The 115343-nt window shown below is 62.8% G+C and carries 96 protein-coding genes, 2 tRNA genes and 1 pseudogene (2 of these 99 cut by a window edge); 69 read left to right on the forward strand and 30 right to left on the reverse strand.

Features of this window, described 5'->3' with window-relative positions:
- The 5 genes from CLU91_RS25215 to CLU91_RS25235 all read left to right on the forward strand — a co-directional run.
- A protein-coding gene (locus CLU91_RS25215) for an aminotransferase-like domain-containing protein (protein WP_100876920.1) crosses the window boundary here: on the forward strand, positions 1-146 show its 3' end. 1276 nt of this gene lie to the left of the window's left edge; only the last 146 of its 1422 coding nucleotides appear in the window; the start codon falls outside the window, past its left edge; its stop codon occupies positions 144-146.
- 149 nt (positions 147-295) lie between these two features.
- Positions 296-499 (forward strand): hypothetical protein, encoded by a 204-nt coding sequence (locus CLU91_RS25220; protein ID WP_100876305.1) that lies wholly within the window; start codon positions 296-298, stop codon positions 497-499.
- A 145-nt stretch (positions 500-644) separates the two neighbouring features.
- On the forward strand, positions 645-1934 hold the full coding sequence (gene serS / locus CLU91_RS25225; RefSeq protein ID WP_100876306.1) for a serine--tRNA ligase: 1290 nt from the start codon (positions 645-647) through the stop codon (positions 1932-1934).
- Between the two features lie 78 nt (positions 1935-2012).
- Positions 2013-2102 (forward strand) — tRNA-Ser (locus tag CLU91_RS25230).
- A 334-nt stretch (positions 2103-2436) separates the two neighbouring features.
- Positions 2437-2526, forward strand: a tRNA-Ser gene (locus CLU91_RS25235).
- A 164-nt stretch (positions 2527-2690) separates the two neighbouring features.
- On the opposite strand, the gene CLU91_RS28030 is transcribed toward CLU91_RS25235, so the two are convergent.
- Positions 2691-2867 carry a hypothetical protein gene (locus tag CLU91_RS28030; protein ID WP_157814808.1) on the reverse strand — a complete coding sequence of 59 codons (177 nt, stop codon included), beginning with the start codon at positions 2865-2867 and terminating at the stop codon, positions 2691-2693.
- A gap of 191 nt (positions 2868-3058) precedes the next feature.
- Between CLU91_RS28030 and hisC the strand changes: the two genes are divergently transcribed.
- The 12 genes from hisC (at position 3059) to CLU91_RS25295 (ending at position 16362) form a co-directional block, all read left to right on the forward strand.
- Positions 3059-4114, forward strand: a complete 1056-nt coding sequence (gene hisC / locus CLU91_RS25240) for a histidinol-phosphate transaminase (RefSeq protein WP_100876307.1) — start codon at positions 3059-3061, stop codon at positions 4112-4114.
- A gap of 4 nt (positions 4115-4118) precedes the next feature.
- On the forward strand, positions 4119-4556 hold the full coding sequence (locus tag CLU91_RS25245) for a GNAT family N-acetyltransferase (protein ID WP_232730879.1): 438 nt from the start codon (positions 4119-4121) through the stop codon (positions 4554-4556).
- A 63-nt stretch (positions 4557-4619) separates the two neighbouring features.
- Entirely contained in the window at positions 4620-5489 is an 870-nt protein-coding gene (locus CLU91_RS25250; protein ID WP_100876308.1) for an NAD(P)-dependent oxidoreductase, read from the forward strand.
- Positions 5490-5695: 206 nt separating this feature from the next.
- Positions 5696-6760 (forward strand): YeiH family protein, encoded by a 1065-nt coding sequence (locus CLU91_RS25255; RefSeq protein WP_077401830.1) that lies wholly within the window; start codon positions 5696-5698, stop codon positions 6758-6760.
- A gap of 16 nt (positions 6761-6776) precedes the next feature.
- The gene (locus tag CLU91_RS25260; protein ID WP_100876309.1) at positions 6777-8081 is read left to right on the forward strand and encodes a D-amino acid dehydrogenase; all 1305 of its coding nucleotides are present in this window, start codon (positions 6777-6779) and stop codon (positions 8079-8081) included.
- Positions 8078-8893, forward strand: coding sequence for a thiazole synthase (locus tag CLU91_RS25265; protein ID WP_100876310.1), 816 nt, complete (start codon positions 8078-8080; stop codon positions 8891-8893). The genes CLU91_RS25260 and CLU91_RS25265 overlap by 4 nt, the downstream gene beginning before the upstream one ends.
- A gap of 70 nt (positions 8894-8963) precedes the next feature.
- Complete coding sequence (locus CLU91_RS25270; protein ID WP_100876311.1) at positions 8964-9974, forward strand: porin; 1011 nt, start codon at positions 8964-8966, stop codon at positions 9972-9974.
- 301 nt (positions 9975-10275) lie between these two features.
- A complete protein-coding gene (gene xsc, locus CLU91_RS25275; RefSeq protein WP_198521513.1) occupies positions 10276-12030 on the forward strand; it encodes a sulfoacetaldehyde acetyltransferase in 1755 nt (584 codons plus the stop codon).
- Positions 12031-12275: 245 nt separating this feature from the next.
- Complete coding sequence (gene pta / locus CLU91_RS25280) at positions 12276-13277, forward strand: phosphate acetyltransferase (protein WP_100876313.1); 1002 nt, start codon at positions 12276-12278, stop codon at positions 13275-13277.
- 1 nt (position 13278) lies between these two features.
- Positions 13279-14040 (forward strand): sulfite exporter TauE/SafE family protein, encoded by a 762-nt coding sequence (locus CLU91_RS25285; RefSeq protein WP_232730880.1) that lies wholly within the window; start codon positions 13279-13281, stop codon positions 14038-14040.
- Between the two features lie 298 nt (positions 14041-14338).
- Positions 14339-15226, forward strand: coding sequence for an RNA ligase family protein (locus CLU91_RS25290; RefSeq protein WP_100876315.1), 888 nt, complete (start codon positions 14339-14341; stop codon positions 15224-15226).
- Positions 15223-16362 (forward strand): AAA family ATPase, encoded by a 1140-nt coding sequence (locus CLU91_RS25295; RefSeq protein ID WP_100876316.1) that lies wholly within the window; start codon positions 15223-15225, stop codon positions 16360-16362. Before CLU91_RS25290 ends, CLU91_RS25295 begins: the two co-directional genes overlap by 4 nt.
- Positions 16363-16366: 4 nt before the next feature.
- Here the strand turns inward: CLU91_RS25295 and CLU91_RS25300 are convergent, their stop codons facing one another.
- The 3 genes from CLU91_RS25300 to CLU91_RS25310 all read right to left on the reverse strand — a co-directional run bounded on the left by CLU91_RS25300 (position 16367) and on the right by CLU91_RS25310 (position 19960).
- Positions 16367-18097 carry a cobaltochelatase CobT-related protein gene (locus CLU91_RS25300; protein ID WP_100876317.1) on the reverse strand — a complete coding sequence of 577 codons (1731 nt, stop codon included), beginning with the start codon at positions 18095-18097 and terminating at the stop codon, positions 16367-16369.
- Positions 18094-19023, reverse strand: coding sequence for an AAA family ATPase (locus CLU91_RS25305; RefSeq protein WP_100876318.1), 930 nt, complete (start codon positions 19021-19023; stop codon positions 18094-18096). Before CLU91_RS25305 ends, CLU91_RS25300 begins: the two co-directional genes overlap by 4 nt.
- A gap of 85 nt (positions 19024-19108) precedes the next feature.
- Positions 19109-19960 carry an IclR family transcriptional regulator gene (locus tag CLU91_RS25310; RefSeq protein WP_442906585.1) on the reverse strand — a complete coding sequence of 284 codons (852 nt, stop codon included), beginning with the start codon at positions 19958-19960 and terminating at the stop codon, positions 19109-19111.
- 201 nt (positions 19961-20161) lie between these two features.
- On the opposite strand from CLU91_RS25310, the gene xsc (CLU91_RS25315) reads away from it, so the two are divergent.
- From xsc (CLU91_RS25315) to CLU91_RS25380, 14 genes are all read left to right on the forward strand, one after another.
- Complete coding sequence (xsc, locus tag CLU91_RS25315; protein WP_100876922.1) at positions 20162-21979, forward strand: sulfoacetaldehyde acetyltransferase; 1818 nt, start codon at positions 20162-20164, stop codon at positions 21977-21979.
- 242 nt (positions 21980-22221) lie between these two features.
- Positions 22222-22641, forward strand: a complete 420-nt coding sequence (locus tag CLU91_RS25320) for a nuclear transport factor 2 family protein (RefSeq protein WP_100876320.1) — start codon at positions 22222-22224, stop codon at positions 22639-22641.
- Between the two features lie 25 nt (positions 22642-22666).
- Positions 22667-24109: an NAD(P)/FAD-dependent oxidoreductase gene (locus CLU91_RS25325; RefSeq protein WP_100876321.1), complete on the forward strand. Its 1443-nt coding sequence runs from the start codon at positions 22667-22669 to the stop codon at positions 24107-24109.
- 96 nt (positions 24110-24205) lie between these two features.
- Positions 24206-25267, forward strand: coding sequence for a taurine ABC transporter substrate-binding protein (tauA, locus tag CLU91_RS25330; RefSeq protein ID WP_198521405.1), 1062 nt, complete (start codon positions 24206-24208; stop codon positions 25265-25267).
- A gap of 84 nt (positions 25268-25351) precedes the next feature.
- A complete protein-coding gene (locus CLU91_RS25335; protein WP_100876923.1) occupies positions 25352-26167 on the forward strand; it encodes a taurine ABC transporter ATP-binding protein in 816 nt (271 codons plus the stop codon).
- Positions 26168-26246: 79 nt separating this feature from the next.
- Positions 26247-27041, forward strand: a complete 795-nt coding sequence (locus CLU91_RS25340; RefSeq protein WP_232730956.1) for an ABC transporter permease subunit — start codon at positions 26247-26249, stop codon at positions 27039-27041.
- Between the two features lie 279 nt (positions 27042-27320).
- On the forward strand, positions 27321-28754 hold the full coding sequence (locus CLU91_RS25345) for an amino acid permease (protein ID WP_100876324.1): 1434 nt from the start codon (positions 27321-27323) through the stop codon (positions 28752-28754).
- Positions 28747-29973 (forward strand): SorA family sulfite dehydrogenase catalytic subunit, encoded by a 1227-nt coding sequence (gene sorA / locus CLU91_RS25350; protein WP_100876325.1) that lies wholly within the window; start codon positions 28747-28749, stop codon positions 29971-29973. The genes CLU91_RS25345 and sorA overlap by 8 nt, the downstream gene beginning before the upstream one ends.
- Before the next feature lie 10 nt (positions 29974-29983).
- Positions 29984-30604, forward strand: a complete 621-nt coding sequence (gene sorB, locus CLU91_RS25355) for a SorB family sulfite dehydrogenase c-type cytochrome subunit (RefSeq protein WP_100876326.1) — start codon at positions 29984-29986, stop codon at positions 30602-30604.
- Positions 30605-31229: 625 nt separating this feature from the next.
- A complete protein-coding gene (locus tag CLU91_RS25360) occupies positions 31230-32888 on the forward strand; it encodes a ShlB/FhaC/HecB family hemolysin secretion/activation protein (protein WP_232730881.1) in 1659 nt (552 codons plus the stop codon).
- 31 nt (positions 32889-32919) lie between these two features.
- A complete protein-coding gene (locus tag CLU91_RS25365; protein WP_100876328.1) occupies positions 32920-41739 on the forward strand; it encodes a YDG domain-containing protein in 8820 nt (2939 codons plus the stop codon).
- Between the two features lie 155 nt (positions 41740-41894).
- Positions 41895-42737, forward strand: a complete 843-nt coding sequence (locus CLU91_RS25370) for a sulfotransferase family protein (RefSeq protein WP_100876329.1) — start codon at positions 41895-41897, stop codon at positions 42735-42737.
- A 290-nt stretch (positions 42738-43027) separates the two neighbouring features.
- Positions 43028-44491, forward strand: a complete 1464-nt coding sequence (locus CLU91_RS25375; protein WP_232730882.1) for a glycoside hydrolase family 19 protein — start codon at positions 43028-43030, stop codon at positions 44489-44491.
- Between the two features lie 102 nt (positions 44492-44593).
- Positions 44594-46945 carry a chitinase C-terminal domain-containing protein gene (locus tag CLU91_RS25380; RefSeq protein ID WP_100876331.1) on the forward strand — a complete coding sequence of 784 codons (2352 nt, stop codon included), beginning with the start codon at positions 44594-44596 and terminating at the stop codon, positions 46943-46945.
- A 116-nt stretch (positions 46946-47061) separates the two neighbouring features.
- Here CLU91_RS25380 and CLU91_RS25385 read toward each other — a convergent pair whose 3' ends face one another.
- Positions 47062-48330: a maltoporin gene (locus tag CLU91_RS25385; protein ID WP_100876332.1), complete on the reverse strand. Its 1269-nt coding sequence runs from the start codon at positions 48328-48330 to the stop codon at positions 47062-47064.
- 311 nt (positions 48331-48641) lie between these two features.
- On the opposite strand from CLU91_RS25385, the gene CLU91_RS25390 reads away from it, so the two are divergent.
- The 8 genes from CLU91_RS25390 (at position 48642) to CLU91_RS25425 (ending at position 58515) form a co-directional block, all read left to right on the forward strand.
- Positions 48642-49952: an ABC transporter substrate-binding protein gene (locus CLU91_RS25390; protein WP_100876333.1), complete on the forward strand. Its 1311-nt coding sequence runs from the start codon at positions 48642-48644 to the stop codon at positions 49950-49952.
- Between the two features lie 159 nt (positions 49953-50111).
- Positions 50112-50972: a carbohydrate ABC transporter permease gene (locus CLU91_RS25395; protein ID WP_099410663.1), complete on the forward strand. Its 861-nt coding sequence runs from the start codon at positions 50112-50114 to the stop codon at positions 50970-50972.
- Positions 50973-50982: 10 nt separating this feature from the next.
- Positions 50983-51801, forward strand: a complete 819-nt coding sequence (locus CLU91_RS25400; protein WP_100876334.1) for a carbohydrate ABC transporter permease — start codon at positions 50983-50985, stop codon at positions 51799-51801.
- 149 nt (positions 51802-51950) lie between these two features.
- On the forward strand, positions 51951-52997 hold the full coding sequence (locus CLU91_RS25405) for an ABC transporter ATP-binding protein (protein WP_100876335.1): 1047 nt from the start codon (positions 51951-51953) through the stop codon (positions 52995-52997).
- A 1-nt stretch (position 52998) separates the two neighbouring features.
- Positions 52999-54474, forward strand: coding sequence for a mannitol dehydrogenase family protein (locus CLU91_RS25410; RefSeq protein ID WP_100876336.1), 1476 nt, complete (start codon positions 52999-53001; stop codon positions 54472-54474).
- Positions 54475-54489: 15 nt separating this feature from the next.
- The gene (locus CLU91_RS25415; protein ID WP_100876337.1) at positions 54490-55407 is read left to right on the forward strand and encodes a helix-turn-helix domain-containing protein; all 918 of its coding nucleotides are present in this window, start codon (positions 54490-54492) and stop codon (positions 55405-55407) included.
- 55 nt (positions 55408-55462) lie between these two features.
- Positions 55463-56389: a helix-turn-helix domain-containing protein gene (locus CLU91_RS25420; RefSeq protein WP_100876338.1), complete on the forward strand. Its 927-nt coding sequence runs from the start codon at positions 55463-55465 to the stop codon at positions 56387-56389.
- A 71-nt stretch (positions 56390-56460) separates the two neighbouring features.
- Entirely contained in the window at positions 56461-58515 is a 2055-nt protein-coding gene (locus CLU91_RS25425) for an esterase-like activity of phytase family protein (RefSeq protein ID WP_100876339.1), read from the forward strand.
- Between the two features lie 153 nt (positions 58516-58668).
- On the opposite strand, the gene CLU91_RS25430 is transcribed toward CLU91_RS25425, so the two are convergent.
- A complete protein-coding gene (locus CLU91_RS25430) occupies positions 58669-60753 on the reverse strand; it encodes a S9 family peptidase (protein ID WP_100876340.1) in 2085 nt (694 codons plus the stop codon).
- Between the two features lie 117 nt (positions 60754-60870).
- On the reverse strand, positions 60871-61578 hold the full coding sequence (locus tag CLU91_RS25435; RefSeq protein ID WP_100876341.1) for a glutathione S-transferase family protein: 708 nt from the start codon (positions 61576-61578) through the stop codon (positions 60871-60873).
- A gap of 115 nt (positions 61579-61693) precedes the next feature.
- On the opposite strand from CLU91_RS25435, the gene CLU91_RS25440 reads away from it, so the two are divergent.
- From CLU91_RS25440 to CLU91_RS25455, 4 genes are all read left to right on the forward strand, one after another.
- A complete protein-coding gene (locus CLU91_RS25440; protein ID WP_051959517.1) occupies positions 61694-62059 on the forward strand; it encodes a winged helix-turn-helix transcriptional regulator in 366 nt (121 codons plus the stop codon).
- A 61-nt stretch (positions 62060-62120) separates the two neighbouring features.
- On the forward strand, positions 62121-62711 hold the full coding sequence (locus CLU91_RS25445) for a hypothetical protein (RefSeq protein WP_100876342.1): 591 nt from the start codon (positions 62121-62123) through the stop codon (positions 62709-62711).
- A gap of 336 nt (positions 62712-63047) precedes the next feature.
- Entirely contained in the window at positions 63048-64283 is a 1236-nt protein-coding gene (locus CLU91_RS25450; protein ID WP_100876343.1) for an HD-GYP domain-containing protein, read from the forward strand.
- 145 nt (positions 64284-64428) lie between these two features.
- Positions 64429-66069 (forward strand): methyl-accepting chemotaxis protein, encoded by a 1641-nt coding sequence (locus CLU91_RS25455; protein ID WP_100876344.1) that lies wholly within the window; start codon positions 64429-64431, stop codon positions 66067-66069.
- On the opposite strand, the gene CLU91_RS25460 is transcribed toward CLU91_RS25455, so the two are convergent.
- From CLU91_RS25460 to CLU91_RS25470, 3 genes are all read right to left on the reverse strand, one after another.
- Positions 66041-66889 (reverse strand): DUF2071 domain-containing protein, encoded by an 849-nt coding sequence (locus CLU91_RS25460; RefSeq protein ID WP_100876345.1) that lies wholly within the window; start codon positions 66887-66889, stop codon positions 66041-66043. The genes CLU91_RS25455 and CLU91_RS25460 overlap by 29 nt on opposite strands.
- Positions 66890-66951: 62 nt before the next feature.
- Complete coding sequence (locus CLU91_RS25465; RefSeq protein ID WP_100876346.1) at positions 66952-67734, reverse strand: 3-hydroxybutyrate dehydrogenase; 783 nt, start codon at positions 67732-67734, stop codon at positions 66952-66954.
- A gap of 116 nt (positions 67735-67850) precedes the next feature.
- Positions 67851-68888 carry an AraC family transcriptional regulator gene (locus tag CLU91_RS25470; RefSeq protein WP_100876347.1) on the reverse strand — a complete coding sequence of 346 codons (1038 nt, stop codon included), beginning with the start codon at positions 68886-68888 and terminating at the stop codon, positions 67851-67853.
- Positions 68889-69014: 126 nt separating this feature from the next.
- Here CLU91_RS25470 and CLU91_RS25475 point away from each other — a divergent pair, with 126 nt between their 5' ends.
- The 5 genes from CLU91_RS25475 to CLU91_RS25495 all read left to right on the forward strand — a co-directional run bounded on the left by CLU91_RS25475 (position 69015) and on the right by CLU91_RS25495 (position 76639).
- Positions 69015-70625, forward strand: a complete 1611-nt coding sequence (locus tag CLU91_RS25475; protein WP_100876348.1) for an FAD-binding oxidoreductase — start codon at positions 69015-69017, stop codon at positions 70623-70625.
- Positions 70622-72190 carry a glycerol-3-phosphate dehydrogenase/oxidase gene (locus CLU91_RS25480; RefSeq protein WP_100876349.1) on the forward strand — a complete coding sequence of 523 codons (1569 nt, stop codon included), beginning with the start codon at positions 70622-70624 and terminating at the stop codon, positions 72188-72190. The genes CLU91_RS25475 and CLU91_RS25480 overlap by 4 nt, the downstream gene beginning before the upstream one ends.
- Entirely contained in the window at positions 72187-72537 is a 351-nt protein-coding gene (locus tag CLU91_RS25485; RefSeq protein WP_100876350.1) for a hypothetical protein, read from the forward strand. Before CLU91_RS25480 ends, CLU91_RS25485 begins: the two co-directional genes overlap by 4 nt.
- Positions 72538-72540: 3 nt before the next feature.
- Entirely contained in the window at positions 72541-74118 is a 1578-nt protein-coding gene (locus CLU91_RS25490) for an FGGY-family carbohydrate kinase (protein WP_100876351.1), read from the forward strand.
- Positions 74119-74365: 247 nt separating this feature from the next.
- Positions 74366-76639, forward strand: a complete 2274-nt coding sequence (locus tag CLU91_RS25495) for a TonB-dependent hemoglobin/transferrin/lactoferrin family receptor (RefSeq protein WP_100876352.1) — start codon at positions 74366-74368, stop codon at positions 76637-76639.
- 223 nt (positions 76640-76862) lie between these two features.
- Here CLU91_RS25495 and CLU91_RS25500 read toward each other — a convergent pair whose 3' ends face one another.
- The 3 genes from CLU91_RS25500 to CLU91_RS25515 form a co-directional block, all read right to left on the reverse strand.
- On the reverse strand, positions 76863-78221 hold the full coding sequence (locus CLU91_RS25500; protein WP_100876353.1) for a diguanylate cyclase domain-containing protein: 1359 nt from the start codon (positions 78219-78221) through the stop codon (positions 76863-76865).
- A 288-nt stretch (positions 78222-78509) separates the two neighbouring features.
- Positions 78510-79703: an aminotransferase-like domain-containing protein gene (locus tag CLU91_RS25510; RefSeq protein WP_100876355.1), complete on the reverse strand. Its 1194-nt coding sequence runs from the start codon at positions 79701-79703 to the stop codon at positions 78510-78512.
- A gap of 177 nt (positions 79704-79880) precedes the next feature.
- Entirely contained in the window at positions 79881-80798 is a 918-nt protein-coding gene (locus CLU91_RS25515) for a DMT family transporter (protein WP_100876356.1), read from the reverse strand.
- A gap of 127 nt (positions 80799-80925) precedes the next feature.
- Here CLU91_RS25515 and CLU91_RS25520 point away from each other — a divergent pair, with 127 nt between their 5' ends.
- The 3 genes from CLU91_RS25520 (at position 80926) to CLU91_RS25530 (ending at position 85161) form a co-directional block, all read left to right on the forward strand.
- Positions 80926-82359: an aminotransferase-like domain-containing protein gene (locus CLU91_RS25520; protein ID WP_232730883.1), complete on the forward strand. Its 1434-nt coding sequence runs from the start codon at positions 80926-80928 to the stop codon at positions 82357-82359.
- A gap of 89 nt (positions 82360-82448) precedes the next feature.
- A complete protein-coding gene (gene htpG / locus CLU91_RS25525) occupies positions 82449-84368 on the forward strand; it encodes a molecular chaperone HtpG (RefSeq protein WP_100876358.1) in 1920 nt (639 codons plus the stop codon).
- A gap of 229 nt (positions 84369-84597) precedes the next feature.
- Positions 84598-85161, forward strand: coding sequence for a TetR/AcrR family transcriptional regulator (locus CLU91_RS25530; protein WP_100876359.1), 564 nt, complete (start codon positions 84598-84600; stop codon positions 85159-85161).
- Positions 85162-85176: 15 nt separating this feature from the next.
- On the opposite strand, the gene CLU91_RS25535 is transcribed toward CLU91_RS25530, so the two are convergent.
- Positions 85177-85605 (reverse strand): hypothetical protein, encoded by a 429-nt coding sequence (locus CLU91_RS25535; RefSeq protein WP_100876360.1) that lies wholly within the window; start codon positions 85603-85605, stop codon positions 85177-85179.
- A gap of 80 nt (positions 85606-85685) precedes the next feature.
- Between CLU91_RS25535 and CLU91_RS25540 the strand changes: the two genes are divergently transcribed.
- Entirely contained in the window at positions 85686-86315 is a 630-nt protein-coding gene (locus CLU91_RS25540) for a TetR/AcrR family transcriptional regulator (protein WP_100876361.1), read from the forward strand.
- On the opposite strand, the gene CLU91_RS25545 is transcribed toward CLU91_RS25540, so the two are convergent.
- The 4 genes and pseudogenes from CLU91_RS25545 to CLU91_RS25555 all read right to left on the reverse strand — a co-directional run.
- Entirely contained in the window at positions 86312-87013 is a 702-nt protein-coding gene (locus CLU91_RS25545; protein WP_100876362.1) for a DsbA family oxidoreductase, read from the reverse strand. The two genes, CLU91_RS25540 and CLU91_RS25545, sit on opposite strands and share 4 nt — an antisense overlap.
- Positions 87014-87069: 56 nt before the next feature.
- Positions 87070-87402, reverse strand: coding sequence for a carboxymuconolactone decarboxylase family protein (locus CLU91_RS25550; RefSeq protein ID WP_035826564.1), 333 nt, complete (start codon positions 87400-87402; stop codon positions 87070-87072).
- 57 nt (positions 87403-87459) lie between these two features.
- On the reverse strand, positions 87460-88005 hold the full coding sequence (locus CLU91_RS28730) for an OsmC family protein (RefSeq protein ID WP_269800656.1): 546 nt from the start codon (positions 88003-88005) through the stop codon (positions 87460-87462).
- 21 nt (positions 88006-88026) lie between these two features.
- Positions 88027-89121, reverse strand: a pseudogene (locus tag CLU91_RS25555) (alkene reductase); the annotation flags it as partial.
- A 166-nt stretch (positions 89122-89287) separates the two neighbouring features.
- Here CLU91_RS25555 and CLU91_RS25560 point away from each other — a divergent pair.
- Positions 89288-89653: a hypothetical protein gene (locus CLU91_RS25560; protein WP_100876364.1), complete on the forward strand. Its 366-nt coding sequence runs from the start codon at positions 89288-89290 to the stop codon at positions 89651-89653.
- On the opposite strand, the gene CLU91_RS25565 is transcribed toward CLU91_RS25560, so the two are convergent.
- The gene (locus CLU91_RS25565; RefSeq protein ID WP_100876924.1) at positions 89630-90370 is read right to left on the reverse strand and encodes a serine aminopeptidase domain-containing protein; all 741 of its coding nucleotides are present in this window, start codon (positions 90368-90370) and stop codon (positions 89630-89632) included. The two genes, CLU91_RS25560 and CLU91_RS25565, sit on opposite strands and share 24 nt — an antisense overlap.
- Positions 90371-90519: 149 nt before the next feature.
- Between CLU91_RS25565 and CLU91_RS25570 the strand changes: the two genes are divergently transcribed.
- On the forward strand, positions 90520-91557 hold the full coding sequence (locus CLU91_RS25570; RefSeq protein ID WP_100876365.1) for a hypothetical protein: 1038 nt from the start codon (positions 90520-90522) through the stop codon (positions 91555-91557).
- A 2-nt stretch (positions 91558-91559) separates the two neighbouring features.
- On the opposite strand, the gene CLU91_RS25575 is transcribed toward CLU91_RS25570, so the two are convergent.
- The 5 genes from CLU91_RS25575 to kynU all read right to left on the reverse strand — a co-directional run bounded on the left by CLU91_RS25575 (position 91560) and on the right by kynU (position 97458).
- Positions 91560-92585: a hypothetical protein gene (locus CLU91_RS25575; RefSeq protein ID WP_100876366.1), complete on the reverse strand. Its 1026-nt coding sequence runs from the start codon at positions 92583-92585 to the stop codon at positions 91560-91562.
- 2 nt (positions 92586-92587) lie between these two features.
- Entirely contained in the window at positions 92588-94654 is a 2067-nt protein-coding gene (locus tag CLU91_RS25580; protein ID WP_157814809.1) for a hypothetical protein, read from the reverse strand.
- A gap of 102 nt (positions 94655-94756) precedes the next feature.
- Complete coding sequence (locus tag CLU91_RS25585; protein ID WP_100876368.1) at positions 94757-95302, reverse strand: RBBP9/YdeN family alpha/beta hydrolase; 546 nt, start codon at positions 95300-95302, stop codon at positions 94757-94759.
- A 9-nt stretch (positions 95303-95311) separates the two neighbouring features.
- A complete protein-coding gene (gene kynA, locus CLU91_RS25590; protein ID WP_100876369.1) occupies positions 95312-96199 on the reverse strand; it encodes a tryptophan 2,3-dioxygenase in 888 nt (295 codons plus the stop codon).
- Between the two features lie 8 nt (positions 96200-96207).
- Positions 96208-97458, reverse strand: a complete 1251-nt coding sequence (gene kynU / locus CLU91_RS25595) for a kynureninase (RefSeq protein WP_100876925.1) — start codon at positions 97456-97458, stop codon at positions 96208-96210.
- Between the two features lie 605 nt (positions 97459-98063).
- On the opposite strand from kynU, the gene flhD reads away from it, so the two are divergent.
- The 14 genes from flhD (at position 98064) to cheY (ending at position 111064) form a co-directional block, all read left to right on the forward strand.
- On the forward strand, positions 98064-98381 hold the full coding sequence (gene flhD / locus CLU91_RS25600) for a flagellar transcriptional regulator FlhD (protein ID WP_034758381.1): 318 nt from the start codon (positions 98064-98066) through the stop codon (positions 98379-98381).
- A gap of 64 nt (positions 98382-98445) precedes the next feature.
- Complete coding sequence (gene flhC / locus CLU91_RS25605; protein ID WP_100876370.1) at positions 98446-99009, forward strand: flagellar transcriptional regulator FlhC; 564 nt, start codon at positions 98446-98448, stop codon at positions 99007-99009.
- A 114-nt stretch (positions 99010-99123) separates the two neighbouring features.
- Positions 99124-99885, forward strand: coding sequence for a class I SAM-dependent methyltransferase (locus CLU91_RS25610; protein ID WP_100876371.1), 762 nt, complete (start codon positions 99124-99126; stop codon positions 99883-99885).
- A gap of 219 nt (positions 99886-100104) precedes the next feature.
- A complete protein-coding gene (gene motA / locus CLU91_RS25615) occupies positions 100105-100965 on the forward strand; it encodes a flagellar motor stator protein MotA (protein WP_034758373.1) in 861 nt (286 codons plus the stop codon).
- A 58-nt stretch (positions 100966-101023) separates the two neighbouring features.
- The gene (gene motB / locus CLU91_RS25620) at positions 101024-102001 is read left to right on the forward strand and encodes a flagellar motor protein MotB (RefSeq protein WP_100876372.1); all 978 of its coding nucleotides are present in this window, start codon (positions 101024-101026) and stop codon (positions 101999-102001) included.
- Between the two features lie 46 nt (positions 102002-102047).
- Positions 102048-102596: a chemotaxis protein gene (locus CLU91_RS25625; RefSeq protein ID WP_071078262.1), complete on the forward strand. Its 549-nt coding sequence runs from the start codon at positions 102048-102050 to the stop codon at positions 102594-102596.
- A gap of 83 nt (positions 102597-102679) precedes the next feature.
- Positions 102680-103045, forward strand: a complete 366-nt coding sequence (locus CLU91_RS25630; protein WP_034758362.1) for a response regulator — start codon at positions 102680-102682, stop codon at positions 103043-103045.
- 43 nt (positions 103046-103088) lie between these two features.
- Positions 103089-105281 carry a chemotaxis protein CheA gene (cheA, locus tag CLU91_RS25635; RefSeq protein ID WP_100876373.1) on the forward strand — a complete coding sequence of 731 codons (2193 nt, stop codon included), beginning with the start codon at positions 103089-103091 and terminating at the stop codon, positions 105279-105281.
- Positions 105282-105312: 31 nt separating this feature from the next.
- Positions 105313-105819: a chemotaxis protein CheW gene (locus CLU91_RS25640; RefSeq protein WP_071078260.1), complete on the forward strand. Its 507-nt coding sequence runs from the start codon at positions 105313-105315 to the stop codon at positions 105817-105819.
- Between the two features lie 187 nt (positions 105820-106006).
- Entirely contained in the window at positions 106007-107719 is a 1713-nt protein-coding gene (locus tag CLU91_RS25645) for a methyl-accepting chemotaxis protein (protein WP_100876374.1), read from the forward strand.
- Positions 107720-107790: 71 nt separating this feature from the next.
- A complete protein-coding gene (locus CLU91_RS25650; protein ID WP_035826600.1) occupies positions 107791-108663 on the forward strand; it encodes a CheR family methyltransferase in 873 nt (290 codons plus the stop codon).
- Positions 108664-108672: 9 nt separating this feature from the next.
- Complete coding sequence (cheD, locus tag CLU91_RS25655; RefSeq protein ID WP_034758343.1) at positions 108673-109281, forward strand: chemoreceptor glutamine deamidase CheD; 609 nt, start codon at positions 108673-108675, stop codon at positions 109279-109281.
- 166 nt (positions 109282-109447) lie between these two features.
- Positions 109448-110518: a protein-glutamate methylesterase/protein-glutamine glutaminase gene (locus CLU91_RS25660; protein WP_100876375.1), complete on the forward strand. Its 1071-nt coding sequence runs from the start codon at positions 109448-109450 to the stop codon at positions 110516-110518.
- A 147-nt stretch (positions 110519-110665) separates the two neighbouring features.
- Positions 110666-111064 (forward strand): chemotaxis response regulator CheY, encoded by a 399-nt coding sequence (gene cheY, locus CLU91_RS25665; RefSeq protein WP_010396677.1) that lies wholly within the window; start codon positions 110666-110668, stop codon positions 111062-111064.
- A 77-nt stretch (positions 111065-111141) separates the two neighbouring features.
- Here cheY and CLU91_RS25670 read toward each other — a convergent pair whose 3' ends face one another.
- Positions 111142-111894 carry an SDR family oxidoreductase gene (locus tag CLU91_RS25670; protein WP_100876376.1) on the reverse strand — a complete coding sequence of 251 codons (753 nt, stop codon included), beginning with the start codon at positions 111892-111894 and terminating at the stop codon, positions 111142-111144.
- A 295-nt stretch (positions 111895-112189) separates the two neighbouring features.
- Between CLU91_RS25670 and CLU91_RS25675 the strand changes: the two genes are divergently transcribed.
- A complete protein-coding gene (locus CLU91_RS25675) occupies positions 112190-112627 on the forward strand; it encodes a hypothetical protein (protein WP_157814810.1) in 438 nt (145 codons plus the stop codon).
- 39 nt (positions 112628-112666) lie between these two features.
- Here the strand turns inward: CLU91_RS25675 and panC are convergent, their stop codons facing one another.
- The 5 genes from panC to metG all read right to left on the reverse strand — a co-directional run.
- The gene (gene panC / locus CLU91_RS25680) at positions 112667-113506 is read right to left on the reverse strand and encodes a pantoate--beta-alanine ligase (RefSeq protein WP_100876378.1); all 840 of its coding nucleotides are present in this window, start codon (positions 113504-113506) and stop codon (positions 112667-112669) included.
- 54 nt (positions 113507-113560) lie between these two features.
- Positions 113561-114487 (reverse strand): segregation and condensation protein A, encoded by a 927-nt coding sequence (locus CLU91_RS25685; RefSeq protein WP_100876379.1) that lies wholly within the window; start codon positions 114485-114487, stop codon positions 113561-113563.
- Between the two features lie 17 nt (positions 114488-114504).
- A complete protein-coding gene (locus CLU91_RS25690; RefSeq protein ID WP_034778041.1) occupies positions 114505-114714 on the reverse strand; it encodes a DUF3460 family protein in 210 nt (69 codons plus the stop codon).
- Between the two features lie 107 nt (positions 114715-114821).
- Positions 114822-115301: a GNAT family N-acetyltransferase gene (locus CLU91_RS25695; RefSeq protein ID WP_096238395.1), complete on the reverse strand. Its 480-nt coding sequence runs from the start codon at positions 115299-115301 to the stop codon at positions 114822-114824.
- 19 nt (positions 115302-115320) lie between these two features.
- Positions 115321-115343: the 3' end of a methionine--tRNA ligase gene (gene metG, locus CLU91_RS25700; protein ID WP_100876380.1), read on the reverse strand. The gene runs 2131 nt beyond the window's last position; 23 of the gene's 2154 nt are visible here — the last part of the coding sequence; its start codon lies beyond the right edge, outside the window; its stop codon occupies positions 115321-115323.

Raw genomic sequence — 115343 nt, forward strand, 5'->3', positions numbered from 1 at the left:
ACGGCGTGGCGTACATGCCGGGCCAGCTGTTCTCGGCCTCGGGCAAGTTCAGCAATTATCTGCGCCTCAATTGCGGCAATGCGTGGACGCCGCGCATCGAGCAGGCGATTGGCCGCCTGGGCCGCCTGGTGCATGAGGCTTTGTAACTATTCTTTGCGTTTCAGTCCCTGTTTTTCACCGTTCGCTCCCTGTTTTTCGCCGCTGGTCGCAAGCCTGTGGCGTTGTTTGTGGCCGTTGGCTAAAGTAGCACCATACCAGCAGCAGTCAACGAAACAAACCAACCAGGAGTTACATCATGCACGCACTGAAAAACATGGAAATCACCTTTGTCGCCGCCGCCATCATCGCCATCGGCGCCAGCTTCGCCACTGCCGGCGCGAATACCGTGGAAGTGAGCGCCAGCAGCACCGTGATCGCCCAGGCTGCCGACAGCGCGATGCCAGTCGTCACCGTCAGTGCGCGCCGCCTGACCGCTGCCGAAAAAGCCGCGTTCATTTAAGCAATAAGCTGAGCGAAAAATGTAAAGCGGGCGCGAGTGCCCAGCCACACTGCCATGACGATGGTGGACGTGCGCAAAACTCATCGAAGTGAACAGGGTCTTGGTACAATGAGTGCTTTCGATACATCGGCACCGCCATCCACCCATGATAGATATCCAACTTCTCCGTAAAGACATCGCCACCGTCGCAGAACGCCTGGCGACGCGCAACTTCCCGCTCGACGTGGCCGGTTTTACCGCCCTCGAAGCCGAACGCAAGGCGATCCAGACGCGCACCGAAGAGCTGCAGGGCAAGCGCAATGCGCTGTCCAAGCAAATCGGCATGTTGAAAGGCAAGGGGGAAGACACCTCGGCCGTGATGGCGCAAGTGGCCGGTCTGGGTGATGAGCTGAAAGCCGATGAAGCAGCGCTGACCCTGGTGCAAGCCAAGCTGAGCGACTTCATCATGGCCGTGCCGAATTTGCCGCACGAATCGACGCCAGCGGGCGAAAACGAAGCGGGCAACGTGGAAGTGCGCAAGGTCGGCACGCCACGCAGCTTCGACTTCGAAGTCAAGGATCACGTCGACGTGGGCGCCCCGCTGGGCCTCGATTTCGAAGTGGCGACCAAGCTGACCGGTTCGCGCTTCTCCGTCATGAAGGGCGGCATCGCCCGTCTGCACCGCGCGCTGGCGCAGTTCATGCTCAACACGCACGTGGACGAGCATGGCTACACGGAATGCTATACGCCGTACATGGTCAACGCCGACTCGCTGCGCGGCACGGGCCAGTTGCCGAAATTCGAAGCCGATCTGTTCTCGGTGAAAAAAGGCGGCGCGGAAGGCGAGGGCGAGACCTTCTACCTGATCCCGACGTCGGAAGTGACGCTGACCAATATCGCGCGCGATGAAATCCTGGCGCTCGATCAATTGCCCCTGAAAATGACGGCCCACACGCCATGCTTCCGCTCGGAAGCGGGCAGCTACGGCCGCGACACGCGCGGCATGATCCGCCAGCACCAGTTCGATAAAGTCGAGATGGTGCAGGTGGTGCATCCTGACACCTCGTACCAGGTGCTCGATGACATGGTCGGCCATGCGGAAGCGATCTTGCAACGCCTGGGCCTGCCATACCGCGTGATGTCGCTGTGCACGGGCGACATGGGTTTTGGCGCCACCAAGACCTTCGACCTGGAAGTGTGGCTGCCAGCGCAAAACACCTACCGCGAAATCTCGTCCCTGTCGAACTGCGAAGCCTTCCAGGCCCGCCGCATGCAGGCGCGTTTCCGCAACGCCGCCGGCAAGCCGGAACTGGTGCACACCCTGAACGGCTCCGGCCTGGCAGTGGGCCGCACCCTGGTCGCCGTGCTGGAAAACTACCAGCAAGCAGACGGCAGCGTCGAGATCCCGGCCGTGCTGCGCCCTTACATGGGTGGCCTGACGCATTTGAAGGCTTAAAAATAGTCCTTTTCTTTTTGTCGCGGGCTGCTATAATCTTGCCTTCCCGCAGCAATGCAGGAAAAGACCGCAGCAAATGGAGAGGTGGCAGAGTGGTCGAATGTACTTGACTCGAAATCAAGCGTACGTTAAATCGTACCGTGGGTTCGAATCCCACCCTCTCCGCCAGAACAAATAGAGAAAGCTCCCGCAAGGGAGCTTTTTTTATTTGTGGCGGCGGAAAGGAGTACGCCCCCTGCGGGGCGTACGCGTGGGATTCGAAGACGAGCGCGTATTCGCGCGAGGCTCCCCGAATCGTCCAATGGGTTTTCACGCGTGCGCCAAGGCGGCGTCTACAAAGACGAGCCGCGTCTCGCGCGAGCCTCCCCGAATCGTCAAATTGGATATTGCTTTTCCAAAGCAATATCAGCAACAAACCCCTACCCAACCCAACAACACCCATGCTAAAATAGCGCCTCGTTCAAACCGGCACGCCAGTTTGAATGAATAGACCGCAGTAAACGGAGAGGTGGCAGAGTGGTCGAATGTACTTGACTCGAAATCAAGCGTACGTTAAATCGTACCGTGGGTTCGAATCCCACCCTCTCCGCCAGAATACATAAGAGAAGCTCCCGCAAGGGAGCTTTTTTTATACCCATCACATATGCAAGCCACCAGCTCAAAGTCCAGGTAGAAAAACCGCCCAAAGCGCGCAGCGCAAGGCGTTTTTTCCTCCATTCAGGCATTGAACGTCAGCGCCGCCACTAACGAAACAAGCTAGTGCGCCAGCCTCGCCACCGCAAATGCCACGACCGACATGGCAATCATCGTCCCCACGCACCATAAAATCATGGCTGATCTGGCCGCAGCCAGATCGCTTTTTGTCGCGTAATCGGCATGCTCCATTTTCATATCCGCCGTATCCCGCTCCTGTGTATCACCCCGTCCGCTCATGACCGCATCTCCTCGTTGCCCACTCCATGCTCCGCGCTTTTTTCAGCGCTGTCAAACCGTGTCCCGAGGGTATCGTGCACGGTCCGGCTATTGCGTTGTTGCATATCTGCCTTCGACACCTCCGCCCACCTTGACCCCGCTCAGCCTATGGTAATCTACCCCCTCCCATCCCGACCCCACCCATAAAAGCAATGAGCCGATTCTGGAGCAACATCGTCAGCGAGCTGACCCCCTACGTCCCTGGCGAGCAGCCGAAACTGCCCGACCTGGTGAAACTCAACACCAACGAAAACCCCTACGGCCCGTCGCCGCAGGTGCTGGCCGCGTTGCGCGACGCCAGCAACGACAGCCTGCGCCTCTACCCCGATCCCACGGCGAGCGAACTGAAGCAAACCCTGGCCGACTACCACGGGCTGAGCAGCGCGCAAGTGTTCGTCGGCAATGGTTCCGACGAGGTGCTGGCGCTGGCCTTCATGGCCTTGCTCAAGCACGATGCGCCGCTGTTGTTCCCGGACATCAGCTACAGCTTCTATCCCGTGTATTGCAAACTGTATGGCATCGATTACCGTACGGTAGCGCTCGACGAGGCCATGCGCATCCGTCCGCAAGACTACCAGGGCCCGTGCGGCGCCATCATCTTCCCGAATCCCAACGCGCCCACGGGCGTGGACTTGCCGCTGGCCGGCGTGGAAGCGATGTTGCGCGCCCATCCCGACGCGGTGGTGGTGGTCGATGAAGCGTATGTGGATTTTGGCGGCGAGAGCGCCGTGGCGCTGGTCGAGCGGTATCCGAACTTGCTGGTGGTGCAGACGTTCTCGAAATCGCGCTCCTTGGCCGGCTTGCGCGTGGGTTGCGCCTTCGGTCATGCGGACCTGATCGAGGCGCTGGAAAGAGTCAAGAACAGTTTCAACTCGTATCCGCTGGACCGGTTGGCGCTGGCCGGCGCCGTCGCTTCGCTGCACGACGAAGCGTATTTCCAGCAGACGTGCCAGGCCGTCATCGCCAGCCGCGAACAGCTGGCGGCGGACTTGACTGAGTTGGGCTTCCAGGTGCTGCCGTCGGTGGCCAACTTCGTCTTTGCCCGCCACCCGCAGCATGACGCGGCGCAACTGGCAGCCGGCTTGCGCGCCCGCTGCGTGATCGTGCGCCATTTCAATGCCCCGCGCATCAGCCAGTATTTGCGCATCAGCATCGGCAACCCGGCCGAGTGTGCAGCCTTGATGGCGGCCTTGCGCGCAATACTGTGACGCCGTGCTGACCTTCGTTCCTGCCAGCCTGGCCGATGGCGAGGCACTGGCCAGCCTGCGCGTGGCCGCCATGCGCGAAAGCCTCGAGCGCATCGGCCGCTATGATCCGCAGCGGGCGCGCCAGCGCTTCCTGGCCACGTTCGACCCCGACTGCACCTGGCAGTTGCGCCACGGCAGCGCGCTGGCAGGCTTTTATGTGTTGCGCCCGCAAGCGGAGTATTTGCTGCTCGACCACCTCTACCTGGATCCAGAATACCAGCGGCAAGGCATGGGTGCGGCCGTGCTGGCGCGCGTGTTTGCCGAGGCCGATGCGGGCCGCAAGAGCGTGCGCGTGGGCGCCTTGCGCGGCAGCGAGGCGAACCGCTTCTATGTGTGGCACGGCTTCGTGCCCGATGGCGAGGAAGCGTTCGACCTGTATTATCGGCGCGCACCCAAACCTTGATGCTGCCGACGGCGACTGTTTGTGCAACAATAATCGGATTCATACCTCGACAGGACGGACAATATGGCAAAAGTGGCATTCATCGGTTTGGGCGTCATGGGTTTCCCCATGGCAGGCCATCTGGCGGCGGGCGGGCACGACGTCACCGTGTACAACCGCAACCCGGCCCGCGCGGCGGCCTGGCTGGAGCAGCACAAGGGCAACAGCGCCGCCACGCCGGCCGCCGCCGCTGCGGGCGCCGAGTTCGTCTTCACCTGCATCGGCAACGATAACGACCTGTACCAGGTGATCCTGGAAGAGGGCGGCTTGCTGTCCGCTATGGCGCCGGGCAGCATCCTGATCGACCATACGACGGCGTCGGCCGAAGCGGCGCGCACCATCCATGCGGCGGCTAAAGAGCAGGGCGTGTTCTTCCTCGACGCGCCCGTGTCCGGCGGCCAGGCGGGCGCGGAAAACGGCAAGCTGACGGTGATGGTGGGCGGTGATGCGCAAGCGTATGCGCGCGCCGAGCCCGTCATCGCGCTGTTCTCGCGCGCCGTCACCTACATGGGCGCTTCCGGTTCCGGCCAGCTGACGAAAATGGTCAACCAGATCTGCATCGCGGGCCTGGTGCAAGCCTTGAGCGAAGGCATCGCCTTTGCGGAAAACGCGGGCCTCGATGCGGCCCTGGTGGTCGACGTGATTTCGAAGGGTGCGGCGCAGTCGTGGCAGCTGGAAAACCGGGGCAAGACCATGATCGAGCGCAAGTTCGACTTCGGTTTCGCCGTCGACCTGATGCGCAAGGATCTGGGCATCTGCCTGGCCGAAGCCCAGCGCAACGGCAGCGACTTGCCCGTGACGACCTTGACGGACCAGTTCTATGGCGAAGTGCAGCAGGCGGGCGGCAACCGTTTTGATACGTCCAGCCTGATCACCCGCTTGAACAAAAAGTAACTCTTTAACGCATCAGCAAACGGCGGCGCGTCCCTGCAAAGGGCCGCGCCGCTCGTCGTTTACGTCAGCATCAACCTTAAAACGTCAGTTTCCGGAACATCCGGTTTCGATTTTCATGGAAAAGCATGGACTTCGCTAGCTCATCGTGTATTATTAAAAAACGAGATGAAATGTCCCAATTTTTAAAACATTATGAGCGGACCCGCATGAAAACCAACTCCTCAGCGATAACACGCGTTGTCGACAAGAACATTCCCTACCTGTCTTCCGCCGTTGCCATCTGGCGCCCCCGCGCCGTGCTGCGCAGCTGGCCCGGCGTGGCCATCGCGCTGGTGATCGCCCTGTCGGCCACCTTTATTTCCAGTAATTACGGCGGCCCGCAACTGCTGTACGCGCTGTTCTTCGGCCTGGCCTTCCACTTCCTCGCGTCGGACCCCACCTGCAAGCCCGGCATCGAATTTTGCAGCAAGATTCTGCTGCGCACGGGCGTGGCCCTGCTGGGCGCGCGCATCACCTTCAATCAGATCGCCTCGGTGGGTGTGACGCCCTTGCTGATCGTCGTCGGCGGCCTGGTGGCGACCTTGGGCTTTGGCTACCTGCTGGCCAAGTGGCTGAAACGGCCCATCACGGAAGGCATTTTGTCGGGCGGCTCGGTGGCCATCTGCGGCGCCTCGGCCGCGCTGGCCATCTCGGCCGTGCTGCCGCAAACCAAGGAAAACGAAAAATTCACGCTGCTGACGGTGGTGGGCGTGACGTCGCTGTCGACCCTGGCCATGATCGTCTATCCGCTGCTGGTCAAGCTGCTGGGCTTTGACCCGACGGAAGCGGGCGTGTTCATCGGCGGCACGATTCATGATGTGGCGCAAGTGGTGGGTGCCGGCTACCTGGTCAGCAACCACACGGGCGACGTGGCTACCTTCGTCAAGCTGACGCGCGTCGCCTGCCTCGTGCCCGTCGTGCTGGGCCTGTCGATCATGTTCAAGCGCAAGGATGGCAAGAGTGAAGTCGACGCGCCGCCGCTGGTGCCGTTTTTCCTGATCGGCTTTGTCTGGCTCGTCATCACGAACAGCCTGGGCCTGATCCCGCAGGAAGTCAATGGCTGGATCAACAATGCCTCGCGCGCCTGTCTCGTCATCGCCATTGCCGCGCTGGGCGTGAAAACCTCGTTCCAGTCGCTGGCCTCGCTGGGCTGGCGTCCCGTCATCATGCTGGTGATGGAAACGGTGTGGATCGCCGCCTTCGTCGCCATCGCCGTCCTGCTGACGCGCTAAGCGAGCCGGGCCAGCCATGAAGATCCTTGTCCTCGGCGCCGGCGTGGTCGGCACGGCATCGGCCTGGTACTTGCGCCAGGCGGGCCACGACGTGCGCGTGCTCGAGCGCCAGGCGGGCGCGGCGCAGGAAACCAGTTTTGCCAACGGCGGGCAGATTTCCGTTTCGCATGCGGAGCCGTGGGCCAATCCCGCCACCCTGCGCAAAGTCCTGACCTGGCTGGGCAAGGACGACGCGCCGCTGCTGTTCCGTCCCCGCCTCGATACGCTGCAATGGCAGTGGGCCCTGCATTACCTGCGTGAATGTTTGCCATCGAGGGTGTCGCGCAATATGCGCCAGATCGTCGCCCTGGCCGAATACAGCCGCCAGAGTTTGCAGGCGCTGCGGCGCGAGACGTGCATCGCCTACGACCACCTGGAACGGGGCATCCTGCATTTCTATACGGACCAGCAGGAGTTCGACAAATCGCAGTCGGGCGCCGCGCTGCTGCGCGAGCTGGGTTGCCCGCGCAACACCGTCAGCGCCGATGAAGTGATCCGCATCGAGCCAGCTCTGGCCCATGCGCGCCAGCACATCGTCGGCGGCGACTTTACGGCCAGCGACGAGTCGGGCGACGTGCATCTGTTTACCACGGCGCTGGCGGCCCGCGCGGTGGCGGCCGGCGTGGATTTCTGCTTTGGCACGACAGTGACCCGCTTGCTGCTGGACGGCGAAAGAGTGACTGGCGTGGAATGCATCGATGCGCAGGGCCGCCACCGCAGCGAGCGGGCGGACGCCGTCGTGGTGGCCATGGGCAGCTTTTCCGCGCCATTGCTGCAGCCGCTGGGCATCCGGTTGATGCTGTATCCGGGCAAGGGTTATTCGGCCACGTATCCGATCATCGACCCCGTCAGCGCGCCGTCTGTGTCGCTGACGGACGACGGCCACAAACTGGTGTTTTCACGCCTGGGCGAGCGCCTGCGCGTGGCGGGTACGTGCGAGCTGAACGGCTACACGCGCGAATTGAACCCCGTGCGCTGCGCCGCCATCACGCGCAGAGTGCAAGCGCTGTTCCCTGATGCCTGTGATTACAGCGACCCCGTCTACTGGGCCGGCTTGCGCCCGCTCACGCCATCGAACGTGCCCTACATCGGCGCCACGCGCTACCGCCAGCTTTACCTCAACACGGGCCACGGCACCCTGGGCTGGACCATGGGCTGCGGCGCGGGCAAGGCTATCGCCGAGCTCGTATCCAGGCGGCGGCCTGAAGTCGATTTTGCGTTTTGCGGCGAAGCCCCCCGGCATGAGGCCGCTTTGGTTCACCTTAGGAGAGTACCACGATGAGAGACGCCACCACCCCCAGCCAGCCACCGACCGGCCTGACCCTGGCCGGCACCACTTACCAGTCGCGCCTGCTGGTGGGCACCGGCAAGTACAAGGATTTCGAGGAAACGCGCCTGGCCATCGAAGAGAGCGGTGCCGAGATCGTCACCGTCACGATCCGCAGGGTCAACATTGGCCAGGAAAAGGGCGAGCCGAACCTGCTCGACTTCATCCCGCCGTCGAAATACACGATTTTGCCCAACACGGGCGGCTGCTACAACGCGCGCGACGCCGTCTACACCTTGCAGCTGGCGCGCGAGCTGCTGGGCGGGCACCCGCTGTGCAAGCTGGAAGTATTGGGCGACGAAAAGACCCTGTTCCCGAACATGCCGGAAACGTTAAAGGCGGCCGGGGAGCTGGTACGCGACGGCTTCCAGGTGATGGTGTATTGCAGCGACGACCCCATCCAGGCGCGCATGCTGGAAGACCTCGGCTGCATCGCCGTCATGCCGCTGGCGTCATTGATCGGCTCGGGCATGGGCATTCTGAATCCGTGGAATCTGTCGCTGATCATCGAGCAAGCCAGGGTCCCCGTGCTGGTCGATGCCGGTGTCGGCACGGCGTCGGACGCGGCCATCGCCATGGAACTCGGTTGCGACGGCATCCTGATGAATACCGCCATCGCGGCGGCGCGCGAACCGATCCGCATGGCGCGCGCCATGAAACTGGCAGTGCAGGGCGGACGCGAGGCCTATCTGGCCGGACGCATGCCCCGGAGAGCAGGCGCCATGAGCGCATCGCCCTCGTCGCCGATGGCCGGGCTGATCGCCTGAGCCAGATTTGTAGCAAGGCAGTTGATTATCGTTTCAAGCGTTTATAAAAACCACAATACCTGGAGATGACATGAAACACACACTCGTAGCGGCAGCCGTCCTGGCCACCTTCTTCGCCGGCAACGCCAGCGCCCAATCGTCCGTCACCGTGTACGGTTTGCTCGACGCGGGCCTGACGTCCGAACACGGCGGCGCGGACGGTTCCGTCACCAAGCTGGCCACCGGCGTGCAGTCGGGCAGCCGCATCGGCTTCAAGGGCACGGAAGACCTGGGCAACAATCTGAAGGTCAACTTCTTGCTGGAAAATGGACTGGATCTTGACACGGGCGCCAACCGCCAGGGCGCGCTGTTTGGCCGCAAGGCCTATGTGGGCCTGTCCGGCGGCTTCGGTGCCGTCAACCTGGGCTTGCAACACAACCCGCTGTTTACCGCGCTGGACAATATCGACCCGTTCGAGACGGGCCTGACGGGCGCCTCGCTTAACCTGATGAGCGTGGCCAGCCTGCGCACGAAAAACGCCATTATGTACGAGACGCCGAAGGTGAAGGGCTTGTCGGCCGCCATCATGGTTGGCCTCGGTGAAAAACCGGAAAGCGCCAGCCTGGGCCGCACCATCGACTTTTCCATCGATTACGCCAACGGCCCGCTGGTGCTGACCCTGGCGCACGATAATCGCAAGGACACGCCGCTGAACACGGCCAAGGTCACCTTGCTGGGCGGCACCTACGACTTCGGCCCCGCCAAGCTGCACGCCGCGTATGAAACGGACAAGGACGATGCGGGCACGGATTTCCGCAGCTACATGCTGGGCGTGTCGGCGCCGGTCAGCGCGGCGGGCAGCGTGATGGCGTCGTACATCAAGAAGGATGACCGCACGAATGCGCGCCGCGGCGGGCGCCAGCTGGCCATCGGCTACACCTATGCCTTGTCCAAGCGCACCAATCTGTACACCTCGTACGGGCGCATCAACAACGATGGCGCGGGCACCAACTTCGTTGGCGATGCATCGAGCGGCGGCAGCGTGCCCTTGCCTGGGCATAACTCAAGCGCCTTCACGGCTGGCATGCGCCTGAAGTTCTAAGACGCGGCGCAGGAGGAACCGATGGCGGGCTGTCTGTTGCGGATAGCCCGCCATTGTTGTTTCAGCAGTGGGGCAAAGTCACGGATTCCGGATTCAGGAATGAAACAGTCCGATTTTTCATGAATTTTCATTGACAGCGCATTTCGCAACCGTTAAATTGAATACGTATTTCAAATATCGGAACAAAATATACCGATTTTTTATAAAACTGTAAGGAGACTGAGCCATGACCGATTTGTCCGACCAAAAAGCCGCCGCCGCTGCCGCAGTGAATCCACCCGCTTCAGTGGGCCCGCAAAAGATGACGCCGTCCGAAGCGTTCGTGGAAACCCTGGCCGCCAATGGCGTGACCGACATGTTCGGCATCATGGGCTCGGCCTTCATGGACCCGATGGACATTTTCGCGCCCGCCGGCATCCGGCTGATCCCCGTCGTGCACGAGCAGGGCGCCGGCCACATGGCCGACGGCTATGCCCGCGTTTCGGGCCGCCATGGCGTCGTCATCGGCCAGAACGGCCCCGGCATCAGCAATTGCGTGACCGCCATCGCCGCCGCCTACTGGGCGCATACGCCCGTCGTCATCATCACGCCGGAAACGGGCACGATGAGCATGGGCCTGGGCGGCTTCCAGGAAGCGAACCAGTTGCCGATGTTCGAGGAATTCACGAAATACCAGGGCCACGTGACCCATCCCGCCCGCATGGCGGAATTTACGGGCCGCTGCTTCGACCGCGCCATGTCGGAAATGGGCCCGACGCAACTGAACATCCCGCGCGATTATTTCTATGGTGAAATCAAGGCGGAAATCCCCAAGCCGAACCGCCTGGACCGTGGCGCCGGCGGCGAACACAGCCTCAATGAGGCGGCCGAACTGCTGGCGAAAGCCAAGTTCCCCGTGATCATTTCGGGCGGCGGCGTCGTCATGGGCGAAGCCATCGAGGAATGCAAGGCGCTGGCCGAGCGCCTCGGCGCACCCGTCGTCAACAGCTACCTGCACAACGACTCGTTTCCTGCCAGCCATCCGCTGTGGTGCGGCCCGCTCGGCTACCAGGGTTCCAAGGCGGCCATGAAACTGATCGCCCAGGCCGACGTCGTCGTCGCTCTCGGTTCGCGCCTGGGCCCGTTCGGCACCTTGCCGCAGCACGGCATGGATTACTGGCCGAAGAATGCCAAGATCATCCAGATCGATGCGGATAACAAGATGCTGGGCCTGGTGAAAAAGATTTCGGTGGGCATCTGCGGCGACGCCAAGGCGGCCGCCAAAGCGATTCTTTCCCGCCTGGATGGCAAGAGCCTCGATTGCGACGCGACGCGCGAGGAGCGCTTTGCCACCGTGCAAGCCGAGAAGGCCGCGTGGGAAGACGAACTGGACAACTGGACGCACGAAAAAGATGCGTACAGCCTGGACATGATCGAAGAGCAAAAGAAAGAGCCGGGCAATTACTTGCACCCGCGCCAGGTCTTGCGCGAGCTGGAAAAAGCCATGCCGGAAGACGTGATGGTGTCGACCGACATCGGCAACATCAACTCGGTGGCCAATAGCTATCTGCGCTTCGAAAAGCCGCGCAGCTTCTTTGCGGCGATGAGCTTTGGTAACTGCGGCTATGCGTTCCCGACCATCATCGGCGCCAAGGTGGCCGCACCGCACCGTCCAGCCGTGTCGTATGCGGGCGACGGCGCCTGGGGCATGAGCTTGATGGAAACGATGACCTGCGTGCGCCACAACATCCCGGTGACGGCCGTGGTCTTCCACAACCGCCAGTGGGGCGCGGAAAAGAAAAACCAGGTCGATTTCTACAACCGCCGCTTTGTCGCCGGTGAGCTCGACAACCAGAGCTTTGCCGAGATTGCGCGGGCCATGGGCGCCGAAGGCATCACGGTCGACAAGCTGGAAGACGTGGGTCCAGCCTTGAAGAAAGCGATCGACATGCAAATGAATGAAGGCAAGACCACCATCATCGAAATCATGTGCACGCGCGAACTGGGCGACCCGTTCCGCCGCGATGCGCTGAGTAAACCTGTGCGGCATTTGGACAAGTATAAAGACTACGTTTGATGTGCTGGTGTTGTTGGATTACGCCCTGGCGGGCTAATCCAACCTACGTGTAGCACGTATCGAATGTGTAGGTCGGATTAGCCGGGCGCAAGCCCGGCGTAATCCGACACCACCCGAACAAACGCTTGCGAGTAAAGCAACAAGCCCGATCCTTGTATGACCCCGGCAATCGCCGGGTTTTATGTGCCGGAGCCATCTTTGTGCTTCCATGGTTCCGGCACTTTTTTTACCGAATTGGAGTCGCCATGAAAGCCCTGCACCGCATCATCGCGCAAGCCCGCGCCGTGCCGAAAAACATCGTCTTGTGCGAGGGCGACGATGCGCGCGTATTGCAGGCGGCCGCGCGGGCGGCAAGCGAAGGCCTGGCGCACATCACCATCGTCGGCAAGCCGGCCGCCATCCTGGCCCTGGCGCGGGAACACGCGCTGGACCTGGACGCCGTGCGCCTGGTCGATCCGGCAACGTCCGACGAGTCGGAACATTACGCCCAGCAATTGTTCGTGCTGCGCCAGGCCAAGGGCATGACGGTGGAGCAGGCGAGGATCGCCGTGCAGGAACCCTTGTGCTATGCCAACCTGATGGTGCGCCTGGGCGACGCGGACGGCTGCGTGGCGGGGGCCGTGCACACGACGGCCGACGTGGTGCGCAGCGCCATCCAGATCATCGGCGTCGATCCGGCCTTCAAGCTCGTGTCCAGCTTTTTCCTGATGATGCTGTGCGAACCATTCCACAGCCTCAAGGGCGGCTTCATCTTTTCCGACTGCGCCCTCGTGGTCGACCCGAAAGCCGAGGAACTGGCTGACATCGCCATGGCCGCCGCCGACAGCGCGCAAGCCTTGCTGATGGAAGAACCGCGCGTGGCCATGCTGTCGTTTTCCACCAGCGGCAGCGCCCACCACGCGGCCGTCGACAAGGTGCATGCGGCAACAGACCGGGTCAAGGCCCAGCGTCCGCTGCTGGCCATCGATGGCGACGTGCAGCTCGACGCGGCCATTGTGGCCGAAATTTCGCAGAGAAAAGTCAAGGATTCCGTCGTGAATGGACGCGCGAATGTGCTGGTGTTCCCGAACCTGGACGCGGGCAATATCGGCTACAAATTGGCCGAACGCATGGGCGGCGCCGTCGCCATCGGCCCCTTGCTGCAAGGCTTGAAGAAACCGGCCAACGATCTGTCGCGCGGTTGCAGCGCCGATGACGTGTACAACGTGATCGCGGTCACGTCCGTGCAGGCCCAGGGTGGCCGCTGAATTGTTCAGCCTTCCCGTACTGGCGCTGCTGGGCGTGGTGGCGGCGGGCACGTATTTCCAGACCGTCACGGGTTTTGGCCTGGGCATGATCGTCATGGGCGTGGCCAGCGGGTTGGGCCTGGCGCCCGTGCCAGCGCTGGCGGCCCTCGTCAGTTTGCTGTCGCTGGCCAATTGCCTCGTGGCCTTGCCGGGCGCCTTGCACCACCTGGACTGGCGCGCCATCCGCGCCGCCAGCATCGGTTTGCTGCCAGCCATGGCGGCCGGCGTGTTGCTGTTGGGATACCTGGACCAGGCGTATGCGTCCCTGCTGCATCTCTTGCTGGGCGCGGCCATCGTGTATGGCGGTGTCAGCATCCTGCTGCAAGCGCCGCCGGGACCGGGCGCGGCGGATAAACGCAGCTTTTTCATCAGCGGCGTGTGCGGCGGCCTGTTCTCGGGCCTGTTTTCGCTGGCCGGGCCACCGCTCGTGTACCAGTTTTATCGCCAGGAAATGAGTTTAAAGACCATCCGCTACAGCCTGATCTTCCTGTTCGCCATCAGCGCGGGCGGGCGCTCGCTGATGGCGGGTAGCCAGGGCCAGCTGGACGCAAAAGTGCTGTTGCTGTGCTCGCTGGCCTTGCCCGTGGGCGTGCTGGCCACGATGGCTGGCAAGCGCTATCCGCCGCCCATCGCCCAGCGCGGCATGCGCCGCATCGCGTTTGCCGTGCTGACCTTGATCGGCATTTCGCTGATGGCGGCGGCCGTGCCGCAACTGCTCGGCTAGTCTCCAAGCGTGCGGCGCTTGCAAAATAAATAAACTGCCGTTATATTCCCGGTTCTTTCTAGAACCTCTTCCTTATTGGAGCCAAAAGTGCCTCGCTACTTCGCCATCACCTGCTAACGCTGACGAAATGCTCTTGCAGCATCGTTCGGCGCGTTGACGCCCCCGATTGCTGCGGCACTGTTTTTGTTCCATCCGCACACGTCTCCAAGACTCTGCTCTTGATCGTCCACGCCCGAACACGTCGTCAGCACCCCTGACCCTGTATGGACACGCCCCGGTGAACGCGGCGTGGGACGCTATGTTTTTACAATCTTTGCCCTTATTCAAATACCCGCGCACGCCGCATCTGGAAGGCTCGCGCCTGCAGGACGGCGACGACGGCTCGGACCAGATGCCCCTGAAAAAGCTGGCCGGCCAGTACGTCGTCATCGAGGAAAAAATCGATGGCGCCAACTCCGCCGTGTCGTTCAGCGATGCGGGCGAAGTGCTGCTGCAGTCGCGCGGCCACTATCTGGCGGGCGGCGGCAGCGAACGCCAGTTCAACCTGTTGAAACCGTGGGCGCATGCGCACGAACCCGCCTTGCTGGGCTTGCTGGAAGACCAGTATGTGCTGTTTGGCGAATGGTCGTACAGCAAGCATTCCGTGTTTTACGACCGGCTGCCCCATTACTTCAACGAGTTCGACGTGTATTGCCGCCGCCGCCAGATGTTCTTGTCGACGGCGCGCCGCCACGCCATGCTGGCCGGTTCGCCCGTGTTATCGGTTCCCGTGCTGTACGCGGGATTGATGCCCACGTCTCCCAAGCAGTTGTGGCAGCTGCTGCGCCATTCGCTGGCCAAGTCCCGCTTGTGGCGCGACGCTTTTGAAACCGCGGTGGCGCGCGAACGCTTGCCGCTGGACCTGTGCTGGAAGCAGACGGACAAGTCCGACCACGCGGAAGGCCTGTATCTGAAAGTGGAAGACGACGAGCAAGTGCTGGCCCGCTACAAGCTGGTGCGCCATGACTTTACGCAAACCATCCTCGACAGCGGCTCGCACCACAGCACGCGGCCCCTGATCCCGAACCAGCTGGCCGAGGGCGTCGACCTGTACGCGCCGCAGCCGCTGGTCACGTGGGAAAGCCTGGGTTTGCACACCTGCCGCTCGCTCGACGAACTGGCAGTATTTTCAAGGAGTACAAGATGAACTGGAAAACCCTGCAGCAACTGGTGCCGCAAGCGGGCCAGTCGCCCGATTTCAGCGCCTGCCTGGCCGCTTTCCCGCAGCTGGAACTGGCCAAGACGACGCCGCAAAACCCTGTGTATCACGCGGAAGGCGATGTGTGGACGCATACGATGATGGTGGTCGAATCCCTGCTGGCCATGCCCGACTATCAGCAAGCCACGCGCGCGGAACAGGAAATCGTGTTTCTCGCCGCCTTGCTGCACGACGTGGCCAAGTGCAGCACCACGGTGATCGACCCCATCACGGGCGCCATCGGCCAGCCCGGCCACTCGCGCAAGGGCGCCCTCGATGCGCGCATCGCCCTGTGGGATTGCGACGTGCCGTTTGCCGCGCGCGAGGAAATCTGTCGCCTGATCAATGTGCACCAGGTGCCGTTCTTTGCGCTGGAAACGTCGCGGCGCGGCGTCACGCCCGAGTTCACCGTGCGCGAGTTGTCGTGGCAGGTGGATATCCGCCTGCTGGCCATGCTGGCCGAAGCCGATATTCGCGGGCGCATCTGCCCCGATCCGCAGCGCATTCTGGATGCCATCGAGCTGTTCCGCGAACTGGCGCGCGAGGAAGGCTGTTATGGCCAGCGCAGGGTCTTTGTCGACGATCACACGCGCGTCAAATATTTTCGCGGTGCCGAGGCGCATCCCGATTACTCGCTGTTCCAGGAGCCGGGTTCGCGCGTGATCGTCATGTCGGGCTTGCCCGCGTCGGGCAAGAACACGTGGGTGGACAAGCACCATCCGCGCCTGCCCGTCGTGTCGTTTGACGATGCGCGGACGGCCTTGGGCTTGAAGCACGGCAAGAACGAGGGGCAGGTGGGCGACTATGCGGAAGAGCGGGCGCGCGAACTGTTGCGCCGTGGCGAGCCGTTCGTGTGGAACGCCACGCATCTGTCCAAGCTGATGCGCGAAAAGACGCTCAACCTGCTTTACAAGTACAACGCGCAGGTGGAGCTTGTGTACCTGGAACAGCCGCGCAAGGAGTTACTGCGGCGCAACGGCCAGCGCGACACGTCGCTCAGCAACAAAAAGCTGCAGGGCATGCTGTGGAACTGGGAAATTCCGCTGCCGATGGAAGCGCACGCCGTGCGCTACGAGGTGAGTTGAACCGCTAGCGTTTGCGTCCACCCAGCAACTGCGCGATCTCGCTGAACAGCTCATTGTTCAGCGAGGCGGGCAGGGTGGTGGCCAGGCTGCGGCTGTAGTAGGCGCCCAGGTCCAGGCCCAGTCCCAGTCCGCAGATTTCCACGGCACCCTGCGCTTCGCGGCGCGCCACCACTTGTTTCAGATGCTGGGCCAGGTAAAACTCGTCGTTGGCCAGATTCGTGGCCGTATCCATCGGGCAACCGTCGGAGACGACGAGCAGGATGCGCCGCCGTTCCGGGCGCGCCAGCATACGGCTGCACGCCCAGTCCACGGCTTCGCCATCGACGCCTTCGCGGTACAAATCCGCCTTCAGCAGGGCCGCGATGTCTGGCCGCGCGCGGCGCCAGCTCGTGTCGCCATCCTTGAAGACCATGTGCACGAGTTCGTTCAAGCGGCCCGGATTGGCGGGAGAACGGGCGCGCATCCAGTCACGTTTGACTCTGCCCCCATTCCACGCGCCCGTCGTAAAGCCCAGCAACTCGGTGGCAACGCCGGCCTGGTCCAGCGCGCGCAGCAAAATGTCGAGCAGCACGGCCACGGATTGCGCGTGCGTCTTCATGGAACCGGAGCAATCGACGAGAAAGGACACCAGGCAATCGGATTGCGGCAGGAATTGTTCCTTGCGAAACAGCCTGCGCTCGGACGGCGAACTGATCAGCTGCGCCAGCCGCCGGCCATCGATATACCCCTCTTCTTCGCCAAACGACCAGCCGTCGCGCTGGGGCACGGCCAGCAATTGCGTGAACCGCCGCGCCAGGCGGGCCGTGTTGATGCCCAGGCTGGCGATGCGGGCATCCATGCGTTCGCGGTAGTCGAGCAGCAGGGCGCGGCGCACGAGATCGCCCGCTTTTTCCTCGCGGTCATATGCCGTGGAGTAAGCCTTGTAGCCGCCATCGCCATCGCTGAAGGCGCGGCTCTCGCCCAGCGGGGCGGCGTCTGGAATATTGTCGTTATCGCTGTCGAAATCGAGCAGCAGCTTGAAGGCCGCCTGCGCCTTGGCGTCGCCCCCATCGTCCTGGCTACCGTCGCGTGCCGTTTGCGCGTCTTTCAGCATGGCATCGACTGCGTGGGCGATGGCCAGAGAGTGGCGCGCAAAGGCCGCCTGGTCGGCACGGTGGCGGCGCAATCCGGCCAGGTCGCCGCTCAGTGTTGAGGACACCGACCAGCGCGTGGCTTCAATAAAATCTTCCGTTTTTTCCAGCACGGGCCTGGCCGTCAGGCGCGACCAGCACATCTGGAACACTGTATACAAGAGCAAGCCCGATGCGCCTTCCGCCAGGCCGGAATCGTAGAACGCGTGCGACCAGGCCGTGAAACGGTGGCGCAGGTTGGCGATCACGCCGGCATGTTGATCGGGCGCAAGCGTTTCCACCCTGAACTGCTCCAGCAGCTCGAAGACCAGGCGCGCCACGGGGTCAAGCGGACACAGGGACTTGTGCAGGGCGGCATCCGTATGCAGCAGGCGCAGGGCCACGCTGTCGGCCGCGCCGCGCAAGGATGGCAAATCCTGCAGCGCCGCATCGGGCTGCAGATGGGCCGCGTGGATGGGTAGCGGGCGGTGGCCGTCGTGCAAACGCCGGCCACGGTAGCGTATCGAGGGAGAGGCGCTGAGTGCGCGGATGGCGCCCGCGCACAGCTCATCCGTTTCCTGCTGCTCGCGCGTGTAGGCGGCAGGAACGATGGCTTCGGCGCTCATGCCTGGCTCGCCAGCAATTCCTCATTGAAACAGCGCTGGTAATACTCGGCCACCATGGGCCGCTCGGCCTCGTCGCATTTGTTGAGGAAGGACAGGCGGAAGGCCAGGGCCGGGTCGCGGAAGATCTGGCAGTTTTCCGCCCACGTGATCACCGTGCGCGGCGACATCAGGCAGGCCAGGTCGCCCGCCGCATAGCCGTGGCGCGTGAGGCTGGCCACGGCCACCATGCTGGCGGCCAGCTGGCGGCCCGCCGCGTCGTTCAGGGCGGGAACACGCGCCAGGACGATTTCCGTTTCCTCGTCCTGCGGCAAATAGTTCAGGGTGGCAACGATGTTCCAGCGGTCGATCTGTGCGTGATTGAGCACTTGGGTGCCATGGTACATGCCGTTCAGGTTGCCCAGGCCCACCGTATTCGAGGTGGCGAACAAACGGAAGTGGGGATGCGGCGTGATGACGCGGTTCTGGTCGAGCAAAGTAAATTTGCCGTCGCGTTCGAGGATGCGCTGGATGACGAACATCACGTCGGGGCGGCCCGCATCGTATTCGTCGAAGATCAGGGCCACGGGGCGCTGCAAGGACCAGGGCACGATGCCTTCCTGGAATTCGGTGACTTGCTGCTGCTCGCGCAGCACGATGGCGTCCTTGCCGACCAGATCCAGGCGGCTGATGTGGCCGTCCAGATTGACCCGCACGCAAGGCCAGTTCAGGCGCGCCGCCACTTGCTCGATGTGCGTGGACTTGCCCGTGCCGTGCAAGCCCTGCACCATCACCCTGCGGTTGTGGGTGAAACCGGCCAGTATCGCCAGGGTCACATCCTTGTTGAAGCGGTAGGCGGGATCGATGTCGGGCACGTGCGGGTCGCGCTCCGTGAAGACGGGCACGAGCAGGTCGCTGTCGATAGCGAACAGGCCGCGCACGGACTGCATGGTTTGCGCCGCTGCGGCGGGGGGATGTTGGCGTGAATCTGGCACCTTGTTCTCCTGTGAAGCCGCAGCGGGGACGCTACGGCGGTTATGTGTGAGCTGTGGAATGACCGGTTTGTGATGCGTCGTCGTCGTCCCCGCCCGTCGTCGGCATGGTTTCCGATTCGATGGCGGCCAGGGCTTGCGCGGCGCGTTGCAATGCAGGCAAGAAATGTAAAGCCTTGTCGTGCGTCAAACGGATGATGGGCGCCTGGATGGCCACGGCCAGGTTCGAGCGTCCGTTCGGGTTCGGCACCAGCACGGCCACGCACAGCAGGCCGGGCAGGAATTCCTCGTCGTCCAGCGCATAGCCGTTACGGCGCACCAGTTCCAGTTCGCGCTCGAGCTTGACGGGGTCCGTTTCCGTCTTGTCCGTAAAGCGCGTCAATTCCATGTGGCCCAGCAGGCGGCGCCGTTGCACGGGCGTCATTTGCGCCAGGAACAGCTTGCCGCTCGACGAACAGTGGGCCGGCACGCGCGAACCGGGATGCAGGTAGAAGCGCAGCGGCGCCGCCGTTTCCACGCGGTCCAGGTACACCACTTCGCTGCCGCTGAAGGCCGTCAGGTTGCAGCTTTCGCCCACTTCCTCGACCAGCTGGCGCAAGACCATGCGGCGGGCGCCATGGAAGGTATTGTTAATCAAGAGGTTCGACGCCAGGCGGCGCAGGCGCACGCCCGTGCTGTAGTGGCGGCCATCGCTTTCGCGCTGCAGCACGCCCACGCTTTCCAGCTGTTGCAGCATGCGGTGCAAGGTGGGCTTTGGTAGTCCCGTTTCTTCCACCAGCGCCTGCAGCGACAGCAACTGGTCTTTTTCGGCAATCACTTCCAGCAAAGCAAACAAACGCATCGTGGGCGTGTCGCCTTCCAGTTTTTCCGGCTCAAGTTTTGGGGATGAAATCATGTCCATGGTGGCCTCGGTTGTCTGTCTGAGTGTTATTTCATTTTCGAACTCAAATTGTACCGTTTCCTCGAAATTCTGTTTGACTTTTGATTGCTGAACGCTTAAATTGAATTGTATATCAAATTTCGGAACAAAATATACCGTTTTTTGATAATTCGAACGAAGCTTATCACCACAGACCAGGAGACACCCATGAATGACATGACCGAGCAAAAAGCCGCCGCCGCAGTGGCCACCGCAGCCGCCCCTAGCGGCCCGCAAAAGATGACGCCTTCCGAAGCGTTCGTGGAAACCCTGGCCGCCAATGGCGTGACCGACATGTTCGGCATTATGGGCTCGGCCTTCATGGACCCGATGGATATCTTCGCCCCCGCCGGCATCCGGCTGATCCCCGTCGTGCACGAGCAGGGCGCCGGCCACATGGCTGACGGCTATGCCCGCGTTTCGGGCCGCCATGGCGTCGTCATCGGCCAGAATGGCCCCGGCATCAGCAATTGCGTCACGGCCATTGCCGCCGCCTACTGGGCGCACACGCCCGTCGTGATCATCACGCCGGAGACGGGCACGATGAGCATGGGCCTGGGCGGCTTCCAGGAAGCGAACCAGTTGCCGATGTTCGAGGAATTTACGAAATATCAAGGTCACGTCACCAATCCCGCCCGCATGGCGGAATTCACGGGCCGCTGCTTTGACCGCGCCATGTCGGAAATGGGTCCGACGCAATTGAACATCCCGCGCGACTATTTTTATGGCGAAATCAAGGCGGAAATCCCCAAGCCGAACCGCCTGGACCGTGGCGCCGGCGGCGAGCAAAGCCTCAATGACGCGGCCGAACTGCTGGCGAAAGCCAAGTTCCCCGTCATCATCTCGGGCGGCGGCGTCGTCATGGGCGAAGCGATCGAGGAATGCAAGGCCCTGGCCGAGCGCCTCGGTGCGCCCGTGGTGAACAGCTATCTGCACAACGACTCGTTTCCCGCCAGCCACCCGCTGTGGTGCGGCCCGCTCGGCTACCAGGGTTCGAAAGCTGCCATGAAACTGATCGCCCAGGCCGACGTCGTCGTCGCGCTCGGCTCGCGTCTGGGACCGTTCGGCACCTTGCCGCAGCACGGCATGGATTACTGGCCGAAGAATGCGAAGATCATCCAGATCGACGCGGACAACAAGATGCTGGGCCTGGTGAAAAAGATTTCGGTGGGCATCTGCGGCGACGCCAAGGCGGCCGCCAAAGCCATCCTGGCACGCCTGGACGGCAAGACGCTCGATTGCGACGCGACGCGCGACGAGCGCTTTGCCACCGTGCAAGCAGAAAAAGCCGCGTGGGAAAACGAACTGGACAACTGGACGCACGAAAAAGATGCGTACAGCCTGGACATGATCGAAGAGCAAAAGAAAGAGCCGGGCAATTATCTGCACCCGCGCCAGGTCTTGCGCGAGCTGGAAAAAGCCATGCCGGAAGATGTGATGGTGTCGACCGACATCGGCAACATCAACTCGGTGGCCAATAGCTATCTGCGCTTCGACAAGCCGCGCAGCTTCTTTGCGGCGATGAGCTTTGGTAACTGCGGCTATGCGTTCCCGACCATCATCGGCGCCAAGGTGGCCGCACCGCACCGTCCAGCCGTGTCGTATGCGGGCGACGGCGCCTGGGGCATGAGCCTGATGGAAACGATGACCTGCGTGCGCCACAACATTCCCGTCACGGCCGTGGTGTTCCACAACCGCCAGTGGGGCGCGGAAAAGAAAAACCAGGTCGATTTCTACAACCGCCGCTTCGTGGCCGGTGAGCTCGACAACCAGAGCTTTGCCGAGATTGCGCGGGCCATGGGCGCCGAAGGCATCACGGTCGACAAGCTGGAAGATGTGGGTCCGGCCTTGAAGAAAGCGATCGACATGCAAATGAATGAAGGCAAGACGACCATCATTGAAATCATGTGCACACGCGAATTGGGCGACCCGTTCCGCCGCGATGCGTTGAGCAAGCCTGTGCGGCATCTGGACAAATATAAAGATTACGTTTGATTGCTTGAGCCAGCGGCCAAAAGCTGGGGTCAGACCCGGCGGGTCTGACCCCGGAATTTGCGACTGTGGTGTTGTGACCAAATTCTCACAGATTGTCACGAAAACATCATGATTTCATTAAAGAATACAAGGCGTCCCGTTTTTTGGATTATTTGATTTGACAAGGCCATGCTTAAGGCTTAAATTCAATAAAAGACAAAAAACGGAACGTAGCGTATCAAAAACGATTTACGGAGACCACCATGAACCACCCTGTACCGCACACCGACGCCGTCACCACCGCTGTCACTACTGATTTCCTGCAAGCGTTCGGCGATGCCTGGAACCGCCACGATATCGATGCCCTGATGGCGGCCATGGCCGATGACTGCGAATTCCACGCCGTGGCCGGCCCTGACTTGCTGGGCAAGAGTTTTATTGGCCGCGACGCCGTGCGCGCCGGCTTTGAGCTGGCCTGGCAAACCTTTCCCGACGCCGCCTGGCTCAATCCCGAACACTTCGTCAGCGGCGAGCGCGGCGTGACGGAGTCGACCTTTGCCGGCACCAAGGCGGACGGCACGCGCATCGAGGCGCGCATGGTCGACATCTTCACTTTCCGCGACGGCAAGATCGCCGTGAAGAACGCCTTCCGCAAGGATCGCCCACCGGTCGTCAAAGCTTAAGCCAGCACGTTCACCAGGAATGATCATGAACAAACCTGTCGACACCCCATCTGACGTACTGGGCAGCAACAGCACCGCCGCCCGCACGCCCTACGATCCCGCCTTCGATCCGCTGGTGGCCCAGCGCCCCGGCCACGGCAACGCCTACGCGCCCACCTACTGGATCGGCACGGCCGGCGAGCCGCCCGCCGACGACGGCCCCATCACGCATGACATCGACGTTGACGTGGCCATCATCGGCTCGGGTTTTACCGGTCTCTCCTGCGCCATCTTCCTGGCCCAGAAACACGGCATCAAGGCCACCGTGCTGGAAGCGAACCGTGTCAGCTGGGGCTGCAGCACGCGCAACGGCGGCCAGGCGCAATGCACGACGGGCCGCCTGAAGCGCTCGCAGTGGATAGACCGCTATGGGCTGGACACGGCCCTGAAACTGCACACGGAAGTGTGCGACGCGATGGAAACGTTCAAGAAGATCACGGCTGACATCGATTGCGACCCGCAGCCGGGCGGCCACCTGTACATCGCCCACAAGGCGAAAGCCATGCCCGCGCTGGAAAAAGAAGCCAAGATCATGCGCGAGATATTCAAGTACGACGCGCGCATCCTCGACGCCGATACCGTCAAGCGCGAGTATGTGGACGACAAGGAAGCGGCCGGCGCGCTGCACGAGCCTGAAGGCATCGGCATCCACGCGGGCAAGCTGGCCTTCGGCTACCTGCGCAAGGCGCGCGCGCTGGGCGCCAAGGTGCACCCGTCGAGCCCCGTGATGGGCTGGGAAACGCGCAATGGCGTGCATTATCTGCAAACACCAGGCGGCGTGGTGCGCGCCCGCTCCGTGGCCGTGGCCACGGGCGGCTACACCTCGCCCCATTTGCATCCGCAAGTCAAAAACCGCTTGCTGCCGATTTTGTCGAACTCGCTCGTCACGCGCCCGCTGACCCCGGCGGAAATCGCGGCGTGCAATTTCCGCACCCACCAGGTGATCACCGATACGCGCATCCTGCGCCACTACTACCGCTTGATGCCGGACAACCGCGTGCAGATCGGCAGCCGCAGCGCCATCACGGGCGCCGACGCGCCGGACGAGAAATACAAACAGTTTTTGATCAACGATCTGCACCGCAAGTTCCCCGCGCTGACCGGTATCGCCATCGATTATTCGTGGTGGGGCTGGGTCGACGTCAGCCACGACATGATGCCGCGCATCGTGCAACCGGACCCGAAGCAATCGATCTTCTATTCGCTCGGTTACGGCGGCAACGGCGTCATGTATTCGGCGCAGGCGGGCCGGCGCATGGCCGAGCGCATCGCGGGCAAGGCCAGCGACACGGGCTTGCCGATCTTCAATTCGAAACTGCCGTATCCCAACATGATGGAACTGGTCGAGTCGCAAGCGTTCGCCCCGTTCCGCCGCCTGGGCCAGCGCTTCCTGTACCGCTGGTATCACTTGAAGGATGAAGTTTTCTAAAAGCAGCACTGCAGTTCAAGTCGTCGCATGAGCTGGCATAGACCGGCCAGCGGCGCTGCCCGCACGTTCACACATAACAATAACTTGGAGTGAGACATGAACACATACACGAGCAAAACCCCGAGCAAAACGGTTTTTTCAACGATGCGCCGCGCCGTCCTCGGCACCCTGGCGCTGGGCGTCGCCCTGGCTTCCAGCGGTACCGCCTTTGCGCAAAGCAAGGAAGTGACGATTGCCTACCAGGAAATCAACGGTCCCTTCCTCGTGGCGATTGCCAGCGGCGAAGTGGAAAAAACCACGGGCTATAAAATCAACTGGCGCAAGTTCGATTCGGGCGCCAAGGTAGCCACCGGCATGGCGTCCGGCGACGTGCAGATCGGCGTCATCGGTTCGAGTCCCCTGACGGCGGCCGTCAGCCGCGGTGTCGATCTGCAGCTGTTCTGGATTATCGACGACATCAACGAAGCCGAAGCGATGGTGGCCCGCAATGGCGCCGGCATCAGCAAGCCGACCGACTTGCGCGGCAAGAAGATCGCCGTGCCTTTCGTTTCCACCACACACTTTCACACCATGTTCGCGCTGGAAACGTGGGGCATCAAGCCCACGGAAGTGAAATTGCTCAACATGCAGCCGAACCAGATCGCCGCCGCCTGGGAACGCGGCGACATCGATGCCGCCTTCGTGTGGGATCCGGCCTTGAGCAAACTCAAGCAAAACGGCAAGGTGCTCGTCACGTCCGGCGAGCTGAGCAAGAAGGGCAAGGCCACGTTTGACGGCATGGCCGTCGAGCGCGCCTGGGGCGAAGCGAACGCGGACTTCATGGCCAAGTTCGTCAAGGTGATGGCCGCCGCCGATGCCGACTACCGCGCCAATCCGAAGGCGTGGACCATCGATTCCCCGCAAGTCAAAGCCAACGTCAAGCATTCGGGCGCGGCCGCCAAGGACGTGGCCGCCTCCGTGGCCCTGTACGCCTATCCATCGCTGCAGGAGCAGGCGTCGCCGGCCTGGCTCGGCGGTGGCGCGAAGGGCGGCGTGGCGCAAGCCTTGCTGGCTACGGCGCAATTTTTGAAGGGCGAAGGCAAGATCGACACCCTGGCAACAGATTACGCCAAGTATGTGACACCCAGGTATGCACAGGCCGCCGGCCTGCTGAAGTAAACGTTGTGCGATGGCGCGCCTGCGGGCGCGCTGACTGAACAGAATGCGTTGAACTGAAGTGACTACACCTATGCGGGGCACATGATGGAAAATCTCTACGTCAAGGATGTCAGCGTGATTTATCCGGGCAAGACGGCCGGTGAACGCGTACATGCCTTAAATAATATCAATCTCACCATCAATAGCGGCGACTTCGTCGTCGCGCTCGGTGCCTCGGGTTGCGGCAAGACAACCTTGCTGAGCCTGATGGCGGGCTTTATCGCCCCCTCCAAGGGCGAAATCATGCTCGGGGACAATAAAGTCGAAGGGCCGGGCGCCGACCGTGGCGTCGTGTTCCAGAAACATGCCTTGCTGCCATGGCTGAACGTGATGGAAAACGTGGAATTCGGCCTCAAGCTGCAAGGCGTGGCGAAAGCCGTGCGGCGCGAACAGGCGGCGAAAAACCTGGCGCTGGTCGGTTTGAAGGACTTTCACGACAATATGATTTATCAGTTGTCGGGCGGCATGCAACAGCGCGTGGGCATCGCCCGCGCCCTGACCAGCAATCCCGCCATGCTGCTGATGGATGAACCGATGGCGGCGCTCGACGCGCTGACGCGCGAAACCATCCAGGAATTGCTGCTCGATATCTGGGCCAAGTCCAGTACCATGTTTTTCTTCATTACCCACAGCGTCGACGAGGCGCTGTTCCTGGCGAACCGGCTGATCGTCATGTCGCCCCGTCCGGGCCGCATCACGCATACCTATGAACTCGATTTCAACAAGCGCTTTCTCGAATGCCGCGATGCGCGCGCCGTGAAATCGAGCCCGGACTTCATCGCCATGCGCGAAACAGTGCTCAACATCATTTATGGCGACGAGCGCGCAGTCAACAAAGAGCTGGAGGTGTCCCATGCATAGCCCATCCGTCGTGGGATTTCCTCCCACCACCGCCAAGCGCGCCGGCTTTTTTGGCCGCCTGTTCGCTCCCCGCTGCGCCATGCCCGGCGAAGCGTTCGGCGCGCCGGGGCAGGGCAATTCCAGCCGCATCGCCAGCGTCACCGTCATCGCCGTGCTGTTGCTGTGGTTTGGCGTGACGGCCAGCGGCATGGTGAAACCCTTGTTTTTACCTTCGCCGCAAGCCGTGTACGAGAAATTCATCATGGCGGCCACCACCGGCTTCGGCGGCGCCACTTTGTGGGAACACACAGTCGCCAGTCTGGTGCGTGTGTTCGGCGCCTTCGGCCTGGCTTGCCTGTTCGCCATTCCCATCGGCGTGATGATGGGCGTCAACCGCGTGGCACGCGGCATCTTCGATCCCTTGATCGAGTTCTACCGCCCGCTGCCGCCGCTCGCTTACTTGCCACTGGTTATCATCTGGTTCGGCATCGGCGAGTTTTCGAAGGTCTACCTGATCTTCCTGGCCATCTTCGCGCCGATGGCGATCGCCGCCCGCGCCGGCGTCAGCTCCGTGTCGCTGGAGCAAATCCACGCGGCGTACTCGATGGGCGCCACGCGTTTCCAGGTCATCGTGCACGTGATTTTGCGCGCCGCGATACCGGAAATTCTCACCGGCATGCGCATCGGCATCGGCGTGGGCTGGACCACCCTGGTGGCGGGCGAGATGGTGGCAGCCACGCGCGGCCTCGGCTATATGGTGCTGAGCGCCTCCGAGTTCCTGGCCAGCGATGTGGTGATCATGGGCATTATCGTGATCGGTTTCTTTGCTTTCCTGTTTGATTTGATGATGCGCTACCTCGAACGTACCCTCGTGCCATGGAAGGGCAAGGTGTAAGACGTTCCCGGGAGTGGCGCGCACGCCACAAGTGTTGCCGCCGCTCCCTTTTTTTTAGCAACCCTCACCGTACGTAACCTCCAGCGCGCTTGCCCCTTGGCTGCCGCGCCGGGCCGCTGCATTTCCAGATTGACTTATGGAATGCGGCCAACCAGACTGATTCACACGATGTATCGATGCTGCTTGACGGTGTTGCCCAAATAAAACAAAGCCGCGCGGCAAGAACAAGCCGCAGCAGGCCAGGGCGCACCGAGCTTCAGATATTACTAGGAGACAAAAATGATTAGCGACAACCACAACACCACGGGCTTGCAGCATTCGCTCAAGCAACGCCACATGAGCATGATCGCCATCGGCGGCGTGATCGGCGCCGGCCTCTTTGTCGGCAGCGGCGTGATCGCCAAGGCCGCCGGCCCGGCCGCCATCCTTTCCTTCCTGCTCACGGGCGGCCTGGTCGTCCTGATCATGCGCATGCTGGGCGAGCTGGCTTCGTCCCTGCCCGTGGTCGGCTCCTTTTACGAATATGCGCGCCTGGCCTTCGACGACAAGCCGAAGGTCTCGAAATTCCTCGGCTTCATGAGCGGCTGGATGTACTGGTATTTCTGGGTCGTCGTCGTGGCGCTGGAAGCCATCGCCGGCGCCAAGCTCGTCAACTTCTGGCTGCCCGACGTGCCATCGTGGGCTATCAGCCTGGTGCTGCTTGTCTCGATGACGGTGCTCAATCTGTTCTCCGTGAAAGCGTTTGGCGAATTCGAATTCTGGTTCGCCTCGATCAAGGTCGTTGCCATCATCGTCTTCCTGTTCGTCGGCGCCCTGTTCATCACGGGCAGCTTGCCCAACAGCATCCCAAGCCTGGGCTTTTTGACCAGCAACGGCGGCTTCATGCCCCATGGCTGGGGACCGGTGCTCAGTGGCGCCGTCGCCGCCACCGCCTTTTATTCGGGCGCCGAAATCGTCACCATCGCCGCCGCCGAAACGTCGGACCCGGCCAAGGCCATCGCCCGCGCCACCAATTCCGTCATCACGCGCGTGCTGATGTTCTATGTGGGGTCCATGTTCGTCGTCGTCTGCATCGTGCCCTGGGATTCGCCGGCCATCGCCACGCCCTTCGTCAGCGCCCTGAAAGTCATGAATATCCCGTACGCGGCCCACATCATGAACGCCATCATTCTGACGGCCGTGCTGTCGGCCCTGAATTCGAGCTTGTACGCCTCCTCGCGCATGATCTTTGCGCTGACGCGCCGCGGCGATGCGCCGACCGGCCTGGTGAAATTGAGCAAGAACGGCGTGCCGATCCGCGCCATCCTGTTCAGCACCTTGTTCGCCTACTTTGCCATTGCCGTGTCGTATGTGTCGGCCGACCTCGTGTTCCCCTTCATCGTCAATTCCTACGGCATCCTGATCCTGTTCGTCTACCTGCTCATTGCGATATCTCAATTGCGTTTGCGCCGCCGCCTGGAACGCGAATGCCCCGAACGCATCAAGGTGCGCATGTGGCTGTTCCCCTACCTGACGTATTTCACCATCATCGCCATGCTGGTGATCCTCGGCGCCATGAGCGTGTCGTCCGATACGGAACAGCGCGTGTCGTTCTGGTTCGGCCTGCTGAGCGTGGTCATCATGAGCGTCATGTACTACATCAAGAAACTCGTCAATGACGACCGCAACGGCGGTGAAGCGGCCGACACCAAAGTGGAGCTCAAGCATGTCTGACACGACCTTCTTGCCTGCAAGCCGGCGCCGTTTCCTGTGCAATACGGCGGCCCTGGGCGCCGCCGTCGTGGCGGGGCCTGGGTCAGCCTTGGCCGCTGCCGTCACTTTGCCGTTTGAAAACGGCGAGCGCGAACTGGTGGCGTTTCCGCAAAAGCGCCCGTTGATCCTGCTGACCAGCCGACCACCCCAGCTGGAAACGCCGTTCAGCGTGTTCAGCGAGGGCGCGATCACGCCCAATGACGCGTTTTTCGTGCGCTACCACTGGAGCGGCTTGCCTGCCAGCATAGATGGCGGCAGCTACCGGCTGCGCATAGCCGGCCTCGTCAAAACGCCTTTGGAACTGTCGATGGCCGAGCTGAAACAGCTGGCCGAGCCCGTCGAGGTGGTGGCCGTGACGCAATGCTCGGGCAATAGCCGGGGCTTTTTCGCCCCACGCGCGAATGGCGGGCAGCTGGGTAACGGCGCCATGGGCAATGCCCGCTGGACCGGCATCCCCCTGAAAACCGTGCTGGAAAAGGCCGGTATCGCCGCTGGCGCCGTGCAAGTGGCTTTCAATGGGCTGGAAACGCCGCCCGTGGGCAACGGCCCGGACTTCCAGAAGGCCTTGTCCGTCGAGCACATCATGGCCGGCGACGTGCTGCTGGCCTGGGCCATGAATGGCGAAGACATTCCTTTCCTCAACGGCTACCCGCTGCGCCTGATCGTGCCCGGCTATTACGGCACATACTGGGTCAAGCACCTGAGCGACATCACCGTGCTCGACAAGCCCTTCGACGGCTTCTGGATGAGCACGGGCTATCGCATCCCCGACAACGGTTCCGGCTTTATCGAACCGGGTACACCGGTGGGCAAGACGACGCCCATCAGCCGCCTCAACGTGCGCTCCTTCATCACCAGCGTGCACGATGGCGCGCAGGTGAAGGCCGGGCGCGACCTGGCCTTGCGCGGCATCGCCTTCGACGGGGGCCAGGGCATCAGCGAAGTGACCGTGTCGGTGGACGGCGGGCAGACGTGGCAGGAAGCGAAGCTGGGCCAGGACCTGGGGCGCTTTTCGTTCCGCGAGTGGACGATGGTCATGAAGGCGCCACGCAAGGGCAAGCACGTGCTGATGGTGCGCGCCGTCAACCGCATCGGCCAGAGCCAACCGATGAAAGCCCTGTGGAATCCCATGGGTTATATGCGCAACGTGGTGGAAACCACGCGCATCCAGGCAGTGTAAGGAGAACCATATGAAGCTCTTGTTTGCCGCGCTGGCACTGTCGGCGGCGGGCAGCGCCTGCGCGCTGGAAATCCATTTACCGCCGGAAACGGCGACTTACAAAGCCAGCGAATTGCCCGGCTACCAGCTGGTGCAGCGCAACTGTATGACCTGCCACGCGGCCCAGTATGCATCGAGCCAGCCGCCCGCTTCGCCGCGCGCCTACTGGGAAGCGACCGTCAAGAAGATGAAGAAGCCGTTCGGCGCCCAGTTTGACGATGCGGACATGCCGGCCATGGTCGACTACCTGGTGAAAACCTATGGCGCGGAGCGGGGCGCCGCCGCACCTGCTGCGGCCGTGGCCAGGCCAGCCGCAGCCGCAGCCGCAGTCCCGGCCGCCAGCGGCAAGGATGCCAAAACCTTGCTGGCGGCGAATGGCTGCATGGCGTGCCACGCCCTCGACCAGAAGGTGGTCGGCCCCGGTTTTGCCGAGGTGGCAGCCAGGTACAAGGGCAAGGACGGTGTCGCGGCCGTGGCGGCGAACATCCGCAGCGGCGGCGCCGGAAAATGGGGCCCCGTGCCCATGCCGCCATTCAGCCAGCTCAGTGTCGCCGATGCGGCGGCCCTGGCGAAATACGTGCTGTCCAGGTAGCGCCTGGGCAGCACGGTACGCTAGCGCACGTCAACCTCCCTTCCTCCGCGCAGCGAGCCGGTACGTCAGCCTTGTGCCCGACATGCCGGCTCGCTGTCACGCCAGTATCTCTCAGCATTCCATGACGGGCATTAATTCATTGGTAATTCATTTTTGCAAGAGTGTTACATGCTCTTATAGCGCAGGAAATTGTGTCACAGAAAGAGAATCACTGTATGTAAAATAATAACATTGTTTTATCTTGCAACAATATCAATCAGTCGCCATTGGAGCAACTATTTGCGTTGCGTAAAATTGCATGTCGATAGTCATGTTGCGGGAATTTTGTTGCATCAGGACAACGAATTTCTCGGCGGAAAGGTGCATTTTCAGGCGACTTTGGCGATTTTCCCGATGCTCGTGTTTGGCCTGCACCAATGTAGTGAATCAGTCCCTCAGGTAAGTATTTTCTGGTCTCCTGACGCGCTAAAATAGATCAATGTTGCTGTTGAGAATTTTATTCTCCCGTTGCTATTCTATTTAACATTGGTGGCAAAAGAATATCTCTCTTAGCGCTCTTGTATTCCCCGCCATTGCAGCCGGAAACGGCGTGCCTGGCGCGGGCGCGCCGCCTGAAAGGATGACCTTGAATACTAAATTACTGCCCCTGACCCTGCTGCTGTTGATCCAGAACGCGTACGCTGTCGATCCCCCCAGCGCTGGCAGCCAGCTGCAGCAGATTCCCGTCGCGCCCCAGTTGCCGAAGGCGCCGCCGGCCATCCGCGTGCAGCAGGGCAATGTACCGGCCACCGCGGTGGGCGATACCACGCGCATCACGGTGCAGCGCCTGCAGGTGACGGCGCCGCCCGTCTTTACCGAGAGCGAACTGATCGCCAGCACGGGTTTCGTGCCGGGCAGCGAGCTGACCCTGGGCGAGCTGCGCGCCATGGCGTCAAAAATTGCCAGCTATTACCAGCAGCGTGGCTATTTCCTGGCGCAGGCGTATCTGCCCGCGCAGGATATCGAGGATGGCGTGGTGCACATCAGCGTGCTGCCAGGCCAGTATGGGCAAGTGCAGCTGCGCAACCAGAGCAAGCTGTCCGACGGCCTGGCCGGCACGATATTGGCCGGTCTCGACGGGCAAGTGATTTCCACGCCGCCACTGGAGCGGCGCTTGCTGCTGCTGTCGGACTTGCCGGGCGTGCAGGTCAGCTCGACCCTGGCGCCGGGGGCTTCCCTGGGCGCGTCCGACCTGATCGTCGAGGTGCAGCCGGGATCGCGTTTCAACGGCAGCGTCGACGTCGATAACCAGGGCAACCGCTACACGGGCCGCAACCGCATCGGCGCCACCCTGAACATCAATGAACTGGCCGGCATCGGCGACGTGGCCACGCTACGCGCCTTCACCTCGGCCGACGGACTCAATTACGTGCGTGGCGCGTACCAGGGGCAGGCCGGTTTGCTGCGCCTGGGCGGCGCCTACACGTATATGGATTACAAGCTGGGCAAGGAATTTGCCGTGCTTGACGCCAAGGGCACGGCGAAGATCGCCAGCGCGTATGGCAGTTATCCGCTGATCCGCTCGCGCAGCAGCAACCTGTATGCGCAGCTCAGCTACGACGACAAGACCTTCCAGGACCGCACGGAATCGACGGGCACGGTCAACGACAAGACGGCCGGGGTGTGGATGCTGAACCTGAACGGCGACGCCAAGGATGGCTGGGGCGGCGGTGGCGCGAGCACGTATTCGCTGACCTACACCACCGGCAAGATCGATATCGCAACGCCGGTGGCGCGCCTGATCGATCAGCTGACGGTGAAGAGCAACGGCCACTTCAACAAGCTCGCGTTCAATGCGGCGCGCGTGCAAAGCCTGGGTAGCGAGACGAGCCTGTTCGGCACCGTCAGCGGCCAGGCGGCGTCGAAAAATCTCGACGTCTCGGAAAAGATGGGTATCGGCGGCGTGGGCGGCGTGCGCGCCTATCCGGGCGGCGAGGCGTATGGCGACCAGGGCTACGTGCTGAATCTGGAACTGCGCCAGAACCTTACGGCGTTTACTGCGTTTCCCGGCCAGCTGCAGGTGCTGGCCTTTGCCGACACGGGCAGCGTCAAGCTGAACCGCGACGCCTGGAGCGCCGGCGAAAACCGCCGCACCCTGAGCGGCGCCGGCGTGGGCGTGACGTGGACGGGCGCCAATGCGCTCGTGCTGAAGGCGTATTACGCACACAAGCTGGGCAATGCCAAGGCGACCTCGGCACCGGATGCGGCAGGCCGCTTCTGGCTGCAAGCAGTCAAGTACTTCTAATTAATACAAGCTAAAAAATCAGGACACCGCCATGAACCGCATCTACCGCTCCATCTGGAACCAGGCCACGGGCGCTTACGCCGCCGTTTCCGAAAACGTCAAATCCGCCGGCAAGCGCTCGATGCCAGGATGCAGCGGGGGCGGGGCGCATTTCGCCTTGACCAGCATGGCGGCGGCGCTGATGCTCGGCTATGGCTCACTGGCGCTGGCCGGGCCGGCGGGCGGCACGGTGGTGGCAGGCCAGGCCAGCATCACCGGCGCACCGGGCGCCACGGTGATCCGGCAGGGCAGCCAGAATGCCGTCATCAACTGGGCCAATTTCAATATCAACAAGTGCGAGTCGGTGCAATTCGTGCAGCCGAACAGCAATGCGGTAGCCCTGAACCGCGTGCTGGGCAGCGATGGCACGACCATCCTGGGCAACTTGTCGGCCAACGGCAAGGTGTTTATCGTCAACCCGAATGGTGTGCTGTTCGGCCAGGGAGCCTCGGTCAACACGGCCGGCCTGGTGGCCTCCACCCTGGATATTTCCAACGCCGACTTCATGGCCGGCAAGTACCAGTTTGCCGGCAATGGCACGGGTAAAGTCCTGAACCAGGGCTCGATCAGCGCGCCAGGCGGCTATGTGGCCTTGCTGGGCGCCAACGTGTCGAACGAGGGCACGATCCAGGCACGCCTGGGCTCGGTTGCCCTGGCGGCGGGCAGGGCCATCACGCTGGACGTGGCCGGCGACGGCTTGCTCAATGTCGCCGTCAACGCGGGCGCCGTGGGCGCTTTGGTCAGCAATGGCGGCATGATCAAGGCTGACGGCGGCAGCGTCGTATTGACGGCGCAGGCGGCCGGCGACTTGCTGAAAACAGTGGTCAACAACACGGGCGTGATCGAGGCGCAGACGATAGACACGCGCAGCGGCACGATCAAGTTGCTGGGCGACATGCAGACCGGTACTGTCAACGCGGGCGGCACGCTGGACGCCAGCGCGCCTGGCGGTGGTAACGGCGGTTTTATTGACACCTCGGCTGCGCATGTAAAAATCGATGATGCGCTGAAAGTGACGACGGCCGCGCCGAAGGGCTTGGCCGGCACCTGGCTGATCGACCCAAGCGACTTCAATATCGCCGTTTCGGGCGGCGACATGACGGGCGCCTTCCTCAGCAATTCCTTGAAATCGGGCAATGTGCGGATCCAGAGCGTGTCCGGCGGCAGCGGTACGCAAGGCAACATCAACGTCAACGACAACATCAACTGGATCGCCAACAAGCTGACCCTGACGGCGCAGAACAATATCAACATCAACAAGGCCATGCGTGGCGCGGGCACGGCCAGCCTGGCGCTCGAATATGGCCAGAGTGGGGTCGCCGCCGGCAATCTGGCCACGTACAACGTCAAGGCGGAAGTGGATCTGCCATCGGGTAATAACTTCAGCACCAAACTGGGCAGCGATGGCGGCGTGACCGTGTATCAGGTCATTAACAGTTTGGGCGCCTTCAACAGCAGCAGCGGCAGCGATGTGCAGGGCATGCAGGGCAATTTGTCCGGTAATTATGTGCTGGGCAGTAATATCGATGCCAGCGTCACGGGCAGCTGGGACAGCGGCCAGGGATTTGTGCCGATCGGTAACGCAGGTACGCCATTCACGGGCAAGTTTGACGGCCTGGGCCATGAGCTGTATGGCTTGACCATCAACCGCGCCGAGACGCCGGCTGCGATGTTCGGCAATATTGGCCTGGCCGGCAGCGTGCACAACTTGAGCTTGAGAAATGTCAACATCACGGGTTCGCAAGCGATGTATGGCGCCGCTTATACCGACATCGGCGCGCTGGCTGGCTACAATGCGGGCACGATCAACAATGTGAGCAGCAGCGGCGCCGTGCATGGTTCTGGCTATATCAACATGGGCGCGCTGGTGGGCACCAATGCGGGCACGATCAGCAACAGCCGCGCGGCAGGCACGGTCGTTGCCGGTGGTTTTGGCGCGGCAGGCGGCCTGGTGGGCGTGAATGCGGCCGGCGGCTTGATCAAGAACAGTTCCAGCGCCGTGGCTGCCACATCCACCAATTATTTCGCTGGCGGCCTTGCCGTCTACAACAGAGGCACGATCAGCGACAGCTATGCCACGGGCGCCGTCAGCGTTGGCAGCACGGGCGGCAGCTATGGCGGCGGCCTGGCGGCCATTAACACGGGCGAAGGCACGGTCACGAACAGCTATGCGACGGGCAATGTCACGGGAACTTCCGGCCTGGGCGGCTTGCTGGGCCGGATAGAAAGCGGCGCGGTCACGAACAGCTATGCCACCGGCAATGTGACTGGTAGCGGCAATGGTATCGGCGGCCTGGTCGGGGTGTCCGCCGGTCCGATAAGCAACAGCTATGCCACCGGCAATGTGACGGGCAACTCCACCGTGGGCGGCGTGGTGGGCTACAACATTGGTGTTGCCCTCACCAATGTATATTATTCGGGCAAGCTCACGACGACAGGCATTAATAACGGTGCTATTGTTGGCGATCACAATGGTGGTTCCATCGTTAATGCTTACTTCGACAGTTCCCTGAATCCGGGGCTAACCGCCGTTGGCGTGGCAAGCATTGACGCCAGCACCATTGCCCAGGGCTTGAGCGCGGCGCAGATGTTGGTACGGAGCAACTATGCGGGATTCAATTTCACCGGCACGGCCGGCGCGGCAGGCAACAACTGGGTGATCGTCAGCGGCGACGGTTCCATCAATGGCGCCAGCGCCGGCACGCGCCCCATGCTGGCGTCGGAATGGTCGAATACCATCAATTCCACGCACCAGTTGCAATTGATGGCGATGAGCAAGGCCGCCAGCTATACGCTGGGCAGCAGCTTCAGCGCAGCCAGCACGGCCGCGAACGGTAACGATGTGTGGGGCAGTACGGGCTTCATCCCGGTCGGCACGGCAGGGTCGGCCTTCACGGGTAGCCTCGACGGCAGCGGGCATATTGTTTCCAACCTCAATATTATCAAGTCGGGCGTGGCGGGCGTGGGCTTGTTTGGCGTCGTCGGCAGCGGCGGCGTGATCGCCAATGTGGGCTTGTCTGGCGGCACGATCAGCGGCGGCGACAACACGGGCGCCCTGGTCGGCACGAATGGCGGCAGCGTCAGCGGCAGCTTTGCCACCAGTGCCGTCACGGGCGCCAACAATGTCGGCGGCCTGGTGGGCACGAGTACGGGCACGCTCAAGGATAGCTATGCCAGCGGCGCGGTGACTGGCAGCAGCGGCACAGGCGGCTTGCTGGGCAGCAACAGCGGCACCGTCACCACCAGCTATGCGAATGGCAGCGTGAGCGGCGCCGGCGGCGGCCTGGTTGGCACGGGCGCAGGCAGCGTCACGGGCAGTTACTGGGATAGCACGGCCAGCGGCAAGGCAACGAGCGCCGGCGGCACGAGCGTGACCACGAGCGGACTCAATACGCTGACGAACTACACGGGCGCAGGCTGGGATCTGGACCAGATGTGGGTCGCCTACGATGGCCAGAGTGCGCCTTTCCTGCGTTCGTTCATGCAGCAGATCGCCGTGCGCGTTTCTTACGACAGCAAGGTGTATGACGGCGTCGCCTATGCTGGCGGCAGCAATAGCGTCACGTATTCGAACACGGTGGCAGGCGCCAGCTTGCTCGGTACGGTCGCTTATGCGGGCAATGCCGCTGGCGCCGTGAATGCGGGTACGTATGGGGTGATGGCCAGCGGCTTGTACTCTTCGGGCGGGCAGTCCGGCTATGCGCTCAGCTATATCGATGGCGGACTGGTGATCACGCAGCGCCAGCTCAGCCTGAACGGCGCCGGCGCCGGCAACAAGGTCTATGACGGCAACACCACCGCCATCATCAGTGGCGGCACGTTGGCGGGCCTGTTGGCTGGGGATCTTGGCAATGTCAACCTGCTCTCCTTGCTGGGGACCTATGCCAGCAAGAATGTCGGCAATGGCATCGCCGTGAATGCGACTGCCACCCTCGGCGGCAGCGCAGCCGGCAACTATATCTTGGCGCCGCTGACTGGCGTGAGTGGCAACATCACGCCGGCGACGATTAGCAGCATCAGCGGCATCCTGGCCGGCAGCAAGGTCTACGACGGCTTGACTGGCGCTGCGCTCGACACCAGCGCGGCTGTATTAGCCGGCAAGATCGGCAGTGACGCGCTGACGTTGAGCGGCACGGGCACTTTCGACAACAAGAATGCCGGCACCGGAAAAACAGTCAGCATCAGCGGTTTGTTCCTGGGCGGCGCCGATGCAGGCAACTATATCCTTGCTGGCACGACGGGTAGCGCGCTGGCCGATATCACGGCCAAGGCCCTGACCATCACGGGTGTCACCACCAGCAACCGCGTGTATGACGGCACGCGCAATGCGGCCTTGTCGGGCGGAACATTGAGTGGCCTGGTAGGTGGAGAAACCCTGGGCCTGTCCGGCTTGTCGGGGGTGTTTGACGACAAGAACGTGGGCACGGGCAAGAGCGTGACCGTGAGCGGCGCCACGCTGGCCGATGGCACTGGGCTGGCCAGCAACTATACGGTCAGCAATCCGGGCGCCCTGACGGCCGATATCAGCAAGGCAACCATCAGCAGCGTGACGAACATCACGGCAAACAGCAAGGTGTATGACGCGAACACCAAGGCCACCATCAATGCGGGCGGCGCCACGTTCAACGGCATGTTCAGCGGCGACAGCCTGTCGTTCAGCGCGACGACGGCCACGTTTGCCGACAAGAACGTCGGCAACGGCAAGACGGTGGCTGTGAGCGGCATCGCCCTGGCCGGCACGGATGCGGGCAATTACAATCTGACGCTCAGCACCGGCAGCGGCAGCGGCGATATCACGCCGAAGGCGCTGACGATCACCGGCATGTCGGCGGTCAATAAAGTCTACGACGGCAACACCAAGGCGACCTTGTCGGGCGGTTCGATCAGCGGCCTGGTCGGTTCGGAAACGCTGGGCGTGACGGGACTTTCAGCAAGTTTTTCCGACAAGAATGCCGGCGCCGGCAAAACCGTCATCGCCAGCGGCTCGACCCTGGTCAATGGCGGCAATGGTGGCCTCGCCAGCAACTATACGATCAGCAACCCAAGCGGACTGAGCGCAAACATCACGCCCAAGGCGCTGACGGTGACGGGTATGACGGCTGGCAACAAAGTCTATGACGGCCTGCTCGACGCGACCTTGTCCGGTGGAAGCCTGTCGGGTCTGGTCAGCGGTGAAACGCTGCTGCTGTCCGGTGCAACGGGCGTGTTCAGCGACAAGAACGCAGGCAGCAACAAAACCATCGTCGTCAGCGGCAGCAGCCTGGCCGACGGCACGGGGCTGGCCAGCAATTACACGGTCAGCAACCCGACCACCGTGAAGGCCGGCATCACGCAAAAAGCCTTGACGGTAAGCGGCGTGCTGGCCAGCGACAAGACCTACGACGGCAATACCAAAGCCAGCCTGTCGGGCGGCACTCTGGATGGCCTGGTGGGCGGTGAAACACTGGGATTGACAGGGCAGGTGGGCAGTTTCAGTGACCAGAACGCGGGCACGGGCAAGGCCGTCGCGGTGACGGGCGCGACCCTGGTCGATGGCACTGGGCTGGCCAGCAATTATTCGGTCAGCAACGCCACCGGCGTGACGGCCACTATTGCGCAAAAGGCGTTGACCGTCAGCGGCGTGAGCGCGAGCAACCGCATGTATGACGGCACGCTCGATGCAACCCTGTCGGGCGGTACCTTGAGCGGCTTGGTGGGCGCGGAAACCCTGGGCCTGTCCGGTTTGAGCGGCGTGTTCGCCGACAAGAACGTGGGCACGGGCAAGAGCGTGACGGTGAGCGGCGCCACGCTGACCGATGGCACTGGGCTGGCCAGCAACTATACGGTCAGCAATCCGGGCGCCCTGACGGCCGATATCAGCAAGGCAACCATCAGCAGCGTGACGAACATCACGGCAAACAGCAAGGTGTATGACGCGAACACCAAGGCCACCATCAATGCAGGCGGCGCCACGTTCAATGGCATGTTCAGCGGCGACAGCCTGTCGTTCAGCGCGACGACGGCCACGTTTTCCGACAAGAACGTCGGCAACGGCAAGACGGTGGCTGTGAGCGGCATCGCCCTGGCCGGCACGGATGCGGGCAATTACAATCTGACGCTCAGCACCGGCAGCGGCAGCGGCGATATCACGCCGAAGGCGCTGACGATCGTCGGCATGTCGGCGGTCAATAAAGTCTACGACGGCAACACCAAGGCGACCTTGTCGGGCGGTTCGATCAGCGGCCTGGTCGGTTCGGAAACGCTGGGCGTGACGGGACTGGTGGCCACTTTCGACGACAAGAACGCCGGCACCGGCAAAACCGTCATCGCCAGCGGTTCGACCCTGGTCAATGGCGGCAATGGTGGCCTCGCCAGCAACTATACGATCAGCAACCCAAGCGGACTGAGCGCAAACATCACGCCCAAGGCGCTGACGGTGACGGGTATGACGGCCAGCAACAAAGTCTATGACGGCCTGCTCGACGCGACCTTGTCCGGTGGAAGCCTGTCGGGTCTGGTCAGCGGTGAAACGCTGCTGCTGTCCGGTGCAACGGGCGTGTTCAGCGACAAAAACGTGGGCAGCAACATAACCATCGTCGTCAGCGGCAGCAGCCTGGCCGACGGCACGGGACTGGCCAGCAATTACACGGTCAGCAACCCGACCACCGTGAAGGCCGGCATCACGCAAAAAGCCTTGACGGTAAGCGGCGTGCTGGCCAGCGACAAGACCTACGACGGCAATACCAAGGCCAGCCTGTCGGGCGGCACTCTGGATGGCCTGGTGGGCGGTGAAACACTGGGATTGACAGGGCAGGTGGGCAGTTTCAGTGACCAGAACGCGGGCACGGGCAAGGCCGTCGCGGTGACGGGCGCGACCCTGGTCGATGGCACTGGGCTGGCCAGCAATTATTCGGTCAGCAACGCCACCGGCGTGACGGCCACTATTGCGCAAAAGGCGTTGACCGTCAGCGGCGTGAGCGCGAGCAACCGCGTGTATGACGGCACGCTCGATGCGGTCTTGTCGGGCGGCGTCTTGAGCGGTTTGGTCGGCATGGAAACGCTGAGCTTGAATCTGGCGAACCAGGCAGGCGCTTTCAGTGACAAGAACGCGGGCAGCAACAAGGTGGTCAATGTCACGGGCGCGACGGTCACGGACGGCACTGGCCTGGCCAGCAACTATGCCTTCAGCAATGCCAGCGGAGTGACGGCCACTATCACGCCGAAAGCGTTGACGGTGACGGGCGTGACGGCGGCGAGCCGGGACTATGACGGCACGCAGCAGGCTGCACTGTCGGGCGGCGTCTTGAGCGGCTTGGTCGGCATGGAAACGCTGAGCTTGAATCTGGCGAACCAGACAGGCGCCTTCAGCGACAAGAACGCGGGCAGCAACAAAGTGGTCAATGTCACGGGCGCGACGGTCACGGACGGCACTGGCCTGGCCAGCAACTATGCCTTCAGCAATGCCAGCGGCGTGACGGCCACTATCACGCCGAAAGCGTTGACGGTGACGGGCGTGACGGCGGCGAGCCGGGACTATGACGGCACGCAGCAGGCTGCGCTGTCGGGCGGCGTCCTGAGCGGCTTGGTCGGTATGGAAACGCTGAACTTGAATCTGGCGAACCAGACAGGCGTCTTCAGCGACAAGAACGCGGGCAGCAACAAGGTGGTCAATGTCACGGGTGCGACGGTCACGGACGGCACTGGCCTGGTCAGCAACTATGCCTTCAGCAATGCCAGCGGGGTGCGGGCCGATATCGGCAAGGCGTCCATCAGCGCCATTGCCGGTATCGTGGCGGCGAACAAGGTGTATGACGGTGGCACGGCGGCCAGCCTGAACCTGGCGGGCGCCACTTTCAATGGTTTGGTGGCCGGCGACGTCCTGAGCCTGGGCAGCGGCCCCGTTCTTGGCGCCTTCAGCGACAAGAATGCGGCGCTGGGCAAGACCGTGGCCATCAGCGGTTTGGGCCTGGCCGGTGCCGATGCGGGCAACTATGTACTGGCCAGCAGCCAGGCCAGCACTACGGCCGATATCACGCCAGCCGCCCTGACGGTCAGCACCAGCGGCATCAACAAGGTGTACGACGCCACCACGACTGCCACCGTCTCCTTGCGCGACAACCGCATCGGCAATGACCAGCTGAGTATTGCCAGCAATGGCGCCAGTTTCAGCGACAAGAATGCGGGCGTGGGCAAGACGGTGACGGTGGCAGGCATACGCCTGAGCGGCACGGATGCGGGCAATTACGTGGTCAACACCAGCGCCAGCACCACGGCCACGATCTCGCAGGCAGCGCTGACGGTCAAAGTCGATAACGCTGAAAAAGACCAGGGACGCGCCAACCCCGACTTCAGCGCCGGCTACAGCGGCCTGCTCGGTGGCGACACGGTGGCCGCCGAAGTGAGCGGCAACCTGGCGTTCAGCACGCCGGCTACGACGGCATCCGCGGCCGGCAATTATCTGGTCTCGGCATCGGGCCAGGCGTCGAACAACTACGCCTTGAACTATGTGGAAGGCGTGCTGAAGGTCAAGCCGACGGAAGCGCTGCAAAGTGCGGTCGCCAGCGTGATCGCGGCCGTTGCCGTGGCGCCATCGCAGGGCAATATGGTGCAGGCCGACATGATCGTCAGTGGCGAGACGGCACCAGGCAAGCCCGCCACCACGCAGGAAGCGCCGCGTGAGGGAGAGAAGGGTAACGCAGGCAGCGCGCCAGTGGTGCAACTGGCCAGCAACGTCGTCAGCAATGTCCTGCCAGGCCTGCGCTTGAACGTGATCGATAGCGGCCTGCGCCTGCCGACCGAAGCTGGCGGCAACACGCGCCAGGACAGCCAGTAAAGCCCGCTACTTCACCATAGGGTGGCGTCGGAGTGCCGCTTCGTGTTTCGAAGCGGCATTTTTTTATGCCGTCGCATCGTCGCAACACTCTTATAATGGCTGCACTATCCTTGTTTTCCGTCAGAAGAGCAGCGCTGAACAGAAAGTACCATCGCATGACATCCCATTTCATCGGCGTGGCTGGCTTGCCACGCGCTGGCTCCACCTTGCTGTGCCAGTTGCTGGCGCAGCATCCCGACCTGCATTGCGAAGGCAATAGCTCCCCCCTGTGCAACACCTTGCTGGGCATGCGGCGCATGATCAGCGACGATACTTTTTTCCTGTCGCAGCTCGACAGCACCTTCGACGCCAGTTACGGCCACCTGAAGACGGCCATGCAGGGCTTCCTGCGCGGCTGGTATCAGGATTGCGGCAAGCAGGGCGTGGTGGACAAGAACCGCGCCTGGCTGCATTGCGTGGAGATGCTGCTGCAGCTGGCGCCGGAAGCGAAAGTCATCGTTTGCGTGCGCGAACTGGGCCAGGTCTACGGCTCCATCGAAGCGCAGCACCAGCGCACCATTCTTGTCGATTTTATCGACCACCTGGCCGATTTCGACCGCATGGGCCGTGCCGACATGCTGTTTGCCAAGGATCGCACCATAGGTGCCCCCTTGAGTTCCCTGCACGCCGTGCTGGACCTGCCGCTCGAAGTGCAGCACAAGCTGTATTTCGTGCGCTTTGAAGACTTGATGGCGCGGCCGGTGGAATGCATGTCGCACCTGTATGCGTGGCTGGGCCTGGCGCCGTTCCAGATCGACCCGCACGATCTTGCCGTGGGTATCCAGGAAAGCGACAGCCATTACCGCATGAAGTATACGCACCGCCAGCAGGCGACGATCAGCGCGCCCAGGCCGCATGCGATACCACCGCGCATCCAGGCGCAGATCGAAAGCGCGTATGACTGGTTTTATGACCTGTACTATCCGCAACACCAACGCGCGGCAACGCCCTCGGCCTGACAATACCTGCGGCAGTGCTAATACCACTTGCCGCGGCGCTGCCGGCGCGGTATTGCCGGAAGTTGCTGCAAATTGGGCTTTTTTTCTTCCCCTCACTCTTCGCCTGCTGCACCGTGGCCGTACCGCCTGATGGAACTGGTATTGTAAAAACCCCCGTTGTATAAAACCACTTGACTACCAATTTTCGGCGTCGCATTCTCTGTGCAGAAAGCCGATGCTTCGCTGTGCTTTCTTTACGTACAACATAAAAAGCTACTTCGATAGTTTTCGTATAACGTTCAGGAGACAATGTGAAGACACGGCAATCAAGCCGGCTGGCTACGCCATTCATGGCTGGCCTGCTGGGCAGCGCGCTGCTCGCTTGCGGCGGCAATTCCACCACCGAACCCCCATCGACCCTGCTGGCCGCGACCATCGCCAGCGACAGTTGCGCCGCCTGGAGCGCCGCTGCCGTCTACACGGCAGGCCAGTGCGCCGTCTACGACGGCAAGGTCTACCGCGCCAAATGGTGGGTGCAGGGCACGGCGCCGGGCAACGACCAGTGGGGACCTTGGAGCCTCGATAGCAGCACTCCAACCCCGACTCCAACCCCGACTCCAACCCCGACTCCAACCCCGACACCGACACCGACACCGACACCGACACCGACTCCCACGCCAGGCGTGCCCACCAAGGCCCAGGCCGAGGCCAACGAGGCGGCGCTGACGAACAACGATTTCTTCCGCAAGGTCAAGGCATCGATCCGCACCCTGGGCAATGCGGCCGTCGAAGCCGTGCAGCCTGGCCTGGCCAGCAATCCGCTCAACGTCAAGAGGGTCGAGCGCCTGCTGCCGGCGGCGAAGTGGGATTACTATTTTGCCGCACGCGACGCCAGTTATACCTACCAGCGCTTCCTGCAAGCCGTGGCCAAGTTCCCCGCCGTGTGCGACGACTACGGCGACGGGCGCAATGCGGATGCCATCTGCCGCCACAGCCTGGCCACCATGTTTGCCCACTTCGGGCAGGAAACGGGCGACCATAACGCCAGCAGCCCCTTGCCGCAATGGCGCCAGGGCTTGAAGTATCTGCGCGAGCTGGGCTGCGACGAGACGGGCGCTGGTTGCGGCTACAACATCGAGTGCGCCGACCCCGTCTTCAACAAGGTGTGGACCTGCGGCACCAATGCCGACGGCAGCTTCAAGAAATACTTTGGCCGCGGCGCCAAGCAGCTGTCGTACAACTACAACTACGGTCCGTTTTCGCAAGCGATGCATGACGGCGATCAAACGGTACTGCTGAAAAATCCGGATCTGGTGGCGTCGACCTGGCTGAACCTGGCCTCGGCCACGTTCTTCTTTGTCTATCCGCAACCGCCGAAGCCGTCGATGCTGCATGTGCTTGACGGCACCTGGGTGCCGAACGCGGCAGATACGGCGGCTGGCGCGGGCAATAACTTTGCCACCACCATCATGATCATCAACGCCGAATGCGGGCAGGGCACGGAAAAGCAGGCCGCGCAAAACCGCATCGACTACTACAAGCAATTTGCCGCCGACATGGGCTGGGATTATTCCGGCGAACAATTGTCTTGCGCCAACATGCAACGCTTCACCCCGGCCAGTTCCGCTTCCTACAACATCTATTGGGAAAAGAACTGGAGCGCCGGTGGCGAAAATCAATGCCAGCTGGTCAGCTATCAAACCCCGTACAGCGCCTTGCTGGCCGGGAACTACGTGAAATGCGTGGAAGCCAACTGGAATGTGAAGTTGCAGTAGCAGCAAGCGCAGGAAAGCCGGCCAGGGATCACAGTTGACAAGAGCCCCACAAGGGGCCTGCAACAGCTTTCGATGTAAAACCATAACGGAGACCAATACAACATGAAATCGAATGCATTATTGATGGCCCTGCTCAGCGGTGTGCTCGTCGCTTGCGGCGGCGGTGGCCAGGATGGCACGACCGCCACCCCGAACACCCTATTGGCCGCCGTGGAAACGTGCGCCATCTGGGACGCCGCCACCGTCTACACGGGCGGCCAGTGCGTGCTTTACCAGGGCGTCAGCTACAAGGCTAAGTGGTGGACGCAGGGCAATGTCCCCAGCGCCACTGACCAGTGGGGCCCATGGGCCGTGACGGATACGCCGACTCCAACTCCGACGCCGACGCCAACGCCAACGCCAACGCCGACCCCGACCCCGACCCCGACGCCGACGCCGACGCCGACGCCGACGCCGACCCCAACGCCAACCCCAACCCCCACGGCTTGCCGCCCGGACGGCTTGATCTCGGCCGTGCCGAATGTGCCGTACTGCAAGGTGTACGATACGAATGGCCGCGAAGTGCTGAGCAATGGCTTGAACCGGCGCATCGTCGGCTATTTCGCCAGCTGGCGCACGGGCGCCGATGGCAGCCCGACTTACCTGGTGAATAACCTGCCGTGGGACAAGATCACCCACCTGAACTATGCGTTCGCCTCCGTCGACCCGGCCACATCGAAAATCGCCATCGGCAGCGGCGCGGCCAATCCCGATACGGGCCTCACGTGGCCCAATGTGCCGGCCGCGGCCATGGACCCATCCTTGCCGTACCAGGGCCACTTCAACTTGCTGGCGCAATACAAGAAGAAGTATCCGGGCGTGAAACTGATGATTTCCGTGGGCGGCTGGGCCGGCAGCGGCGGCTTTTACACGGCCACGACGAACGCGGATGGCAGCATCAACACGGCCGGCATCAACACCTTGGCCGATTCCATGGTGGCCTTCGTGCGCCAGTACAATTTCTTCGATGGCGTCGATGTTGATTACGAACACCCGACCACCAACAATGAAGCGGGTAATCCGAACGACTTCGCCGCCTCGAAGCCGCGCCTGGCCGGCCTGATGACGAGCTATAACGTGCTGTTGAAAGTGCTGCGCCAGAAGCTCGACGAAGCGGCCGTGCAGGACAATAAATACTATCTGCTCACCATCGCCGGCTCCGCCTCGGGCTGGGTCTTGCGCGGCGAAGAAAACATGTCGGGATTGAAATATCTCGATTACGCCAGCCTGATGAGCTACGACTTGCACGGCGCGTGGAACCAGTATGTGGGACCGAACGCGGCGCTGTTTGACGACGGCAACGATGGCGAACTGCGGGCCGGCAACGCCTACCAGTACCAGAACATCGGCTACCTGAACACGGACTGGGCCTACCGCTACTACCGGGGCGCCATGCAGGCGGGACGCATCAATATCGGCGTGCCGTTCTACACGCGGGGTTGGAAGGATGTGACGGGCGGCACCAACGGTCTGTGGGGCACGACGGCGCTGACCAATTCCACCGTCACCTGCGCAGGCGTGAAAACCTGCGGCATGGGCGCCACCGGCATCGACAATGTGTGGTACGACCTCGACTCCCAAGGCAAGCCGACGCCCGGTGGCGGCAACCCCATCTGGCATGCGCTGAACTTGCAAAACGGTATCGTGCCGAGCTATCTGGACGCCTATAAAGTCACGGACAAGGCGCTGGTGGGCAGCTATGTGCCGCATTACAGCAGCACCATGGTGGCGCCGTGGTTGTGGAATGCGACCAAGAAAGTGTTCATTTCCACGGAAACCACGCAGTCGATCGCGGCCAAGGCCCAGTACATCGTCAACAACAATATCGGCGGCGTGATGATCTGGGAAATGGCGGGCGACTATGCCTGGGATGCGACGCGCAATGGCGGCAAGGGCGAGTATTTCATGGGCACCACCCTGACGGACGTGCTGTACCAGGCTTTCCGCACGGCTGGCGCGTATGGCAACAAGCGCGCCGAAATCGCCATGCCGGGCACGGCGGCCAATGTCAGCATCACGTTGGGCGGCTGGAAGCTGGGCGACAACAACTTCCCCATCAACCCGGTGATGACGGTGAAGAACAACACGGCATCGACCCTGCCGGGCGGCACCGTGGTGGAGTTCGACTATCCCGTCTCGGCACCATCGGACATGAGCGACCAGTCCGGCTTCGGCTTGACGGTGATCAATGCCGGCTACACGGGGCCGAACAATATCGGCGGCTTCACGAAGAACTACAACCGGGCCCGCTTCGCGATTCCCGCCTGGCAATCGCTGGCGCCGGGCGGCTCCGTGGCGCTGACCCTGAATTACCGCTTGCCGATCTCGGGACCGGCCAATTACACGGTCACCGTGGGCGGCACCAGGTACGCCTTGACGCAGGAGTATCCGGAACTGCCGGTGGCCTTGCCGTAAGTTGGTGATGCCGTAAAGTAAAAGGGCGGAACCGAGGTTCCGCCCTTCTTTGACCCGAATGCAAGTACTGGGGTCGGACCCTGAGGGTCCGACCCCGGCGTGCTTTTGGGTTTAGCTTAAAACCAGGTTTCCACTTGGAAACCGTAGGAAGTGCCGCTGGTATTGTTGTTGTAGATCGGGCCGCCGTTGTTCGACGCATTGACCGATGCGGTGGCCGCATCGTTCCATTTGCCATAGGTAACAAAAGCGCGCAGTTCAGGACGCGACCACAAGCCAGGACCGGCCGAGATCGTCGGCGCGATGGTCAGCTTGGTCAGGCGCTTGGCTGGCTGGCCGCCCGCTTGCGTCACTCTGTCCGTGCCCAGTTCGCCCACCAGCTTGAAGTTGTCGGTGAACGCGTACACGGGACGCACGCCGACCGAAGTCCAGGTCGATGAACCTTTGGCGTTCGACTCGTCTTTTTGCCACAGGGCGACGAATTCCATGCCGAAATTGGCCATCGGCTGGATCGCCATGTCATTGAAGATGCGCGTGCGTTTCACGTCGGAACCGAAATTGGTGTCGCCCGAAGCGCCGAACTGCGCGCCATTGCCGGTGCCAGGACCGACGCCGTACTGCACGCCAAAGGTGTTGCCGCCGCCGAACACTTTACCTTGACGGTGGAAGGCCGACAGTTGCCAGCCGTTATTGCGCTTGCCAGTGGCGACATCATCCTTGCCTTCGCCGATGATGTAGGTCGCGGCCAGGTCCAGGGTGCCGTTTTCATTGACGGGAATCTCGCCAAAGATGAAGTTCTGGCGCACCGCCGATTTGGTGTTGACGCCGCCGTTCGGCAACGCGATCTTGATGTCGTTGTCCTTGAAGAAGGCATACGAGAATTTACCCGGTCCTGCAGGAATGCGGTCCAGGCCGGCGCCCGTGCCGTTCATGTTGATGTATTGCAGATCCAGCATGTGGATGTCAGGACGGTAGTAGAAGCGTTTACCGATCCAGGCCGTGCCGCCGTTCAGGAAATCGAGTCCCTGCGCTTCGACGTAGGCCTTGACGATGCCCAGTTTGTTGTCGCCGAAATCGGAGTTTGGCGCGTAGGCGTTGACCCAGATGGTGGCCAGGTAGTTCACGCCGCCGGACTTGGCGACGGACTTGGTGTAGCCGAATTCCGTGTAGGCGTCGCACTCATTGCCCAGACGGTATTTCATGGTATTGCCACCCAGGCCGAAGCAGCCTTGCGAACCACCGCCGCCCGAGGTATTGCTGCCGGCGCCAGCGCGCAGGTAGCCATGGAAGCCTTCGGCGTCGGATGGGTACATGGGGTCGGCCATGGCGGAAGCGCTGGCGATGGCCAGGAGCAGGGCAGGCAAGGTTTTCAATGCAATGCGGTTCATGCGGTCTCCAGAAAGATGTAGGTGGTAGCGCTGGCGTCCCGTAAGGACGGCCAGCGCATACGGTCTAATGCCGAAAACCAAGTCTAGCAGCGCTTTTTTAACCAGACCGATACAAAACGTACAAGTGACGATACTTTCTTTCAAAGTGTTGTTTTTACTCAATGTTGATACTCTGGTGCATGGCGGGTCTGCAAAAGAGTATCGAATTGCGGTTTTGGAGTATCAGAAAGTATCAAAGTCCGGTGCTACATTGTGGTCGTGGTGCCAAGCATGCCGGCATTGCCAACGACAAAAAACACTGGAGACACACAATGAAACGTTCCGCCATTGCCGCGCTGTGCGCCGGCGCCTTCTGCTTCGCTTCGTCCGCGATTGCCGCCACCGACCTGGTCATCGCCACCGTCAACAACGGCCACATGATCGAAATGCAAAAGCTCAGCAAGTTCTTCGAGCAAGCCAATCCCGACATCAAGCTCAAATGGGTGACCCTGGAAGAGGGCGTCTTGCGCCAGCGCATGACCACCGATATCGCCACCAAGGGCGGCCAGTTTGACGTGATGACCATCGGCCTGTACGAAACGCCCATCTGGGGCAAGAAAAACTGGCTGATCCCCATCAAGCCGGACGCCAGGTACGATATCGACGACTTGCTGCCCGCCATCCGCGAAGGCCTCTCTGGCGACGGCAAACTGTACGCGTCGCCGTTCTATGGCGAAAGCTCGATGATCATGTACCGCAGCGACCTGGTCAAAAAAGCGGGCGTGACGATCGAAGACCGTCCCAGCTGGAACCAGTTGCGCGACGTGGCGGCCAAGCTGCACGATCCGGCCAACGGCGTGTACGGCATCTGCCTGCGCGGCAAGCCGGGCTGGGGCGACAACATGGCGCTGATCACCACCATGGCCAATTCCTATGGCGGCCAGCTGTTCGACATGCAGTGGAAACCGCAATTTACCAGCAAGCCCTGGAAGGACGCCGTCAATATGTACGTCGAGCTGATGAAGAAATACGGCCCGCCGGGCGCGGCCGCCAACAGCTTCAATGAAAATCTGGCGCTGTTCAACCAGGGCAAGTGCGGCATCTGGATCGACGCGACGATTGCCGCCTCCTTCATCACGGATCCCAAGCAAAGCAAGGTGGCCGACAAGGTGGCGTTTGCCCAGTCGCCCATCGGCGTGACGGAGCGCGGTGCCAACTGGCTGTGGATCTGGTCGCTGGCGATTCCTGCAAGCTCGAAGCACCCGAACGAGGCGCAGCGCTTCATCAACTGGGCTACGTCGCCCGATTACGTGAAACTGGTGGCCAAGGAAACGAGCTGGGCCAACGTGCCGACGGGCACGCGCAAGTCGACGTATGCGAGCGCCGAGTTCCAGAAAGTGGCGAAATTTGCCGCCGCCGAAGGCAAGGCCCTGGCCACCACGCGCGCCGTGCAAAGCACCATGCTGCCGTCGCCCTATGTTGGCGTGCAATTCGCCTCCATTCCCGAATTCCAGGTGATCGGCGTGGCCGCCGGCCAGCAGATGGCGGCGGCGCTGCTGGGCAAGGTGACGGTGGAGCAGGCGCTGGAATTGTCGCAGCAGACGGCTGAGCGGGAGATGCGTAAAGGCGGGTACTACAAGTAGGAAGATAGCCTGACCAAACCTACTGCGCGGTTTGTAGTTTGCAAACAGGTGACGCTGTTGTAACCCGAATGGCGAAAGCTGGGGTCGGACCCTCAGGGTCCGACCCCGGTACTTCAGCCTTGCGGGTTTAAAAGATACCTCACGCCCCAAGAGAACATTATGAAACGCATTATCCCCCGGACTTTGCTGACGCCGGCCGTGCTTGCCGTCTCCGTCATTTCCGTGATCCCGCTGCTGATCACCCTGTATTACGCGTTCGTGCGCTATTCCATGCTCGATCCGAGCGGCCATCCATTCCATGGGCTGGCCAATTTCCACTTTTTCTTTACCGATGCCTCGTTCCTGCCAGCCTTGCAGAATACGTTTACTTTGCTGTTTTCCGTCATGCTGATCACGGTGGTGCTGGGTACGGCGCTGGGACTGCTGATCAATGAAGCGTTCCCCGGGCGCGCCATCGTGCGCGTGCTCTTGATCTCGCCGTTCCTCGTCATGCCGGCCGTGAACGCCCTGATGTGGAAGAACATGCTGCTCAACCCGATCTACGGCCTGTTCGCGCAGATCAGCATCTTCTTTGGCGCCACGCCCGTCGACTGGCTGTCGGCCCACCCGCTGTTTTCCATCATCATGATGGTCTCGTGGCAATGGCTGCCGTTCGCTTGCCTGATCTTCATGACGGCCCTGCAATCGATGGACCGGGAACAGCTGGAAGCGGCGCGCATGGATGGCGCCACGTATCTGCAGCAGTTGCGCTACCTCTACATCCCCCACCTGGGCCGCGCCGTCTCGGTGGTGCTGATGATCGAGATGATCTTTTTGCTGTCGATCTTTGCGGAAATTTTTACCACGACGGGCGGCGGTCCCGGCTTCGACACGACCACCATCACCTTCATGATCTATCAGCAGGCACTGCTGTCGTATGACGTGGGAGCGGCCTCGGCCGGCGCCCTGTTCGCCGTGCTCATCGCCAACATCGCCGCCTTCTTCCTGATGCGCGTCATCGGCAAGAATCTGTCGAAATAAGGAGACCTTGATGCATAGCAAACTCAATCTGTACGGCCGCACGGCCGCCGCCTGGCTGTGCGCGCTGCTGCTGTTCTTCCCCATCTTCTGGCTGGGCCTGATGGCTTTCAAGACGGAAGGGCAAGCCATTTCCACGCCGCCGCTGCTGTTCTTCACGCCCACGCTCGACAGCTTCCGCGAAGTGCTGGCGCGCGACAATTACTTCGGCTACGCGTGGAACTCGCTGTTGACCAGCGTGCTGTCGACGGCCATTGGCCTCTCGATCGCCATTCCGGCCGCGTATTCGATGGCTTTCTTTCCCACGGGCGGCACCATCGGCTTGCTGAAATTCATGCTCAGTTCGCGCTACATGCCCGGTGTGGGCGCGCTGATGCCCATCTATATCTGCTACCAGTATTTCGGCCTGCTCGATACGCGCATCGGCCTGACCATCATGTTCATGCTGATGAATTTGCCCATCATGATCTGGCTGCTGTACACGAGCATGAAGGAGCTGCCGCGCGAAATTTTAGAGGCGTCGCGCATGGATGGCGCCACCGTGTGGGATGAATTCCGCCACGTCGTGCTGCCCCTGTCCGTGGGCGGCATCGCTTCCACGGCGCTGGTCTGCATGGTGTGGTCGTGGAATGAATCGTTCTGGTCGCTGAACCTGGGCGCTTCCAACGCGGGCACCCTGGCCTGGCTCATCGCCTCGTATTCGAGCCCGGAAGGCTTGTTCTGGGCCAAATTGTCGGCCGCTTCCCTGATGGCGATTGCGCCCATCATGGCGCTGGGCTGGTTCTGCCAGAAGCAACTGGTCCAGGGTATGACCTTCGGCGCAGTCAAGTAAATGATGCCTCCATAAACCTACTGCGCGGCCCAATTTCGGCTCTCCGTTGCTCACTGTGCATCCGCACAGCTCCGCTACTCAAACCGAACTTGAACCGCTCGCTACGGTTTCTGAAAACATCGAAAAACAAATCAGAATTGAGACAAATCATGGCTTACCTTCAACTGAGCAATATCGAAAAATTCTTTGGCGAACACCGCGCCATCAAGGGCATCGACCTGGAGATCCAGCAGGGCGAATTCGTCGTCTTCGTCGGGCCGTCCGGCTGCGGCAAATCCACCTTGCTGCGCCTGATCGCGGGCCTGGAGCCGATCGACGGCGGCAAGCTGTCGCTCGATGGGCGCGACATCACCAGCGTGCCATCGTCCAAGCGCGACCTGGCGATGGTGTTCCAGTCGTATGCGCTGTATCCGCACATGACGGTGTTCCAGAACATGTCGTTCGCGCTGAAGCTGGCCGGCGTCGATTCGGCCATCATCCGCGAGAAAGTCGACAAGGCGGCCGCCATCCTCGACCTGGGAAAATACCTGGAGCGCACGCCGAAGGAGCTGTCGGGCGGCCAGCGCCAGAGGGTGGCCATCGGCCGCGCCATCGTGCGCGATCCGAAAGTGTTCCTGTTCGACGAGCCGCTGTCGAACCTCGACGCGGCCCTGCGCGTGCAGACGCGCATCGAGATCGCCAAGCTGCACCGCGAACTGGGCGCCACCACGATTTACGTCACGCATGACCAGGTCGAAGCGATGACCCTGGCCGACCGGGTCGTGGTGCTGCGCGATGGGCAGATCGAGCAGCATGGCTCGCCATTGGAATTGTATGACCGTCCCGCGAACCGCTTTGTCGCCCAATTCATCGGCACGCCCAGCATGAACGTGGTGCCGGCCGATGCGGCGCCGCAGTTGCTGGCGCATGCGGGCAGCGCGGCGCAGGCGGACGGCTTTGTCGGCATCCGCCCGGAACACGTGCACCTGGGCGCGGCGCAGCCGGGCAGCTTGCCCGTCACCGTCGACCTGGTGGAATCCTTGGGCGTGGAAACCCTGACCTATGTGCGCCTGCCGAACAATGTGCAGGTGGTGTCGCGCGGCGCGGAACGCAGCAGCCTGCAGCCGGGCCAGCAGACGCACCTGACGTTCGAGCCGGGCTTCGTCCATTATTTTGACCGCGCCGGCAAGACCTATGCCGCCGCCAAGGGAGTTTGAAATGAGCGCCATTGAACTGAAACAGGCGAACCTGGCCAAGCTGCCGGCCAGCGTTACCGTGCCCGCGTATGCGCGCGAGACGCTCGTGCCCAGCATCGTGCACATCGGCGTGGGCGGTTTTTTCCGTGCCCACCAGGCCGTGTATCTCGACGATTTGCTGGCCTTGCCCGGCAACGCAGAATGGGGATACTGCGGCGTGGGTTTGCTGGCGCACGATGCGGCCATGCGCGACGCCATGCGGGCGCAGGATGGCATGTACACGGTGGTCGAGCGCAGCGCGGGCGGCGATACGGCGCGCATCATCGGCTGCATCGGCGAATATTTATATGCGCCCGACGAGCCGCAAGCCGTGCTGGAAAAGCTGGCCGACCCTGGCACGCGCATCGTCGCGCTGACCATCACCGAGGGTGGTTATTACGTGAACCAGGGCACGGGCGAATTCGATACCGCTCACCCAGATATCGTCTACGAACTGGCGCATCCGGAATCGCCGCGCTGCTCTTTCGGCTACCTGGCCGCGGCGCTGGCCCTGCGCCGCGAGCGGGGACTGGCGCCGTTCACCATCATGTCCTGCGATAACCTGCAAAACAATGGCGACGTGACGCGCAAGATGCTGCTGGCCTTTGTCGCCCTGCGCGACGGGGACCTGGCGCGCTGGCTGGCCACCGATGGCAGCTTCCCCAACAGCATGGTCGACCGCATCACGCCGGCCACCACCGATGAACACCGGGCGCTCGTGCGCGAGCACTTTGGCATCGTCGACGCCTGGCCCGTCGTGTGCGAGCCGTTCCGCCAGTGGGTCATCGAAGACGACTTCCCGCAGGGCCGGCCGGCCTGGGAAAGGGTGGGCGCGCAGATGACGCACGACGTGCTGCCGTATGAAAAAATGAAGCTGCGCCTCTTGAATGCCAGCCACCAGGCCCTGTGCTACATCGGCATGCAGCTCGGCTACACGTTTGCGCACGAAGCGATGGGGGACCCTGGCATCCGCGCACTCGTGCGGCGCATGATGGATGACGAGGTCACGCCCTTGCTCGACGAAGTGGAAGGCATAGTCCTGGACAGCTATAAAGATACCCTGATCGAGCGCTTCTCGAATCCCGCCGTGCGCGACCAGCTGGCGCGCATCGGCACGGAGGGCTCGGCGCGCATCCCGAAATTCGTGCTGCCGTCCGTGCGCGAAGCGCTGGCGCGGGGCGGCGCCATCAAGCTGCTGGCGTTTACCGTGGCGTGCTGGTTCCGCTACCTGGAAGGCCACGACGAAGCTGGTCGAGAGATGCCCTTGAACGACCCGTATGCGGCGCGCCTGCGCGCGCTGGCGCTGCAGGGCGGCTCGGACGCCACGGCGCTGCTGTCCCTGCGCGAGCTGTTCGGCGATTTGAGCGACACACCCTCCTTCACGCAGGCGGTGAACGATGCGCTGGCCAGCCTGTACGGGCTGGGCGCGCGCGCGGCGCTGGAACAGATCGTCGCCTGACGGGGAGGGTGCGCCATGCCACGCAAAGCCGATGGCGGATTGCCGCAGATGGAGCTGGAACAGCAGCGCGACGCCACGCCGGGCTTCGAGCCGAAAGGCAGTTTCGGTTTCATCCGCTACCTCGAGCACGGCTTTCCGAATGCGCTGGTGCGCTGGCATTATCACGACGAGTACGAACTGCACCTGATCGTCGCGACGAGCGGCAAGGTGTTTGTCGGCGACTATATCGGCCAGTTTGCGCCCGGTCATTTGGTGCTGACGGGGCCGCGCGTGCCGCACAACTGGGTCTCGCTCGACACGCCGGCCGAGGGCGTGGCCTTGCGCGACATGGTGCTCCAGTTCGGCCATGCGCCGCTGGCGTCGATGGCCGCCGCCATCCCGGAACTGAAAGGGATTTTCCCGCTGCTGCAGCGCGCCTTGCACGGCGTGGAATTTTTCGGTGTCAGCGAGCAGTCGCTGCGGCGCTTTCGGCGTATCCGCGACACGAGCGGCCTGCCGCGCTTCATCGAGTTTATGACACTGCTGGGCGAACTGGCGCAGATCAGCGACTACCAGCTGCTGTCGACGGTGCCGATGCAGTCGAGCGACGACGACGTGGCGCTGGCGCGCATCAGTTCTGCCATCAATTTCATCGTGCACAATTACAGCAGCCAGTTTTCGCTGAAACAGCTGGCCGAGCAGGTGGACATGCCCGAGCGGACGTTTTCGCGCTTCTTTCGCAGCGCCACAGGCAACAGCTTCACGGACTTCGTCAACCGTCTGCGCATCAACAAGGCGTGCCAGCTGCTGATGGAGACGGAGCGCTACGTCAGCAACATCTGCTACGAAGCAGGATTCAATAATGTGGCCAATTTCAACCGGCGCTTCCTGGAATTGAAGGGCATGACGCCGAAGGATTTTCGCCAGCAGGCGCAGGGCCGTTTTGGCGCCTGAGGTTTTTTAAGGTACATTCGATGGCACGGGCGGGGACCGCCTGGGAGAGACAAGCATGGAATACCTGTGGCAGAAGGACAGCGAGCGCAAGGCGCCCGAACTGGAGCGCGAAAGCTACGACGGCATCATCAATTACCTGGAACACGGCTATCCCAGTTCGCGCGTGCGCTGGCACTGCCACGAAGAATACGAGCTGCACCTGATCGTCGCCACCAGCGGGCGCTTGTTCGTGGGCGACTATATCGGCGAATTCTCGCCCGGCCACCTGGTGCTGACGGGCCCGCGCCTGCCGCACAACTGGATATCCAACGTGATGCCGGAAGGGGGCGTGGCCTTGCGCGACATGATCGTGCAGTTTGCCCACGCGCCGCTGGCCGGTGCCGCGCGCGTCATTCCCGAACTGCGCGAGCTGCTGCCGCTGCTGGAGCGCTCCAGCTATGGCGTGGAATTTTTCGACATGGGCCTTGAGGCCGAGCAGCACCTGGCGCGCATCCGCGCCACGCATGGCGCCGAACGTTTCGCCGCATTCGTGCAGTTAATGAGCAAGCTGGCGCGCACGGCCAACTATCGCTTGCTGTCGAGCGCTTCGCTGCGTTCCTACGACGATGACGCCACCCTGGCCAAGGTGAATGCCGTCCTCAATTACATTACGGACAATTACCGCGAGCCGATTTCGGCGGAAATGCTGGCTGAGCAGGTGGGCATGTCGCTGAGTAAATTCTCGCGCTTCTTCCGCAAGGCGACGGGCAACAGTTTTACGGATTTTCTCAGCCGTTTGCGCATCAACAAGGCCTGCCAGCTGCTGATGGATACGGATCAATACGTATCGAACGTCTGCTATGACGTGGGTTTCCAGAACGTGGCCAATTTCAACCGCCGCTTCCTGCAGGTGAAGGGCGTGACGCCGAAGCAATTCCGGCGCCAGGCCGATGGCCGCTTTGGCGGCATCGGCGGGCCTGTTGCGGATACGCCACGGGCTTGAGGGCTGTCACGGGCTTGTCACTTTGCCCAGTTACTCTCCACGGCTTCAATCCCACTTTAGCCGAGGAATGCATGAACGCTGCTGTAACGTCGACCCCGAAACTGACCCTGCTGGCCATCGCCGCCAGCCTGTGCCTGTCCGCCTGCGGCGGCAGCGATAGTACGCCGGTGGAACCGGCCAAGCCCGTTGCGCAGACGGGCGTGTTCCTCGACGGCGCGGTGGAAGGTCTCGATTACGTGGCCGGCAGCGCGGCCAAGGCCAGCACCAATGCCAAGGGCGAATTTACTTGCAACCCGGGTGATACGGTGGCCTTCAGCGTGGGCGGCCTGGCCCTCGGCTCGGCCCCATGCGGCGCCGTCGTCACGCCGCTGGCGCTGGCCGCCAGCACGAATGTGGCGGACGACAAGGTCGTCAATCGCTTGCTGGCGCTGCAACTGCTCGACGACGACAGCGATCCGTCGAACGGCATCAAGCTGACGGCCGAAGTGAAGGCGGCGCTGGCCGGCAAGACGCTGGACTTTGCCGGTGCTCCGGCCGTCTTCAACACGGCGCTGGCCGCGCATCTGGCAGCGGTGGGCGGGAAATTCGCCGGCCGCACGGTCGATGCCGAGCGCCGCGCCCTTGTGCGCGAGCATTTCGAAGACACGCTCGCCTCGAAGGCGGGCGCACCCGTCAATGAAGCGCTGACGCAAGCCAGTCCGGTGGGCGAAGTGAAAGTCACCGTGACGCGCTACCAGATTCAGGCGGCCGATAAATTCTATGTGCCGTATGAAGGCGCGAACGCGAAGATCAAGGGTGAATTCCCGAACGGCTTCCTGCCGTCGTACGGCTCGGGCCTGGCCTACAAGGGCAAGAATGCCAACGGCGACCTGGAATTCTATGGCTTGACGGACCGTGGCCCGAACGGCGACGGCCCGATCGTGCCCGACCCTTCGGGCAAGGGCACGATCGGCAGCAAGATCTTCCCGTCGCCGAGCTTCACGCCTTCGTTCGGCGTGATCACGGTGGGCAAGAATGGCGCCGTGCTGGGTTCGAGCACGCCGATCAAGGTATCGGCCGCCGTCAACAGCTCGGGCTTGCCCGTGCCCGTGGGGGCAGTGGGCAATTCGGCCGAGATTCCCGTCATGGATGCGATGAAGTTCGACGCCACCGGCAAGGCTGTCTTCAATGCGGGCGGCCTCGATTCGGAAGCCATCGTCGTCGATGCCAAGCGCAATGCGCTGTGGGTGTCCGACGAATACGGTCCCTTCATCGTCAAGATCGATGCGGCTACCGGCATCATCCAGGCCAAATACGAGCCGGGCAAGGGCTTGCCGGCGCTGTTCGCCAAGCGCCGCGCGAACCGCGGCATGGAAGGCATGACCTTAGACACGAGCAACGACAAGCTGTACGCCTTCCTGCAAAGCCCCCTGTCCGACGGTACTGCGCCGTATTCGGTGACGAAGAAGAATGAACAGGTCGAGCGCTTCGCCCGCTTCACGCGCTGGATCGAATTCGACCCGGTGACGGGCACCAGCGGCAAGATGTATGCGTATCCGCTCAATGCCGCCGACTACCTGGATGGCCGCACGGGCAACGCCAAGCTGGGCGACATGGTGGCGCTGGGCGGCGGCAAGTTCCTCGTCATCGAGCAGGGCGCCGCGCCATCGGGCAAGGTGTTCAACAAGCTGATGCTGGTCGAATTGAAGGGCGCCACGGACATTGCGGCCGCCGCTTTCAATGCGACGAGCTCGGACCTGGAAAAGAGCAGCATGGGCGGCGCAGCAGTGAATGGCGCCGACTGGACGGCCGTCACGCCGCTGAAGAAAACCCTGCTGCTGGATTTGAACGCCATCGGCTGGGCTGCGGAAAAGGCCGAAGGCCTGACCCTGATCGACGACTCCACCATCGCGCTGGCGAACGACAATGACTTTGGCCTGAAAACCAAGATCTTTGACGCGAACGGCGTGGAAGTCGATGGCGCCGACGTGACCAAGTGCACGGTCGACGCGAACGGCACCATCGTCACGAGCAGCGCGGCCGGCTGCAATGCCGCCAACACCATCCGCGTGGCGCGCGGCGACGACCGCGAGCGTCCTAGCCGTTTGTGGATCGTGAAGTTCGGCAAGGCGCTCAGTACGTATTGATGTGCTGCTGTGTCGGATTAGCGGCGCTGCGCGCCGCTAATCCGACCTACCATCCACTTGCACGATAAAAAGCCGCGCGGTGCATCTCTGCACCGCGCGGCTTTTTTACGTAGGTCGGATTAGGCCGAAGGCCGTAATCCGACATGTATCCGCTTACTTCTTCGTGTAGGTATTCAACCAATCCAGCACCGTGTGATGCCACAGCAGCGAGTTCGCCGGCTTCAGCACCCAGTGGTTTTCGTCCGGGAAGACCAGCAGCTTGCTCGGGATGCCGCGGCGCTGCAGCGCCGTGAAGGTGCCCAGGCCTTGCGCGGTGGGGATGCGGAAATCCAGGTCGCCCTGCACCACCAGCATCGGCGTCTTCCAGTTCTTCACGAAGTTGACGGGGTTGAACTGCTCGTGTTTGGCCGGTGCGTCGTAGTACGGGCCGCCGTTTTCCCATTCCGTGAACCACAGTTCTTCCGTCGCGTATGCCATGCCGCGCTGGTCGAACACGCCGTCGTGGTTGACCAGGCATTTGAAGCCGTCCGGCCAGTTGCCGGCGATCCAGTTCATCATGTAGCCGCCATACGATGCGCCCAGCGCGCAGCTGCGCTCGCGGTCCAGCCATGGAAACTTCTTGGTGGCCGCTTCCAGGCCCTTTTGCAGGTCGAGCAGCGGCTTGCCGCCCCAGTCGCCGCTGATGGAGTCCGTGAACTTCTGGCCATAGCCGGTGGAACCATGGAAGTCGATGAAGACGGTGGCATAGCCGGCGCCTGCATACACTTGCGGATTCCAGCGGTAGCTCCAGCTGTTGCCAAAGCTGCCTTGCGGGCCGCCGTGGACGAGGAAAGCGACCGGATACTTTTCACCGGCCTTGGCATTCCACGGCTTCATGACGTGACCGTAGACGGTTTCGCCATTCGCGCCAGCGAACGAGAACTGTTCATATTCGCCGAAACGCACGTCGGCCAGCGCCGCCGCATTCTGCTTCGTCAGCTGCACCATCGGCGCGTTTTCCGACTTCGCGTCGAGTTTGCGCGTGTATAGCTGCGCGCCCGACGTCAGGCTCGCTTGCGCCAGCACGATGGTATTGCCGCGCACGTCGAAGTCGCCCACGGCGCCCTTGCCCGTCAGCGCAGCGACCTTGCCGCTGGCCGCGTCGATGTGGAACAGACGGTGCTGGCCCACGTCATCGGCGGCGACGAGGAAAGCCTTGCCATCTGGCGTCCAGCGGAAGTCGGCCACGGAACGGTCCCAGTCGTCGGCCACGGTGCGCTTCTTGCCGGTGGCGACATCCATCAGCACCAGGTGAAAGCGGTCCGCTTCGAAGCCGGGGCGGGTCATGGCGACATAGGCGAGGGTGCGCCCATCGGGCGAATACGTGGCTTTCGCGTCCCAGGCCGGATTGTCAGCCGTGAGGTTGCGCGGCGCCTGGCCGCCAGCGGCAGGAATCGTGTAGACGTCGAAGTTGGTCGACCACGATTCCGTGCGGCCGGCCACGCGCACGGAGAAGGCCACCGTCTTGCCGTCCGGGCTGAAGTGGTATTCGCCGTTGTCGCCGAACGGTTTCGATGGCGCATCGCCATCGAGGGTGCCGCTCAGGCTCACGGGCGCGGCGCTGACCTTGCCGGTGGCATCGATCGGTGCCGAGTACAGCGCGTTGCGGCGGCCATCGGCCCAGGTATCCCAGTGGCGCACGAACATCTGGTCGTAGACCATGCCGCTCGCCTTGTTTTTGGCTTTTTCATCGAGGCGCTTTTTCGTGCAGGCGAGGTCCGCGCAATCGAGGAAAACGCCCATGCTGAAGGCCAGGCGGTCGCCCTGCGGCGACAAGCGGTAGGTATCGACGTCCAGCGCCAGGTCGGTGACCTTGGCCGCTTCGCCGCCAGTCAGGGGCAGTTGCCACACTTGCGAGGAGCCGGAACGGCCGGAGAGGAAGTAGATGGCGTCGCCGTTCGGCGACCATTGCGGGTCGCTGGCGCTGGCATCGCCGCGCGTGAGCTGGCGTGGCGCCGCGTTCGGCGCGCGCAGGTCGATCATCCACAGCTGCGTGTTGCCGCGGTTTTTATCCAGGTTGGTGGTGCGTAGCGTGTAGACGACGCGCGTGGCGTCCGGCGACAGCACGGGGCTGCCCACACGTTCCATGGCCACCATGTCTTCCACGGTGAACCCGCGCGGCGCGGCCAAGGCCGGCACGGCGGCAGTGGTGGCCATGGCGGCACTGAATGCTCCCAAGAGCAGCAGACGTAAACTCATTCAAACTCCCAATGTTATTGCGACGTTGTTGATGTGATATGAACGTGGCCGGCTGTACCGCCGGCAGGCCGACATCATAGCAATAAAGACGCGCCAGCTGCGGGAGTTGACCGCCGGTTAGCCGGCGGGAAGTGCCAGTTGGTCGAGCGCCACGTGGCCCCGGAAACCGCCCTGGCTGGTGGCCGGCAAGCCAGCTTCGATGGCGTGTGCAAAGCGGATGCCGGGGTCCTGTTCCAGCGCGGCCAGCACGCGCGCCGTGTTCGGATAATCGGCCAGGCTGGCCAGTTGCAGCGGTTCGGCCCAGCGCGCCGTGGCGGCCAGGTAGGCGTCGGCGATGCTCGGTGCCGTCTCCGAAGCGAGCCAGGCGCGGCCAGCGAGCAGGCGTTCCAGGTGCGCCAGGCTCTTGTTCACCTTCTCGACGGCCATCTCGCGCCAGACGGCCGCGCGCGCATCGCCATCGGCGGCGCGCGACGCCTGGAAGGCGGGCATGAAGGCCGCGTGAAACGTCGTGTGCAAAAAGGACAGCACGCTGTTCAGGCGGTCGTATTGCGGCGTGCCTTGCGCAAAACCCAGGTCGCTGTTTGGCGCGCGGGCGGCCAGGTGCAGCAGGATCGCCATGCTTTCCAGCAGCGGCGTGCCCGCGTGCGTGAGCAGGGCCGGCGTCTGGCTCAGCGGATTAATGGCGAGAAAGGCCGGATGCAGCTTGCTGGCTGGGTCGCGCGCTTCCACTCTGGCCAAACGATACGGCAAGCCGCTCCATTCGAGGGCGGTGATGGCGGCAAACGAGCAGCCGAACGGGACGCTGTAGATCAGGGTGGTTTCCAATTCGAAACTCCAAGTTGGGTGAGGGAAGGGCAGTCTAAGGGCAATGGTTACTATTTGGAGGAAGGCAGAATAATGTGGTATAGGTACATTTTTTATACCAGGTGGGAAGCAAACCATGAAAGACAATGTCTCCGGCTGCGCCGTGGAAGAAGCCATGCGCTTGCTGGGCGGGCGCTGGAGAACCGTGCTGCTCAGCTATCTGATGGCGGGGCCGAAGCGCTTCAGCGAAATCCGCCGCGCCGTACCGAATATCTCGCAGCGCATGCTGACTCTGGACTTGCGCGCGCTGGAAGAGGCCGGTTTGCTGACGCGCACGATTTACGCGGAAGTGCCCGTCAAGGTGGAATATCGGCTGACGGACGAGGGCTTGCGTCTGCGTGAACTGGTCGAGATGCTACGCGCCATCGGCCTGCGCCTGCGCGGGCAGGCGGATGCGGGCGGCGCCTTTCTCGCACCCGATGGCGAGGATCATTCTCAATAGAAACAGCTGTTGTTATGCAAAGTGCTAGACTGCCGGCCTTAGCTCACTACTCCCGATACCCATGCGCCTGACTTCCTTCGCCCTGACCGCCGCCGCCCTGTTCGCCGCCCTGCCGGCCCAGGCGGCCACCATGCCGACACTCGAACAAATCCACGCCGCCGTGCAGGCGGGCGTGGCCAAGACACAAGCGAAGACGCAGTCGGCCATGCCGTTCGTCATCAAGGTCACCAGCTTGCAGGGTTGTCAGGAGTCGCAGGAAGTGCCGGGTGAAGTGGTGTGCCTGGTGGGCATGAGCGCCGGCATGCGCGATGCGTTTAACGTACTGCCGCTGCGGAACGAGGGCGGCACCTGGGTCGGCGTCGAGCGCAAGAACGCCCAGTTCGTTGGACCGTCGCCGGCCGAGGCGCAAGCGATGATACGCGCCTGGGCCAAGGACGAAGTGGCGCGCAATCCGGAAGCGGCCAAGGACGTGCAGATGCAGGAAGCGCAAAGCACCATGCAGGTCAAGGCAGTCAACGCGTGCGACGTCAAGCGCAAGACGGGCTACCTCGCATGCGATACGGAATTGAGCGTGCCGAGCCGTCCGGATGGCATCAAGACGGAACTGACCTTCATGCTGGACAGCGGCAACTGGCGCTACGTGCCGCGCTAAGCCGCCGGCGGCCACGCCGCTCGCGCATCACCTGACCCTTCTCCCTGCATAGCGCCAGCGAATTTTCGCGACGTCTGGCGCTGGCGCGCGTTTTTCCTTTCCTGCACATCCCTCCTCGGCAGCATGCCGGCAATTCCACGAAATCAATATGGCTTAATTGATATATTTATTGATTAATCATCCATTCGCAATGAAAACGATAGAATTGGTGATTATTGCTGTATATGTTGCGATTTCGCCATATAAACTAATTTATTTGGTTTAATCATTATTTTTGACGTATGATATTGATAATGCGCAAGTAAATGCCGCGATCTGAATGGGTGGAGAACCGTCGTGCTGAAAAAAATAACGAGTAGCGAACTCATGTTGGGAATGTACGTCGAACGCCTCGGCCGCTCCTGGCTTGAGAACCCGTTCTGGAAGCGTTCCTTTTTGCTCGAATCGCCGGCGGACCTGGAGCGTATCCGGGCGGCCCGCCTGAATGAAGTGTGGATCGACACGGCGCGCGGCCTGGTGCCGCCTGAACCTGTTGCCGTTCCTGCAGCCGCCGCAGCCGGCACCGAAGCTGCGGTGCCGGCCGTCTCCGTCCGCGTTGCGCATGTGGCGCCTGCCCTGTCGCGCGAGGCGGAAATGGCGCACGCCCGGCGACTGCTTGAGCGCACGCGCCAGGCCGTGCAGACGATGTTTGACGAAGCGCGCATGGGCAAGGCCTTGGCCGTGGGGCAGGCCTACGCGCTGGTCGACGACATCGCCTCTTCGGTGCTGCGCGGCGGCGGCGTGCTGCTGGGCCTGGCACGCCTGAAAACGGCCGACAACTATACCTATATGCACTCGGTGGCCGTGTGTGCGCTGATGACGGCGCTGGCCAGGGAGCTGGAACTGGCGCCGGAGCAGATACGCTCCGCCGGCCTGGCCGGATTGCTGCACGACATAGGCAAGATGGCCGTGCCGTCCGCCATCCTCAACAAGCCGGGCAGCCTGAGCGAGGCGGAGTTTTCTTCCGTGCGCGCCCATCCGGCGGCCGGCCACCGCATGCTGATCGAGGTGGATGATATCGATCCGGTGGCGCTCGACGTGTGTCTGCACCACCATGAAAAACTCGATGGCAGCGGTTATCCCAAAGGTTTGTGCGGCGAGGAAATCAGCCTGTATGCGCGCATGGGCGCCATCTGCGACGTGTACGACGCGATCACCTCGAACCGGCCGTACAAGCAGGGCTGGTGCCCGGCCGAGTCGCTGCGCCGCATGGCGGCCTGGCGCGGCGGGCATCTGGACGCGACACTGTTTGCCGCCTTCGTTAAATGCCTGGGCATTTATCCGCTGGGCACCCTGGTGCGGCTGCAATCGGAGCGCCTGGCCGTGGTGGTGGGGCAGGCGGCGGGCAAGACGCTGACCTCGCCCAAGGTCCGCGTATTTTTTTCCATCCGCGCCGGCACGTGTATCGCACCCTGCGACATCGACCTGGCGGCGCCGGGTTGCCAAGAGCGCATTGTTTCCACGGAAAACGCTGCCCAGTGGGGCTTGCTGGACGTCGACCGCTACTGGGTCGACGAACCTGCTGTGGCATAGCGGCTGCCACGGCAGGAATAAAGTGTATTTTGTTAATAATAAAATATTAAAATAATGGTGCCAGTGCCGCGTCCGTTTTCCTGTCTGGCGACCGTTCCTTGTCCGCATACCCGTCACCGTACGGGCTACCACTGAGGATGTGACCATGCGACTCAATCTTCCCGTCAACGATACCGAGATCAATCTGAGCGATACCGAGACCATCGTCTCGACTACCGACTTGCAAGGCAATATCACGTATGCGAACCCGTATTTCATCGCCGTCAGCGGTTACAGTGCGGAAGAATTGATCGGTGCGCCGCAAAACATCCTCCGGCATCCGGACATGCCGGTCGAAGCCTTCGCCGATTTCTGGGCCACCATCCGTTCCGGGCGTTCGTGGAGCGGCATGGTGAAAAACCGCTGCAAGGATGGTGATTACTATTGGGTGCTGGCAAACGTGACGCCGGTGGTGGAAGACGGCGTGGCCGTCGGCTACATGTCCGTGCGCACCAAGCCCACGCGCCAGCAGGTGGCGCAGGCGTCGGCCCTGTACGCGCGCATCAAGGCGGGACAAGCGGACGGCATCGCCCTCAGCCAGGGCGCAGCCATGCGCACGGGCTGGCTGGCCAGGGTCGCCAGCCTGCGCGACGTCGCCCTGGGCAAGCGCATCGGCTGGAACCTTGGCTTGCTGAGCCTGATGTTGCTGCTGCAACTGGCGTGGAATGCCGGCGTGTTGCCCGATGCAAGCCACGGCTGGCTGACGGGCCTGTCCGTGCTGGCCTTGTGCGCGACCCTGTATTTCTGGCACAGCTTGCACCGCGCCGTGCTGCAACCGCTGCAGCGGGCGCGCCAGGCCTGCGACGTGATGGCGGGCGGCGACCTGACGGGCGAGCTCGATACCACGCGGCGCGACGAGATGGGGCAGCTGCTGCGTTCCTTGCGCCAGCTGCGCGTGAACTTGCACTCCATCGTCGGCGATGTGCGCGGCAATTTCCTGCGCATCAGCATGGCCAGCCAGGAAATCGCCGCTGGCAATATGGACTTGTCGGGCCGCACGGAAGCGCAGGCATCGGCCCTGGAGCAGACGGCGTCGAGCATGGAGCAACTGGCGGCCACGGTGCAGCAAAACAGCGGCAACGCCGTGCAGGCGAGCGACATGGCGGGCAAGGTGCATGGCCTGGCGGGGCGCGGCGGCGAAATCGTCGGCCAGATGGTGACGATGATGGCGGACATTAACGCTTCGTCAAAGAAGATCGGCGACATCACGGGCATTATCGAAGGCATTGCCTTCCAGACCAATATCCTCGCCCTGAACGCGGCAGTGGAAGCGGCGCGCGCGGGCGACCAAGGGCGTGGTTTTGCCGTCGTGGCGGGCGAGGTGCGCAACCTGGCCCAGCGCAGCGCCTCGGCGGCCACGGAAATCAAGCAATTGATCACGGCATCGCTGGAGCAGGTGCAGGCGGGCGCGAAGCTGGCGCAGCAGGCGGGCGCCAGCAGCGCCGAGATGCTGGGCGCCGTGCAGGGCGTGCACGGCATCATGGAAGAAATCGCCTCCGCCTCGCGCGAACAAAGCCATGGCATCGGCCAGGTCAACATGGCCGTCACGCAGATGGACGAGGTGACGCAGCAGAATGCGGCACTGGTGGAGGAATCGGCGGCCGCCTCCGCGTCGCTGCAAGGCCAGGCCTTGCAACTGGAGCAAGCCATGTCGCTGTTCAAGCTGGAACGGCGGCGCGGCGGCCAGGCTACCCCTTCGCGCGCGCCGGAGCGCCGCGCTACAGTAGGTGCTCTGACAGCGCCTTGAAGTCCACTTGCGGCACGAGAAAGGCAAACGGCCTGGATACGGGCGGCAGTTGCCTCAGCAAGCCGCAGTCGGCGCGCCAGGCCGTCAGCGCTTGCACTTGATCCACATCAACGGGCAAGTCGATTTCACCGAAGACCAGCTTGCCGTTGCGCGGCACGTGCGCGATGGCTGCATCCTGGCAAGCGAGGAAGGCGACGGCGGCGTGCCAGTTGCCGAACAGCGCTTGCCAGTCGGCATCAAGATCATGCTCCACGGTGATGTCCGCCTGCACCTCCAGCGCGGGGGCGCTGCCGGCGCCGCTGGCAATGCTGCAGCGCGCTTGCGTGGCGCTGACTGTCAGCGTCATGGAGTGCGCCAAATGGGTCGGCAGGATATCGCTGAACAGCCGCGTGCCCAGCGCATGGGGCAAGCTGTCCATGATGTTTTTCAAAAAATACACGCAGGGCACGGCGGGCGCATCCGGCGGCGTGTGGTCCAGATAGAAACGCCAGTTGCTTTGCAGGGGCGATGGCAGCAGGCGGCGCAGCGGGCCGGGCAGGGCCGGGCCGAAATGCCCGTGGCGGTAGGTCAGCACGGTAAACGGCGTCTTGCCGTCGCGCTGCCACAAGGCCACACCAGGTGGCAATAATTTCTGCGCGGCAGCGGCGTCGACCAGCCAGCTCACGTACACGACGTCGCGCACGTCGCTGTGCAGGGTCAGGAAGGGCAGGCGCGACATGACGGCCTGGCGCACACTGGCAAAACTCGTGCAATTGGCGAGCGCGGCAAACAATCGCCCCGGCCAGCCCGCGCGCGGGTGGCGATAAGTGTTGTCTTGCAATTGGGAACTTTCGGATGCGGTGATGCAGGCGGACGGCGCCGCCTGCCGGATGCGTTACGTGTTTACTGCATGTGCCAGCCGTGGCTCACTACAATCGACTGGCCGCTCAGTGCCGTCGACGGGAAGGCCGCCAGGAACACGGCCGTTTGCGCCACGTCTTGCGTGGTGGTGAATTCGCCGTCAATCGTGTCTTTCAGCATCACCTTCTTGATCACGTCTTCTTCGCTGATGTTCAGCTGGGCCGCCTGTTCGGGGATTTGCTTGTCGACCAGAGGCGTGCGCACGAAGCCGGGGCAGATGACGTTGGCACGGATGCCGTCCTTGGCGCCTTCCTTGGCCACGACCTTGGCCAGGCCCAGCAAACCATGCTTGGCGGCCACGTAGGCGCTCTTGAACGGCGAGCCTTCGTGCGAGTGCACGGACCCCATGTAGATGATGGCGCCGCCGCGGCCGGCCTTGATCATTTCACGCATGCAGGCGCGCGTGGTGAGGAAGGCGCCGTCCATGTGAATGGCCAGCATCTTTTTCCATTGATCGAACGGGTAGTCGACAACGGGACTGATGATCTGGATGCCCGCGTTGCTGATCAGGATATCGATGCCGCCGAAATGGGCCGCGGCATCGGCCACGCCCTGGTCGACTTGCGCTTCGCTGGAGACATCCATGGCGACGGCAAACGCCTGTCCGCCTGACTGCTTGATTTCCTCGGCCGTCTTGCTGGCCGCTTCCAGGGCCAGGTCGGCGATGACGACCTTGGCGCCTTGTTTTGCGTATTCAATGGCCATTTCCTTGCCGATACCACTGGCGGCGCCGGTAATCAGTGCGACTTTGTCTTTGAGTTGCATATTAATCCTTTGCATTGCGGGTTGGAGTGATCGTGGAAAACCTGACTATGCCAGTATAGCCAGAAAACGCGTCAGGCAGGACCCGCGCACGCCTGCAAGCCGGCTTGCTTCTGCTGTCATTGCTGCAGGCGCCAGGCGCCGGGATTGGTGCCCGCCCAGGTGCGGAACGCGTGGTTGAACGCGCTTTGCTCCTGGTAACCGAGCAGAAAGGCGATGTCGACCAGCGACAGATCCGGCTCGCGCAGATAATCGCGCGCCAGGCCGTAGCGGGTCTGGTCCAGCACGGCCTGGAAGCTGGTGCCCGCGTCGGCCAGCTTGCGCTGCAAGGTGCGCGGCGTGACGGCCAGTGCGGCGGCAACGCTGGCCAGCCGGGCCGAGCCCTGGCGCAAGCCCGCGACGATGGCCGCGTGCACTTGCGCCTCGATGCCGGCGCCGCTTCCCGCTGCGGCCTGGCGCTGCGCCAGCAACTGTTCCGCATGCTGGCACAGCACGGGGTACAGGCTGACGTCGGCGTTCGGCACGGGCCAGTCCAGCAATTGCGCGTCGAAGGTGGCCGTGTTGGCGGCGGCGTTGAAGGCGGGCAGGCTGCCCAGCACGCGCACGTATTCGCCGCGGTGCGTGGCGTGGCGCAGCAGCTCGCCGCCGCCATCATGGGTGAATGCCAGTTTGGCCGGCGGCAGCGGCATGCCCGCCAGCCAGTCGCCGCTGACTTTGACGCCGGCAAAGACGCTGTCGACCAGGTGCCGGCTGGCGCCCGGGTAATTGCTGGCCCAGCGGTAGTGCGCGATGGCGCCGTCGCGCTGCAGCGTCGAGCGGCCCAGGTCGTGCGCCAGCCGTTCGTAGCGGGCCGTCTGTTCCAGCGCCTGGCCCACGTTCTTGCAACTGAGTAAAATCAAGCCGTAGGCGCTGTAGGTACCCATGCGTACGCGCTGGCCCACGTGCAGGCCGAAATGCGCGTCGCCCGCCAGCTTTGCGCCCGCATCGAGCAAGCGCACGTAGTCGCGCGCGGCCAGGCTGGTCGCGGACGCTTCCAGGCTGTGCGGCGGCACGCCTGCCGCTTGCGCCAGGGTGGCTGCCGCGATGCCGTGCGCGCCGGCCGCTTCGAGCAGCGGCAGCAGATAGGCGCCGGCGACACGGCCGTCAGTACTTGTCATGATGGAACAATGCGATTGTCATGAAAAACCAATACCCTTGGCCTGTGGCGGCATATTCTGTTGAGAAGGCAAGGACAGTATAGCAAGCCGCCGTGGCGCGCAACTGGCCAAACACAGGGGATGTCAATGCAACGCTGGAATGGCTGGGGAGATGACGGCATCACGTATGCGCTGAGCGGGGAGGCGCTGGCATTCCTGGGCGAGCGCCTGGGGCCGGGCAGCGCCATTGCCGATGCCACCTTCGATGACGCCTGCGCCCAGGTGCCCGCGTCGCGCCTGGCGCCGCATCCGCTGGTCGATACCTTGCCTGCCACGCGGGTGCGCCATGCGCTCGGTCAAAGCCTGCCCGACTGGTTCAAATTGCGCCACGGCCGCATCGGTGCCGTGCCCGATGGCGTGGCCTTTCCCGACAGCGCGCTGCAGGTGCGCCAGCTGCTCGACTACGCGCGCCAGGCTTGCGTGGCCGTGATACCGCACGGTGGCGGCACCAGCGTGGCCGGGCATTTGACGGTGGCGGCGGGGTCGCGTCCCGTGCTGGCGCTGAGCCTTCGGCGTTTGTCTGCGCTGGGCCACCTGGACCGCGAAGCGCAGCTGGCCACGTTTGGCGCGGGCGTGTATGGCCCCGACCTGGAAGCGCAGTTGCGCGCGCAGGGCTATACCCTGGGCCATTATCCGCAGTCGTTCGAATATTCCACCCTGGGCGGCTGGATCGCCACGCGCTCGTCGGGCCAGCAATCGCTGCGCTATGGCCGCATCGAGCAGCTGTTCGCGGGCGGCGAGGTGGAAACGCCGTCCGGCACCCTGACGATTCCCACGTTTCCCGCGTCGGCGGCCGGCATCGACCTGCGCGAAATGGTGCTCGGCTCCGAGGGGCGGCTGGGCATCCTGACGCAGGCCACGGTGCGCATCTCGCCGCTGCCGCCCTACGAAGCATTCCATGCCGTGTTTTTCGCCGACTGGGGCCAGGCACAGGGGGCGGTGCGGACGCTGGCCCAGTCGCGCCTGCCCCTGTGCATGCTGCGCCTGTCGAACGCGCTCGAAACGCAAACCATGCTGACCCTGGCCGGGCATAAAAAACTGGTGGGACTGCTGGAACGCTATTTGTCCCTGCGCGGCTGCGGTGAAGGCAAGTGCATGCTGATGCTGGGCGTCAGCGGAGAGGCCGGCCCCGCGCGCGCGGCCCTGCGCGGCGCGCTGGCGCTGGCGCGGCGGCACAAGGGCGTGCACGTGGGACGCCACATGGGCGATAAATGGAAGCAGGGGAGATTTCGCAACGTCTACCTGCGCAATGGCGCCTGGGAACACGGCTATGTCATCGACACGGTGGAAACGGCCGTCGACTGGCCCCGCGTGACGGCCATGATGGCGGCGCTGGAGCAGGCGGGCACCGATGCGCTGGCCGCGCACGGCGAGCGGGTGCACGTCTACACGCACCTGTCGCACGTGTATGCGCAGGGCGCCAGCGTCTACACCACCTATGTGTACCGGCTGGGGCCCACGTACGAGGACAACATGGCGCGCTGGCGTACCTTGAAACGCGCGGCCGGCGCCGCCATCGTCGCCAACGGCGGCACCATCAGCCACCAGCATGGCGTGGGCACGGACCACGCGCCGTGGCTGGTGGCCGAAAAGGGAGAACTGGGCATCGCCGCCATGCGCGCGCTGCTGCGCCAGTTCGACCCGCAGGGCATGATGAACCCGGGCAAACTGCTGCCTGACGCGGGAATCGGATTGTGAACAGGGCGGATTTGCCCGGCATCCTGGCGCGCGAGTGGGAGGTGCTGGTCGTCGGCGGCGGCATCACGGGCGCCGGCATCCTGCTCGAAGCGGCGCGGCGCGGCTTGACGGCCCTGCTGGTGGAGCAGCGCGATTTCGCCTGGGGCACGTCGAGCCGCTCCTCGAAGCTGGTGCATGGCGGCTTGCGCTACCTGAAACAGGGCCAGTTCGCGCTGACGCGCGAATCGGTGCATGAGCGGCAAGCTTTGCTGACGGATGCGGCGGGGCTGGTCGACCCGCAGGGCTTTGCCTTTGGCGACTACACGGGCAGGAAACCGGGGCGGCGCCAGTTCATGCTGGGCCTGGCCATCTATGACGTGATGGCGGGCCGGCGCGCGCGCCGCTATGTCGACGCGGCGGACTTTGCCATGCTGGCGCCGCACGTCCGGCGCGACGGCTTGCAGGGCGGTATGCTGTACCAGGACGCCAAGACGGACGACGCGCGCCTGGTGCTGCGCGTGCTGCAGGAAGCGCGCCGCCATGGCGGCGTGGCCGTCAATTACCTGGGCGTGGCGTCCTTGCTGCGTGACGGTGGCAAGGTCGCCGGCGCCACCTTGACCGATGCGCTCGATGGCAGGGCATTGACCGTGCGCGCGCGCCTCGTGATCAGCGCCACGGGCGCCTGGGCCGACGGCTTGCGCGGCCAGGTGGGAGAGCCGCCTAAACTGCGGCCCCTGCGCGGCAGCCATCTGCTGCTGCCTGCCTGGCGGCTGCCGCTGGCGCAAGCCGTCAGCCTGATGCACCCGCATGATGGCCGTCCCGTGTTTGCGTATCCGTGGGAGGGCGTGACCCTGGTGGGCACCACCGATGTCGACCACGGCGCCAGCCTGGACGAAGAACCGGCCATCACGCGCGGCGAACTTGCGTATCTGCTGGCCGCCTTGCAGTGGCAGTTCCCGCAGCTGGCGCTGGGTGAAGGCGACGTGCTGGCCACGTTTGCCGGCGTGCGTCCCGTCATCGGCAGCGGCCAGCTTGACCCGTCGAAGGAAGCGCGCGAACATGCGCTATGGCTGGAAAACGGCTTGCTGACGGTGGCCGGCGGCAAGCTGACGACGTTTCGCGTGATCGCCCTCGACGCATTGCGCCGCGCCGCGCCGCTGCTGCCTGGCTGGCAAGCGGATTTGCGCCCCTTGCCGATTTTCGACACGACGCCGCCCTTGTCGGGCAAGGCCCTGGTGCTCGATGCCGAGCAGCGCGAAAGGCTGCTGGGTCGCCATGGCGCGTGGGCGCAGGCGCTGTGCGATGCGGCGCACGATGGCGAACTGGCGCCGATTCCCGGCACGCAGACCCTGTGGGCGCAGCTGCGCTGGGGCGCGCGCATGGAGGACGTGCAGCACCTGGACGACTTGCTGCTGCGGCGCACGCGCCTCGGTTTGCAGCTGGCCGGCGGCGCGCTTGCTATCATGCCGCGCTTGCGCGCCATCTGCCAGCGTGAACTGGGCTGGGACGACGCGCGCTGGGAAGAAGAGCAGCAGCGTTACCTGGCCCTGTGGCGCCGCCATTACAGCGTGCCGCAAGGCGAATGAAGCACGATAAATATAAAAAGGAGAGCATCATCGAGACCACCCTGTTTGGCCAGCCCCTGGACCTGGGCGACGCGCGCATCACCTACGACAGCCTGTCCCCGCTGGACTTGCGCCAGAGCGTGGACGTCCTCGTCGACGACCTGGGCGAAGACCTGCTGCAAATCACGTGCGCGAATGGCGACATCGTCGACGTGGGCTGGTATCCGGCCTGGAACGAACAGGGACGCTTGCGCGTGGTGGCCGTGCGGGGGCAGGACTGGGAAGCGCCTGTCTTCAGCGCCCGGCCGGAAAAAGATCCGCAGGCGCTGCTGGCCGCGCTGCGCGCCGCGCTGGCCAGCCTGGCATAAGCCATGGCCTCCTTGGCGGGCGACGGCCCGTATATCCTTGCCATCGACAATGGCACGCAAAGCGTGCGTGCGCTGCTGTTCGACCGGGACGGCAATCTGGCGGCGAAGGCGCAAGTGTTCCTGGAAGCGTATTACTCCGACCACCCGGGCTGGGCCGAGCACGACGCCGACGGTTACTGGCAAGCCGTGTGCGCAGCGTGCCAGCAGCTGTGGCGCGGCACCGTCATTGAAAAATCGTCGGTCGCCGGCGTGGCCGTCACCACGCAGCGCGGCACGGTGGTCAACGTGGATGAAGAGGGACAAGCCCTGCGGCCCGCCATCACCTGGCTGGACCAGCGCAGCACGCGCGACATCCCCCAGCTGGCGCCGTGGTGGCGCGCGCTGTTTCGCGCCACGCGCCTCGATGGCACGATCGCGTATTTTCGCCGCGAAGCCGAGATCAACTGGATCAGCGCGCACCAGCCCGACATCTGGCGCCGCACGCACAAATTCCTGCTGCTGTCGGGCTTTTTGAACCACCGCCTCTGCGGGCGCCACATCGATTCGACGGGCTCGCAGGTGGCGTACATCCCGTTCGACTACAAGCGCCACGCCTGGGCCGGGCGCTTCGACTGGAAGTGGCAGGCGCTGGCGATCAAGCCGTCCATGCTGCCCGAGCTGGTGGCGCCGGGCACGCGCATGGGTGCCATCACGGCAGCGGCCGCCGCGGCGACGGGCATTTTGGAAGGCACGCCTTTGCTGGCGGCGGCCGCCGACAAGGCGTGCGAAGTGCTGGGCGCCGGCTGCGTCGAACCGCATGTGGCGTGCCTGAGCTACGGCACCACGGCCACCATCAACACGACCAACCGCAAGTACGTGGAAGTGACGCGCTTCATTCCGCCGTATCCGGCCGCCATGCCGGGCGCCTACAGCACGGAAGTGCAGATTTTTCGCGGCTACTGGATGGTCAACTGGTTCAAGGAGCAGTTCGGCGACCGCGAACGGGCGGCGGCCGCCGAAGATGGCACGGGCCTGTCTGCCGAAGCGCTGTTCGACCGTTTGGTCGAGGCCGTGCCGCCTGGCTCCATGGGCTTGATGCTGCAGCCGTACTGGAGTCCCGGCATCAAGGTGCCGGGGCCGGAAGCGAAGGGCGCCATGATCGGCTTTGGCGACGTGCACACGCGCGCGCACATCTACCGCGCCATCCTCGAAGGCCTCGCGTATGCGCTGCGCGAAGGCAAGGAGCGCATCGAGCGGCGTAGCGGCATGGCCATTACGGAGCTGCGCATCGCGGGCGGCGGCTCGCAAAGCGACGCGGCCATGCAGCTGACGGCCGACATCTTCGGCTTGCCGGCCGCGCGCGCCCACGTGTATGAGAGTTCGGGCCTGGGCGCGGCCATCGCCGCCAGCGTGGGCCTGGGCTGGCATGCGGACTTTCCCTCCGCCGTGCAGGCGATGACGCGCAAGGGCAAGGTATTCCATCCCCATCCCGAGCATCGCAAAATCTACGAGCAGCTGTACCGGCGCGTGTACCAGAAAATGTATGCGCGGCTGCAGCCGCTGTACCGCGAGATCGCCGACATTACCGGCTATCCGGAATAACTAGGCATTAAATCGTATTGCGAATCATTCGCATCCGATATATGATGTGTTCCGCATTTCACTAAGGCAATTTATCCCGGTGACTGCAGTGCGCCGCCGGCCATGCGCCGGCGGCGTATCCGCGCGGGCAGAGTTCCGCCGCAACGCTTCCTTCAACGCCGCCGCTTGATCGTGCACCGCCTGTCCTCTGCCCAGCATTTTCATTCCAGCAGCATCGAGCAGCAAGCAAACCCAGGCAAGGATAGCGATGAAGAGCAGCAGCAAACAAGGATGGACCCCGCTGGCCGCCGCACTGGCGCTGGCATTGGGCGGTGCGCACGGCCCTGCGTGGGCGGCAGCGAAGGCTGACAAGGCCGAGAAGGCCGACGCCGTGCAGATGCCCTCGATCAGCGTGTTTGGCGACGCCATCAGCGCCGGCACGGCCGGGCGTTCGTACATCAACAGCGCCGACATCGAGCGCCAGCAGGCCGACAATGTCGCTTCGCTGCTCGACACCTTGCCAGGCGTGGACCTGGCCGGCACGGCCCGTCCCAGCGGCCAGAGCCTCAATATCTGGGGTTTTAATAAAGTGCAGGATGTGAAAGTCATCCTCGACGGCGTGCCCAAGGGCTTCGAGAAATACCGCCAGGGCTCCATCTTCATCGAGCCGGAACTGATCAAGCAGATCGAGGTGAACAAGGGCGCGCATACGAGCTTGTATGGCAACGGCGGCTTCGGCGGCGTCATCACGGTCGAGACCAAGGATGCGCAAGACTTGCTGGAAGGCGGCGAGAGCGTGGGCGCCATGCTGAAGTATTCGCGCCATTCGAACAATGCGGAAAACGACGCCACCGTGGCCGTGTATGGCCGCACGCAAGACGGCCGCTTCGACGCGATGGCCTTTACCACGCAGCGCAAGTCCGATGATTTGCGCAAACCCGATGGCAAGCCATTCCGCTTTTCCGCCATCGACGCGCCATCGAGCCTGGCCAAGCTGAACATCCGGCTGACGCCGGAGCAGCTCTTGACCCTGACGGCGATGAAGAGCGGCAGTTCGGGCTGGGGCCCGTTCGCGGCCATGGGCGAAGACGTGCCCACGCCAACCGAGGCGGAAATCAAAAAATACGGGCTGGAAGAGGCGTGGCAGCGCAAGGCCGTGTACCGCGACCAGGACGACGACACGTATTCGGTGAAATGGCAGTACGCGCCGCAGAACAATCCATGGATCAAGCTGACGGCCAGCGCCGGCTATTCGCACACGGACCAGCATGACAAGCGCTTGCCATCGGCTTCGCTCGGTTCCTATCTGGGTTCGCTGGGCAACGAGAGCTGGGCTTCGTATGTGGACCGCATCGCCGAGGTGCGCAACGAGAGCGTGTTTAGCACGGGCGCCGTGTCGCACGTGCTGCAAACGGGCCTGCAGTGGCACAAGAACGTGCGCGATACCCTGATGTACTACCCGTCGTCGACGGCGCTGAAGGACCCCAGCTATAACTACGGCTACTTCCAGCCCTACTACATGCCGGCCGGGCGCCAGGAAACCACGGGCCTGTACCTGCAGGATGCGATGACGTATGGCGACCTGACGCTGACGGCGGCGCTGCGCCACGACAGGGTCGTCTCCGAGGGCGTGCCGAACAAGGCGTCGCGCTACAACAGCCCGCTGCCGGCCGCCGGCCACGATTTCAGCGAGAAAGTGCATGCAGACTGGTCGCCCCGCCTGGGCCTGTTCTGGAAGGCGTCCGCCAGCATGGCGCTGTTCGGCGACTTGAGCCGCACCTGGCGCGCGCCGACCATCGACGAGATGTATTCGAATGAATATTATGTGTCGCCGCGGCTCGGTTCATCGACGCCTGGCACCAGCCGCAACCTGGCCGTCGAGCGCGTGACGGCCGTGCGCGCGGGCGCCATGCTGCACCGCCAGAACGTCTTCATGGAGCGCGACGACGCGCAACTGCGCCTGACGGTCTACCGCAACCGCGTCAGCGACAATATCGGCCCGCGCCTGGGCATCCTGATCGAAGGCTATGTGCCGGGATCGGGCAAGGTGCCGCCGGCGCTGTCCGACTACCGCAACCTGGCAGGTTTCCACACGCAGGGCGTGGAGGTCGAATCCTATTACAACTCGCCGCGCCTGTTTGCCAGCGCTTCGCTGTCGAAGCAGCGCGGCACGCGCAGCGGTACCCAGCGCGACCCGTGGGGCCGGGACGAACCCGTATCGACGATTGCGCCGGACAAACTGATGGCGGGCCTGGGCTGGCGCATGCCCGACCTGGGCGCCAGCATGGGCTGGCAGGGCCGCTTCGTGGCGAAGCAGGAGCGCGTGCTGCCGGTGGGCAGCGTGTACCGCCTGCCGCCGTCGAAAGGCTATGCGCTGCATACCCTGTTCGCGTCGTGGAATGGCCGGCAAGGCGTGTGGCGCGGCACGGAAGTGCGGTTGACGGTTGATAATGTCTTTAACCGCAATTACATGCCGTATCTGAGCGAAGCGGTTACCGGCGTGGGGCGCAATGCGAAGCTGAGCGTGTCGCGTAAGTTTTGATTAATTTTAGGAACAGCGGGCCGGAGACGCGGGCCTGAGAAAATGCCGATGGCGGCGTTGCAGCTTCCTTGCCGTACTTGCGTACTGTCTGCGTCGCTGCGCCTTGCCCTCGACATTTTTCAGGTCCGCTTGGCCCGGGGTGCCTTTGTTTGTGACTTGGGCCTACTCCCGGTCCGTTGCATGTTCCGTTGAACTTCCAACTTCCAACTTCCAACTTCCAACGTCAACGTAGAACCAATGCCTTGACCGTTTTCCATGCCGTGCTGCCCGACTGCGTGGCGCAGACCTGGTTGCGGCCACCTTCCTTGGCCACGTACAGGGCGCGGTCGGCGGCGACGAACAGGGCTTCGCGGTCGTCCAGCTGGTGCGGGTGGATGGTCGCCACGCCGATGCTGACGGTGATCCACGGCGAGGTGGCGGAGCGCGGGTGCGGCAGTTGCAGTGCTTCGATGTGGGTGCGGATGGCTTCGGCCAGTTGCAGGGCGCCGTCGGCATCCGTGTCGGCGCACAGCATGACGAATTCCTCGCCGCCGTAGCGGGCTGCCAGGTCGCCCGGGCGGGCGGCATGCGAGGCGATCGCTTGCGCCACCTGCTGCAGGCAGCTGTCGCCGGCCGGATGGCCCAGGCTGTCGTTGTACAGCTTGAAATGGTCGACGTCGAGCACCACCAGCGACAGGGCGCCGCCGCCGCGCACGGCGCGCTGCCACTCCTTTTCCAGGAAGCTGTCGAAATGCCGGCGGTTGGCGATCTGCGTCAGCGGGTCGAGGTAGGCGGCGCGCTGCAGCGCGTCTTCCGACTGCTTGTGGTGCGTGATGTCGTGCAGCAGGCCGATATACAGGGGCTGGCGCAGATACATGGGCGTCAAGGTCAGGTCCATGCTCAGCGCCTCGCCATTGCGGTGGCGGATCGCCACTTCGCGCGTGCCGTGGTTGTGCGCCTTTTCCGGATTGGCCGCGTGCATGGCGAAGTAATCGAGATATTCCTGAGTCACCAGGGGGCTGAGCAGTTCAGCGATCGAGCGTCCGGCCAGTTCGTTTTCGCGGTAGCCCAGGTACTGGTCGCAGGCCGGGTTGGTGTACTGGATGCGCCCGTCCGCTTCGATGATCAGCAAGCCTTCGGCCATGTTGTTGACGATGGTGCGCAGGCGCTCGGCCTGCTCCTGCTGGGTTTCATTGCTGCTGCGGATGTGCAGCTGGGCGCGCACGCGCGCGCACACTTCGGCCATGCGCAGCGGTTTGCTGATGTAGTCGACGGCGCCGCAGTCGAAACCGGCCACCACGTCTTCCGTCTCCGTCCTGGCGCTCATGAAGATGACGGGAATGCCCTGCGTCAGCGGATGCTGCTTGAGGCGGCGGCAGGTTTCGATGCCATCCATGTCCGGCATCAGCACGTCGAGCAGGATCAGGTCCGGATGGACGCGCTGGGCAATCGCCAGCGCCCGCTCGCCGGACGTGGCGACATAGGTTTGATAACCCTGTTCGCTCATCAGCTTGCGCAGCAGCTCAAGGTTGGCCGGCGCATCGTCGACAATCAAAATGGCGGCGTTGCGCCGCTGGGAATGCTCCACACTGCCTGGATTCATTGCTTCCGGCCTTCTCGATGTACTCTGCGCTGCCAGCGATTACTGCATTTTCCGTGATGCTGACCGGGTTCATTTGGATACAGCAGTCAAATCATACCGCCTTGCCAATTTTTTGGGTGGAAAAATCAACGTTGCGCGAGATGGTAAAATGGTATCTTTATGCTATTTTTAAGAAAAAATACACGCAGTTGCTGTCGCGAAGGCGGTTTTTGGACGAAAAAGACGCGTGCCCCCGGCGCCGGGGGCAGCAGTGACACGCCCCGCAGCTGCGGGGCGTGAAAGGAACCATTACATTTTTGCGGCGATCAGTTTGCCCAGGATGGCGATGCCTTCGCGGATGCGTTCCGGCGGCACCGTCACGAACGACAGGCGCAGCGTGTGCGTGTCCGGCGTGTTCGCGTAGAACGGCGCACCCGGCACGAAGGCGACCTTGTTGGCGATGGCTTCATCGAGCAGTTTCATCGCGTCGATGTGCTTCGGCAGGGTGACCCAGATGAACATGCCGCCTTCCGGGCGGGTCCAGGTGACGCCGGCAGGGAAGTGCTCTTCCAGCGCCGACAGCATGGCCTGGCACTGGTTGCCGTACAGGTTGCGGATGCTGGGGATATGCCGGTCCAGGAAGCCATCCTTGATGACTTCATGCACGACCATCTGCGTCAGCTGCGAGGTGTGCAGGTCGGCCGCCTGCTTGGCCAGTTCCAGGCGGCGCACCAGCGGCGCCGGCGCCACCACGTAGCCGAGGCGGATGCCGGGCGTGAGCACTTTCGAGAACGAACCCATATAGATCACGCCATCGGGATTCATGTTGATCATCTTCGGATACGGCTCGCCGCTGTAGCTCAGGGCGCCGTACGGATCATCCTCGATCAGCGGCAGGCCGTGGCGGGCGCAGGTTTCCACCAGTTCCACGCGGCGCGCCACGGACAGGCTGCGGCCCGTCGGGTTCTGGAAGTTCGGCAGCGCGTACAACAGGCGCGCGCCATCGGCGACGGGGTCGATCGACGACGGCACCAGGCCTTCGTCATCGGTGTCGACGGAAACGAATTCGGGACGGTAGACGGAAAACGCCTGCAGGGCGCCCAGGTAGCTGGGGGTTTCTACCAGCACCTTGCTGCCTTCGTCGATCAGGACCTTGCCCAGCAAGTCCAGCGCCTGCTGCGAGCCGGACGTCATCAGTACCTGTTCCGGCATGATGGTGCTGCCATTGCCCGAGAGCGAATCGGCGATCCACTGGCGCAGCGGCAGGTAGCCGTCGGTGGGGCCGTATTGCAGGGCCACCTTGCCATTGTTCGACAGGACCTTGTCGAAGGCGGTCTTCATTTCTTCGACGGGGAAGGTGGCGGGCGAGGGCAGGCCGCCGGCAAACGAGATGATCTCGGGACGCTGCGTGATCTTCAGGATTTCGCGGATGAACGAGCTTTGCAGCTGTTCCGCGCGTTCGGCAAAGCGCCATTGGATCGGATTCGGATTTTCAATTTTCATACGAGTCTCACAGAAGATGCCGAGCTGCGCCGGCTGGATTTGTTGGCCCGCTTGTGGCGGTGCGTGCGCAAGCGGCGCCGGATAGGCGTCGCCATGGTGCTGCGGTATTGTACGGCTTGCACGCCGCTCTGCCCATCCGCACGCGCAAGGGCGTTGCAAATGGGCGTCAAGCCAGCCTTATTTCAGCTTGCGCCCGATGGCCACCACGGCGATCACGGCGCCGGCAAACAGCAGGCTTTCGCCCGTCAGTGGCTCGTGCAGCAGCACGGCCGCGCCCAGCAGGGTGAGGAAAGGCTGCAGCAACTGCGTCTGTCCCACGCGCGCCACGCCGCCCAGCGCCATGCCCCGGTACCAGAAAAAGAAGCCGATAAACATGGAAAACACGGAGATGTAGGCAAAGCCCAGCCAGGCCGCGCCGCTGGCCTGCGCCATCAGCGCGCGCTGCGGCCAGGCGTTCCACAGCACCACAGGCAGCACGAACGGCATGGCCAGCAGCAGCGCCCAGGAAATCACATGCTGGCCCGGCATCGCTTGCGCCAGGCGTCCGCCTTCCGCATAGCCGAGTGCCGCCAGCAGCACGGCGGCAAAGATCAGCCAGTCTGCCAGGTGGAAGCTGCCGCCGCCCTGGCGCAGGGCGAACGCCACCACCAGCGCCGTGCCGAGCAGGGCCATCAGCCAGAATCCCGGCGAGGGGCGTTCCTTGCCGCGCAGCACGGCAAATACAGCCGTGGCCAGCGGCAAAATGCCCACCAGCACGGCGCCGTGCGAGGCGGGCAGGCTGCGCATGGCGATCGACGTCAGCCACGGAAAGCCCAGCACGCAGCCCAGCGAGACGAGCGCCAGCGGCAGCCATTGCTCGCGCCGCGGCAGGGGCGCGCGCTGCTGCCACAGCCACAGGCCGGCCAGGCAGGCGGCCACCAGGGCGCGGCCCAGGGCGACAAAAGTGGGATCGAGTTCGGCCACGGCCAGGCGCGTGAAGGGCAGGGTCAGGCTGAAGAGGGCGACGGCGATCAAGCCTAGCAGCAACCCCTTGCGGTCATCGCTGAAGCGGGGCGGGTGGCTGGCAGAGGCGGCGGTGCGCGTGAGTGAAGACATGGGTTTCCTGGTGCGTGCGATAAGGGAAAGGCATGGATTTGTGTGATCCATACTGCTATCCTAGGCGTGAATAGCAGTACAGTACAAATACACTTTCACGCATAATTTCACATACTGTAATGGTCATATGAGCAATACACTCGCCTCTCCATCCCTGCCCTTGCTGTCGCGCGCCTCGGGCGAAACGCTGATCGACCAGATCGTGCGCTCGCTGGCGGCGCGCATCGACGACAAGCTGCTGCGCGGCGGCGCGCGCATGCCGTCGATCCGCCAGTGCGCGGCCAGCCTGGAAGTGTCGTGCGCCACGGTGGTGGCCAGCTACGACAAGCTGGTGGCGCGCGGCTACCTCGAATCGCGGCGCGGCGCGGGCTTTTTCGTGCGCGAGCGCTCGCCGCTGAACGCGCCGGCGCCGCCCGCCGGCGCGCAGGACGCGGTGGCGCAGCCGATGGACGTGGTGTGGCTGATCCGTAACATGTTTCGCCAGACGCCGGCCATCCCCGCGCCCGGCTCCGGCATGCTGCCCGCCGAGTGGCTCGACGGTGACCTCGTGGCGCGCGCCTTGCGCGACGTCAGCCGCCAGCCCGGCAGTTTGCTGCTCGGTTACGGCGCGCCGCAGGGTTTTTTGCCGCTGCGCCAGCAATTGCAGCTGAAACTGGCGGAGCTGGAAATCGCCTGCCCGCCCGAGCAGATCGTCACCACGGTGGGCGTGATGCAGGCGCTGGACCTGGTGGCGCGCGAGTTTGCCCGCCCCGGCGAGACCATTTTTGTCGACGATCCCGCGTACTGGCTGATGTTCGGCGCCTTTGCCGCCATGGGCATGCACGTCATCGGCATCCCGCGCCTCGGGGACGGCCCCGATATCGCCGTGCTGGCCGAACTGGCGGCGCTGCACCGTCCCAGGCTGTACGTGATCAACTCGGTGCTGCACAACCCCAGTTCGACGTCGCTGTCGGCGGCCAAGGCCTTCCAGGTGCTGCGCCTGGCCGAACAACATGATTTTCTCATCGTCGAAGACGATATCTATTGCGACATGCACCCGGGTGGCGCGGTGCAGCCGGCCACGCGCCTGGCCGCGCTGGACCAGCTGCGCCGCGTGATTTACCTGGGCGGCTTTTCCAAGAGCCTGGCGGCGAACCTGCGCGTGGGCTTCATCGCCACGTCCCCGGAGCGGGCGCAGCGCCTGGCTGACCGCAAGATGCTGGCCACCCTGACCAGCAGCGACATCGGCGAGCGCGTCGTGTATAAGATCCTCTCGCAGGGGCTGTACCGCAAGCATGCGGAGCGCCTGCGCGCGCGGCTCGACAAGGTGCGCGACGGTACCTACCGCAAGGCCGAACGGGCGGGCTTGCGCTTCGAACCGGCATCGGCGGGCATGTTCGTGTGGGCCGATGCGGGCTGCGACACGAATGTGCTGGCCGAAAAGGCGCTGGCCGAGGGGCTGGTGCTGGCGCCGGGCAGCCTGTTTTCGCCGCGCCAGCTGCCGTCGATGCGCATGCGCCTGAACCTGGCCACGGTGCAGGACGAGCGCATCTGGGCGTTTTTCGACCGTACACTGGGCTGAAACAGCACATTTTTCGGGAGCTCTTGAAATCGCTGGCACCATCCCCAACTTCTTGAAATCCGTCCCATCCACAAGACTATGAGGTAAACATGGCTGTCTCCGAAAAGCAAACCCTGGGTTTTCAGACCGAAGTGAAGCAAATGCTGCACCTGATGATCCATTCCCTGTACTCGAACAAGGAAATCTTCCTGCGCGAATTGATCTCGAACGCGTCCGACGCGGCCGACAAATTGCGCTTTGAAGCGATCGATAACGACGCCCTGTACGGCAACGATCACGAATTGAAGATCAAGGTCAGCTTCGACAAGGATGCGCGCACCATCACCATTTCCGACAACGGCATCGGCATGACCCGCGACGAGGCGATCTCGCACCTGGGCACCATCGCCAAGTCGGGCACCAAGGAATTCTTCGGCAAGCTGTCGGGCGACCAGCAGCAGGACGCGGCCCTGATCGGCCAGTTCGGCGTGGGCTTCTATTCGGGCTTCATCGTCGCCGACAAGATCACCGTCGAAACGCGCCGCGCCGGCGCGGACGCTCTTGACGGCGTGCGCTGGGAGTCAAGCGGCGAAGGCGATTACAGCATCGAGACCATCGAAAAGACGGGCCGCGGCACGGACATCATCCTGCACCTGCGCGAAGGCGAAGACGAACTGCTGTCGAGCTGGAAGATCAAGTCCATCATCCGCAAATACTCGGACCATATCTCGCTGCCGATCGTGATGCAGAAAGAAGAGTGGGACGACGAGAAAAAAGAAACCGTCCTCAAAGACGAATTTGAAACCGTCAACCAGGCCAGCGCCCTGTGGGCCCGCAACAAGGCCGACATCACGCCGGAACAGTACGACGAATTCTACAAGCACGTGTCGCACGACTTCCAGTCGCCGCTCACGCATACGCACAACCGTGTGGAAGGGCGCAGCGAATACACCCAGTTGCTGTACATCCCGGCCAAGGCGCCGTTCGACATGTGGGACCGCAACAAGCGCGGCGGCATCAAGCTGTACGTCAAGCGCGTCTTCATCATGGACGATGCCGAGCAGCTGATGCCAACCTATTTGCGCTTCGTGCGCGGGGTGATCGACTCGGCCGACCTGCCGCTGAACGTGTCGCGTGAAATCCTGCAAGAATCGCGCGACGTCAAGGTGATCCGCGAAGGCTCGACCAAGCGCGTGCTGGGCATGCTGGAAGAGCTGGCGAACGCCGACGAGCAGGACAAGAAAGACAAGTACGCCGTCTTCTGGAAGGAATTCGGCCAGGTGCTGAAAGAAGGCATCGGCGAAGACGCGGCCAACAAGGAACGTCTGGCCAAGCTGCTGCGCTTTGCGTCGACCGCCAACGACAGCGACGAACAAATCACCTCGTTCGCCGACTACGTGGCGCGCATGAAGGAAGGCCAGGACAAGATCTATTACGTCACGGCCGACAACTACGCCGCCGCGAAAAACAGCCCGCACCTGGAAATCTTCCGCAAGAAGGGCGTCGAAGTGCTGCTGCTGACGGACCGTGTCGATGAATGGATGCTGTCGTTTATCCAGGACTTCGAAGGCAAGGAACTGGTCTCCGTCGCAAAAGGTGGCCTGGACCTGGGCGCGCTGGAAGACGAAGCGGAAAAGAAAGAGCACGAAGAAACGGAAACCTCGTACGCCGACCTGGTGGGCAAGATGAAGGCCGTGCTGGCCGACAAGGCCAAGGACGTGCGCGTCACGTTCCGCCTGACCGATTCGCCAGCCTGCCTGGTGGCCGATGAAAACGAATTGTCGGGCAACCTGCTGCGCATGCTCAAAGCGGCTGGCCAGAGCGCGCCGGAATCGAAGCCGATTTTGGAAATCAATCCGAACCACCCGCTGGTGACGCGTCTGAAGTATGAAGACGCGGAGGGCGGCAAGTTCGGCGACTGGGCCAACATCCTGTTCGACCAGGCCATGCTGGCCGAAGGCGGCTCGCTGGCCGACCCGGCCAGCTTCGTCAAGCGCCTGAACGAATTGCTGCTCAATACGGCGAAGTAATTCTCTTGCCGTGGTACGTAGGTCGGATTAGCGTAAGCGTAATCCGACACGGCGGCTGATGCATCAAGGCCGGCCCTTTCCTCGCGAAATGGCCGGCTTTTTTCATGCGCGATGTGCAGCGCCGCATGCGCATGCCCCCAGCCCTGGCAGCGGCGACTTCAGGCATAATTGCCCCTTGTTGAATTTAATCCGTCGATGGCCGGCATGGCCGTTGGTGCAGGAGCCTGTCATGTCAGTGAGTACCCGCGACGCCCTTTTGAAAAGCGCAGAGATCCACCTGCGTTCGAAAGGCTACGCCGCTTTCAGTTATGCCGATTTGTCGGAAGAAATCGGCATACGCAAGGCCAGCATCCACCATCATTTCCCCACCAAGGAAAACCTTGGCGTGGCCTTGATCACGCAATATATCGAGGTGTTTACGGAAAAGCTGCAAGCGATCGATGCGGCGCATGCCGATCCGGTCGAACGCCTGCGCGCGTTCGGCGGGCTGTTCCTGGCCAGCGCCAACGATCACTTGCTGCCGCTGTGCGGCGCGCTCGCGGCTGAAATGGCGGCGCTGCCCGAATCGCTGCAGGCCCTGGGCCGGCAACTGATGGCGCAGCAGCTGGACTGGATGGCAAACAATCTCGCGCTGGCGGCGCAACTGCACGGCTGGACCTTGCGGAAGCCGCCGAAGGATTATGCGTTCATGCTGCTCAGCGCCTTGGAAGGCGCCAGCTTTATCGGCTGGGCCCTGGGGCCGTCGACCGATCCGCTGGCTGCTTTTCATTACATGCTCGACAATCTGGCGTAGCGCCGGCAAGCCCGCTCAGGCCAACAGGGCGGGCTTGGCGATCATCAGCGCGCAGATGGTCAAAAACACGGCCAGCTTGAGGCACAGCCAGGTTTTCAGGCTGGCGCCCGCCTGCGCGTATCCCTGTTCCATTTTCTCTTCCACCTTCGCTTCCACCTTGTCCGCCCAGAAATGGTCGATGGCTTGCGCGCCGATAAACAGCGCGAGGGACAGCCGCATCCAGCCCATCTGCAGCCACGCCCATTCTTGCTGGTACAGCAGGACCAGCCCGCCGGCGAGCAGCAGCCAGCCGGCGACGGCGATCTGCTGATGGAGTTTATGTAATGTATCGCGGCCAGTGGCATCTCGCATCAGATGCAGCAGGCGCGGCGTGAGCATCATCGGCCCGATGAAGGCGATGGCGGCGACGATGTGCAGTATCAGCAGGAGTGTGTAGGTGTGCATGGCGTTTTCGTATCGGCAAGGACGGTTGTTTGCGGAACGTTTAGAATAAGATTTACTACCTGCTTACGCTACTCGCATTCATGGCAAAAACTGCAGCGCATGGAGAACCCCGCAAACGGCCGTCCCAGGCCCGATCGGCTGCCACCGTCGCGGCGATGGTGGAGGCGGCTGCTCGCATTATCGAGGTGCGGGGCTGGGCCGCGTTGACGACGAATCACGTTGCCGAGCTTTCTGGCGTCAGCATCGGCTCCCTGTACCAGTACTTCCCGTCGAAAGAGGCGCTGCTGGCCGAACTGGTGCGCCGCGAACGCGCGCTGCTGCTGCACGACGTGGGGCTAGCTATGGCGCTGGAGGGAGAATTGCCGTGCGCGATAGAACAAGGTGTGATGGCCGGCCTCGCGCACCAGTTCAGGCGCCCTGCGCTTGCCCTCGCGCTGGAATCGGCGCCATCGTCGCCATCGTTGCAGCGTGAGGAAGAGGCCTTGCGGCAGGCGCTCGCCGGCCAGCTCGCGGATCTGCTGGCGCGTCATGGCGTCGCCGATCCTGATATGGCGGCCGCCGACGTGATGGCGCTATGCCGCGGCATCATCGACGCCGCGGCGTTGCGGGGAGAATCGGATATGGCGTCGCTTGCGCGGCGCCTGGGACGCGCGGTCCACGGCTACCTGGACACGGCGGCGCCTGCGAGGGAAGCCGCCGCCAGCGCTTAAGGGAGGATGCAGCCGTCCAGGCCGCAGACATCTCCGGCCGATGCGGCCAGATCCTCCTGGGAGCGGGCATGCATTTTTTCCAGTGCCTGCAGGAATACATCTTGCGGCTGTGCCCCGGAAATGTGCGTCCCGTTGCCAAAGACGAACAGCGGCACGCCGGACGCGATGCGCGAGGCCTGGTACTCATCGTCCTGCACCTGCTGGCGCCATTGCGGTGTCGACCAAGCCTGCTCCACCACTTCGGCAGGCACGCCCGCCTGCGCCGCGAGCAGGGCGAGGGAATCGCGGTCGAACAGCGACTTGCCGTGCGAAATACTCTGCGCATACAGCACTTCGACGAGGCGCTGCTGCGATGCCGCGTCGCCGGCGGCCTTGACGAGCATGTGCGCGTCCATGGTGTCGCCAAACAGCATGCTGTCGAAGCGGTAGTCCAGGCCTTCGGCTGCCCCATGCGACTGTACCGAATACAGCATGCCCTCGGCGGCCAGCGGATCGCGAAACTTTTTCAGCAAGGCTGCCTTGATCGGTTCGGCCTGATGGTTCGGCGCGATGCGGTAAGCGCGCAGCCTGACCTGCACGGCGTCCCTGTGTTCGAAAGCGGCGAGGGCCTTGTCGAAACGGCGCTTGGCGATCCAGCACCAGGGGCAGACGAAATCGGACCAGATATCGACGACCAGCGCTTGAGTGTTGTGTTTCATGGTTGCTCCTTGAATGGCCGGCCTGGCGTGCTGCCAGGCCGGCTGATGCGGCGGTATCAAGCCTTGTCAAATGCGTCCAGCACGTGGGTGCTGTAGACAAGGGCGGCGCCGGCATTGAGGTTGATCGCCACGCCGAGCGCCTCGGCGATTTCCTCGGTGGTGATGCCCAGCTTCTTGGCGGCGGCCGCGTGGAAGGCGATGCAGCCGTCGCAGCGCGTGGTGACGGCCACTGCCAGCGCGATCAGTTCCCGTGTTTTCGCATCGAGATGGTTGGTCTTGTCGCCGGCGCCGCCCAGTGCGGCGATGCCTTTCATGGTGTCGGGCGTCAATGCGTTCAGTTGCATCGCACGCGTATTGATATCTTGCCGAGCTTGTTTCCAGTCTTCCATCATTTCCTCGCTATGCAGGCGCTTGCGCGCGGGTTGGGTTGATTCCATGCAGGGGAATCAGGCCTCGATAATTTCCAGAGTGGGCAGCATGCGGATGGCCTTCGAGAAATTGGCCAGGTTGACCGACGTTTTGGTGACGGCCTGGTGCAGTGCTTCGACGCGTTCGCGCGACGCATCCGTGTGCAGCCGCACCACGTAGCTGACTTCGTCGTAGCCGGGATTGACGTTCTCGTCCAGGCCGAGGAAGCCGCGCAGGTCCAGCTTGCCGTCCGTTTCGATTTCCAGGCTGTGCACGGTGATGCCCATGGCCGCCGCATTGGCCGCGTAACCGACCGACAGGCAGGCGTTGAGGGCGGCCATCAGCAGCTCTTGCGGATTGGGCGCCGTGTTTTGGCCCAGCAATTCATGCGGTTCGTCCGAGGCGATCTCGAAATGGCGCGCATGCTTTTCACCGCCCAGCACATAGTGGCTGACGGTGGCCACGCTGCGCGTCTGGTGTTGCCAGCGGGTCTTGACGTTGAAACGGGCTTCGCCTTTGTCGGGATGGCCTGCCACGCCCTGGGCGAATTGCTGCAATGCTGCCACGTTGATGCCATTGAGCATGTTGGCGCCTGCCGCCGCGCCATAGGCGGGATAGTCGGTGTAGCCCTGGGACGGGGCACCGCTGGCGCCGTAGTAGGTCGAGCGGTCGCTGTCGGCCAGCGGCCAGTTGTTTTGCATGCGCTCCACCAGATCCGGGTTGGAGATGAATGGCATGCCGAAGGCGATCAGATCGAGGTCGCCTTTTTCCAGCTCGCTGCGCGCCAGTTCCTGCGTGAAGCCGCCCGCGCCGATCACGGTGCCGCGGTAGGCCTGGCGGAACTGCGCGCCAAAGCCGGGCGGCACTTGCGCCGCCGTGATGGTCGGCTGGTAGTTCAGGTGCACATAGGCCAGCTTTCTCGTATCGAGCGCCTGCGCCACGCTGCTCCACACCTGCGCTTCATCGGCATAGGCGCGCATGTCGTACAGGCGGCCGAACGGCGAGATGCGCACGCCGACCTTGCCGCTGCCGATGGCGGCCGACACGGCGTCTATGGTGTCGAGCAAAAAGCGCTGGCGGTTGGCGATGCTGCCGCCGTACTGGTCCGTGCGCGTATTGACGGCGCTGCTGAGGAACTGGTCGAACAGGAAGCCGTTGGCGGCCATGATCTCGATCCCGTCAAAGCCGGCGTCGATAGCGACTTTTGCCGCATGCACGAAGTCGGCGGTGACGCGCGCGATCTCGTCGACCGTCAGTGCGCGCGGCACACTGGGCAGCACCGGTCCCGCCTTGCCTGGCTCGATCCAGGCGTAGACGGTGGTGTTTTCCGCCGCCACGTCGCTGGGACCGACGGGCGCCATGTTGCCCGGCTGGATAGATACATGCGACATGCGGCCCACGTGCCACAGCTGGGCGAAGATCTTGCCGCCCTTGGCATGCACGGCATCGGTCACCTGGCGCCAGCCCTGGCCCTGTATGTCGCTATGGATGCCGGGCGTGTACAAATAGCCGCGGCCTTCATCGGAGACGGGCAAGCCTTCGGTAACGATCAGGCCGGCCGAGGCGCGCTGGGCGTAATACAGCGCCGTGAGCGCATCGGGATTGTTTTCGAGCGTGCGCGTGCGCGTCATCGGCGCCATGACGACGCGGTTGGCCAGGGAAGTGCCGGACAGCTCATAAGGGGTGAACAGTTGATGCATGTAATGCCTCGCAAAGGATCGAATGCGCCGTGGCGCGGAAGGATTGCCGGGTGAAATACCGGGTGCGAAATAAGTCTACCATCTAGTAGGTAGGCAAGTCAACCGGCCGCAGCGCCGGCAAAATCGCTATGATGCGGCTTTGCACGGGACGATACGGATGATGGCAATGAAGAAGCGCCTGATGGCGGGCCTGGGCGCGCATGCGCTGGGCTGCCTGCTGTTTATTGTGTTGAGCTGGCTGGGATTTTTCCTGTACACGCAGCTGTTCGGCAGCCTCGGCTCGCGCGGCGTGGCCGGCGGCCTGGCCTTGCTGCTGGTGTTCTACGTGTATGCGGCCACGAATTTGCTGCTGGCGCTTTTGCCGCCTGGCTGGTGGAAGCCTGTGCTGTGTGCCTTGCTGGGCGCGGCCGTGCTCGCGTATCTGCTGCCCCAGCATCCGCTGCGGGCGATTTACTTCAGCGTGCTGGCGGGCGGCTTGAGCTGGCTGGCCGTGCTGGCCAGCGCGCGTTTAAGCCGATACCTGCGCGGCTGACAGGCCGTTTACAAAAGCGGCGACGGCGACGGCGGCCGCTGCCGGCGCTGCCTGCAGCAGCATGTGCGGCGCGTCGATATCGGCCAGCTGCGCGCCTGGCGCCTGCCGCAGTATCTGCACGGCGTTCGCCGGCGGTACCAGGCGGTCGTGGCGGGCGCGCAGATACAGCACGGGCAGGCTGCCGCGCGCGAAGCTGCGCGAGGCGTCGTTTTCGCGTATTTCCAGCACGGCGCGCAGGCGCTGGCGCAGCACGCTGGGCGGCACTTGCGCCAGCGCCGCGGCCAGTTCATCTTGCAGTTGCTGCGTCGCATACGGCGCCAGCAGCGCCTGGCGCAGGGCGAAGCCGGGCATGGCGCCAAAAGGCACGAGGCCGAGCAGGTGGCGCAGCGGCGCCAGCAGCGGGCGCGGATTGCGCACGAAGGAACAGCACAGGATCAGGGCGCGCATGCCGGGCGGCGGATCGGCGCGCAACGCTGCCCCCAGCGGGCCCGAAAACGATTCGGCCAGCACGACGAAAGGGCGGTTGCGCGGCAAGCGTTCGCGCACGAAGGCTTCCAGCGCCGCGTAATCGAGCGGCGCGGCCGGATAGGCGATGGCCAGGGTGTCGATGGCGGTTTGTGCGCGCAAGGCGGCGTCAAAACGGTGGAACAGACTGGCCGTGCCATCCATGCCGGGCAGGAGGACAAGCAGGGGTGGGGCGTGTGTGGGTATCGTCATTGCGGCCATCATAGCAGTCGTGCCGGCATATGCACCGTCCGCCAGCCGCGCCGCATGGGCGCTGGCGCCATGCTAGAATCGCCGGCGCGCCATGCGTGGCCAGTGGCCAGTGGCCACGATAGCGGCCAAATCTCCCGACAGACAGAATCATGCATATCATTTTTTCGAATTACCGCACCCTGGGCGGCGCCTTGCTGGCAGCGGCCTGCGTCCTTTCCCAGCCTGCCCGCGCCACGGCGGCACCCTCGGCACCGGCCGCGAAAAGCCTGTCGTCCTTGCTGGCCGGCGGACCCTTGCCGCGATTGAGCGAAGACCCGCAAGTGCGCGCGGCCCTGTTCGATTTCTTCGGTTACGCGCGCGGCAGCTATACGGAAGACGATGAATTGCTGCTGGCGCAGGCGCTCGAAGCGATCAGCGAAAAGCGCGACGCCACGCGCACCGCGCTGGCCGATGGCCGCCAGTTGCTCGCGTCGATGAATGACCGCAAACAGGGCCGCGAACGCGGTGCCATGCTGCTCGACAAGCGCGGCGCCATCATCGCTTTTGGCCTCGTCAACGGGCATTGCCGCCTGGAGGGCCAGCCGCTGGCGAAAGTCTGCAATCCCGATCCGAATGCCGTGCTGACGGTATTTCACCGCAAGGGCATGCTGGTCGGCGAAGCGGCGCCCTTGCTGGCCTGGGCCAGGCAATTGCCGCCCATGCTGGCGCTGATCGCGGGCGACAAGGAAGCGGGCGCCGATGGGCAAAAGATCGCCAGCGTGGAATATGTGCTGGCGCAGCCGGCCCTGCCGGGCTGGAACCGCGCCCAGCTGCCGCCCGCGTATCCGCCGGCGCTGCTGCCGCTGCTGCTCGATAAATCGACGGTGCTGACGTCGGCCGGCGCCGGCGTGTTTGCCTATCCGCTCACCTTGAAGGGCAAGAAACAGAACAATGTGCTCGACCATGCGGAAGGCCGTCCGCCGCGCGACCTGGAAGTGGCGCTGCGCAGCTATGCCAGTTTCGATGCGGTGGTCGAGCGCTACCGCCAGCTGGCCAAGGGCGCCAGGTTGCAGCGCAATGAGCGCACGGCCTACCTCGATGGCAACATGGGGCAGGGCAGCTACCGCGTCTACATCCGCAACACGGGCGCCGATGGCGTGATGATCGACGTGGCGCTATGGCAGCGCAAGCTGGCGGCCGGCCGCTGAATTCAATTAGGGCGCGCCTCTTCGTAACCCAGTTGCGCCAGCTGCGCGGCGATGGCGTCTTCGCGGGTTTTCTTGCCGGTACGCAGGCGCGCATGCGTGAGCGACGCGGGCAAACCATGCGCCAGCAAGGCGTCGATGTCGAGCATGGTTTCGGATGCCGACAGCTGGCGCAGGGCGGGCAAGGCGGCAAGGCCGGGCAGGCTGTCGAGCGTCTTGCAGGTGTGCAGGCTAAGGCGTTCAAGCACGGGATTGGGCCCCAGCGCGATCTGCCGCAGCTTGATCTGGTCTTCCACCCATAGCGCCTGCAGCAGCGGGAAGCGGCCGACATCGCCCAGCGTTTCCAGGCCGCGCACGCGTATCACTTCCAGTTTCCGCAACAGGGGCGCCTCGATGTGCGCGAGCGATTCGCGCCCGCCCAGCTGCAACAGCAGCTTGTCCAGGCGGGCCATCTCCGAAATGAAATCCAACGGCACCTTGTTCTTGATGCGGTACAGCGACAGCGCGTGCAGCGCCGGCAGGCTGGCCAGGGTGTCGATATGCTGGTGGTGGCCCTCGATGACCAGGCTGGCCAGCTGCGCGTAGTGGCGCAGCGGTGCCAGGTCGATATTGTTTTTGGCCGACTCGCCCAGGTTCAGGTATTCGAGGCCGCGCAAATTATCCAGCTGCAGGATGTCGGCCTGCGCCAGCTGGTACACGCCCAGGCTCAGGCGCTTCAGGTGGCGCAGCTCGCCCAGGGTTTCCAGATGGATGGCTTGCCAGTGGCAGTCGATGGAGAGGCTGGCCACATGCGGCAGCGCGCGCAGGATGCGGGCGTCGAACACCCTCGGGTCGTAACCGTAGATGCGGATGGTCAGCGCCGTGCCACAGGTGGCGGCCAGGGCGTCGAGGTCGGCCAGTAGCGGCTCCGGCTCGCCCAGGGTATCGAACTGCACCAGTACCTGCTGGCCGCCCGCGATGGCGGCGCGGATCGCCGCAGCGTCGATGCGCCCGGGGTTCTGGATGCGTAGCGGCTGTGTTGCTTGCGTCATGGTCACAGTCCTATCGGATAGTCCACTTTCCTGGGAGGAGGGCAGCCTTCCGGCCCCGGAAACGTCTGCTTGCCCGTGTCGTCGTAGCGCTTGCCGCACTCGACGAGCACGCGCTTGCGGAAGGTGTAGATGCTGGCCACCTTGCCATTCGGGTGGTAGCAGATATTGTCGCCGTCGCGGTCGGCCGAAGCGTAGCTGATCATGGTCTCGCCGTTGACCGTGCGCGTGCTGTGGCCACTGCGCGGCTCCGTGCATTTGAGCTGGCCGCTGTCGTAATAGACGTTGAGGACGGAGGTGTCGGCGGCGCGGTCGACCAGCAGTTCATCCTTGCGCTTGCCGTTCGGGTAGTTCGAATAGCCTTCCTGGCGCTGGCCGTACTGGAAGGCGTAGTAATACTGCGGCTTGCCGTCCGGGTAGTACATGTGGTGGTACTCGCATACGTCGTCGCGCGTGCTGCCGTACTCCTTGAAGGTGCAGCGGTGGATGTCGTTGAGCAGCTGGCCGTCTTCATAGTATTCGCGCAGGTGCGTGAGCAGGCGGCCCTGGTCGATGACGGCCAGGCGTTCCGGCTTGCCGTTCGGGTAGTAGCGCGCGTCCAGACCCTGCTTCTTGCCCATGTCCCACAAGGTGTCGAGGCGCAGGATCTTGCCGCTGTCGTCGAACGCCTGTTCGCGCCCATCGAGCTGGCCGCTGCGGTAGGAGGCTGTGTAGACCGCGTATTCCTTGCCGGCCGGGCCCAGATAGCGCGTGCGGCTGCCTTCGAGCACGCCGGCCTGGTAATGGTCGCGCTGGCGCAACGCGCCCTGTGCATCCGTGTCAAGGGCTTCGCCCTGTTTTTTGCCTTGCACGAAAGTGACGCTTTGCGTGGCCTTGTCCTTGAGCTTGAGCTTCCACGGCCCGTCGCGCAAGCCTTCGATGAAGCTGCCGTCGCCGTCTTCCGTGATCCACGCGCCATGGCGCGCGCCGTTGAGGTAGTTGCCGCGCGTTTGCAGCTTGCCGCCCATGCTGCGTTCGTGTGGGCCGTTCAGCTGGCCGCCCGCGTAGGTGTCGAAGCCCTTCACTTCCTCTGCATCGGCATAGTTGACGACCGTCCAGCGGCCCTCGCGCTTGCCGGCCCGGTACATGCCGCTCTCGCTCTGTTTTGGATAATTGAAGGACCACATGCCTTCCTGCAGGCCGTTGACGAAATGGCCTTTTTCGCTGCCTTCATGCATGCCTTCGCGCACCCACAGGCCCTGGCGCTTGCCTTTGGCGTACTGGCCCCGCTCGACCACCGAGCCGTCGTCCCAGGCCAGGCTGTAGATGACGGACAGGCCGTCTTCGCTGCCCGTGAATTGCTGCGGCGCCGTTTCCCACGTCACTTGCCACAGGCGGTAATTGGGCAGGATGCCGGCGCCCGCATCGCTGTACAGGGTGTAGCTGGCGGTGAGAAAACGCTCGCCTTTTTTCTGGAAGGTTTTCTTGTAGGTGATGGCGTCCTTGCCGCCTGCCGCCACGGGTTTGCCGTCATCGCTGTAGTAGCCGACGATGGTGCCTTGCGTATGGTCGATGGCGTCGACCTCCGCATTGCCGCTTTTTCCGCGCGCGACGCTGTAATCCATCGGCGCCAGTTTCGCCAGCGCCGCCTTGACCTGGCCCGCGTTGGGTGCGGTACTTTGCGCCACGATGCGGTTCAGGGCCGGCTGCAAGCCGTCCAGGCGCCGGTACTTGCCGGAACTGCGGTCGTAGCGGTAGGCGCGCAAGCCGTTCTTGCCGTCCTGGCGGAACAGCACCAGCATGGTTTGCACGCTGTCGTCCGAATCCTTGTCCAGCGAGGCGTAGAAGACGGAACGAATGACGGCGTTGCCGAACTGGTCGAGCAAAACGGGTTTCGCACTGCTGCTCTTGCACTCGCAGTAATAGCCGTTGACGCCTTCTTTTTCCTTGAGAAACGCGATGTCGAAGCCGCTGTCTTGCGAAGCGGTGATGGCGGGATGGGCGAGGCTCTTGCCTTCGTAGAAGGGCACGCCATGGGCGAGGGCGGAGCAAAGCAGCAAGGGCAGAAGAACTGGCAACAGCGGACGTTTCATCGTAAGGCTGGCGCCGGGGCGCCGCAATGGAAAGGCCACGATTCTGCCTGCGTTCTTACTTGCGGGCAAATAGGCGCGCGTCTATCGTGTGCGCGCCCCCGTTCAGGGCTGGTGCGCGGCGCAGAAGTCCAGCAGCAGCTGTTCGCCGTCAGGCCACGGGCCATAGCCGGCGTCGCCGTTGATATGGCCGGCGTCGCCGATCATGGTCAGTTCGCTGCCCCAGGCGGAGGCAAACGCGCGCGCCCGCGCGAAACTGACGTAGGGATCATCGCCGCTGGCCACGACCAGGCTGGGAAACGGCAAGGCTTGCAGCGGCATGGGCGAGAAACCCGTGGTGCCGGACGGGTAGGAGGGCGCTTCCACATCGCTGGGGGCGACGAGGAAGGCGCCGGCGATCCTGTGCGGCGAACCGCTGGCCGCCCAGTGGGCCACCAGCGCGCAGGCCAGGCTGTGCGCCGCCAGCACGGGCGGGCGTTCGCAGGCGGCGATGGCGCGGTCGAGCTCCGCCACCCATTCATCCTTGTCCGGCGTCTGCCATTCACTGTGCGGCACGCGCGACCATTGCGGGTGGCGCGCTTCCCAATGGGTTTGCCAGTGCTGCGGCCCGGAATTCCACAGGCCGGCCAGGGTCAGGACCAGAGACGACATCGATGCTCCTTAAAGTTCGGTGCGCAGGGCGAATAATTCAGGGAACAATACCACGTCGAGCATCTTGCGCAAATAGCTCACGCCCGCCGTGCCTCCCGTACCCGTCTTGAAGCCAATGATGCGTTCCACCGTCGTCACGTGGCGGAAGCGCCAGAAGCGGAAGGCCGTTTCCAGGTCCACCAGCTTTTCGGCCAGCTCGTACAGGGCCCAGTGTTTCGACGGGTCGCGGTAGACTTCCAGCCAGGCCGCCTTGACGGAAGCGTCGGTGCTGGTCGGCAGGGTCCAGTCGGCGTCCAGGCGCTCGGGCGCGATGGGCAGGCCGCTGCGTGCCAGCAGCTTGACGGCTTCATCGTAGACGGACGGCGCGCGCAGGGCCGCGTCGAGCACCGCATAGGTTTCCGGCGCCGTCGTGTGCACGTTGAGCAGGGCCGCGTTCTTGTTCCCCAAAATGAATTCGATCTCGCGGTACTGGAAGGACTGGAAACCGGAGGAGGCGCCCAGGTAGGGCCGGATGGCCGTGTATTCGGGCGGCGTCATGGTGGCCAGCACGTCCCAGGCGTGCACCAGCTGGTCCATGATGCGCGCCACGCGGGCCAGCATTTTAAAGGCGGGTGCCAGGTCGCCGCTTTGCAGGTTGGCGCGCACGGCGTGCATTTCGTGCAGCATCAGCTTCATCCACAATTCGCTGGTCTGGTGCTGCACGATGAACAGCATTTCGTTGTGGTTCGGCGATAGCGGATGCTGGGCCGTCAGGATGCGGTCCAGCGCCAGGTAGTTACCGTAGCTCATGGATTCGCTGAAATCCATCTGCGCGCCATGCCATTGCGCATCCTGGGCGCCTGCATGCATGGGGCAGCCGCTGGTGTTTTTCTCGTTCATATTCTTGTCGTCGCTCATGGGGTGATTCAGGTGACGGCATCGCGCTTGGCGGCGATGTCGTAGGCTAGTGTGTCGAGGATGTCGCGCAGGATTTCGACGGCATCCCACACGTCGGCAAAACTCGTGTACAGGGGCGTGAAACCGAAGCGCATGATGGCTGGCTCGCGGTAGTCGCCGATCACGCCACGCGCGATCAGCGCCTGCATCACGGCGTAGCCGTGCGGGTGCGTGAAGCTGACCTGGCTGCCGCGCCGCGCATGCTCGCGCGGTGTGACGAGGCCCAGCGGATGGCTGGCGCAGCGCTGTTCCACCAGCGCGATGAACAGATCGGTCAGGGCCAGCGACTTGCGGCGGATCGCTTCCATGCTCGTTTGCGCAAAGATGTCGAGGCCGCATTCGACCAGGGCCAGCGAGAGTATCGGCTGCGTGCCGCACAGGGCGCGGGCGATACCGTCGGCGGACGCGAAGCCCGGCTCCATGGCGAACGGCGTGGCGTGGCCCCACCAGCCCGATAGCGGCTGGCGGAAGCGCGCCTGGTGTTTTTCCGGCACCCAGATGAAGGCGGGCGAGCCGGGGCCGCCGTTCAGGTATTTATAGGTGCAGCCGACGGCCAGATCGGCGCCGGCGCCGTTCAGGTCCAGCGGCACGGCGCCAGCCGAATGGGCCAGGTCCCACAGCGCCAGCGCGCCTTGCGCGTGGCAATGGCTGCTGATGGCGGCCATGTCGTGCTGGTAGCCGCTGCGGTAGTTGACGTGCGTGAGCATGGCGACGGCGCAATCGGCATCGATCGCCTGCGCCAGTTCTTCCGGGCTGTCGACCAGGCGCAGCTGGTAGCCGCGGTCGAGCCAGGCGGCCAGGCCTTGTGCCATGTACAGGTCGGTGGGGAAGTTGCTGCGTTCGCTGACGATGACCCTGCGCGCGGCCTGTGCGGGATCGCTGGCCTGCATCTGCAGGGCGGCGGCCAGGGCCTTGAACAGGTTGACGGAGGTGGTGTCGGTGATCACCACTTCACCAGTCTGCGCGCCGAGCAGCGGCGCCAGCCGGTCGCCCAGGCGCTTGGGCAGGTCGAACCAGCCGGCCGTATTCCAGCTGCGGATCAGGTTCGTGCCCCATTCGGCCGTGATGACGTGCTGGGCACGGGCCAGGGCCGCTTTCGGCCGGGCGCCCAGGGAGTTGCCGTCGAGGTAAATCACGCCTTGCGGCAAGTCGAATTGCTGGCGCAGGGGCGCCAGGGGGTCGTCGAGATCGCGCGCGCCGCAGTCATGTCGAGAAATCATGGTGGCTTTCATATTGGGACTTGCATTAATGGCACGGTATTGCTTGAGGCCTAAAGTATTGTGCAGAAGCAGGCAGTGTAGCAAATCCCCGTCAAAAAGCGGCATTTCCGCCTGGGATGAAGGGCGGAAAGTGCCGCTCTGCGGGGCGTCAACGAAAAAAATCACGATTTTTTTAAAATATTTTCAAATCACCCTAAAGTTCTGCGATTCGCCGCCGTCAACGATTACATGAACGGCGTCACACCGCCAAAAAGAATGCGGGTCTTTTAAATATTTTTCGAAAAAGCCCTAAAGTTCCTGTCAAGGCAGCCGTTATCTAGGTAAGCAGACTTGATTTTGATCAAGTTGTTGTAAAAAAGTGATATTTTTTACAGGCCTGAAGTCGGGTAAATCGCCTTCAACGTCCATCACCCGCATCCGCGCCGTTACTGGCGTGCGACCATGATCGAGCAGTGTTTGTCAGACAAACACCTACGGTCCTGCCCGCCATTCCCCGACCAAAAATACAGTCCTTCGCCTCTGTTGCGTTTGATGTTGCTCCTGCAGAATGTATCTCACTGGCAACAGACAACGCCAGCTGAATTCAACGGATTGAGGAGATGGAAATGACTGCTAACGACATGATGGCTGAGATTCGCGACGCTAACCTGAGCTACCTGATGCTGGCCCAGCAAATGATTCGTGCGGACAAGGTAACGGCCATCTTCCGTTTGGGCATCGCCGCCGAAATCGCCGAATTGATCGAAGGCATGAGCAATGCGCAGATCCTCAAGCTCGCTGGCGGCAACATGATGCTGGCCCGCTTCCGCTTCGACGACAGCGCCATCCTGGGCATGTTGACGAACTACAATAAAGACCGTTCGCTGGCGCAATCCCATGCTGCCATCTTGATGGCCGGCCAGGGTGTCGAAGAAATCGCCTGATTCAGCAACCTTATTAATTAAGCAGTATCGGTAGTCGGTATCAGTCAGTCGCGGAGTACACAGCATGGCCAAGAAAAGTGTCGTATCGGAAGCGCAAGAAATCCAGCTGGCCATCGAATTGATACAGCTGGGCGCGCGCCTGCAACTGCTGGAGACGGAAGTCTCGCTGTCGCGCGAACGCCTGCTCAATCTGTACAAGGAATTGAAGGGCGTCTCGCCGCCCAAGGGCATGCTGCCCTTTTCCACCGACTGGTTCCTCACCTGGCAGCCGAATATCCATTCCTCGCTGTTCATCAATATCCACAAATTCCTCGTCGACCACGCCGGCGCCACCGGCATCGAAGCCGTGATGAAGGCGTATAAACTGTATCTGGAGCAGATGCCGCCCGAAGCGGGCGAAGAGCCGCTGCTGTCGCTGACGCGGGCCTGGACCCTGGTGCGCTTTTTCAGCAGCAAGATGCTGAACATGGCGCCCTGCGGCAAGTGCGGCGGCAAGTTTGTCGTCAACTGCCTCGACCTGAACGCCGATTATGTCTGCGGCCTGTGCCATATGCCTTCGCGTGCCGGCAAGACCAAGAAGGCGCGCGATGAAGCGGCCGCGGTCGCGTCGCCGAGCCTGGCCACCTGATACTGCCCCCGCATCGTTCAAGCCGGAGCCGGTCGCCAGACCGGACTCCGGTTTTTGCATGGTGCTTTCGCTTACACTGGCGTTTTCCTTCTTTGACTGTCTTTTGACTGCCTCATGCTGCAACAAATCCTGCGCGCGCCCGCGCTCAAGGCCATCCTGATCCAGGTGCTGGCCTTTCCCTTGATGTGGCTATCGGTGTATGGCCTGGCGCGCGCAGGCGTTGCCATGTCGTTGCCGGTCGTGGCCTTGCTGCAGGGCGTGCTGGCGGCGCTCATCACGTGGCGCGCGGGACTGGCGCGCTGGTGGTGCGCCATCGGCCTGCTGTTTGCGCCCGCGCTGCTGGCGGCCAGCCTGCTCGATTTGCCGCCGGCCGTGTTCCTGGCGGCCTTTGTTTTCCTGCTGAGCCTGTACTGGTCCACGTTCCGCACGCAAGTGCCGTTTTACCCGTCCGGGCCGAAGGTGTGGCAGGCCGTGGCCGGGCTGATCGCGGACCGTCCCGGCGTGCGCCTGATCGATATCGGCAGCGGCCTGGGCGGCTTGGTGCTGGACCTGGCGCGGCGCCGGCCCGACGGGCAGTTTTCCGGCATCGAACTGGCGCCGCTGCCGTGGCTGGCGAGCCGCCTGCGCGCACGGCTGTCGGGCAGTCGCGCGCGCTTCCTGCGCGGCGACTACGAAGCGCTCGACTTCGGCCGCTACGATGTGGTCTTTGCCTACCTGTCGCCGGCGGCGATGGCGGCCCTGTGGAATAAGGCGGAAAAGGAAATGTTGCCCGGTAGCATGCTTCTTAGTTACGAATTCCAGATTGCCGCGCGCGAACCCGATAAGACCATCGCCGCCACAGAGGGTGGCCCTTTACTTTACATATGGTGCTTTTAAGCAATTGTCTGCGTTATTTGCTTGCCCGTAGGGCAATCTCACGTTATTGTAGTTCCACACGGCATTTTCTCGGCATTGCATTGAAAAGCAGCACATTTCAATTAACTTCCGGTTGCTTTTTTTGCCGCGGTCTTCGTCGGCGGCGCAGCCGCCAGAAGACGGAAACAGGTTTGAACATGCCGGGCACACAGTCCCGGCCATTATTGGGAGTCAGGGCACTTGTTAGTCATAATCGGATATATCATCGTCTGCGCCTCGGTCTTTGGCGGCTTCGCAATGGCCGGCGGCCATCTGGCGGCGCTGTTCCAGCCGCTGGAGTTGCTGATGATCGGCGGCGCCGCCCTGGGCGCCTTCCTTGTTGGTAACAATAACAAGGCCATCAAGGCGACGATCGCCGCCTTGCCCAGCCTGTTCAAGGGGTCGCGCTATACCAAAGAGCTGTACATGGAACTGATGTCGCTGTTGTTCGAAGTGCTCAGCAAGGTGCGCAAGGAAGGCTTGATGTCGATCGAAGGCGATATCGACAAGCCGGAAGAAAGCCCGCTGTTTTCCAAATACCCGGCCGTGCTGGCCGACCACCACATCGTCGAATTCATGACCGATTACCTGCGCCTGATGGTGTCGGGCAATATGGACGCGTTCCAGATCGAGAATCTGATGGACAACGAAATCGAGACGCACCATCACGAAGGCGCCGTGCCGGCCCACGTGATTGCCAAGGTGGGCGACGGCTTGCCCGCGTTCGGTATCGTCGCCGCCGTGATGGGCGTGGTGCACACGATGGAATCGGTGGGCATACCGCCGGCCGAGCTGGGCATGCTGATCGCGCACGCGCTGGTCGGCACCTTCCTCGGCATCTTGCTGGCGTATGGCTTCGTCGGCCCGCTGGCCAGCCTGCTGGAGCAGAAGCTGGAAGAGTCGAGCAAGATGTTCCAGTGCGTGAAAGTAACCTTGCTGGCCAGCCTGAACGGGTATGCGCCGGCGCTGGCCGTGGAGTTCGGCCGCAAGGTCCTGTTCTCGACCGAGCGCCCGACGTTCAACGAGCTGGAAGACCACATCAAGAAATCGAAAACGAAGTAAGCAGTGAACACACGCCTGGACACCATGATTCATTTGCAGCACACGGAAGGGGGACGCCATGGCCGATGAAGGCATGCGCCCGATTATCGTCAAGCGTATCAAGAAGACGGCTGGCGGCCACCATGGCGGGGCGTGGAAAATCGCCTACGCCGACTTTGTCACGGCCATGATGGCCTTCTTCCTGCTGATGTGGCTGTTGGGCTCCACCTCGAAGGGCGACTTGAACGGCATTTCCGAATTCTTCAAGACACCGCTGAAAGTGGCGATGGCGGGCGGTTCCGGCAGCGGCGAGAGCAATTCCGTGATCCAGGGCGGCGGCCAGGACCTGTCGCGCCAGGATGGACAAGTGCGCAAGGCGCAGGAAGAGCAGCAGCGCAAGTCGTTCGACCTCAATTCCGCCAAGGCAGCGCTCGAACGCGAGGAAGGCAAGCGCCTGCAGGCGCTCAAGGCGCGCATTGAGGCGACTATCGATGCCGATCCCTTGCTGAAGAAATACAAGAACCAATTGCTGCTCGATCTTACCAGCGAAGGCTTGCGCATCCAGATCGTCGACGAGCAGAATCGTCCGATGTTTGCACTCGCCAATGCAAATCTGCAACCCTATACCAAGGAAATTCTGCATGCCATCGGCTTCGTGCTCAATGAAGTACCGAACCGCATCGGCCTGTCCGGGCACACGGATTCGACGCCCTACATGAGCGATGCCGGTTACAGCAACTGGGAATTGTCGGCTGACCGTGCGAATGCGTCGCGGCGCGAACTGGTGATTGGTGGGATGAAGGAAGAAAAAGTATTGCGCGTGGTGGGACTGGGCTCGGCCGCCCACCTGGACAAGCTCGATCCCTTCAATCCGATCAACCGGCGCATCAGCATCATCGTCATGAACAAACGCACGGAAGAAAATGTCTTGCGCGATGGGTCGGCGATCGAGTTGCCGGTGACCGATGCCGCTTCCGCCGCTGTCGCTTCGGGGCTGGCGGCCGGTGCGCCGCCTGCGGTGGCGCCAGCTCCCGGCCCGGCAGCGGCAAAAAAATAACACGCAATGCTGTCAACGCGTAGTGTACTGAAACAATGAGACCTTTATGACAAGAAAGAAAATACTTGGCTCGCATGTAAAACGCCTGCTGTCTGGCGTGTCGGACCATGGCCGCAAGCACTTGACGGAGGTGGAAACCGACCTGGTGCAGACCGGCATCTTGCTGGAAGAGGCGATCGAGAAGCTGTCCTTCAATTTCATGGCGATACACGCAGCCGTCGCTGCGCAGCAAGATACCATCGCCATGCTGCTCGCAGGCGGTATTCCGGCCGAGCAGCAGCGGGAAAAACTGCTGGCATTGCAGGACGAAGTGGGGGGCTACGTGAATGCCGCCATCACCAGCCTGCAGTTCCAGGACATGACCAGTCAGCTGATCGAGCGCACGCTGAAGCGCGTGACGGGCTTGCGCGAGTTCCTTGGTACCCTGGGCTCGCATGGCGCGGAGATGTTGCCGGAGAGCGACAATGAAGAAATTGTCGCCTTGCTGGGGCGGGTCAGCATGGCGCTGGCGATTCAAAGCCTGGAGTTGCGCAGCGTGCTGCGCAAGGCTGTCAGTCAACAGCATTTGGAAAGCGGCGACATCGAGCTGTTCTAGCATGCCAGTGTGGAACGCTTGCGGTTGCATGGATTGATTAATCAAATACTCGGGCAGGATGCCCGGAATAAGTGGGAGCAAAGATGGCCAAAACGATACTTGCAGTGGACGATTCCAGCTCATTGCGCCAGATGGTGGCGTTCAGCCTGAAAGCCGCCGGTTACCAGGTGGTGGAGGCCGTCGACGGCCAGGATGGACTGGAAAAAGCCAAGCTGCAAACCGTGGACCTGGTATTGACGGACCAGAACATGCCGCGCATGGATGGCCTGGAGCTGATCAAGCTGCTGCGTGAACTGCCGACCTACCAGAAGGTGCCGATTTTGATGCTGACGACGGAGTCGTCGGACGAAATGAAGTCGAAAGGACGTGCCGCCGGCGCCAATGGCTGGCTGGTCAAGCCCTTCGATCCGCAACGCCTGATTGAAGTGGTCAAGAAGGTGATCGGCTGATGCCAGCCGCGCAGCACAACGATGCAAATGACGGAGTCACCCTATGACCATCGATATTAGCCAGTTTTTTCAGGTCTTTTTCGATGAGGCCGAAGAACTGCTGGCTGAAAAAGAACGGCTGCTGCTGGCCGTCGATATTGCGGCGCCCGACGCCGAAGACCTGAATGCCATTTTCCGCACCGCCCATTCGATCAAGGGCGGCGCATCGACGTTCGGCCTTTCCGACATGAGCGAGGTGACGCACATCCTCGAGTCGCTGCTCGACCGCATCCGCCAGGGCCAGATGGCCCTGACGGCGGAACACGTCGACGCCTTTTTGGCCGCCAAGGATATCCTCAAGATGCAGCTCGACGGTCACCGTCTGGGCAGCGCCGTCGACCAGGATGCCGTGGCCAATGTGCGCATGATGCTGCAGTCGTTCTCGCAGGACGTGCCCGTGGCCGCGCTTACGCCCGTCGCGCCGGCCTTCCATACGGCGGAAAAGACCGCCGTCAGCCATGCCGGCGGCCATCGCATCCGCCTGGAACTGCCGAAAATGGAAGAGCGCGAAGTCGAGGCGCTGGCGGCCGAACTGGGTTTGCTGGGCGACGTCGCCGTGTCCACCCTGGCCGACGCGCGCAAGGTGCTGGAAGTGACGACGCATGAAAGCCTGGACGATATCCTGGCCATCTGCTCGTTCGTGCTCAATCCCGACGATATGGTGATCACGCAGGCGCCGCCACTGGCGCCAGGCGAAGCTGAAGCGGCCCGCGCGGCGCAGGAAAAAGCCCAGGGTTACGGTTTCTTCGACCCGCTGCCCGGCACGCAGGGCGCGGCGGACCCCGGCTATGGCTTCTTCCAGCCGATCGAGGATATCCGCGCCGCCGCCGGCGTGCAGAGCGAGGCCGAACAGGGTTACGGTTTCTTCCAGCCGCTCGAACAGATACGCGCCGACGCGGCCAAGGCGGGCAATGCCGGCGCTGCCGCCGTGCCGGCCGTGGCCAGCGCTGCGACCGAAGCGGAGCAGGAAAAGAAACCGGCCAGGAAAGAGGGCGAGAAGGCCGGTACCGAATCGTCGTCGATCCGCGTCTCGATTGAAAAAGTCGATCAGCTGATCAACCTGGTGGGCGAGCTGGTGATCACGCAGGCGATGATCGAGCAGCGCGCCAGCGCGCTCGATCCGATGCTGCACGAGAAACTGCTCGACAGCGTCAGCCACCTGACGCGCAATACGCGCGACTTGCAGGAAGCGGTGATGTCGATCCGCATGATGCCGATGGATTTCGTCTTTTCGCGTTTCCCGCGCATGGTGCGCGACCTGGCAACCAAGCTGGGCAAGAAGGTCGACTTCATCACCAATGGCGCCGCCACGGAACTGGACAAGGGCCTCATCGAGCGCATCGTCGATCCGCTGACGCACCTGGTGCGCAACAGTATCGACCACGGCGTTGAAATGCCGGCCGCCCGCGTGGCCGCCGGCAAGACCGAGGCCGGCCGGCTGTTCCTCTCGGCCAGCCACCAAGGCGGCAACATCATCATCGAAGTATCCGATGATGGCGCGGGACTGAACCGCGAGCGCATCCTGGCCAAGGCGCAGCAGCAGGGACTGGACGTGTCCGAGACGATGAGCGACGCCGACGTGTGGCAGCTGATCTTCGCGCCCGGCTTTTCCACCGCCGAGGCGGTCACCGACGTGTCGGGCCGCGGCGTGGGCATGGATGTCGTCAAGCGCAACATCAGCGCCATGGGCGGCGTCGTCGACATCCGTTCGGCGAAGGGCTTCGGCACGACGATTTCGATCTCGCTGCCGCTGACCCTGGCCATCCTGGACGGCATGTCGATCCGCGTGGGCGACGAAGTGTATATTTTACCGCTGGGCTTTGTCATCGAATCGCTGCAGCCAGCCGTTGAGGATATCAAGGACATCAGTGGCAAGGGCCAGGTGGTGAAAGTGCGCGGCGAATACCTGCCGCTGATTCCGCTGTACCAGATGTTCGACATCGCGCCGCGCTTTACCAGTCCCTCGGAAGGCATCTGCGTGATCCTCGAGACGGAAGGGCGCAAGGCGGCCCTGTTTGTCGACGACCTGGTGGGACAACAGCAGGTCGTGGTGAAAAACCTCGAATCGAATTACCGCAAGGTAGTGGGTATTTCTGGCGCCACCATTCTGGGCGATGGCGGCGTGTCGCTGATTCTCGATGTCGCCGCCCTGATCCGTTCCTCGCGCCAGCTGGCCGACGAGTCCATTTTTTCGTAATACCGATAGATAAAAGATAGGAAAACGCACCATGTCAGATACTCAACAAACATCCGGAAGCAATACGGGCGACGGCAAGGACATCGCCGGACGTGAATTCCTGGCCTTCACCCTGGGCTCCGAAGAGTACGGCATCGATATCCTGAAGGTCCAGGAAATCCGTGGTTACGAAGCGGTCACCCGCATCGCCAACGCGCCTGAATTCATCAAGGGCGTGATCAACCTGCGCGGCATCATCATTCCCGTGGTCGACATGCGCATCAAGTTCAACCTGGGCACGCCCGTGTATGACCAGTTCACGGTGGTGATCATCCTGAACATCGGCGGGCGCATCGTCGGCATGGTGGTCGACAGCGTTTCCGACGTCACCACCCTGACGCCGGAGCAGGTCAAACCGGCGCCGGAAATGGGCACCGCCTTCTCGACCGACTACATGATCGGCCTGGGCACCATCGACGAGCGCATGCTGATCCTGGTCGATATCGACAAGCTGATGTCGAGCAGCGAGATGGGCCTGATCGACAAGCTGGCGGCGTAAGCGGCGGCAAGGCGGCGCCCGGTGCGCCGCCGTTTTAGAACGCAAAGAATCACTACAGATATGCATGTACCGGCGCGGGCATCAGCCAGAGGCGCGCCGGCAGGCTGCAAGGTCCGACAGAGACCAGGCCACAACACGGCGCCGTCCGGTTGAACGGGCGCCGTTCACATAAATATTGGAGACTGTAATGAGTTTGCGCGATTTCAAGATAGGCACCCGGCTGGGGATAGGTTTCGGCAGCATTCTCACCATCCTGGTGGTGGTGATCGTTTCGGCGAATGCACTGAATTATCGTAACAAGGCCCAGTTGCTCACGGGCCTGGCACTGGCCAGCGAAAAAAATACGCAGGCGTCGCTGATGAAAAGCGCGATGCTGGAAACCGGTATCGCCATGCGCAATATCGGCTTGCAGGGCGATGTGGGCCTGATGCAGGTGGAAGAGGGCAAGGTGCGCGAGCAGCGCAAGCTGTACGACGGCGCGCGCGGGAAGCTGTCGAGCCTGGGCCTGTCCGATGGCGAGAAGACGCTGCTGGCCAATATCGCCAGGGTCGACGGCGAAGTCGATGCCGCCTTCAAGGAGGCGATGGGGCAGGTGCTGGCGTTTAACAGCGAGGGCGCGGCGAAGGTGATTGCCACCCGCATCGACCCCTTGAACAAGACGACCCTGGCCGATATCAACAAGCTGCTCGACTTGCAGCACGTGGCGCAGCAAAGCTTCATGGACGATTCGCTGGCGGCCGATGCGCGCCTGATGACGGTATTGTTCATCCTGGGCGGCGCGGCGGTGGCGATCGGCGCCTGGTGCGCCATCTTCATCACGCGCTCGATCACGGTGCCATTGTCCGGCGCCCTTGCGGTGGCGCAGAAGGTGGCAGCGGGCGAGCTGACGGCGCGCGTGGTGGTCGAGGGCAAGGATGAAACGAGCGCGCTGCAGCAGGCATTGAAGGACATGAACGAGAGCCTGGTGCAGACGGTCAGCGACGTGCGCAACGGGACGGACACGATTACCGTGGCCTCGCGCGAAATCGCCAGCGGCAATGCGGACCTGTCGGCGCGCACGGAAACGCAGGCCAGTTCGCTCGAAGAGACGGCGTCGTCGATGGAAGAACTGACGTCGACCGTGAAGCAGAACGCGGACAACGCGCGCCAGGCCAATCAATTGGCCGTGTCGGCGTCGTCGGTGGCGGAGCAGGGCGGCAAGGTGGTGGCGCAAGTGGTCGATACCATGGGTTCCATCAAGGACAGTTCGCGCAAGATCGTCGACATCATCGGCGTCATCGACGGCATCGCGTTCCAGACGAATATCCTGGCGCTGAATGCGGCCGTCGAGGCGGCGCGCGCAGGCGAGCAGGGACGCGGCTTTGCCGTGGTGGCGTCGGAAGTACGCAATCTGGCGCAACGCTCCGCTGGCGCCGCGAAAGAGATCAAGGGCCTGATCGGCGACTCGGTCGACAAGGTCGATGCGGGCAGCCGCCTGGTGGACGAGGCGGGGCAGACCATGGGTTTGATCGTCACGTCGATCCGGCAGGTGGCCGATATCATGGGCGAGATCACGGCGGCAACGCAGGAACAGAGCCATGGCATCGAAGAGGTGAACCAGGCCATCGCGCAGATGGACCAGATGACGCAGCAGAACGCGGCGCTGGTCGAGGAAGCGGCGGCGGCCGCCGAAAGCATGCAGGACCAGGCACAAAAACTGGCCGACGCCGTTCGCATCTTCAAGCTCGATGGCGAGAGCGCGGCGCCGGCGGCCATGTCCGCGCCGGTGAAAGCGCCGGCACGGCCGGCGCCAAGTGTGGCGCCAAATACACGGCGGTTGGCAAAGGCGGCGCAGGCCGGCACGCCACCGCCGGCGAAAAAGCTGGCGGCGGCCGGCGGCGACGATTGGGAAGAGTTCTGACGCCAACCCGGTCCCGCTAGTTATACTTGCAAAGGCATTGGTCAGAGTAGTCATAGAGAGGTAAAAATAAAATGCCGCAAACTAAAACGGATTCGGTCAAGGAATTTGATTTCACTGGCAAGGACTTCGAACGGGTCCGCGCCATGATTTACAAGCGGGCCGGCATCGCGCTGGCCGACAGCAAGCAGGAAATGGTCTACAGCCGCCTGGCCAGGCGCTTGCGCGCGACCGGCATTTCCTCCTTCGTCCGCTACCTGGACGACCTGGAAGCGGGCCGCATGGGCGACGAGTGGGAAGCGTTCACGAATGCGCTGACGACCAACCTGACGTCGTTCTTCCGCGAGGCGCATCACTTCCCGCTGCTGGCCGAGCATGTGAAAAAACTGAGCGGGCCTATCACCATCTGGTGTTCGGCCAGTTCCACCGGCGAGGAGCCGTATTCGATCGCCATGACGGTGTGCGAGGCGTTCAATACGCTCACGCCGCCCGTCACCATCATCGCCACGGACATCGACACGAACGTGCTGGCCACGGCCGCCAATGGCGTCTACAACCTGGACCGGCTCGACAAGATGCCCGCCGACCGTGCGCGGCGCTTTTTCTTGCGCGGCAAGGGCGATCGCGAGGGGCAGGTACGGGTGCGCCCGGAACTGCGCCAGATGATCACCTTCAAGCCGCTCAACCTGCTGGCCGACGGCTGGCCATTGACTGGCCAGTTCGACGTCATCTTTTGCCGTAACGTGATGATTTATTTTGACAAGGCGACGCAGCGCAAGATCCTGTCGCGCTTTGTGCCCTTGATGAAGCCCGATGCCCTGCTGTTTGCGGGCCATTCGGAGAATTTTCTGTACGTGTCGGATTCATTGAAGCTGCGCGGTAAAACAGTCTATGAGCTCGATCAGCCTCGGGGCGCCGCGCCCAAGGCATCGTCGCATCGTACATGAGAGTGAAATATGAGCCTGGAATCCAAAGAGCAATTTGCCACTAACGTCTATTACGACAGGACGTTCAATTGTGACGCCGCCAAGATCTTGCCTGGTGAGTATTACTTTACCAACAAGGACATGCTGATCGTCACCGTGCTCGGCTCCTGCGTCTCGGCCTGCATCCGCGACCGCGTCACGGGCCTGGGCGGCATGAACCATTTCATGCTGCCCGACGGCGGCAGCGATCCGAACAGTCCGATTTCCGCGTCGATGCGCTATGGCACTTACGCCATGGAGATATTGATCAACGATCTGCTGAAGGCGGGCGCGCGGCGCGAGAACATGGAAGCGAAGGTGTTCGGCGGCGGCGCCGTACTGCGCGGCTTCACGGCGATCAACGTCGGTGAACGCAATGCGGCTTTCGTCATCAATTACCTGAAGGCGGAAAAGATGCGCGTGGTGGCCGAGGACTTGAACGACATCCACCCGCGCAAGGTGTATTTTTTCCCCCGCAGCGGCAAGGTGCTGGTGAAAAAGCTGATGCAGACGCATAACGATACGCTGGTACGCCGCGAACTCGATTACGCCAGCCGCTTGAAAGTCGCGCCGGTGGGCGGCGAGGTCGAGCTGTTCTAGTAACACCAGACCAAACCTGCTGCGCGTCGTGCTTTGCGGCCTGCGATGCTCACCGTGCTTCAGCACGGTTGCGCTTCTTAGCCACAAATCACTGCCGCTCGCTACGGTTTTGTCTGGCGTTTTTACCGATTAAGAATAAGGGCCGCAAGGCTTGGAAGGATATTTTATGAAGATCAAAGTATTGATCGTGGATGATTCGGCGCTGATTCGCAGCGTCATGACGGAAATCGTAAACAGCCAGCCCGACATGGAAGTGGTGGGCGCTGCGCCCGATCCGCTGGTGGCGCGCGAGATGATCAAGCAGACCAACCCCGACGTGCTGACCCTCGACGTCGAGATGCCGAAGATGGATGGCCTCGATTTCCTGGAAAAGCTGATGCGCTTGCGCCCGATGCCGGTATTGATGGTGTCGTCCTTGACCGAGCGCGGTTCGGAAATCACCATGCGCGCGCTGGAGCTGGGCGCCGTCGATTTCGTCACCAAGCCGAAGATTTCCATCCAGAGCGGCATGCGCGAGTATACGGACATGATCGCCGACAAGATCCGCGCCGCTTCGAAGGCGCGCATCCGCGCGCGCACGCTGCCGTCGGCGGGCGACAGGGTCGCCGCACCGCTGCCTGCGCTGCGCAGCCCCTTGACGTCGAGCGAAAAGCTGATCATCGTAGGCGCCTCCACGGGCGGCACGGAAGCGATCCGCGAATTTTTGATGCAGATGCCGTCCGATTGCCCCGGCATCCTGATCACGCAGCACATGCCGGAAGGCTTTACGCGCTCGTTTGCGCGCCGCCTCGATTCGCTGTGCAAGATCTCGGTGCAGGAAGCGGCGGGCGGCGAACGGGTGCTGCCCGGCCACGCCTACATCGCGCCCGGCCATTCGCACCTGACCCTGACGCGCAGCGGCGCCAATTACATGACCAAGATCGACCAGGGCGAACCGGTCAACCGCCACCGCCCCTCGGTCGATGTGCTGTTCCGTTCGGCCGCGCAGTCGGCGGGCAAGAATGCCGTCGGCGTGATCCTGACCGGCATGGGCAAGGATGGCGCACAAGGCATGTTGGAGATGAAGGCCGCAGGAGCGTATAATTTTGCGCAGGATGAAGCCAGTTGCGTGGTGTTCGGCATGCCGCGCGAGGCGATCGCCGTTGGTGCCACGCATGAGGTCGGCGCTTTGACGGCGCTGCCCGGCATGGTGCTGGGACACCTGGCTGCGCATGGCATGCGTGCTTTGCGCGTGTAAGCCACGTTTTGTATGATCTGGGGCAAGTTTGTTCGCCTAAAAGCAACGAAAATGCTATCCTACAACTTGCTGCCGTAGTGTCGACCATAATGTCGGCATTCATGTCGATATTATTAACAAACCGCTACAGAAACAACGGAGTTATTCATGGCTGATCCAAAGATGAAATTTTTAGTCGTTGACGATTTTTCGACGATGCGCCGCATTGTCCGGAATCTGTTGAAGGAACTGGGTTATGCCAACGTCGATGAGGCGGAAGACGGCGTGATGGGCCTGGCCAAGCTGCGCGCGGAATCCTACGATTTCGTCGTCTCGGACTGGAACATGCCTAATATGGATGGCCTGACGATGCTGCAGCATATCCGCGCCGATCCGGCACTGGCCAAGCTGCCCGTGCTGATGGTGACCGCCGAAGCGAAAAAAGAAAACATCATCGCCGCCGCGCAAGCCGGCGCCAGCGGTTATGTTGTCAAGCCGTTCACGGCCGCTACCCTCGATGAAAAGCTGAACAAGATTTTCGAGAAGCTGGAAAAAGCCGGCGCTTAATCCAGGTGTGACCGTCATCAAAAAAAACGCTGCCAGTGCAAACCGGCAGCGTTTTTTTTCGTCGGCTTGCGTCTTGCCTACACCAGGCCGCCATTCGCGCGCAAGGTTTGCCCGTTGATCCAGCGGCCATCCGGCCCTGCCAAAAAAGCCACGGCGGCAGCGATGTCGTCCGGCGTGCCCAGGCGCTCCAGCGGCGCCATCTTGCTCATGCGTTCTATCATTTCCGCCGTCTTGCCGTTCAAGAACAGGGCCGTGGCCGTGGGGCCGGGGGCGACGGCGTTGACGGTGATGTTCTTGCCGCGCAATTCCTTGGCGAAGATAGTCGTCATCGTCTCGATGGCGGCCTTGCTGGCGCCATAGATGCTGTAGCCGGGCAGGGCCAGGCCAATCACGCTGGTGGAGAAGTTGACCACGCTGCCGCCGTGGCGCAAGCGCGTTGCCGCCTGGCGCATGGTGTTGAAGCTGCCCTTGACGTTGACGGCGAACAGGCTGTCGAAGGTGGCGTCGTCCGTGTCGGCCAGGGCTGGCAGCGCGGGCGGCATGATGCCGGCGTTGTTGACCAGCACGTCGACGCCGCCGAAGGCCGCCTCGGCCGCAGCGAACAGCGCTTGCACATCGCCCGCATCGGCCACGTTGGCCTTGACGGCGATGGCGGCGCCGCCGTCGGCAAGAATGCTTGCCACCAGCGCGTCCGCCGCCGCCTTGCCGCTGGCGTAATTGACGACGACTTGCATGCCGTCGCGCGCCAGGCGGCGGGCGATGGCCGCGCCGATGCCGCGCGAGGCGCCCGTGACGATGGCGACCCTGGCTGGGGTGGGTACGGTATGCATGTTGCTTCTCCTGTCATGGTGGGAGGCCCGCGCGCGGTGTGTCTGCGAACCAGTATGGCGATTGTGATCTTTATTGTTGCGTGGATAAAGACTGGTTTGATGGTTTTAGTGTGCAATCAAAATCAACAATGCTGCAGACGACACGGCGCCAGCCGTCTGGCATAAGCTGTCATGCAACAAGTTGCGACGTGGAATGAAATATTTCCCAAAGTTAACTTTACACGTCAACTAAAGTGGCTCATGATCGCTGCACTATTCCACCTCTGTCCCCGACCCCGACAAGAAGGAGCGCCACATGCGCCGAGCACCCGTATTATTCTTTGCCCTGAGCACGGCCTTGCTGGCAGCCTGTGGCGTGAGCCTTGAGCAAACCGCCGTGGCGCCTGTTGCGTCTGTCGAGATGCAGGAGCCTGCCGAAGCCGATGGCCGGCATGCTTATCTGCACCGCGTGGGTGGCCATGATTATGTCAGCCTGAGCCAGAACGGCCCGCAAGGCGGCTTGCCGATACTCACAGGGGCGCAGCGCGGTGCGCATGCGATCCGCCTGCTGGCAGCCGATCCGGCCCAGGCGCGGGCCATCCTGCGCAGCCTGAGGCTGCCTGCGAACCAGCGCAAGCTGTGGGCGGGCGAGGAAATCGTGCTCGATGCGGCCAGCTATGACATGTTGCAGGCGGCACGCGGCAGCAACAAACCGCTGTTTGCCGAACTCAAGCTGGTAGGGATGGAGAAGTAAAAAAAGAAACGGGGCCGAATGGCCCCGCTGTGAATGCGCTTAAATTTCCAGATTATCAATCAGACGCGTCTGCCCCAGCTTGGCGGCGGCCAGCACCACCAGCGGTTCGCCGGCGGCCAGTTCGGCGGCGTTTGGCGCTTGCAGGTTGGCGCGCTTGCGCACGGCGATGTAGTCCGATTTCCAGCCGCGGCTGTCGAGCAGTTGCATCGCAGCCTGTTCCAGTTCACCCACGGCCATGTTGCCCTTGCGCACTTCCTCGGCCACGAAATTGAGTCCCTTGTACAGCTCCGGCGCTTCCGCGCGTTCGCCTTCCGACAGGTACATATTGCGCGACGATAAGGCCAGGCCATCGTCGGCCCGATACGTTTCGGCGGCGATGATTTCCGTCGGCAGCGCGAACTGGCGCGCCATGTTGCGGATGATCATCAGTTGCTGGTAATCCTTCTTGCCGAACACGGCCACGCGCGGGCCCACGCACGAGAACAGCTTGGTGACGACCGTGCACACGCCTTCGAAGAAGCCGGGACGGAATTCCCCTTCCAGGGTGTTGCCCAGGTCATCGGGCGGGCGCACGCGGTATTCCTGCGGTTCCGGGTACAGTTCCTTTTCCGTCGGCGCGAACAGCACGTACACGCCTTCCTTTTCCAGCTTGGCAATATCGTCCGCCATGGTGCGCGGATATTTTTCGAAGTCTTCGTTCGGGCCGAATTGCAGGCGGTTCACGAAGATCGACGCGACGACGGGGTCGCCATGCTTGCGCGCCAGACGCATCAGCGACAAATGGCCTTCATGCAGGTTGCCCATGGTGGGGACGAACGCCGTGCGCAGCTGTCCGCTGAGCTGGTCGCGCAATTCTTCGATGTCGGAAATAATTTTCATGGATTGCTTTCGCTAAAACCCCGTTGTACGGTGGTCAGTGACAAAGGGAAGGGATCAGGCGGGCGAATAGGCCAGCCGGACGTAGATGGGGGCAAACGGTTCTGCCTGCGTGATTTCGATCAGGGTTTCCTTGGCCAGTTCCAGCAGGGCCACGAAGTTGACCACCACCACGGGCACGCCGCCGGCAATGTCGAAAAGTTCGCTGAACTCGACGAAGCGCGACGATTGCAAGTGGCGCAGGATGCTCGACATGTGCTCGCGCACGGACAGTTCCTGGCGGCTGATGCGGTGGTGCTGGGTCAGTTTGGCGCGCTTCAGCACGTCGAGCCACGCCTGCTGCAAGTCCACCGCTTCCACGTCGGGCCAGGTGGGCGTCAGGCTTTGCTCGATGAAAATCTGCGTGCGCACGAAATCGCGCTCGAACTGGGGAATGGTGTTCAGGTCGTAGGCGGCCAGCTTGATCTGCTCGTACTCAAGCAGGCGGCGCACCAGTTCGGCACGGGGATCGCCGCCATCTTCCTCGACGTCGCTCTTGCGCGAAGGCAAGAGCATGCGCGACTTGATCTCGATCAGCATGGCCGCCATCAGCAAGTACTCGGCGGCCAGTTCCAGGTTGCTCACGCGGATCTGGTCCACGTATTTCAGATATTGCAGGGTCACCTGCGCCATCGGAATATCGAGAATGTTGAAGTTTTGCTTGCGGATCAGGTAGAGCAGCAAGTCGAGCGGGCCTTCGAAGGCTTCGAGGAAGATTTCCAGCGCGTCCGGCGGGATGTACAAATCCGTCGGCATGCGCAGCATCGGTTCGCCATACAGGCGGGCGATGCCAGGCGGGTCGGCGGCAGGCGCCGCGTCCGTGGTTGCAGATGCTGCAGGGTCGCCGCTGCCGTCGCCTTCAGCGACAGGTTCGGGCGACTCGATGACTGCGCCGGCACCGGAAGCGTCGGCTTCCGGCGTGACTACAGACTCTTCAGGCAGCATCGTGCCGGTTCCAGATCTTAGTTCTTGTTCTGGTAAACGTAAGCCTGTTGCTTGACGGCCGATGCCAGCTGGCGTTCCTGCTCATCGATGCTGACGGCTGGCTTGTCCCACAGCAGGGCGCGGCCCGCTTGCTGGCCCGCTTCCATGCCAGGATTCTTGGCCTTCAGTTCGGCGATGAACAAGGTGTGGTCGGATACGTAGTTGTTGTGTTTTGCAGGCAGTTTCATATTCTCTTCTGAGTGTCTTATAAGTAAGGTCAGCCGGCCGTATTTTACCGCGCCGTGCGGCCTGGCGGGTTGTTGTATCGGCAAGTCCGGGGCGAAATTGCTAAAAATCAATAACGCAGCAAACGCCGCATCACCATCGGCGCCGGTTCGGCGGGGTTGGCGTGCGAATATTCCAGTTCTTCGGCCAGGTCGAATTCGAAGGCCGCATAAAAATCGATCAGTTTGCGCTGGTCGCGCCGCACGGCCAGGCGCAATTCCTCGGCCTGGCACGACAGGCCATGATGAATGATGGCTTCGAGCAAATGTTGTGAAACATGGCTGCCCCGGTAGGCGGGCAGCACGCCCATGCGTGAAATCTTCCAGATGGCGGGGTCGCTGTCGAGCGGCATCCAGCGCAGCGAACCGGCTGGAATGTCGTCGATCAGCAACAAAAAACCGCCGCCGTGGCGCAATTGCGCTTCCACCTGCTGCGCCGTCTCGTGGTGCCCGCTGGACGAGGCGGCCACCTTGCCGGCCCATGCGGCGCGGGTCAGCTCGGCCATCAGTTGTGCATCGGCATTTGTTGCTTCGCGCACCACGATATTCATCATCGGTCCTTGTGGGGGCTTAGCGGATGCGCATGCCAGGTT

It is taken from the genome of Janthinobacterium sp. 64 (assembly GCF_002813325.1).
GTDB lineage: Bacteria > Pseudomonadota > Gammaproteobacteria > Burkholderiales > Burkholderiaceae_D > Janthinobacterium.

Bases quoted from the DNA above. Each gene is read 5' to 3' on its own strand.
- CLU91_RS25625 (WP_071078262.1), top strand. From the start codon at position 102,048: ATGACAAGAAAGAAAATACTTGGCTCGCATGTAAAACGCCTGCTGTCT.
- flhC (WP_100876370.1), top strand. From the start codon at position 98,446: ATGGCCAAGAAAAGTGTCGTATCGGAAGCGCAAGAAATCCAGCTGGCC.
- CLU91_RS25690 (WP_034778041.1), bottom strand. From the start codon at position 114,714: ATGAAACTGCCTGCAAAACACAACAACTACGTATCCGACCACACCTTG.
- flhD (WP_034758381.1), top strand. From the start codon at position 98,064: ATGACTGCTAACGACATGATGGCTGAGATTCGCGACGCTAACCTGAGC.
- sorA (WP_100876325.1), top strand. From the start codon at position 28,747: ATGTCTGACACGACCTTCTTGCCTGCAAGCCGGCGCCGTTTCCTGTGC.
- CLU91_RS25675 (WP_157814810.1), top strand. From the start codon at position 112,190: ATGCGCCGAGCACCCGTATTATTCTTTGCCCTGAGCACGGCCTTGCTG.
- htpG (WP_100876358.1), top strand. From the start codon at position 82,449: ATGGCTGTCTCCGAAAAGCAAACCCTGGGTTTTCAGACCGAAGTGAAG.
- CLU91_RS25340 (WP_232730956.1), top strand. From the start codon at position 26,247: ATGCCCGGCGAAGCGTTCGGCGCGCCGGGGCAGGGCAATTCCAGCCGC.
- CLU91_RS25685 (WP_100876379.1), bottom strand. From the start codon at position 114,487: ATGCTGCCTGAAGAGTCTGTAGTCACGCCGGAAGCCGACGCTTCCGGT.
- CLU91_RS25255 (WP_077401830.1), top strand. From the start codon at position 5,696: ATGAAAACCAACTCCTCAGCGATAACACGCGTTGTCGACAAGAACATT.
- CLU91_RS25645 (WP_100876374.1), top strand. From the start codon at position 106,007: ATGAGTTTGCGCGATTTCAAGATAGGCACCCGGCTGGGGATAGGTTTC.
- CLU91_RS25580 (WP_157814809.1), bottom strand. From the start codon at position 94,654: ATGAAACGTCCGCTGTTGCCAGTTCTTCTGCCCTTGCTGCTTTGCTCC.
- CLU91_RS25420 (WP_100876338.1), top strand. From the start codon at position 55,463: ATGGAATACCTGTGGCAGAAGGACAGCGAGCGCAAGGCGCCCGAACTG.
- CLU91_RS25500 (WP_100876353.1), bottom strand. From the start codon at position 78,221: ATGAATCCAGGCAGTGTGGAGCATTCCCAGCGGCGCAACGCCGCCATT.
- CLU91_RS25445 (WP_100876342.1), top strand. From the start codon at position 62,121: ATGCGCCTGACTTCCTTCGCCCTGACCGCCGCCGCCCTGTTCGCCGCC.
- CLU91_RS25440 (WP_051959517.1), top strand. From the start codon at position 61,694: ATGAAAGACAATGTCTCCGGCTGCGCCGTGGAAGAAGCCATGCGCTTG.
- CLU91_RS25250 (WP_100876308.1), top strand. From the start codon at position 4,620: ATGGCAAAAGTGGCATTCATCGGTTTGGGCGTCATGGGTTTCCCCATG.
- CLU91_RS25370 (WP_100876329.1), top strand. From the start codon at position 41,895: ATGACATCCCATTTCATCGGCGTGGCTGGCTTGCCACGCGCTGGCTCC.
- CLU91_RS25385 (WP_100876332.1), bottom strand. From the start codon at position 48,330: ATGAACCGCATTGCATTGAAAACCTTGCCTGCCCTGCTCCTGGCCATC.
- CLU91_RS25220 (WP_100876305.1), top strand. From the start codon at position 296: ATGCACGCACTGAAAAACATGGAAATCACCTTTGTCGCCGCCGCCATC.
- kynU (WP_100876925.1), bottom strand. From the start codon at position 97,458: ATGATTTCTCGACATGACTGCGGCGCGCGCGATCTCGACGACCCCCTG.
- CLU91_RS25300 (WP_100876317.1), bottom strand. From the start codon at position 18,097: ATGAGCGCCGAAGCCATCGTTCCTGCCGCCTACACGCGCGAGCAGCAG.
- CLU91_RS25295 (WP_100876316.1), top strand. From the start codon at position 15,223: ATGAACTGGAAAACCCTGCAGCAACTGGTGCCGCAAGCGGGCCAGTCG.
- CLU91_RS25510 (WP_100876355.1), bottom strand. From the start codon at position 79,703: ATGAAAATTGAAAATCCGAATCCGATCCAATGGCGCTTTGCCGAACGC.
- CLU91_RS25415 (WP_100876337.1), top strand. From the start codon at position 54,490: ATGCCACGCAAAGCCGATGGCGGATTGCCGCAGATGGAGCTGGAACAG.
- CLU91_RS25535 (WP_100876360.1), bottom strand. From the start codon at position 85,605: ATGCACACCTACACACTCCTGCTGATACTGCACATCGTCGCCGCCATC.
- CLU91_RS25265 (WP_100876310.1), top strand. From the start codon at position 8,078: ATGAGAGACGCCACCACCCCCAGCCAGCCACCGACCGGCCTGACCCTG.
- CLU91_RS25380 (WP_100876331.1), top strand. From the start codon at position 44,594: ATGAAATCGAATGCATTATTGATGGCCCTGCTCAGCGGTGTGCTCGTC.
- CLU91_RS25485 (WP_100876350.1), top strand. From the start codon at position 72,187: ATGAAGCACGATAAATATAAAAAGGAGAGCATCATCGAGACCACCCTG.
- cheD (WP_034758343.1), top strand. From the start codon at position 108,673: ATGAGCCTGGAATCCAAAGAGCAATTTGCCACTAACGTCTATTACGAC.
- CLU91_RS25570 (WP_100876365.1), top strand. From the start codon at position 90,520: ATGCATATCATTTTTTCGAATTACCGCACCCTGGGCGGCGCCTTGCTG.
- cheA (WP_100876373.1), top strand. From the start codon at position 103,089: ATGACCATCGATATTAGCCAGTTTTTTCAGGTCTTTTTCGATGAGGCC.
- CLU91_RS25290 (WP_100876315.1), top strand. From the start codon at position 14,339: ATGTTTTTACAATCTTTGCCCTTATTCAAATACCCGCGCACGCCGCAT.
- CLU91_RS25335 (WP_100876923.1), top strand. From the start codon at position 25,352: ATGGAAAATCTCTACGTCAAGGATGTCAGCGTGATTTATCCGGGCAAG.
- CLU91_RS25660 (WP_100876375.1), top strand. From the start codon at position 109,448: ATGAAGATCAAAGTATTGATCGTGGATGATTCGGCGCTGATTCGCAGC.
- CLU91_RS25310 (WP_442906585.1), bottom strand. From the start codon at position 19,960: ATGATTTCATCCCCAAAACTTGAGCCGGAAAAACTGGAAGGCGACACG.
- CLU91_RS25470 (WP_100876347.1), bottom strand. From the start codon at position 68,888: ATGACAAGTACTGACGGCCGTGTCGCCGGCGCCTATCTGCTGCCGCTG.
- CLU91_RS25565 (WP_100876924.1), bottom strand. From the start codon at position 90,370: ATGACGATACCCACACACGCCCCACCCCTGCTTGTCCTCCTGCCCGGC.
- panC (WP_100876378.1), bottom strand. From the start codon at position 113,506: ATGAAAATTATTTCCGACATCGAAGAATTGCGCGACCAGCTCAGCGGA.
- CLU91_RS25490 (WP_100876351.1), top strand. From the start codon at position 72,541: ATGGCCTCCTTGGCGGGCGACGGCCCGTATATCCTTGCCATCGACAAT.
- CLU91_RS25465 (WP_100876346.1), bottom strand. From the start codon at position 67,734: ATGCAACTCAAAGACAAAGTCGCACTGATTACCGGCGCCGCCAGTGGT.
- CLU91_RS25695 (WP_096238395.1), bottom strand. From the start codon at position 115,301: ATGAATATCGTGGTGCGCGAAGCAACAAATGCCGATGCACAACTGATG.
- motB (WP_100876372.1), top strand. From the start codon at position 101,024: ATGGCCGATGAAGGCATGCGCCCGATTATCGTCAAGCGTATCAAGAAG.
- CLU91_RS25640 (WP_071078260.1), top strand. From the start codon at position 105,313: ATGTCAGATACTCAACAAACATCCGGAAGCAATACGGGCGACGGCAAG.
- cheY (WP_010396677.1), top strand. From the start codon at position 110,666: ATGGCTGATCCAAAGATGAAATTTTTAGTCGTTGACGATTTTTCGACG.
- hisC (WP_100876307.1), top strand. From the start codon at position 3,059: ATGAGCCGATTCTGGAGCAACATCGTCAGCGAGCTGACCCCCTACGTC.
- CLU91_RS25670 (WP_100876376.1), bottom strand. From the start codon at position 111,894: ATGCATACCGTACCCACCCCAGCCAGGGTCGCCATCGTCACGGGCGCC.
- CLU91_RS25540 (WP_100876361.1), top strand. From the start codon at position 85,686: ATGGCAAAAACTGCAGCGCATGGAGAACCCCGCAAACGGCCGTCCCAG.
- CLU91_RS25575 (WP_100876366.1), bottom strand. From the start codon at position 92,585: ATGACGCAAGCAACACAGCCGCTACGCATCCAGAACCCCGGGCGCATC.
- CLU91_RS25455 (WP_100876344.1), top strand. From the start codon at position 64,429: ATGCGACTCAATCTTCCCGTCAACGATACCGAGATCAATCTGAGCGAT.
- CLU91_RS25305 (WP_100876318.1), bottom strand. From the start codon at position 19,023: ATGCAGTCCGTGCGCGGCCTGTTCGCTATCGACAGCGACCTGCTCGTG.
- CLU91_RS25585 (WP_100876368.1), bottom strand. From the start codon at position 95,302: ATGTCGTCTCTGGTCCTGACCCTGGCCGGCCTGTGGAATTCCGGGCCG.
- CLU91_RS25545 (WP_100876362.1), bottom strand. From the start codon at position 87,013: ATGAAACACAACACTCAAGCGCTGGTCGTCGATATCTGGTCCGATTTC.
- CLU91_RS25405 (WP_100876335.1), top strand. From the start codon at position 51,951: ATGGCTTACCTTCAACTGAGCAATATCGAAAAATTCTTTGGCGAACAC.
- sorB (WP_100876326.1), top strand. From the start codon at position 29,984: ATGAAGCTCTTGTTTGCCGCGCTGGCACTGTCGGCGGCGGGCAGCGCC.
- serS (WP_100876306.1), top strand. From the start codon at position 645: ATGATAGATATCCAACTTCTCCGTAAAGACATCGCCACCGTCGCAGAA.
- CLU91_RS25320 (WP_100876320.1), top strand. From the start codon at position 22,222: ATGAACCACCCTGTACCGCACACCGACGCCGTCACCACCGCTGTCACT.
- pta (WP_100876313.1), top strand. From the start codon at position 12,276: ATGAAAGCCCTGCACCGCATCATCGCGCAAGCCCGCGCCGTGCCGAAA.
- tauA (WP_198521405.1), top strand. From the start codon at position 24,206: ATGAACACATACACGAGCAAAACCCCGAGCAAAACGGTTTTTTCAACG.
- CLU91_RS25475 (WP_100876348.1), top strand. From the start codon at position 69,015: ATGCAACGCTGGAATGGCTGGGGAGATGACGGCATCACGTATGCGCTG.
- CLU91_RS25560 (WP_100876364.1), top strand. From the start codon at position 89,288: ATGAAGAAGCGCCTGATGGCGGGCCTGGGCGCGCATGCGCTGGGCTGC.
- CLU91_RS25630 (WP_034758362.1), top strand. From the start codon at position 102,680: ATGGCCAAAACGATACTTGCAGTGGACGATTCCAGCTCATTGCGCCAG.
- CLU91_RS25260 (WP_100876309.1), top strand. From the start codon at position 6,777: ATGAAGATCCTTGTCCTCGGCGCCGGCGTGGTCGGCACGGCATCGGCC.
- CLU91_RS25550 (WP_035826564.1), bottom strand. From the start codon at position 87,402: ATGGAAGACTGGAAACAAGCTCGGCAAGATATCAATACGCGTGCGATG.
- CLU91_RS25530 (WP_100876359.1), top strand. From the start codon at position 84,598: ATGTCAGTGAGTACCCGCGACGCCCTTTTGAAAAGCGCAGAGATCCAC.
- CLU91_RS25410 (WP_100876336.1), top strand. From the start codon at position 52,999: ATGAGCGCCATTGAACTGAAACAGGCGAACCTGGCCAAGCTGCCGGCC.
- CLU91_RS25270 (WP_100876311.1), top strand. From the start codon at position 8,964: ATGAAACACACACTCGTAGCGGCAGCCGTCCTGGCCACCTTCTTCGCC.
- CLU91_RS25390 (WP_100876333.1), top strand. From the start codon at position 48,642: ATGAAACGTTCCGCCATTGCCGCGCTGTGCGCCGGCGCCTTCTGCTTC.
- CLU91_RS25325 (WP_100876321.1), top strand. From the start codon at position 22,667: ATGAACAAACCTGTCGACACCCCATCTGACGTACTGGGCAGCAACAGC.
- CLU91_RS28730 (WP_269800656.1), bottom strand. From the start codon at position 88,005: ATGCTCAATGGCATCAACGTGGCAGCATTGCAGCAATTCGCCCAGGGC.
- CLU91_RS25610 (WP_100876371.1), top strand. From the start codon at position 99,124: ATGCTGCAACAAATCCTGCGCGCGCCCGCGCTCAAGGCCATCCTGATC.
- xsc (WP_198521513.1), top strand. From the start codon at position 10,276: ATGACGCCGTCCGAAGCGTTCGTGGAAACCCTGGCCGCCAATGGCGTG.
- CLU91_RS25345 (WP_100876324.1), top strand. From the start codon at position 27,321: ATGATTAGCGACAACCACAACACCACGGGCTTGCAGCATTCGCTCAAG.
- CLU91_RS25430 (WP_100876340.1), bottom strand. From the start codon at position 60,753: ATGAGTTTACGTCTGCTGCTCTTGGGAGCATTCAGTGCCGCCATGGCC.
- CLU91_RS25425 (WP_100876339.1), top strand. From the start codon at position 56,461: ATGAACGCTGCTGTAACGTCGACCCCGAAACTGACCCTGCTGGCCATC.
- CLU91_RS25395 (WP_099410663.1), top strand. From the start codon at position 50,112: ATGAAACGCATTATCCCCCGGACTTTGCTGACGCCGGCCGTGCTTGCC.
- CLU91_RS25495 (WP_100876352.1), top strand. From the start codon at position 74,366: ATGAAGAGCAGCAGCAAACAAGGATGGACCCCGCTGGCCGCCGCACTG.
- kynA (WP_100876369.1), bottom strand. From the start codon at position 96,199: ATGAGCGACGACAAGAATATGAACGAGAAAAACACCAGCGGCTGCCCC.
- CLU91_RS25400 (WP_100876334.1), top strand. From the start codon at position 50,983: ATGCATAGCAAACTCAATCTGTACGGCCGCACGGCCGCCGCCTGGCTG.
- CLU91_RS28030 (WP_157814808.1), bottom strand. From the start codon at position 2,867: ATGAGCGGACGGGGTGATACACAGGAGCGGGATACGGCGGATATGAAA.
- CLU91_RS25515 (WP_100876356.1), bottom strand. From the start codon at position 80,798: ATGTCTTCACTCACGCGCACCGCCGCCTCTGCCAGCCACCCGCCCCGC.
- CLU91_RS25520 (WP_232730883.1), top strand. From the start codon at position 80,926: ATGAGCAATACACTCGCCTCTCCATCCCTGCCCTTGCTGTCGCGCGCC.
- xsc (WP_100876922.1), top strand. From the start codon at position 20,162: ATGACCGAGCAAAAAGCCGCCGCCGCAGTGGCCACCGCAGCCGCCCCT.
- CLU91_RS25650 (WP_035826600.1), top strand. From the start codon at position 107,791: ATGCCGCAAACTAAAACGGATTCGGTCAAGGAATTTGATTTCACTGGC.
- CLU91_RS25365 (WP_100876328.1), top strand. From the start codon at position 32,920: ATGAACCGCATCTACCGCTCCATCTGGAACCAGGCCACGGGCGCTTAC.